A 114,589-nucleotide genomic window follows, 5' to 3' on the forward strand; every position below is an offset into this window, starting at 1 on the left:
ACTCTCGACTTCGCTCGAGCGGGGGGACCCCCATCGCCCTGGGGGTACCTCCCAGGCCCTTAAGGCACTGGGGGAGGCACGACTGCCCGCAGCTGCGGCAGCTGCGGCGGGCCGGCGGCGCGTGAAGCGGGGAACGGCCGGCGTGACGCGGGCCGGTGTGAGGCGGGAGGCGCGGGCCGGACTTGCCAAGCAAGCGCTTAGACAGTTGCGGTCCATGTCACACCGTGGGGGTCGTGACCCCGCTCATACGGCCGGGTAACTTCCCAAGAAGCCCTGCACCAACTCACCGGTACGCCCACCCGTCTCCCGACCACCACCCCTCAACGAGGCGCTGCGCGCCACCTCTTACATCTGGAGCCGTGATGCCCGAAGCCGTGATCGTCTCAGCCGCCCGCTCCCCCATCGGCCGCGCCTTCAAGGGCTCCCTGAAGGACCTGCGCCCGGACGACCTGACCGCCACGATCATCCAGGCCGCCCTCGCCAAGGTCCCCGAGCTGGACCCGAAGGACATCGACGACCTGATGCTCGGCTGCGGCCTCCCCGGCGGCGAGCAGGGCAACAACCTCGGCCGCATCGTCGCCGTACAGATGGGCATGGACCACCTCCCCGGCTGCACCATCACCCGCTACTGCTCGTCCTCGCTGCAGACCTCCCGCATGGCCCTGCACGCCATCAAGGCAGGCGAGGGCGACGTCTTCATCTCGGCCGGTGTCGAGACCGTCTCCCGCTTCGCCAAGGGCAACTCCGACAGCCTCCCGGACACCCGCAACCCGCTGTTCGCCGAGGCCGAGGCCCGTACCGCCGCCGTAGCCGAGTCGGAGGGGTCGACCTGGCACGATCCGCGCGAGGACGGCCTGGTGCCCGACCCGTACATCGCGATGGGCCAGACCGCCGAGAACCTGGCCCGCCTCAAGGGCGTCACCCGCCAGGACATGGACGAGTTCGGCGTCCGCTCGCAGAACCTCGCCGAAGAGGCCATCAAGAACGGCTTCTGGGAGCGCGAGATCACCCCGGTGACGCTCCCCGACGGCACGGTGATCAGCAAGGACGACGGCCCCCGCCCCGGCGTCACCATGGAGGGCGTCGCGGGCCTGAAGCCGGTCTTCCGCCCGGACGGACTCGTCACCGCCGGCAACTGCTGCCCACTCAACGACGGCGCCGCCGCGCTCGTCATCATGAGCGACACCAAGGCCCGCGAGCTGGGTCTCACCCCGCTCGCCCGGATCGTCTCCACCGGCGTCTCCGGCCTCTCCCCGGAGATCATGGGCCTCGGGCCGGTCGAGGCGAGCAAGCAGGCCCTGGGCCGCGCCGGTCTGACCATCGACGACATCGACCTGGTCGAGATCAACGAGGCGTTCGCCGCCCAGGTGATCCCCTCCTACCGTGACCTCGGCATCCCGCTGGAGAAGCTGAACGTCAACGGCGGCGCCATCGCCGTAGGCCACCCCTTCGGCATGACCGGCGCCCGCATCACCGGCACGCTCATCAACTCCCTGCAGTTCCACGACAAGCAGTTCGGCCTGGAGACGATGTGCGTCGGCGGCGGCCAGGGCATGGCGATGGTCATCGAGCGCCTCAGCTGAGCACCGCGGCACAGCGCACGAGACAGCACACGGGCGCACGGTAGCCGTCCCGGCACCGTCCGTGAGACACCCGCCCGGACCCCGGTCACCACCGGGGTCCGGGCCGTTCCGTGATCCAATCTCCCCCAGGATGTGACCTATCCCTCTTACCGAGGAGATCCCCGCAGGTCAGCGCCACCGCCCTCAAGGGGGACACCCTCAAAGAACTGTCCGTTTCGTGACGTTACGCACTGACAGAAGGTTAGTCCGCCGTTCAAGCTGATGTAGGAAGTCGGGGGTCGACTGTGAACCGGGAGTACGTCAGTGAGCGCCTTGCCGATCGCCCTGCTGATCACCACGGCCGCCACCGGCGCCGTGGGCGTCGCCGTCCTGCGCAACATCATGGTGCTGCGCCGACAGGTCGCGGCCCTGCACACCGAGCTGGCCGGGATCCAGGCCGCCACGCGCCCGCGTGTTCCCTCCGCCCGCGCGGCCGGTACGGACGAGATACGCGCCGCGGTGGCGGAGGCACTCGCCGAGGAGCGGGAGCGTGAGCTCGCCGAGGCGCGGGCCTTCTGGGCCGCTCAGGAGGCACGTGACGCCTCGGACGCCCCGTCCCTGCTCGGCCTGGCCGACAGCGAGCTGTTCCTGCCCCGGCAGGCCGATTTCGCGGGTCTGGAGGCGGTGATCGAGCCCGGCGCCGACGCCCCCGAGGAGCACGCCGGGGACTCCTCCGAGCCGGCCGCGGCCCGCCGCCGTCACCCCTCGCACCCGGACTTCGTGCCCAACCCGTCACCGGTCGTCGACGACCACGAGCGCACCGTGTCCATCCTGGAGGAACTGGCCGCCGAGCGCACCGAGCTGACCGACGTCCGCCCGGGTCCGCTGGGCACCCTGGACGTCTACGTGTTCGCCGACGGGACGACGCTGTGCATGACGCCGGGCCACCGCGAGACCGCGGAGCGCCTGGCCGGGGCCCTGCGCGCGGGCGAGACCCCGTTCCTGCTGGGCGGTTCCGGCATCTCGGGGGCGTACACGCTGACCTTCTCGTGCGGCGAGGAGAGCGTCTACATCCTGGCGGACCGCGTCATCGCGTCCCTGTAGCCCCAGCCCTCCGCCCTTGCCTTAGAGCCCATAGAGCCCTAGGAGCCCTCGGAGCACGCCGGATCACACCCCGGCGCGCTCGCGTGCCTCCTCCACAAGCCGGACGGCCTCCTCGACCTCGTCGTCGTTCTTCAGTACGAGGGCCAAGTCGCGACCGGCGACGGTGATCTGGTCGGCGGCGGCGAACATACCGGCGTCGGGCATCTCCCGGGGCGCGGTGCCCGGCTCCTCGACGAGCTGGGTGCGCCGTGCCAATTCCCTGGCCAGGGCGAGCGCTTCGGCGGCCGCACCCCGTTGCAGCCGGCTTTGCGGCGCGGCCCGCAGGCGGTCGGCGAAATGATCCACGGCGCGGGTGAAGGGTGTCGTATCAACCACGCGGTGAGCGTACGCGGCGCGGCAGGACTGTTGCCAACGGGCGGACGCTCAGGCACGGTGACGTGAAGGACCGGCATACATCCCAGCGTCCGGAGGCGCCGATGTCCCAAGTGTTCTCCGCAGAGACCCATCGCAACATGCTCGCCCGTATCCCCCATTGCACCGGTCGTGAGATCTCCGACTGGCTGCGCACCGTCGAAGAAGGCCCGTCACTCTTCCGCTTCGAGGAGAAGGTCAGCTGGCTCCGGCACGAGTACGACCTGGCGTACGGCCACGCCAAGGCGATCGTCCATGAGTACGACTTGAGGAGGGCCGCGCGCAAACTGCTCTAGCGCGCACAGACGAAGGGCCCCGGTGGATACCGGGGCCCTTGTCTTTCACGTCGGCGGCGTGCGGGACGCCGTCCGTCGTCAGTCGCTGCTGTTGAAGATCGCGATGAGCCTCAGGAACTCCATGTAGATCCACACCAGCGTCAGCGTGAGGCCGAAGGCGGCGAACCAGGCCTCCTCGCGCGGCGCACCATAGGCGATGCCGTCCTCGACCTGCTTGAAGTCCAGGGCGAGGAAGCAGGCACCGAGGATGATGCCGACAATGCCGAAGATGATGCCGAGCGGGCCGCTGCGGAAGCCGAGGCCGTCACCGCCGCCGAACACCGCGAACAGCAGGTTGACCGCCATCAGCAGGATGAAGCCGAGCGCGGCCGCCATCACGAAGCCGTAGAAGCGGCGGTTGACGCGGATCCAGCCCGCCTTGTACGCCACCAGCACACCGGCGAAGACCGCCATGGTGCCGAGCACGGCCTGCATGGCCGCACCGTCGGCGATGCGGTTGTCGACGATGCTGGAGATGACGCCGAGGAAGACACCCTCGAACGCCGCGTACGTCAGGATCAGCGCGGGGGTGGGCTTGCGCTTGAAGGACTGCACCAGCGCCAGCACCATGCCGATCAGCGCGGCACCGATACCGATGCCGTACGACCGGCTGATGTTGGCGTCGTCGACCGGCAGCAGCGCCCAGGAGAGCGCCGCGGTCACGATGAGCAGGCCGAGCGTGCTGGCCGTGCGCACGATGACGTCGTCGATCGTCATCCGGCCGGTGGTGGCCGGGGCCTGGGGCGGTGCGCCGTACTGCAGGTCCTGCTGCGCGTAGGGGTTCTGGGCGTACGGGTTGCCCGTCGGCTGCGCGTACGGGTTGGCCTGCGTGGCGACAGCGGGACCCCCGGCCTGCGGCGCGGTATTGAAGCCCGCGTAGCCGTTGTCGCGGCTGAACCCCCGTCGCGAGAAGACCGGGTTTCTGCTCCTCATTTCACTCCTCCATGGCCACACGACGCGGCCTTGGCTCAAGAGTAATAGGTAGGCAAAGGAATGACCCTAATGCTTGGGGAGGATCTTTCCCTCGTCTTGCTGCGCAACACGCTACGCGGGTTGGTGATTCCCCTCACCACGGAGAACCGAACCATGACCGACCCGGAACCGGCCGGAGATCATCCGCTTGCTCGGCCGAACCCGTCTCCTTCTCGTGGGCCGGCGCCCGCGCAAGCACCACCACGTCTCCGACGGCGAGATTCACCCCTTTGGCCCCGGCGGCACGATGTGGGCGGCGCCCCCGGCGAGGATGCCGAGCGAGCCGAAGGGGTACGTCCGTTCGAAAACCGGGGGTCACACCCCGACGCGCTTGGCCAGGAAGGCGCCGTTCGCGGCCACGTCGCGGGTCAGGACGACGGAGTGGTGCGGCAGTGCTCCCAGCCGCCGGGCGATCTCCTGTCGCACGCTGCGGGCCCCACCGCCGTCCATGCCCAGGAGGCCGAACACATCGGGGTACCGGTCTTCGGTCTCACCGCTCATGAAGTCGCCGTCGCCGAGCGTCCGGACGGTGTTCTCCTCGGCCGGGAGAGCGTCGGCCTCGATGCGAGGGAAGACGAGCGCGGCAGCGCTCCCGCCAGTGGCCAGCGGCACGCCGAACCAGCGTTCGAACTGGTCGGGGAAGACCTGCGCCTTCAGCTCCTTGCCCTTGTCCCACAGCGGCTCCGAGACGCCGGCGCGAAGGGCCGCCGTCACCCGCTCGTCCTGGGTGGAGTGGAGTTGCTCGCCGCTGTCCAGTCGCTGCTGCACGATGCCGAACCAGCCCAGCGAATCAAGGAGTCCGAGCCCGACCGCGGCGGCCGCCGGCCATGGAATCACGTCGACACCGCTGTTCTGGTCGGGCCGGGATGCGAGTTGTCGCGTACCTCCTGAAGAGGTACGGATACGGGATGCCCGTTGACGGTGGTCGACGAGGCGCACACCACCGCTGCGTCGCGGTGCGCCAGCGACACAAGTGAGCGACAGCGAATACGAGCCTTGCCTGCAGGTCAGGTCATACGGCCGTAAAAGTGCCCGGAGCCGGACTTGAACCGGCACGCCCTCTGAGGGGCAGCGAGGTTTAAGCTCGCCGTGTCTGCATTCCACCATCCGGGCAGGCCGTGGGCTCCGCTTCGCGGCTCCGAGCCTATCGGTGACCTTCGCGCCGGCAGCGGCGCGATGGCCCGATCTTGTCTTATTTTATTGGCGCCTGAGGGAGCATCAGACCAGGGACCTCGCCGTCAGCACGTGCCAGCAGCCTTGCGGCTGACGCCCCGCCACGTATGCGGAATGACGGAATTTCACCGTCCGAACAAGGGCGCTCCACCCGTTCTCGGCACGGCCCCCTCAGGGTGTCCCGTCATCCCCAGGTATGACGGCGCGTCCGGCGGTCCGACCCCAGTCGCCCCCCGGAACCGGAGCAGCGGGTGACTACACGGCGGCAAAGCGGCGGAACGATGGACGCCGTGCCCGAGAGCACGACCGTCCCGACAGGAGCGTCCATCCCGTGACCACCGCACCCTCCCCCAAACTCCGTCCGGGGGGACCCCCAGCCGACCGGACCACCACCGTGGCCGCGCGCGCCACGGAGCTGTCGAAGATCTACGGCCAGGGCGAGACCCAGGTGGTCGCCCTGGACCAGGTCTCCGTCGGTTTCCACCAGGCCGAGTTCACCGCCATCATGGGGCCGTCCGGCTCCGGCAAGTCCACGCTGATGCACTGCGTGGCCGGGCTCGACACCTTCTCCTCGGGTTCCGTGCGCATCGGCGAGACCGAGCTGGGCTCGCTCAAGGACAAGCAGCTCACCAAGCTGCGCCGGGACAAGATCGGCTTCATCTTCCAGGCGTACAACCTGCTTCCGACGCTGTCCGCCCTGGAGAACATCACCCTCCCGATGGACATCGCCGGCCGCAAGCCGGACAAGCAGTGGCTGGACACCGTGATCGGCATGGTGGGACTGTCCGACCGACTGAGCCACCGGCCCTCGCAGCTGTCCGGCGGCCAGCAGCAGCGCGTCGCCGTGGCGCGGGCGCTGGCCTCGCGCCCCGACATCATCTTCGGCGACGAGCCCACCGGAAACCTCGACTCCCGCTCCGGCGCCGAAGTCCTGGGCTTCCTCCGCAACTCCGTGCGCGAGCTGGGTCAGACGGTGGTCATGGTGACCCACGACCCGGTCGCCGCCGCCTACGCGGACCGCGTGATCTTCCTCGCCGACGGCCGGATCGTGGACGAGATGTACGGGCCGACGGCCGACTCGGTGCTCGACCGGATGAAGCAGTTCGACGCCAAGGGCCGCACCAGCTGACACCCCGGCCCGCCGCAGGCCCGCCCTTCCCCTCCCTCTCCCTCGTACGTCTGGACTCGAGAAGACTTCCATGTTCCGAACCGCCTTGCGCAATGTGCTCGCGCACAAGGCCCGGCTCCTGATGACCGTGCTCGCCGTGATGCTCGGCGTGGCTTTCGTGTCGGGGACCCTGGTCTTCACCAACAGCCTCTCCCAGGCCCTGCAGAAGCAGTCCGCCAAGGGCTTCGACCACGTCGATGTCGCCGTCACCGCCCAGTGGAAGGAGGGCGAGGGCGACAAGGCCGGCGAGTACCAGGAGCTGACCCGCGAACTGGTCGACGCCAGTGCCGCCGTGCCCGGCGCCGCGCAGGCCATCGGCAACGTCCAGGGCTTCACCGCGCTCGCCGACAAGGACGGCAAGCTGATCGGCGACGGCTTCCAGTCCCAGGGCGGCAACTACTGGGGTGCCGAGGACCCGCGGTATCCGCTGGTCAGCGGGCGCGCGCCGAAGGGCGAGGGCGAGATCCTCATCGACTCCGAGACCGCGAAGCGGACCGGCTACAAGGTCGGTGACACCGTACGGATGTCGATCGCCGGTCCCGTCCTGGAGCCGGAGATCACCGGTGTCTTCACCACCGACGACGGCAATGTCGCGGCGGGCGGCAGCCTCACGCTGTTCGACACGCCGACCGCGCAGAAGTTGCTCGGCAAGGCGGGCACGTTCGACGAGATCGCCGTCAAGGCGAAGGACGGTGTCAGCGAGACCGAGCTGCGGGACCAGCTGGAGAAGGCGCTGCCCTCCGATGTCGTGGAGACCACGACGGGCACGCAGCTCGCCGACGACCAGGCCGAGTCGATCGCCGCCTCGATGAGCGGTCTGAAGCAGGGCCTGCTGGTGTTCGCCGGCATCTCGCTGTTCGTCGGTACGTTCATCATCGCCAACACCTTCACCATGCTGGTCGCCCAGCGCACCAAGGAACTGGCCCTGATGCGCGCGGTCGGCGCCTCCCGGCGCCAGGTCACGCGGTCGGTGCTGATCGAGGCGTTCGTGGTCGGCGCGGTCGCCGCCGTGGTCGGACTCGTCGCGGGCGTCGGCATCGGCAGGGGTCTGCGCTCGCTGATGGGGACGCTGGACGCGCCCATGCCCGACGGCCCCCTGGTGATCACCCCCGGCACGGTGGCCTCCGCGTTCGCGGTCGGCATCCTGGTGACCATGCTCGCCGCGTGGCTGCCCGGCCGCCGGGCCGCGAAGATCCCGCCGGTGGCGGCGATGAGCGCGGTGCACGCCCAGGCGACCACCAAGTCGCTGGTGCTGCGCAACACGCTCGGCGCGCTGTTCTCGGCGGCCGGTCTCGCGGTGGTCCTCGTGGCCACGACGATGGAGGGCTCCGACGGGCAGGCCCCGATGGGGTTCGGCGCGGTTCTGCTGATCATCGGCGTCTTCATCCTGACCCCGCTGCTGTCCCGGCCGCTGATCGCCGCCGCGGCCCCGGTGCTGCGCGGCTTCGGGGTCTCCGGGAAGCTGGCCCGGCAGAACTCGGTGCGCAACCCGCGCCGTACCGCCGCCACCGCGTCCGCGCTGATGATCGGGCTCACTCTGATCACCGGTATGACGGTGATGGCCGGCAGCCTGCAGAAGTCCATCGACAAGATGGCGGCCTCCGCGATCGAGGCGGACTACATGGTGTCCATGGCGAACGGGCTCCCCCTGTCGCAGGACGTCGAGAAGCAGCTGAGGAAGTCCGACGATGTGACCGCCGTCAGCCCGATGCGCAACGCGTACGCCCGTGTCGACGGCGGGCACGAGAGTCTGACCGGCGTGAACGGCGCCACGATCGAGGAGCTGACCGAGTTCCCGGTCACGCAGGGCACCTTCGAGGTCGGTGGCACACGAGCCGTCGTGGACGAGGGCACCGCGAAGTCGTACGGCTGGAAGGCCGGTTCGGACTTCACCGTCACCTACCAGGACGGCGACAAGCGCAAGCTCACGATCACCGGTGTCTACGAGGCCAACGAGATGATGCGCGGCATCATGGTCGACACCGCGGCCCTCGACCCGCACGAGTCGGACCCGGCCGACATGATGGTCATGGTGAAGACCGCCGCCGGTACGTCCGACGCGGCGAAGGACGCGCTGGAGAAGTCCCTCGGCAGCAACCCGGCGATCAAGGTCCAGGACAAGCAGGACCTCTCCAACGAGATCGCAAGGATGTTCACCCTGATCCTCAACCTTGTCTACGGCCTGCTGGCGATGGCGGTGATCGTGGCGGTCCTCGGCGTCATCAACACCCTGGCGATGTCGGTGTTCGAGCGCTCCCAGGAGATCGGCATGCTGCGGGCGATCGGCCTTGACCGCAGGGGCGTCAAGCGGATGGTGCGGCTGGAGTCCCTGGTGATCTCGCTGTTCGGCGCGGTGCTCGGCCTCGGCCTCGGCGTGTTCTTCGGCTGGGCGGCCGGTGAGCTGCTCGGGTCGAGGATGGCGACGTACGAACTGGTCCTGCCGTGGGCCCGGATGGGGGTCTTCCTGCTGCTGGCCGCGGTGGTGGGTGTGCTGGCGGCGCTGTGGCCGGCGCGGCGGGCGGCCCGTCTGAACATGCTCCAGGCGATCAAGGCCGAGTAGAGCGGTAGCGGCTGCGGCTGTGTTGCGGGCCCCGTTCCGGGTGGAGCGGGGCCCGTTGTCGCGTGGGCCGGGCGGTGTCGGGTGCGTCGCGCGTGCGTCAGTTCCAGGTGCGGGCGCGCAGGGGGAGCGCGGCGGCGCCGGACTCGGGGGTCCTGACGGCGAGGACCTGATTGACGCCGATGCGGTTGCGTTCGAAGGCGAGGGCGGAGGCGGCCATGTACAGCTGCCAGACGCGGACGCGTCCCGGGCTGGTAAGGGCCACCGCGCGGGACCGGTCGGCCTCCAGGTTCGCCACCCACCGGCGCAGGGTGAGCGCGTAGTGCTCGCGGATCGACTCCACGTCGCGCACCTCGAAGCCGGCGCGCTCGAGCAGGGACACCGTGGTGCCGAGCGGGGCGAGTTCGCCGTCGGGGAAGACGTAGGCGTCGATGAAGTCGTCCACCTGGTACGTCGTCTCGTCGCGCTGCGGGCGGCGGGCGATCTGGTGGTTCAGCAGCCGTCCGCCGGGCCGCAGAAGGGTGTGCAGGACGGTGGCGTACTCCAGATAGCGCTGCGATCCGACGTGCTCGGCCATGCCGATGGACGCAATGGCGTCGTACGGCCCGTCCGCGACGTCCCGGTAATCCTGTACGCGGATTTCGATGCGGTCGGTCAGGCCCTCTTCGGCGATGCGCTTACGGGCGTACGCGGCCTGCTCCTGGGACAGGGTGATACCGACGACGGTCGCGCCGTGCTCACGGGCGGCGTGGATGGCCAGGGAGCCCCAGCCGCAGCCGACGTCCAGCAGGCGCCGGCCGGGCCGCAGGGCGAGTTTGCGGCAGACCAGTTCCAGCTTGTCGTGCTGGGCCTGTTCGAGGGTGCCCTCCGGGGGCGGGGCGGGCCAGTAGGCGCAGGAGTACACCATCGACGGGCCGAGGACGATCTCGTAGAAGTCGTTGCCGACGTCGTAGTGGTGGCTGATGGCCCGTCTGTCGCTGTGCTTGGTGTGCAGTCCTCGGCGGGGGCGGCGGGCCTCCTCCGGGGGCGGGGCGGGAGGGAGCGGGTGGCCCGCGAGGGCGATCAGTCCGCGGACGGCGGAGCGGAAGGAGGGGTCGCGCAGGGCCTGGGTGAGGGGGCGGGTGTCCTCGTCGCGCTCCCAGATGAGTCCGGCGAGCCGGTCCAGGGCGGTGTAGAGGTCGCCCTCGACGGTGAGGTCGCCGGCCACCCAGGCGCGGGCGAGGCCGAGTTCGCCCGGCTTCCAGAGCAGGTGGCGCAGGGCGCGGCGGTTGCGTACGACCAGGGTGGGGGCGTCGGGGGGGCCGGCCTGGGAGCCGTCCCAGGTGCGGATGCGGACGGGGAGGGATGTGCCGATCAGTTGCTCGAGGATGCCCTTCAGCCGTTGGGCGGCGTCTGCCATGGTGTACACCTCCGTGACGGGGAATCCCGGAATGTCCTCACCACGTAAACACCTGGGGGGTGGGTTGGCAGTCCCCGGCGCGCGTCACGTCTGGGCAAAACACGGAAACGCACTCGCATGGGCTGTGCAGGCGGGGCGGGTTGTTGCACGGGCCCGGTGTGTGGGGGTGGGCCCCCGTCTTCACTCCCCACCCAGGGGGCTCCGCCCCCTGGACCCCCGGCCTATGCCCACCCACCACCCGACTCGGGAGCTGACAAGGCGCCCCACGGGGGCAGGGGTTCGGGAGGGCCGTTCTCGGGTCGCCGAGAGCCCCACCGGGGCGGGCTTCGGGAGGGCCCTTCCCGGGACACCGCGAACCCCCGCCCGGGCAGGGCTTGGGAGGGCCCATCCCGGGACACCACCAACCCCACCGGGGCAGGTGCTCGGGAGGACCATTCCCGGGGCCACCGCGAACCCCCGCCCGGGCAGGGCTTCGGAAGGGCCCATCCCGGGACACCACCCACCCCACCGGGGCAGGTGCTCGGGAGGACCGTTCCGGGGCCACCGCGAATACCACCGGGGCGGGCTTCGGGAGGGCCCTTCCCGGGACACCGCGGACCCCCGCCCGGGCAGGGCTTGGGAGGGCCCTTCCCGGGACACCACGAACCCCACCAAGGCAAGGCTCCGGAAGGGCCGTTCCCGGGGTACCGAGGCGGGGCGGCCGAGTCGGTGTCCGGAACGGGGAAGGGGCCGCCCGCACCACGGATGGCGGGCGGCCCCTTCTGGGGTGACCGGGGGTCAGGAGGCCTTGGCCTCGGTCTTCTTCGGCCCCTGCTTCGCCGCCGCGGGCGCGGGCGCCGGCGCCGGCTTCGCCGCCTCGTAGAACTCCTCGCGCGGGGACTCGATCGCGCCCAGGGACACGACCTCGCGCTTGAGGAACATGCCGAGCGTCCAGTCGGCGAAGATCCGGATCTTGCGGTTCCAGGTCGGCATGGCCAGACCGTGGTAGCCACGGTGCATGTACCAGGCCAGCCGGCCCTTGAGCTTGATCTTGAACTTGCCCATGACGATCATCGCCACGCCCTTGTGGAGGCCGAGGCCCGCCACCGCGCCCTTGTTGGCGTGGCTGTACTCCTTCTGCGGGAAGCCCCGCATGCCGGAGATCACGTTGTCGCCGAGGACCTTGGCCTGACGCAGAGCGTGCTGGGCGTTCGGCGGGCACCAGGCGTTCTCGTTGCCGGCCTTGCGGCCGACGAGGTCCGGGACCTGGGCGTTGTCGCCCGCGGCCCAGATGTAGTCCGTGCCCTTGACCTGGAGCGTCGGCTCGGTGTCGACGTGGCCGCGCGGACCCAGCGGCAGACCGAAGCGGGCCAGCGCCGGGTTCGGCTTGACGCCCGCCGTCCACACGATGGTGTTGGAGTCGACCTCGAGGCCGTTCTTGAGCACCACGTGGCCGTCGACGCAGGAGTCCATCGACGTGGACAGGTAGACCTCGACGCCACGGCTCTCGAGGTGCTCCTTGCCGTACTTGCCGAGCTTGGGACCGACCTCGGGGAGGATCTTGTCCGCGGCGTCGACGAGGATGAAGCGCATGTCCTCGCGGGACACGTTGGTGTAGTACTTGGCCGCGTCCCGGGCCATGTCCTCGACCTCACCGATGGTCTCCGCACCGGCGAAGCCGCCGCCCACGAAGACGAAGGTGAGCGCCTTGCGCCGGATCTCCTCGTCCGTGGTGGAGTCGGCCTTGTCGAGCTGCTCGAGGACGTGGTTGCGCAGGCCGATGGCCTCCTCGATGCCCTTCATGCCGATGCCCTGCTCGGCGAGGCCGGGGATCGGGAAGGTGCGGGAGACCGCGCCCATCGCGATCACCAGGTAGTCGAAGGGCAGTTCGTACGCCTCGCCGACCAGCGGGGCGACCGTGGCGACCTTGCGGTCCTGGTCGATGGTGGTGACCCGGCCGGTGAGGACCTCCGCCTTGGGGAGCACGCGTCGCAGCGGGACGACGACATGCCGCGGGGAGATGCTGCCGGCGGCGGCTTCGGGCAGGAAGGGCTGGTAGGTCATGTACGACCGCGGGTCGACGACGGTGACGGTCGCCTCGCCGTAACGCATCTTCTTCTGGATGCGCCGAGCTGCGTACAGGCCTACGTACCCACCGCCTACTACGAGGATCCTGGGACGCTCCGTGGTGCTCATGCATCGAGTATCCACCCGCCTCAGGGGGGTACCTCGTGCGCCCCTTCACAAGGTCCGACAGGCCCTGTGTTACCATCCCGCGCTTCTTGATCCAGATCACATCGCCGATCGGGAACCGGAGTATCGCACGGGGCGTTGTCAATGGCGCGTGAGCTGCCTCTCTATCGGTTCGCGGCGAGCGTGAGGCCGGTCGGCCGGTCCGCGCCGCGTTCGCCGACGAGACGCTTCGCATCCCCTTCTGAACGTGTTCAAAGGGGTGTTGAGGGCCCGAACGGGTCAATCGGACCCACTTCTTCGTTCCGCCGGGGCCAATTCCTTGTGAAGAACTTCACGAACTTTCCCGGCCGACCCCTCCCCGAGGGGCCCGCGAGCCCCCCGAGCACCGCTCAAACGCTATCCCGACTGCTCAGCGGAGTGCTACTGACCAGTAGCAAAGGAGACCTAGGCCATGGACCAGGCGATGCCGTCGAGGATGTCGTGCTCCGAGACCACGACCTCCTCGGCGCCGATCCGTTCCATGATCGCCAGCAGGATCAGGGCGCCGGCGCCGATCACGTCGACGCGTCCCGGGTGCATGGAGGGCACCGTGGCGCGTTCGGCGTGGGTGGAGTGCAGCAGCCACTCGGTGATCTCGCGGACCCGGTCATGGGAGACGCGGGAGTGGTGGATGGCCGCGGAGTCGTACGCGGGCAGGTCCAGGGCGATCGCCGCCACGGTCGTGACCGAGCCCGCCAGGCCGACCAGGGTGTGCGCCTCGCGCAGCGGGACCGTCTCCTCGGCACGGTCGAGGGCGGCCTCGATGTCCGTGCGCATCGCCGCGATCTGCTCCTCGGTGGGCGGGTCCGTCACGACCCCGTCGCGCACCAGGTGCCGCTCGGTCATCCGTACGCAGCCCACGTCCACGGAGCGGGCGGCGCGTACGTGGTCGTCGCCGACGACGAACTCGGTGGAGCCGCCGCCGATGTCCACCACCAGGAACGGACGGCGCAGGTCGGCCCGCCCGGCGAGCTCCTTGGTGGCACCGGTGAAGGAAAACTCGGCCTCCTGGTCGCCGGTGATGACCTCGGGTTCCACACCCAGGATGTCCACCACCCCGCGCACGAACTCGTCGCGGTTCTCGGCGTCGCGGGTGGCGGAGGTGGCGACGAAACGGAGGTGTTCGGCGCCGTGCTGCTTGATGATCTCGGCGTACTCGCGGCAGGCGGCGAAGGTGCGCTCCAGCGCCTCGGGGGCCAGCCGGCCCGTGCGGTCGACGCCCTGGCCGAGCCGCACGATCGTCATCCGCCGGTCCAGGTCCGTCAGTTCGCCCGTGTCAGGGTCCGCTTCGGCCACGAGGAGACGGATGGAATTCGTACCGCAGTCGATGGCGGCGACCCGGGTCACTGGCCGTCCTCCTTCTCCGTATTCTCCGTACCGGACTCGGGCAGGGTCACGCACGGGCCCTTGCTCCACCACTCCGGCAGCATCGCCAGCGCCTCGTCGCCCAGCGGGTTGACCCCGGGGCCCGCGGCCAGCGAGTGGGCGACCAGGACGTGCAGGCACTTCACCCGGTCCGGCATGCCGCCCGCGCTCGGGAAGTTCTTCAGCTCCTCGATCTCGTCGCGGCGCCGGATGTAGTCCTCGTGCGCCGCGCGGTACGCCGCGGCCAGCTCGGGGTCCCTGCGCAGCCGCTCCGTCATCTCCTTCATCAGGCCGCTCGCCTCCAGCGTGCCGATCGCGGAGTTCGCCCTCGGACACGTCAGGTAGTACAGCGTGGGGAACGGGGTGCCGTCGGGCAGCCTCGGCGCGGTCTCCACGACGTCCGGCAGTCCGCAGGGGCAGCGGTGCGCGATGGCGCGCAGCCCGCGCGGGGGCCGGCCGAGCTGCTGCTTGAAGGCCTCGACGTCCGCGTCGGTGGGCTCGGTGCGCGGGGTCGTGGGCGGAGGGGTTTCCATACGTGTCTCTTCTACGGCTTTCTGCAAAGGGTGGTCACTGGACCGCGGCGTCGGACTTGTCGACGCCGTCCCAGACGTTCGAATACCAGGGGCGGTCGGCCGCCTCGAGATCGGTGCGCGACGTCCCGGCGGTGTCCGGATCGACGACGATGTAGCCGGTCTCGCCGGGCATGACGTAGTGCAGGCGCCGGCGGATCTCCTGCTCGGCGTAGGCGTCGTCCTGCCAGCGGGCCTTCATGTCGCGCAGCCGTTCGACCCGCTGACGGGTCTCGTCCTGCTTCTGCTGGAGTTCGGCGATGTCCGCCCGCTGGGAGACGTACTGCCGCATGGGGTAGGCGAGGGCCACGATCAGCGAGCAGAGCACCAGCGCGAGCAGCGCCGCCCGGCCGGTCAGCCGGGAGCGGCGGGCCTGCCGCCTGGTCTGCGAGCGGTAGACCCGGGCGGCGGTCTGCTCGCCGATCAGCCGGATCCTGGTCGCGGTGGAGAAACGGTCCCGGCCGGTCACGGAGTCGCGCTCCCGCACAGCACCGCCATGATCCCGCCTCTCGTCTCGCCGTCATACGCGTCTCGTTCACCGTCATACGCGCGTACGTCCCCGCACACGGTACGGGACCGAGTACGGGGACGTACGTACGACGCTGCCTGCGAACCGGCGCTCAGTCCTCGGAGCGGAACCGCGGGAACGCGCTGCGGCCGGCGTACACCGCGGCGTCGTCGAGGATCTCCTCGATGCGCAGCAGCTGGTTGTACTTGGCGACGCGCTCGGAGCGGGCCGGGGCCCCGGTCTTGATCTGGCCGCAGTTGGTGGCGACCGCGAGGTCGGCGATGGTGACGTCCTCGGTCTCGCCGGAGCGGTGGGACATCATGCACTTGAAGCCGTTGCGCTGGGCCAGCTCGACGGCGTCCAGGGTCTCGGTCAGCGAGCCGATCTGGTTGACCTTGACCAGCAGGGCGTTGGCGGCGCCCTCGTCGATGCCGCGCGCGAGACGCTCGGGGTTGGTGACGAACAGGTCGTCGCCGACGAGCTGGACCTTGTCACCGAGCTTGGCGGTGATGGTCTTCCAGCCCTCCCAGTCGTCCTCGAACAGCGGGTCCTCGATGGAGACGAGCGGGTACGCCTCGACGAGCTCGGCGTAGTACTCGGTCATCTCGGCGGCCGAGCGCGTCTTGCCCTCGAAGGTGTAGGAGCCGTCCTTGTAGAACTCGGAGGCGGCGACGTCGAGCGCGAGGGCGATCTGCTCGCCGGGGGTGTAGCCGGCTTCCCTGATGGCCTCGAGGATGAGGTCGAGGGCCTCACGGTTGGAGCCGAGGTTGGGGGCGAAGCCGCCCTCGTCGCCGAGGCCGGTGGCCAGGCCCTTGCTCTTCAGGACCTTCTTCAGCGTGTGGTAGACCTCGGCGCCCCAGCGCAGGGCCTCGGAGAAGGACTCCGCGCCGATCGGGGCGATCATGAACTCCTGGATGTCCACGTTGGAGTCGGCGTGCGAGCCGCCGTTCAGGATGTTCATCATCGGCACCGGCAGCAGATGCGCGTTCGGACCGCCCAGGTAGCGGAACAGCGGAAGGTCGGAGGCCTCGGAGGCGGCGTGGGCGACGGCGAGCGAGACGCCGAGGATGGCGTTGGCGCCCAGGGAGCCCTTGTTGTCGGTGGCGTCCAGGTCGAACATCGCCTGGTCGATCAGGCGCTGCTCCGTGGCGTCGTAGCCGACGAGCTCCGGGCCGATCTGCTCGATGACGGCCAGTACGGCCTTCTCGACGCCCTTGCCCAGGTAACGGTTGGCATCGCCGTCACGGAGTTCGATGGCCTCGAAGGCGCCGGTGGAGGCGCCGGACGGGACGGCGGCACGACCCGTGCTGCCGTCGTCGAGGCCGACCTCGACCTCGACCGTGGGGTTGCCTCGGGAGTCCAGGATTTCCCGGGCTACGACGACGTCGATGGACGGCACGAGCATCTCCTTCTTGGATGTGACGCGGGTGAGCAAGGCCACGGAGGTCTTGCGAGACCGAGCCTAACCGGCTCCGGGCGATCGGCCATCCGGCCGCTCACCCCATGGACAGAACCGAGCGTAGATTGTTTTTGATCGGAACAAAGGCGGTTCCGGAAACCCCGACCGGAAAGTCTTCCCCCGCGCATGACCCCGCCCCGGTGCGTACGGGGGATGACGCACCGGGGCGGGGAGCCCGTGGGGACGGGGAGGGACCTGCGGCGTTGCCCTACTTCAGGTGCAGCTGCTGGCCCGGGTAGATGAGGTCGGCGTCCTGGACGATGTCGTCGTTCAGCTTGAACAGCTCAGCCCAGCCGCCCTTGACGTCGTGCTCCTCGGCGATGGAGCTGAGGGTGTCGCCCTTGACGACCTTGTACTCGCCGTCGCCCTTCTCGACCTTCTTGCCGGTGGGGGTGGTGACGGTCTTCTTCTCGGCCTTCGGCTCGGCCTGCTTCTCGGCGGCCGGGCGCTCGGTGGAGCGCGAGGCCTTCTGCTCGGTCTCGCGGGGCTGGGTGTTCTGCGCGGAGCCGGCCGAGTCGCCGGTGTAGGCGGCGTTGGAGAGGCCCTTGCCGCAGACCGGCCAGGCGCCCTTGCCCTGGCCCGCCAGGACCTTCTCGGCGATCTCGATCTGCTGGGCCTTGGTGGCATGGTCAGCGCTGGGGGCGTACTTCGTGCCGCCGTAGCCGGCCCAGGTGGAGGCGGAGAACTGCAGACCGCCGTAGTAACCGTTGCCGGTGTTGATGGACCAGTTGCCGCCGGACTCGCACTGGGCGACGGCGTCCCACTCGGACGCGGTGGCGGCGGAGGCGCTGCCGGCCGCCATCAGCGGGGCGGCGACGGCGGCGGAGGCGACACCGGCGATGGTCATCGCGCGGGTGCCCTTGGACGGACGACGGTGCTTGCCCTTGCCGGAAAACAGCATGGTGGATCCCCTCACCGACGCCTGCGAGGTGAGCTGTCGGGTTCGGGCCGGTTGAGTTGCCCGGCCGCGTCCCTCCCGGGAGGCGGCTTCACCCCAAGCCCGAACCGGTGTCAATCACCGGAAAGGGCACTTACCTTGGGTCCCCCGCTCCTGCCTACGGCGCATGACGCGACGACTGTTCCCGTGCTGCCGCTGGCAGGATTCGGCGTGGCGGCAGCCGGGGCCCGCGATGGCGAGCGGTCACGACCGTAGACACGCGATTCACGGAATATCAAAGAGGATCAGCGCTTCTGAGACCTATCTCTCACGGCCTTTACACCGGACATTCGGCGCGAATCATGCCGTCAACCGGCCCCGCGTCCGGGCGATTTCGGATGTCACTTTTCGCCCGCTTCGGTCCCGACCTCGAGCTCCTGACCCGGCAGGATGTAGTCCGGGTCGGCGCCGATGAGCTGGGCGTTGACGGCGTACAGCGCACGCCATCCGCCGTCGACCGCAAGGGAGTCGGCGATGGACGAGAGGTTGTCCCCGGAGTCCACGGTGTAGGAGCCGCCGGTGCTGCCCCAGGCGTCGAGACCGCGCGCGTGCCGGCCGGACGACTCGGACGCACGCTCCTCGTCCTCACCCTCCTCGGCGCCGGCGCCGCGGTGGCGACCGGTTCCCTCGTCACCACTGTCCGCTGAAGAACCGCCGCTCTGCACCGTCTTGTCCGGCTTGTCACCGTCGGGGGTGGCAGAGGGGGAGGCACTGACGTCCGCACTCTTGTCGCCACCGTCGCTGCCCGAAGGGGCGTCCGATTCAGTCGACCTGCCGGATTCATACGATGCGCCGCCGGCGCCCTCCGGCGTCTTGTCCTTTCCGTCCGCACCGGACGACGGGTCGGCCGTGGCCGACGGAGAGGCGGAAGCGGATGCGTCGCCGGAGTCCGGCGAGGCGGACGTACCCGTGTCGACGTCGGCCGCGGGAGCGTTCTGCTCCAGGCCCGCGAGCAGGCCGCAGGTGCGCCATGCTCCGACACCCTGGTCGGCGAGGATCGCCTCGGCGACGGCTATCTGCTGATTGCGGCTGGCCTGGTCGGCGCTCGGCGCATAGTCCAGGCCGCCGTACTTCTCCCAGTCGTCCTGGGTCAACTGCAGGCCGCCGTAGTACCCGTTGCCGCTGTTCTCGCTCCAGGAACCACCGCTCTCGCACTCGGCGACCCGGTCCCAGGTGGAGCCGTCGGCCGCGCTGGCGCTGCCGGCCGCGAGGAGCGGGATCGCGATGGCGGAGCCGGTCACTCCGGCCGCGACGAGGAGAGCCGGAGCCTGGCGGGGGCGGCGGTGCCGACCGTTCCCGGAGAGCATGCGAAGACCTTTCACACGACAGCGATGAACCGGCGCGGCGAAGGAGCCCGAGACGGAGCGCCGCACTTGAAGGGTGAAGGTATCGGCAGTCGATCACTTGTCACAAGTTAATGCCGCGCAGATCACGTGAAGATCACAGAGTTGAGCGCGTGTCACGTTTGCGCTGGCCCGAGCGGGGGCAAAGACCGGAGCCCGGTCCGTCACTTTTGCGGTGGGGTGAATTCCACCGGAAGTGTGCGCAGTCCGCGCATAATGAGCCCGCCGCGCCACCGGAGTTCGTCCGGTTCGACCGCCAGCCTCAGGTCCGGAAGCCTGGTCAGCAGCGTGGCGAGCGCGGTCTGGCCCTCCAGGCGGGCCAGCGGGGCACCCAGGCAGTAGTGGATGCCGTGGCCGTATCCCAGATGCTGGTTGTCGCGCCGGCCGAGATCGAGCACGTCCGGGTCGGCGAACCGGTCCGGGTCCCGGTCCGCGGCGGCGAGGACGACGAGCACCGGGTCGCCCGCCGCGATGCGCTGCCCGCCGATGGTGACCGGTTCGGTGGCGAACCGCCAGGTGGCGATCTCCACGGGGCCGTCGTAGCGCAGGAGTTCCTCGACACCGGTCTCCAGCAGCCCGCGGTCCCCGGCGGCGAGGGCCCACTGCAGGCGTTCGCGCTGATCCGGGTGGGTGAGCAGGGCGTAGGTGCCGTTGCCGATGAGGTTCACGGTGGTCTCGAAGCCCGCGAACAGCAGGATGAACGCCATGGCGGCGGCCTCGTTCTCGGTGAGGTGCTCACCGTGGTCGGAGGCGCGGATGAGACCGGAGATCAGGTCCTCGCCGGGGGCGGGCTCGGGGGACAGGGCCTCGCGCTTGCGGTGGATCAGCTCGGCGAGATAGCCGCGCATCTTCTTCACGGACCGGGCGACCCCGCCACGCGGTCCCCCGCCGTGACGGATCATCATGCCCGCCCAGTCCCGGAAGTCGTCCTGGTCGTCGCGCGGGACGCCGAGCAGGTCGCAGATGGCGTAGATGGGGAGGGGGAAGGCGAACTCGTGGATGAGGTCGGCGGAGCCCCGGTCCGCGAAGCGGTCGATGAGCCCGTCGGCGAGTTCCTGCACACGCGGCGCGAACTCCGCGACACGGCGCGGGGTGAACGCCTTGCTGACCAGCCGCCGCAGCCGGGTGTGGTCCGGCGGATCGATGTTCAGCAGATGTGTCATCAGCTCCGCCTGGCGCTCGCCGGGGATTCCCGTCTTGCCCTTGGCGTGCGCGGGCTCGTCGTGGTGCGCGGGGTTCTTGGACAGGCGGTTGTCGGCGAGGGTCTGCTTGGCGTCCGCGTACCGCGTGACCAGCCAGGCCTCCACGCCGCTGGGCAGCCGGGTCCGGTGCACGGGGGCGTGCTCGCGCAGCCAGGCGTAGGCGGGGTACGGGTCGGCGGCGAACTCCCAGCTGAACAACTCGGGCACGGGGCCCTGCGGGGCGGAGGGGTGGTCTGACATGCGGCGACCCTAACGGGCGGGGTGCCGTGCGGCGCAGGTTGCCGTGCGGCGCGGGAGCTCGGGTGGCTGGGGATCTGGGGCGGGTGCGGGTCGGTGGGGGCTGGTCGCGCAGTTCCCCGCGTCCCTAGGTGTGCTGGGCTGGGGATGTGGGGCGGGTGCGGGTCGGTGGGGGCTGGTCGCGCAGTTCCCCGCGCCCCTAGGTGTGCTGGGCTGGGGATGTGGGGCGGGTGCGGGTCGGTGGGGGCTGGTCGCGCAGTTCCCCGCGCCCCTAGGTGTGCTGGGCTGGGCGTGTGTTTTTCAGGGGCCCTCGGGGTGTCTCCCCTCAGGGGCGCGGGGAACTGCGCGAATGGGGGTTCGGGGGCGGAGCCCCCAGGGACGGGACGGGAAGGGGCGGCGGGGGCGAAACAACCCTGCGGGCGGCCCCCCGCTCAGGCCTGGCCCGAGGCGAAACAGCCCTGCGGGCGAGCCCCGCTCAGGCCTCGGCCGGGCCGGCCTCCGCGTTGCGGATCGCTTCGCGATAGGCCCGCGCCGCCGCCCGCAGCGCCGCCTCCGGGTCGACCCCCGCCGCCTCCGCCCGCGCCGCCAGCACCAGCAGCTCGTAGCCGACCCCCTCCCCCGCCGGCAACGGCACCTCCAGCCCCGCCGTCCGCACCCGCGACGCCAGCTTCGCCGCCAGCGCCAGGGCGGGCTGACCGAGCGGCACCCCCTCCGTCACCGAGCTGCGCCGCTTCTCCTCCGCCTTGGTCCGCAGCCAGTGCGCCTTGACGTCCTCCGGCGTGTCCGCCGTCTCCTCACCGAAGACATGCGGATGGCGGTGGATCAGCTTGGCCACGATGCCGCCCGCCACGTCGTCGACGGAGAACGGCTCCTCCGGGTGCTCCTCGGCGATACGGGCGTGGAAGACGACCTGGAGGAGGACGTCGCCCAGCTCCTCCCTCAGCTCGTCCCGGTCGCCCTCCTCGATGGCCTCGACGAGTTCGTACGCCTCCTCGATGCCGTACTTCGCCAGTCCCTTGTGGGTCTGCCGGGACGACCACGGGCACTCCGCCCGGATGCGGTCCATGACCTGCACCAGGTCGAGCAGGCGGGCACCCGGCAGGTCGTAGGAGGCGGGCAGCAGTTCCAGATCGGGCATGTGGACCCTGCCAGTCCCGGCCAGCCGCGCCAGCCCGTCGGTCAGCGCCGGCTCGCCCTCCCCGGTCGCCACGACCACCACCGTCCGCCCGCCCGCGCAGGCGTCGACGATCTCCTCGGCGGTCGGCGCGGCCTCCTCGACCGATATCCCCGCCTCCCGCAGATACGGCAGCTGCGGATGGGCGCCGTCCGCGCACAGCACCCGGTCGGCCGCGTGCAGGGCCTGCCAGGCCGGCCAGGACAGCAGGCCGGGCGCCACGCGGTGGCTGGTGGTGAGCAGGACGACACGGCCGGGGTCGTCCTCGGAGGTCGGTGCGGGGCTCATTGCGTTCACGCTCCGAAACTAGCCCACCCCGCCGACAGGCCCCGAGTTGTCCACAGCCCGGCCGTCCACAGGCCAGCCGTCCACAGGCGCGCCTCCGTCAGAGGGGCCCCGGCGCCTCGGCAGAGAAGCTGACGTCCCGTACCCAGGCCACCTTCGCGTCGACCCGGCTGCTCTTCTCCACGTCCCAGTCGCCGTACCGCGGGTTGAGGTCGACGTCGAGCTTCTTGCCCGCCTCGGACAGCGCCTGCCAGAACTCGGGTCGGCTGGTGTCGGTGCCGAGCTGCTGGGCGAGCTTCTGAGCGTGGAGCTGAAGGCGGAGGTTCTCGTCGAGACGCTGCGGCGGGATGCCGTACTGCTGGAGCCAGGCGGCCTCCAGCGCCTCCGCACCGCCGGCCTGCCGCTCCAGATCGGTCCGCATCCGCTGGATCTCGCGGTTCGACACCGTCACCCCGGCGTCCTTCGCGGCGCGCTCCAGCACCCGGTCCAGGACCATGCCGTGCAGGGTGTCGCGGGTCAGGCTGCCGGTGCGCGCGATGGCCTGCTGGTACTGGGCCTCGTCCGGTACGGCCGCCCGCTGTGCCGCGCGGACCTCGTCGACCCGGTTCTCCAGCTGCGACACGGTGATCCGTTCCCCGCCGACCACGGCCGCGGCACCGGGGTGCGCGTCGTTCCCGCAGGCGGTGAGCAGGGGCGCTGCGGCGATCGCGGCGGTGAGGAGGAACGCGGTGCGACGGCGGCGGTGCAAGGAGACCTCCTGAGGAGAGCTTGTGCGGCGGTGCACAAAGTCTTGCGGTGATCGATGGTAGGCATCGGCCAAGCTCTGGCCAACCCATTCGACCAACGATTCACCGCGACTTCCGGCACCGCCCCGCCCTGCCCGTCCGGCCGTATGGCCCCTTTGCGGCGCGCCGTCCGCTATCCGCGCACCTGTCCCAGCCATCCCAGGGTCCGGCGGATGTCCGCGGCCAGCGGATGTCCGGGGCCGTGCAGGCGCTCCACGTCGTGCAGCAGCCGGGCCAGCGTGTCGTGCGCGGCGGGCCGGTCGCCGAGGGCGAGCAGCAGATGGCCGATGCGGCGGCGGACGTCGTGGGCGAGCTGCGGGTCACCGGCGGCCACGTACTGGTTCTCGTAGTACGCCAGCAGCGCCCGGTACTCGGCGAGCGCCGCCGCCGGTTCGCCGAGCTGCTCCAGGCACTGGGCGGCCTCGTAGCGGTAGCGCAGGGACTGCGGGTCGGCCTGGCCCGCCTCGGCGGCGCGCTCGTCGGCGAGGCGGCGCAGTTCGGGCAGGGCGCGCCGGTACTGGCCGTCGTCGAGGAGGGTGGCCGCGTACTGCTTGCGCAGGGTGCGGACGACCGGGGAGTGCTCTCCGTGCTGGTCGGCGGCGACGGGCAGGATCGAGCCGAGGATGTCCACGGCCTGGGTGATGCGGCCCTCGCCGAGCAGCCGCTTCACCTCGTCCACGGCGGCGGCGACGTCGGCCTGCTCCGCCACGGGCGCGGGCGGCGCGGCGGGGGCCGGCCGGGGTGCGGGCGTGCGCGCGCGGTCGGGCCAGGGGGCGTGCGGGCGCAGGAACGGGCGGGTGGGGTCCAGGGGCGCGCCGGTGGGCGTTCCCCGCGCGGGGAGCAGCTGCGACAGGTGCTCGTAGACCTCCTGCGCGGAGTCCGGGCGGTGCTGCGGGTCCTTGGCGAGCAGCCGCAGCACCAGGGCCTCCAGGGCCTCGGGCACCTCCGGGCGGATCCGGCGCACCGGCACCGGCGGCTCGTACAGGTGCCGGTGCAGCACCCCGAGCGCCGTCGAGCCGGAGAACGGCACGTCGCCGCTGAGCAGCTCGTGTATCAGCACCCCGAGCGCGTACAGGTCGGTGTACGGGCCGACCGCGCCGCCCATCGCCTGCTCGGGGGCCATGTAGGCGGGCGAGCCGATGGGGGTGCCGGTGTGGGTCAGGCGGGTGGTGTCGGCGTCCATGACGGAGGCGACGCCGAGGTCGAGCACGGTGACGGTGCCGTCCTGCTTCACCATCACGTTGCGCGGCTTGAGGTCGCGGTGGACGATCGGCACGGCGTGCACGGCGCTCAGTACGGCGCACAGCTGCGCGGCGACCGCCGCCGCCCACTGCCAGGGGTACGGGTCGTGCTCGGCGAGGTGGTCGCCGAGGTCGGCGCCGTCGACGTACTGCATGACGAGGAACAGCTCCTCGCCCTCGCTGCCCGCGTCGTGCACCGTGACCAGGCCGGGATGGTCGACCTGGGCGGTCACCCGGCATTCGCGCACGAAGCGGCGGCGCAGTTCGTCGGCCTCCTGGCCGGCCACCTTGTCCGGGCGCAGCAGTTTCACCGCCACGCGCCGGTCCAGCCGTTTGTCGTAGGCCGTCCAGACCTGTCCCATGCCGCCCTGTCCTATGAGCGTGGACAGTTCATAGCGGCCGGCGACGACACGTCCCGTCGTCACGCTCACCTTCCGCCTTCACCGTTGCCGTGCTGTCCCTGCTGTCCCTGCTGGCCGTCCTGCCGGCGCAGGTAGTCGCTGAGTTCGTCGAGCTCGGCACGCACCTGGTCGATCCGCGCGGGCGCGGGGGGCTGCGGCGGCCCCGGCTGCGGCGGTACGGGGGCGGGGGGCACCGGTGTGTGCGGGGTCGGCGGCTGCGGTATGGGGGTGGGCGCGTAGGGCGAGGTCTGCTGCGGGTAGCCGTACGGGGTGTTCGGCCCCGGCGTGTGCATCGTCGTCGCGTGCGGCGACGGCGGGAGCTGGGCCGTGTACGGGCGGCCCTGCCGCCGGTGGTCGAGGCGGATGTCCACGACCAGGAAGTAGGCGGTGGCGGCCGCGCCGAGCAGCAGCATCGCGAACACGGCCACGTCGGTGCGGTAGTCCGTCTCCGGCAGCGAACCGGCTACCGCCGCGCAGGCGATGGCCAGCGGGAGGCTCACCCAGGCCACCGCCCAGTCGAGCGCCCGTCCCCGCAGGAAGGCGACACGGAACAGCGGCACGCAGGCCAGCAGGCCGCAGCAGAGGACGCCGGCGGCGGCGTACAGCACGCGCTGCGTGATGACCGATGCGCCGCTGGGTGGGGGCGGCGCCGCGCCGTGGCCGTACATGACTGCTCCTGGACGGGTGAAGCGATGGGAACTCGGGTCGAGTCGGGACTCCGAGCGTATAGGCCATCAGGGACAACCGGTCCCTGATGTACCGAACCGTTGTCGTCCTGATCGCTTCGTCCGGCTGCGTGACGTCCCGCGCGGGGCGCGGCGGGGGGCTCAGTCCGGGGGGCTCAGTCCGGGGCGATGGTCCCGTCGGTGAGGCCGTCGTACATCCCGCGGACGAGTTGTTCGCCGAGCCGGCCCGCCTCCTTGAGCGCCCGCTCGAACGCGTCGAGGGCCCGGAAGCGGGCGCCGTAGCACCGCTGTTCGTCCAGGGGGAGCCGGGGCAGTTGCAGTCGGCGTACGTCGAGCCGCGTGGCCGTGGAGGCGTAACTGCTGGCCTGGCGGTGGTTGGTGGTGCCGCGCAGGAAGCCGGCGAGGAACCATGCGTCGAGCGCGGCCGGGTCGGGGCGCAGCAGGACCAGGTTGCGGCCCAGGGCGGCCGAGGCGGTCGCGTCGTCGACGACCCGCGCGACGGCGCCGCCGCCGAGCACGGGGACGACGACGTCGCCCGGTGCGGTGAGCACCGGTTCCTCGTCGCTCTCCGGCAGCGTTCCGGAGGGGGCGGTTCCGGCGAGTACGTCGTGGTCGGTGAGCACGGGCACGCGCGCGTGCCCGCCGTGGCCGCCAGTCCGCATCACCAGGGCGCCGCCGCGCGCCAGCTCGCCGACGGTGGTGAGCGGCAGTCGGCGGGAGACGGCGGGCGGCGCGGGTTCCACCGGCGGCGGGGCCAGTTCGGCGGTCAGGCGCAGCGTCTCGTCGAGCCGGTCGCGTACGTCGGTGAGCCGGCCGGCGCCGGCCGCGGCGGCGGGGGGCGGCAGCCGGCGGGCCGGGGCCAGGTCGACGTCGTCGTCGAGGAGTTCGATGACCGGCACGGAGCGGGCCAGTCCGGGCCGTTCGTCGAGCCGGCCGGCCCGGTCGAAGGCGCGCCAGGCGTCCAGGACCGTCTCCCGCACCCCCGGCCACTCGGGCCCGCCGCGCCCCTCGACGGCGAACTGCCCGGCGTCGGCGAGCAGCAGCTCCGGCTGAGCGGGTGCCTGTTCGGGCCGCCGTAGCACCCACAGGTGCAGCGGGATGTTGTACGGGGGCGCGGCGCCGGCGGGCAGCGCTACGACGGCGCGCAGCGCGCCCCGGCGCAGCAGGTCGGCCCTGATCCGGCGTCCGGAGCGGCGGGACGCGGCGGCAGGCGGCATCAGCAGCACGGCGGTGCCGCCGTCGCGCAGCCGGGCGAGCGCGTGCTGCACCCAGGCCAGTTCGGACTCGGTGCGGGCCGGGAAGCCGTACTCCCAGCGCGGGTCGTAGGCCAGTTCGTCGTGGCCCCAGTTGCGCTCGTTGAACGGCGGGTGACACAGCACCGCGTCGGCCCGCAGCCCCGGGTGGGCGTCGGCCCGCAGAGTGTCGCCGACGGCGGCGTGCACGGCAGCGCGGGTGTGCAGGGCGAGGCGCAGCGCGGTGATGGCGGCGAGCTCGGGGGAGCTGTCCTGAGCGTGCAGCTCCTGGCCGGGGCGGTGGGCGACGGAGCGGAGCAGGGCGCCGGTGCCGCAGGCCGGGTCCAGGACGGTGCGGGGGGTGCCGGCGAGGTCGGCCATGAGTCCGGCGAGCTCGGCGGGGGTGAGCGTGTACTGGCGCGGGTTGGCGTCGAGGTGCCGGCCCAGCAGGAATTCGAAGGTGTGCCGGGCGCCGCGCTCGGCGGCGAGTTCGGCGACGCCGCGCAGGAGGGGGACGGAAGGGAGCAGCTGGGGGGCGGTGGGGGGTGCGAGGGCGGGGGCGGTGACGGCCGGGGCGTCGGCGGGCGAGTTCACAGCACCCGGGGAGTTCACACGTGAGCCGCCCGGTTCTCCCAGGCGCGGCGTGAGCACCCGCTCCAGCGCCGCGGGGAGCATGGCGGCGAGTCGCTCGTCCGTGCCGGAGCTGACCTCGAGCCAGTCCGGGGAGCGGTCGTGGATGAGGAGCAGGACGCAGCCGGCGTGGGTGAGGGCGGTGGCGGGTCCCGCGGGGTGGCCGGCGAGCTGCTGCCAGACGCGTTCCCTGAGCGGGACCTCGGCCAGTTTGCGGTGGCGGCGCAGCCAGCCCTCGACCTCGGTGAGGGCGAAGGAGGGGCTGGTCTCGGTGCCGCCGGCCGGCCGGGGAAAGTCGGCGTGCCGCCTGCGCCAGTTGCTGACCGCGGCGCGGCCGACACCGGCCAGCCGTGCGATCCCGGCGGCGGTCACTTCTGTCGCGTTGTCCTGCATGCCCGGCATCCGCCCCGTTCCCCTCTGCCCATGTGTGGTCACGAGCATACCGACGCGCACGCGATCCGTGACTTCACGCGCGTGTATTCATCACCTCACGTGAATCGTGTTGACTCGGTTCACAGCATCTGCTCTTATTGACCCCGCGAACGAGCAACCGCCTGACAGGTGGCGGTTGCCGCCGTCAGGAGGGGACACCAACCATGGGTATGAAGAGCAAGGTCGTGCTGGGCGCCGTCGCGGGCATCGCCGTCATCGCCGCCGTCTCGGCGAACTCCGGTGACGCGGAGGGCGGCTCCACCGGCAAGGGCTCCTCCGCCTCCGCGCAGCAGCAGGCGGGCGGCTCGAAGGCGGACGGCACGTCCGACACCAAGTCCGAGGACAAGGACGTCGAGAAGGCGTCCCAGGCCGAGCAGTTCAAGGCGTTCGTGCAGAAGAACGGGACGGCGAAGGAGAAGGAGGCCGTCTCCCACGTCACCAAGGTCCAGGGCGCCGACGAGCAGAACAACATCCTCGACGCCGCGGACGTCTACACCGACTTCACCGGCGGCATTCTCGGCGAGGGCACGGGCCCCGCCAAGCTCATCGCCTCCGCGTTCGCCGACTGGAAGCAGAGCGACAACGGCCTGGTCACCGTCTACGACGCCGACGGCGAACTGCTCGGGAACGGCAAGTTCTAGCGGGCCCGAGGGGGGACCAGCCATGCGCCGCACCACGCTCGCCGCCCTCTGCCTCGCCACCGTGGCGACCGCCGGCCTCACCGGCTGCGGGGGCGAGGATACGGCGCACACCAGCACGTCACCGAGCATGACGAAGGACCGCGAGAGCTCCCCGAAGCCGAAGAAGGAGCCCTTCCCCGGACTCACCGGCGGCGAGATCGTCGACCGCGCCGTCAAGGCCACGACCGGGGCGTCGTCCCTGCGGATGACCGGCGACTTCCCCGACGACGAGGGCGGTGGCACCCTCCGCGTCGACGTGGCGCTGAACAAGTGGGGCGAGTGCGCCGGCACCCTGGGCCTGGACGGCCAGGGCGAGACGGAGCTGATCAAGACCGGCGACACCGTCTACCTGAAGTACGACGAGGCGTTCCTGCGCGCCCAGGGCAAGGGTGAGTCCCAGGACACCGTGGACGCGACCGTGGCCCTGCTGGCCGGCAGGTGGACCAAGATGTCGGTCGAGGGCCCGGACGGCGAGGACATCGCGGAGTTCTGCGACCTGGACGCGATCCTCGGTGTGGACGGCGCCCCGGACGCGACCCGCGGAAGGACCACGACGGTCGACGGCACGCCCGCGCTGACACTGACGGCGCGGGACGGCGAGGACGGCTTCACCCTGCACGTCGCCACCGAGGGCGAGCCGTACCTGCTGCGGCTGGACAGCACGTCCCCCACCGACCCGGGCTCCCTCGCCTTCAGCGACTACGGCGAGCCGGTCCCGGCCGACGAGCCCGCCGGTGACGTACTGGACCTCGACGCCCTGGGCTGACCCGCCCCGCGGTTCACAGCGGGTGCCGCATCCACACGTTGGGCTCGACGTACACCGCGTATCCGCGCTGCGCCTCGCAGCGCACCGGCGCCAGCGCGCCGGGCACCTCGACCTCGCCATCGGTGTCGAAGGGCAGCCCGGTCCAGCCACGCCAGTCCTCCAGGGAGGCGGCGACCGTCATCGACGCCGGCGCCACCGACTCCACGGTGGCGCCGGCCCGGGCGTGGACGCGCAGCCAGGGGTCGTGCGGCAGGCCGTCCGGGCGCACACGACGGGCGTACTCCTCCATGGACGCATCCGGTTCGAGGTGCTTGGCGTTGGGACGCACGGGGGCGACGAGCCCACGGAAGCCACGGGCCCGGGCGTTGTCGCGCATCGCGGAGACCATCGCCGCGGACAGCCCGCGGCCCTGGGCGTGCGGGGCGACGGAGACCGAGATCGCGCTGACCGTGTCGGGGCGGACCCCTCGGCGCAGGTCGGAGAAGGCCCACACCAGGACCTCGTCCCAGCCCCGCGCGGGCAGTTCCCCGCGCCCCGCGACATCGAGCGCGAACGGCACGCTGTAGGCGTTGGCGACCACCTCACCGCGGTCGTCCTCGGCGAAGAGCACGAACTCGGGCAGTTCCCGGGCGATGCGCGGGAAGTACCCGAAGGCCACCAGGCCCTCGGTCGCGAACTGCGGCCAGGTGTCCGCCATGTCGCGTACGGCCGCCGCCCGGTCGGGACGGTCGGCGAGGCTCGATACCGTGAAGTCCATGGCGTCACCGTAGGCATGGACCCGTGGCCAGGGGAAACGATTTCCCCCGCTTCAGCCGCCGCACTGCTCCAGCATCATCCGCCGGTCGGCCGGGGTCACCGGCAGCGCGTACTTGAGGGCGACCTGCGCGAAGCGGACCGCGTAGGCGCACCGGACGGCCTTGTTCGGGGGGAGCCAGGCCGCGGGGCCCGAGTCCCGCTTCGCCGCGTTGGCGCGCCCTTCGACGGGAAGCAGGTTCAGCGCGTCGTTCGCCAGCTGCTCGCGCTTGCTCTCCGGCCATCGGGCAGCGCCCAACTGCCAGCTGTAGGACAGCGGGACCACGTGGTCGATCTGCACCTCGGCCGCCTTCGCCTTCTTCCAGGCGAGGTCCTTGCCGGTGTACGGGTCGTACAGCTCCATCGAGACCACCACACAGTCGGAACCCGACCGGAACCGGACATCGCGTCCATGGAGCTTCAGCAGGTCGTTGCGGGTGTCGCAGCCGTTTCGGGCGAGCGGCACCCCGTCGGCCGTGTCCATCCAGGCGTAGCCGAACTCGTCGCGGTCGTAGCCCGTCTTGGGTCCGCGGCCCTTGGTGGTCACCTTCTCGATCAGGGCCATGGCAGCGGCACGGTTCTTCTCGCCGGTCACGGGAGCGAGGCCCGGTTCGGTGCCGTCGGGGTTGTCCAGCGGGCTGACGGCACGTCCGTCGGGGGCGGCGGCCCCGCTTCCGCCGCCGGCCGGGGAGCCGGTGTCCTGAAGTCCGTCGCAGCCGGCGAGAAGAGCCACCGCGGCCATCACCGCCGGTCCCGTGTGCCGGAGCCGCCGGCCCCACCCCTTGTGTCGCGTCACCGCGCCCCTCCCTTGTTCCTCTATATCCCTGCCCCGGCGGGGGCGGGCCGATCCCGGCTCTCACCGTAACGAGCGAGAGGTCCAGACCACATCGACACTTCTCAGGCATTCACCCCGAAGCGCGCGTATTGTCGGTTTTGAGTCACCCCCGGAAGGAGCTCTGAATGGGCATCCTCGACAGGTTCAAGAGCAACAAGGCGGCACGCGAGAAAGCCAGGCAGGCCTCGGACGCCGCGGAAAAGAAGATGAACGAGAGGACCGGCGGCAAATACGAGCAGCAGGTCGACACCGGGCAGCAGCAGGCCGAACGCCGGCTCGGCATGGACCGCGACCGTCCCGACCAGCCGTAAGGCCTCGCCCACCCGTCAGGCCGTCCACGGCGACCACCGCCGTGGACGGCCCGCTGTGCCCGGACGGCGGCGGCCCGACGGGAGTTACGGACCGGGCCTCAGGACCCCAGCACCGACGTCAGGAACTCCCCGACCCAGCCGAGCAGATCCCGTCCGACCAGCGGCTTCCCGCCCACCTTCGCGGTCTTCGGGCGCGGCACCAGCACCTGGTGGGCGGCCGGCTTGATGACCGTGCCCGGGTACAGGCGCTTCAGCCGCAGTTCCTGGGACTCGCGCAACTCCACCGGCGCGAAACGGATGTTGCTGCCCTGCAGCACGATCTCGCCGACCCCGCACGCCCGGGCCAGCATGCGCAGACCCGCCACCAGCAGCAGGTTCTCCACCGGCTCCGGCAGCTTGCCGTAGCGGTCGACGAGTTCCTCACGCACGGCCCGGATGTCGTCCTCGCTGTTGGCGGAGGCGATCGCCCGGTACGCCTGGAGACGCAGCCGCTCGCCGGGCGCATAGTCATGCGGGACATGCGCGTCCACGGGCAGCTCGATCTTCACCTCGAGCGGCGGCTCCTCCTCGATCTCACCGGTCTCCAGCTGGCGCCGGTAGTCCGCGACCGCCTCGCCCACCATCCGCACATACAGGTCGAAGCCGACGCCCGCGATATGACCGGACTGCTCACCGCCGAGCAGGTTTCCGGCGCCGCGGATCTCCAGGTCCTTCATCGCCACATACATGCCCGCACCCATCTCCGTGTGCTGGGCGATCGTGGCGAGCCGCTCGTGCGCGGTCTCGGTCAGCGGCTTCTCCGGCGGGTACAGGAAGTACGCGTAACCGCGCTCCCTGCCCCGGCCCACCCGGCCGCGCAGCTGGTGCAGCTGGCTGAGGCCGAAGTTGTCGCCGCGCTCAACGATCAGGGTGTTGGCGTTGGAGATGTCGATGCCGGACTCGACGATCGTCGTCGACACCAGCACATCGAACTTCTTCTCCCAGAAGTCGACGACGACCTGCTCCAGCGCAGACTCCGACATCTGCCCGTGGGCGGTGGCGATACGCGCCTCGGGCACGATCTCGCGCAGCCGGGCCGCCGCGCGGTCGATGGACTCAACCCGGTTGTGGATGTAGAAGACCTGCCCCTCGCGCAGCAGCTCGCGGCGGATGGCCGCGCCGATCTGCTTCTGCTCGTAGGGCCCGACGAAGGTGAGCACCGGGTGCCGCTCCTCCGGCGGGGTGGTGATCGTCGACATCTCGCGGATGCCGGTCACCGCCATCTCCAAGGTGCGCGGGATCGGCGTGGCCGACATGGTCAGTACGTCGACGTTCGCGCGCAGCTTCTTCAGCTGCTCCTTGTGCTCGACGCCGAAGCGCTGCTCCTCGTCGACGATGACCAGACCCAGGTCCTTGAACTTCGTCTCCGAGGAGAACAGGCGGTGGGTGCCGATGACGACGTCCACCGAACCCTCCCGCAGCCCATCCAGAACCGCCTTCGCCTCCGTGTCGGTCTGGAAGCGGGACAGCGCCTTCACGACCACCGGGAACTGCGCGTACCGCTCGCTGAACGTCCCGAAGTGCTGCTGCACCAGCAGCGTGGTCGGCACCAGCACGGCGACCTGCTTGCCGTCCTGTACGGCCTTGAACGCGGCCCGCACCGCGATCTCGGTCTTGCCGTAGCCGACGTCACCGCAGATCAGACGGTCCATGGGGACCGACTTCTCCATGTCCTCCTTGACCTCGGCGATGGTGGTGAGCTGGTCGGGCGTCTCCGCGTACGGGAAGGCGTCCTCCAGCTCGCGCTGCCAGGGCGAGTCGGCGCCGAAGGCGTGGCCGGGGGCGGCCATGCGCGCGCTGTACAGCCTGATCAGGTCGGCGGCGATCTCCTTGACGGCCTTCTTGGCGCGCGCCTTGGTCTTGGTCCAGTCCGCACCGCCGAGACGGTGCAGGGTGGGCGCCTCGCCGCCGACGTACTTGGTGATCTGCTCCAGCTGGTCGGTGGGGATGTAGAGCCGGTCGCCGGGCTGGCCGCGCTTGGCCGGGGCGTACTCCACGACCAGGTACTCGCGGGTGGCGCCCTGCACGGTGCGCTGCACCATCTCGATGTAGCGGCCCACGCCGTGGTGCTCGTGCACGATGTAGTCGCCCGCCTCCAGGGTCAGCGGGTCGATGGTCTTGCGGCGCCGGGCCGGCATCCGGGCGCCGTCGCGGCCGGACGCCTTCTGGCCGGTGAGGTCGGTCTCGGTGAGCACGGCGAGCTTCAGCGCCGGATCGACGAAGCCGTGGTCGATGCAGCCGCAGGCGACGTGCACCACGGACGGGCTGATCTCGCCGAGGTCGGTGTCGAGACGCGCGGCGATGCCCTCGCCGCCGAGCACCTCCACCGTGCGGGCGGCCGGGCCGTGGCCCTCCGTGACGAACACGGTGCGCCAGCCGTCGGCGAGCCAGCCCTTGGTGTCGGCCAGCGCCCGCGCGGTGTCGCCCCGGTAGGTCTCGGGGGCGCGCATACCGAGCTTCAGGGTGTCCGGGTCAAGCTCCTCGTCCGCGGCGAACGGCGACACCGACCACCACATCATGCCCAGCTCGCGCGCCCGGTCGCGGACGCCCGCGATCGACCACAGGGACGCCGCGCCGACATCGACGGGCGCCTCCCCGCCGCCCGCGGTGGCCGCCCAGGAGGCCTGCAGGAACTCCTGGGACGTGGCCACCAGGTCCGAGGCGCGCGTGCGCACCCGCTCCGGGTCGCAGACGACGGCCATGGCGCCCTGGGGCAGCACGTCCAGCAGCAGCTCCATGTCGTCGACGAGCACGGGGGCCAGGGACTCCATGCCCTCCACGGCGATGCCCTCGGCGATCCTGCCGAGCAGTTCGCCCAGCTCCGGGTGCTGCTCGGCCAGGACCCGCGCGCGTTCCCGTACGTCGTCCGTGAGCAGCAGCTCGCGGCAGGGCGGGGCCCACAGCCCGTGCTCGGCGACCTCCAGGGAGCGCTGGTCGGCGACCTTGAAGTAGCGGATCTCCTCCACGTCGTCGCCCCAGAACTCGATGCGCAGGGGGTGTTCCTCGGTGGGCGGGAAGACGTCCAGGATGCCGCCCCGTACGGCGAACTCGCCGCGCTTCTCCACCAGCTCCACGCGCGCGTACGCGGCGGCGGCGAGGGCGTCGACGATCTCGTTGAGGTCGGCGGTCTCTCCGGTCCGCAGGGAGACCGGTTCGAGGTCGCCCAGGCCCTTGACCTGTGGCTGGAGCACGGAGCGCACGGGCGCGACGACGACGGAGACCGGTCCGGTCTCGGGGTCGTCGGGGCTGGGGTGCGCGAGACGGCGCAGTACGGCGAGACGCCGGCCGACGGTGTCGCTGCGGGGGCTGAGCCGCTCGTGCGGGAGCGTCTCCCAGGAGGGGTACTCCACGACGCCCTCGGGCGGGAGGAGGGAGCGCAGGGCCGCGGCCAGGTCCTCGCCTTCGCGACCGGTCGCCGTCACGGCGAGCACGGGGCGGCCGGTCTCGCGGGCCAGGGCGGCGATGGTGAAGGGGCGGGCCGCGGGCGGGCCGACGAGGTCGACGTGCATGCGGTTGCCGTCGGCGGCCGCGGTGATCGCTTCCGCGAGGGCGGTGTCCTTGACTACGGCATCGAGCAGACCGTGCAGGCTCATGCGGGGCGGATTCCCTCCGGGGGTGTGCAACACGACGGGCCCGACGCGCGCTGCGGGCCGGGGGTGTCCAGGGTACGTCGCCGCGCCCGCGGGTGCGGGGGGCTGTGGATGACGTCCGCCGACCGGTCACCGGAGCCTGTCCGAACCCGCCGGGACGCTCCGCGGTGTGTTCCGCAGGGGGCGCCGGACCTTCTCGCCGTGGCGCCGTCGGCCCGCGGGCGGCTGCGGCCCGGTCGGGGCCGGTGGCGCAGTTCCCCGCGCCCCCGGGCAGCCGGACGGGTCCTGGGTGACAACGCACCCGGAGCCCGTGCGCGCCTGCACGTACCCGGCGCCGGACAGTCCTTGGGGGGACTGTCCGGCGCCGGTGCTCCCCCGCAACCCCCGTGTGCGGTGGCTAGTCGGTGGCGATGGCGTTCAGGACGTTCATACGGCCGGCGCGGAAGGCCGGGACCAGGGCCGCGAAGAGGCCCACGAAGGCCGAGCCGATGAAGACGCCGATGATCGTCGGCCACGGAATGTCGAGGACCTTCAGGCCCTCCAGGGCGAGGAGCTGCTGCGCGGTGGCGCCCCAGCCCATGCCCAGTCCGAGGCCCAGCAGGGCACCGAACAGGGCGATCACGACCGACTCCATGCGGATCATGCGGCGCAGCTGCCGCCGCGAGAGGCCGATGGCCCGCATCAGGCCGATCTCCCGGGTGCGCTCCACCACCGACAGGGCCAGGGTGTTCACCACGCCGAGGATCGCGACGACGATCGCCAGGGCCAGCAGACCGTAGATCATGTTCAGCAGCTGGCCGATCTGGTCCTTCAGCGCCTCCTTGTAGTCGGTCTGGTCGCGCACCTCGTACTGCGGGAAGCCGTCCAGCGACTCCTTCAGCGCCTTGTACGCCGCGTCCTTCTGCCCGTCCGCCGCCGAGGCGAAGACCATCAGGTCCAGCGGCATCCTGTCGGCCGGGACGTACGTCGCGAGGGTGTCGATGGACGTGTACATCGCGCCGGCGTCGATCACGCCCTCGCTGCTGGTGATGGCGCGGACCGTCAGCGTCCCCGTGGTGCCGTCCTTGAAGGCAACGTCGATCTTCGAGCCGACGGTGACGCCGTGGTCCTTGGCGAAGTCCTCGTGGACGGACATCGAGTCGGGCCGGTAGGCGTCGGCGAGCTTGCCGGCGACGGTCTCGACCCGCAGGTCGGTCGCGTACGTCGGGTCGGCCGCGGTGATCGCGGTGTCCTCGGTGGTCCTGCCGTCGGGCGTGGTGAAGTCCGCCTTGGTCCACTTGTACTCGGTGACCCGGTCGATCCCGGGCGTCGACTTGACCGCCGCGACGGCCTGCGGGATGACCGGCTGCTCGTTGTCGTCCTGGATGATGAAGTCGGTGCCCACCGTCTTGTCGAGTTCCTCGGTGGCCGAGGCGACCATGGAGGATCCGACCACGGACAGGCACGCCACCAGTGCCAGCCCGATCATCAGCGCGGCGCCCGTCGCGCCGGTACGGCGCGGGTTGCGCAGGGCGTTGCGCTCGGCCATGCGGCCCACGGGGCCGAACGCCCGCAGCAGGACCGCGCCGAGGACGCGGACCACGCCGCTCGCCAGCACGGGGCCGACGACGACGAAGCCGATCAGGGACAGCACCACGCCCAGGCCCAGCCACAGGGAGCCGTCGGTGGCCTTGTCGGCCGTTCCGGCCAGATAGAGGCAGGCTCCGCCGGCGCCGGTGAGGACCAGACCGATCGCGGCCCGGATCCAGCCCGCCTTGGCGTCCGCCGGGGTGCCGGCGTCGCGCAGCGCGGCCATCGGGGAGATCTTCCCGGCCCGCCGGGCGGGCAGGTAGGCGGCGAGCACGGTGACGACCACGCCGAGGAGCAGTCCGAGCGCCGGGGTCGTCCAGGCGACCGTGAGGTCGTCGGTGGACAGCTTCATGCCCATGGTGCCCATGAGCTTCATCAGGCCGACCGCGAGGCCGACGCCCGCGCCGACGCCGACGACCGAGCCGATCACGCCGAGCAGCAGAGCCTCGACCAGCACGGAGCGGTTGACCTGCTTGCGGGACGAGCCGATCGCCCGCATCAGGCCGATCTCCCGGGTGCGCTGGGCGACCAGCATGGAGAAGGTGTTGATGATCAGGAAGATGCCGACGAGGAAGGCGATCCCGGCGAAGCCGAGCATCGCGTACTTCATGACGTTCATGAAGTCCCCGACGCTCTCCTGGTTGGCCTCCGCCGTCTCCTCGGCCGTCAGCACCTTGTAGCCGCCGCCGAGTTCGGCCGTGACGTTCTTCTTCAGCTGTGCGTCGCTGACGCCGGACGCGGCGGTGACGTTGACGTTGGTGTAGACGCCGCTCTCGCCGACGAGGGTCCGCTGCGCCGTCCTGGTGTCCAGGTAGAAGATCGCGGCGCCGGGGTTGGTGACGGTGAAGTCGGCGATGCCGGAGATCTTCGCGGTGTGCGTGCCGACCGCGCTGATGACGCCGATCTCGTCACCGAGCCTCAGGTCGTGCTTGTCGGCGGTGTCGGCATCGACCATGATCTGGTCGGCGCCCTCGGGGGCCGCGCCGGAGGTGATCTCCATGGTGCGGGCCTCGTTGGCGTTCCAGCTGCCGACGATGGTCGGTGCGCCGCTGGTCGGCGAGACGCTGTCCTTGTCGCCGTCGACGACGGTCACCGAGGTGGAGAACACCGCGCCCTCGGCCGACTTCACACCGTCCGCGCCCTTGACGTCGTCGAGCACGGAGGCCGGGATCACCGGCGGCTTGCCGTTGCCGGAGGTCGTCTCCCCGCTGTCGGAGGCGTCCTTGGAGCTGACCGTCACGTCCGACGACGTGGCCGCGAACAGCTTGTCGAACGTGGTGTTCATGGTGTCCGTGAACACCAGGGTCCCGCACACGAACGCCACCGACAGCAGCACCGCGATCGCCGACAGCGCCATGCGTCCCTTGTGCGCGAAGAAGTTGCGCATCGACGTCTTCAGCACGGTCATGACGTGCGCCCCCGGGCGTCGAAGTCCTTCATGCGGTCCAGGACCTGCTCGGCGGTGGGCTGGTGCATCTCGTCGACGATGCGGCCGTCGGCGAGATACAGCACACGGTCCGCGTAGGAGGCGGCGACCGGGTCGTGAGTGACCATCACGATGGTCTGGCCCAGCTCGTCGACCGAGCGGCGCAGGAAGCCGAGGACTTCGGCGCCCGCACGGGAGTCGAGGTTTCCGGTCGGCTCGTCACCGAAGATGATCTCCGGCCGGGCGGCCAGCGCCCGTGCCACCGCGACACGCTGCTGCTGGCCCCCGGAGAGCTGCGTGGGCCTGTGCTTCAGCCGTCCCGCGAGTCCGACGGTCTCCACGACCCGGTCCAGCCACGCCTTGTCGGGCCTGCGGCCGGCGATGTCCATGGGCAGCGTGATGTTCTCGATCGCGTTCAGCGTCGGCAGCAGGTTGAACGCCTGGAAGATGAACCCGATGCGGTCCCGGCGCAGCCGCGTGAGCTTCTTGTCCTTCAGGCCGGTGATCTCGGTCTCGTCCAGGTAGATCTGACCGCCGGTGACGGTGTCGAGCCCGGCGAGGCAGTGCATCAGGGTGGACTTGCCGGACCCCGAGGGGCCCATGATCGCGGTGAACTGGCCGCGGGCGATGTCCACGTCGACGTGGTCCAGGGCGACGACGCGGGTCTCACCGGACCCGTACGCCTTCACGACCTGCCGCGCCCGCGCGGCAACGGCCGTACTCCCTCCAGTGCCCCCGTGCCTGGGAATGGTTACAGCCGATGTCACGGTAAGTCTCCTATGTCGGTCAGCAAAGTGAATACGGCGCCCCGGCGACCCCCCGTGTCGTCCGGCGGCCGTTCGGTGCCCGTTCGTGCGCTGTGCTTCAGTCTCGCGGTGGGAGAGGGCCGGGCGCGCTGGTGTGCAGCGCAGTCTTTCCCTGGGGAAAACCCCACCCCCGTTGCTGTGCTTCGCCACCCCCCGGCGGCGTAAAGCCAGGTTAAGGACGGCTCCCGCCCCGTCTCGTCCTCCGCCGGTACGAACCCTCCCCCAGCCGTAGTACGGAGGTACCCCTAGGGGCTTACGCCGACGGGGGGAGCCCGTCTCGGGGTCGGGTCCTCCTGTCGGTGCAGGGAGGGCCCCACCCTGTCGGTGCATCCGAGGCTCCACCCTGCCGTCGCGTCAGGGTCAAGTCGGAGTCGTACGACAGCACTTCGTGGCGGACTCCGTGGCGGACTCCATGGCGGACTCCGGGGCGCAAAAGTCTGAGTTAATCCGGGTAACACCCCAGGTCAGCCCCCTGAAGGTTGCGATACGGCATACCGACCGCTCAGTTTGGCCAAAACGCAGCGCACCCCAGTAGGCGCGGGTAGCGTGCGGTCTCCGCTCCCCACCCCCCTCCCTGCCGTCCCCGCACGGACCCGAGCCACGCAAGGAGCACGGGATGTCCACCGACCCGTACCAGCGCCCCCACCCCCACCGGGCCGCCCCTCCCCGGCCCCCGTACGCCGCCTCCCCCTCCTACGACACCTATCCCTGGCTGCCCCCGGCGGCCCCGCCCGCCACCGAGCCGAGGCGGGCTCCCCAGCACGCCCCGCTCGGACATCACTCCGACCTGCGCCGACTGCGCAGCGCCTACCGCTGGCAGCGCCGTACCGCCACCCTCACCGCACTCGGATACTTCGTCCTCTTCCTCGTCCTGTCGGCGTTCGCGCCGGACTTCATGACCGGCACCGTCACCGACGGCGTACCCATCGGACTGCTCCTCGCCGTGCTCCAAGTGCCCGTCACCTGGCTGGCGATCGCCCTGTACGAGGGCACCGCCCGCCGCCACGTCGACCCCCTCGCGGACCTCATCCGCCGTCAGAGCGCCCTGGACGCCAAGCGGGAGGCCACACGATGAATTCCGGATTCGACGGCGACACCCAGGCCATGGCCCTCGTCGGCTTCTCCGCCGTCGCCACGATCACCCTCCTGCTGTGCGTGATGACCGGCCCCGACCGCGACGACCTCGACGAGTTCTACACCGGCTACAGCTCCCTCTCCCCCATGCGCAACGGCCTGGCCATCGCCGGGGACTACATCTCCGCCGCCACCGTCCTCGGCACCGGCGGCGTCATCGCCCTGTTCGGCTACGACGGGATCGTGCTCGCCCTGTCCACCGCCCTGTCCCTGATGCTGCTGATGTTCCTGCTGGCCGAACCCCTGCGCAACGCGGGCCGGTTCACCATGGGCGACGCGCTCACCCGCCGTATGCCGCAGGGACGCGGGATACGGATCGCCGCCAGCGCCGTCACCCTCGCCGCGCTGCTGCCGCTGATGCTGGTCCAACTCGCCGGAACCGGACAGCTCATGGGGTTCATCCTCGGCTTCTCCGGCGAATCCCTGCAGACCGGCTGCATCATCGGCGTGGGCGCCCTGATGATCAGCTACGCGGCGATCGGCGGCATGAAGGGCACCGCCCTCATCCAGATCCTGAAGATCGTACTGCTGCTCGGCTCCGGCATCGTCGTCGCCGCCCTCGTCCTGCACCGCTTCGACTGGAACCCGGGCGCCCTGTTCGACGCGGCCGCCGCGGGCAGCGGCGTCGGCGACGCGTTCCTCGCCTCGGGCCTGCAGTTCGCAGGCGGCGTCAGTCCCGGCTGGGACATGATCACCTCGCATCTGACGGTCGTCCTCGGCGGCGCCTGCCTCCCCCACGTCACCATGCGCATGTACACCGCCTCCAACGCCCGCCAGGTGCGCCGCTCGATGTCCTGGGCGGTGGCCGGCGTGAGCCTGTTCGTTCTCGTCATCACCGTCATCGGCTTCGGCGCGACCGCCCTGGTCGGACGGGCCGCCATCGCCCAGGCCGACCCCCGGGGCAACACCGCCTACATGCTCGGCTCACAGGCTTCGTTCGGCACGGAGGTGTCCGCGGCGGAGACGTTCCTCTTCACCACCGTCACCGCGGCGATCTTCCTCACCGTCCTCGCCTCCGTCGCCGGCATGATCCTCGCCTGCGCCAACTCCCTCGCCCACGACGTCTTCGCCGCCCGCGTCGAGGAGATGTCACCACGCCGCGAAATGCTCCTGGCCCGCCTCTCCGCACTCGCCGTGGGCGTCCCCGCGATCCTGCTGGCCACCCTGGTGCAGCACCACAGCCTGCAACCCCTGGTCACCCTGTCCTTCTGCCTCGGCGCCTCCGCCATCGCCCCCGCCCTCGTCTACAGCCTCTTCTGGCGCCGCTACACCCGCACCGGCCTGCTCGCCACCCTCATCGGCGGCTCGCTGTCCGTGCTGCTGCTGATGCCGGGCACCAACCTGGTCTCCGGATCACCCGTCTCCGCCTTTCCCGACGCCGACTTCAACTGGTTCCCGTTCACCACCACCGGCCTCCTCTCCATCCCCCTCGGCTTCCTCTGCGGCTGGCTCGGCACCGTGGCGTCCGGCCGCGCCCGCGCGGAGGAACAGCGGCGCGAGTACGAGGAGGTGGAGGGGTGGATCCTCGCCGGGGCGACCCGCAGGAGGACGTGACACCGATGTGACACCGGGGAGGTGTGACACCCCCTCCCCTCACTCCACCACCCGGCCCGTCAGCGCGCTGAGACTGGCGCACACATGGTCCATGTGCGTCTGCACCTCCTCACGCCGGCCGGCGTGGTCGCGCAGCACCCGCTCCGTCTCCCGCGCGATGCCCTCCGCGCGGGAGCGCGCCTCGGCCAGCACCTCCGCCGCGCGCTCCTGCGCCTCCTCCGCACGACGCCCGGCCCACTCCTCCGCCTCGGCGAACATCTGCTGCGCCTCGGCCAGCGCACTCCGCGCCCGGGCCTCCGCCTCCGCCTGACGGTCGTCCAGCCCGGCCACCCGTGTGGCCTCCTCCCGCTCCACCTCGTCCAGCCGTTCCGCCTGCTCCCGCGCCCCCTCCGCGAGCATCCCGGACGTGCGCTCCCGCATCTCCCGCACCGCCGCCAGCGTCCGTCCGCGTTGCTCCTTCACCTCCAGCCGGGCCTCGATCCGGATCTCGTCGGCCTCCGCGCGGGCCGCGAGCAGCCGCTGACGGGCGTACTCGTCCGACTCCGCACGCACCCGGTCCGCGTACGCCCGCGCCGCCTCCCGCACACCGGCCGCGTCCTCCCGCGCCAGATCCGTCACGTCCTGCGCATGCTGCCGGGCCGCCTCCCGCAGGGCGGTCGCCTCCTCCCGGGCCAGCTCGAACAGCCGCCGCGCACTCTCCCCGAGCGATTCATACGTCTGCTCGGGAAGCGCCGCCACCCGCGCGCGCAGCAGCCCCAGCTCCTCCTCCATCTCCCTGGCCAGCACCGTGAACCGCGCCGCCCGCTCCCAGGCGGCGTCACGGTCCTCCGAGAGGGCCTCGACGTACGCGATCACCTGCAAGGGCCGGTAGCCACGCCCCCGCACGACCTCGAAGTCATGCGACGACACCGATGCGCTGCTCACCCTGGAACCCCTCTCCACCGACGGACACGAAGCCCACCACGACGACCGAGTGCGAAATGGGATGAATCGCGCACATCTTGATGGATCACACGGAAGTGTTCATAACGCGACACTCCGCGAAGGGGGCACGCAAAAGCCGGGCCCGGTCGCTTCCACGACCGGGCCCGGCTCCTCGCGTCACACGCGCATCAGCGCCGCCGCATCACAGCAGCCCGTCCCACATCTGCTCCAGCAGCACCGACCACCAGCTCTCCGGCGAACCCAGCGCCGCCGGGTCCAGCGCGGCCAACTGCGCCTGGAAGTCGACGGTCCAGCGGCCCGCCTGCTCCTGGTTCAGCCCGAACCGCAGCCGCCACATCCGCCCCAGCAGCGCCAGACAGCGCGCGAACTCCGGCAGACCGGTGTTCACGAACTGCGGCGGAACCGACACACCGCCCGGCCCGGCCTCCACCGGCACCGCGACGATGTTCGCCGTGCCGTACTGCACACAGATCGCCTTGCCGAAGTCACTGCCCATCACCAGGTACGAACCCGCGTCCGGGGCCGCCTGCACACCCCGCTCCACGGCCAGCTCCGCCAGCGTCGGCACCGGACGGCCCGGCTGCGCCTGCGCCCAGAAGAACGGGCCCATGTCCATCGGCAGCCCCGCCGCCACCAGCGTGTGCGCCACCACCGGCGGCACCCCCTGCCGGGACACCGCCGCCTGCTCGAACCGGAACACCCCCGGCCCGAACGCCCCCGCCAGCTCCTGCGCGATCGCCTCCGGCGGAACCGGCGGAACCGGCTGCACCGGCGGAATCGGCGCACGGACGGGCGCCGGACGCGCCGGACCGTCCGCGACCTGATGCAACTCACCCTGGTGGGCCAGCAGTTGCCGCATCCCCTGCTGCCGGCTGGCATGATCCGTGCCGTACGGGGCGATGCTCGTGATCCGCGCCTGCGGCCACTGCTCCCGGATCATCCGCGCACAGTACGCACCCGGCAGCTCGCACGACTCCAGCTCGGTGTGCAGCTCCAGCACCTGGTCCGGCGGCACGTTCATGGCCCGCAGCTCATGGAAGATCTGCCACTCCGGATGCGGCGTGCCCGGCGCCGAACGCCGGATCAGCTGCTGCTCGGAACCGTCCTGCGCGCGGTAGCGCAGCACCGCCTGGTAGCCGGGGCCGACCGTCGGCTGACCGGCCGGCTGCGGCGGATAACCGTACATGGGCGGCTGCCCCGGACCCGGAACACCGGACGGAGGCGTACCCGGCGGCACGGCGCCGGGCGGCATCGGGGGAGCACCCCCGGGCATACCGGGCGGAGCCGGGGGCGGCGGCGCACCGGGACCGCCCACCGGAGGTGCGGCCAGCACGGTCTCCGCGTGATGCACCGGCGGACGGCCGCCTCCTGCGGTACCGGGAGCGCCGGGGGCGCCGGGGACACCAGGCGGCTGGGGAGCACCGGGCGGCGCCGGAGGAGCGGGCGTTCCCGGAGCTCCCGGGTCGGCGAACATCGTCGCCGCGTGGTGGACACCGCCGGGCGGCGTACCGCCGGGCGCGTTCGGCGCACCGGGCGGAGGCGTCGGACCACCGATCCCCTCCGGGCCGCCGAGCGACGACACCAGCTGCGTCGGCACATACCCGCCCGCCGGACCGGACGCAGGCGCACCGCCCGGACGCGCACCCGGCGTACCCGGGGCACCCGGAGGCGGCGGCGTCGTCGCACCCGAGCCACGACGCGGCGGCGGGGTCGCCTTGCTGGTCGCGGCGTCGGCGATGTCACCCGCGTTCGGCGCGAGCGGCCGCTCGGGCGCCGCACCCGGACCGGGCGGCGGAGGCACCGGCAACCCCGGCGCAGGCGTACCCGGCGCATGGCCGTGCGGCGCGGGCGGAGGCGGCGGCGTCTCCTGCCGCGCGCCGGGCTCCGGAACCGCCGGCGCGACAGCCGTCGGCGGGAGCTGACTCCCACCCGAGATCAGCGCGGTCTGCGCCTCCGCCGTCGACGGCGACGCGGGCGGCGGCGTGTCATCACCGGACTCGCTCAGCTGCGGCGCGAACACCGTCTCCGGCAACGGAACGGAACGATCCTCACCGGCATCGGCATTGGTGTCCGTACCCGCCCACGGAGTCGCCCCGGCAGGCGCACCCGCCTGGGAACCGTCCCCACCAGCGGCGGGCCACGCGACCCCGCTCCCCGCGGACGCATCCTGCGGACCAGGACCCGCAGCCGGCGCCGGAGCAGGACCCGGGGCAGAACCCGGAGCAGCGGAAGCCGCGGCCGACCCCGCACCCTGCCCCGGAACCGCACCGGCCCCCGAGGCACCCCCCGCACTCTCCCCGCGCCGGTCCGGAATCCCCAGCCGGTCCGCCGCCTCCTGCAACCACTCCGGCGGACTCAACAGGAACGACGTGTGATTCAGATCCACCCGCGCCGCAGGCGCCGGCTCGGGCGCCGACGGCTCGGCATCACGGCCGTACTCCTCCTCGTACCGGCGGATCACCTCACCCACCGGCAGCGCGGGCCACAACGTCGCCTCACCGCTGTCACGGGCGATCACCAGCCGCTGCGCACCACCGTCCGAACGAGGCCCGTCCGCACGGTCCTCCGCCCACACGACAAACCCCAGGTCGAACTCCCGTACCCGCACCTCACGATGCTGGTACGACGGAACATCCCCGTTGACCCACTCCTCGGCGCGCTCCTGCGCCTGCGCGTACGTCACCATCGCCGAAGCTCACTCCCCCGCGGAAGAAACCGGAACGACACGCGCGAACCCGCCGTCCACCATCAGATTCGCCACCGTCTCCAACTCCGGCGGAGACCCCGCCAGCCGGGACAGAAACGCGTCGAAGTCATCACCGCACGCCAACAGCAGCCGCTCCACCCGCTCGGCCGGCGGCCACGACGGATCGACGTCCCGCGCATCGTCGTACGCGCAGAACCAGACCGAACCCTGCCGCTCGCCCCGCACCTTCACCGCCAGCAGACCGCCCTGCACGAAAGCCACGCACAGATAGTCCTTGGTGAGATGGTCACGCAGACACTTGTTCACGTACACGAGATCATTGACCGCCGCCTCGTCCCGCACCGTGAAGAACGGCTGGTCCACCAGCAGCCCCAGCTCGGCGTCCAACGCCGTACCCACCGGCGCACAGCCACCCGCCGCCTTCAGGAACGACCGGTACGCACCCGGCAACCGGTAGCCCAGATCCTCCTCCACGCCCAGCACCTGCGACTCCGACACCGCCGCACCCGACTTCGGCAGCCCGAAATGCGCCGGCCGCGTCTCCTGCAACGGCCGCGTGCCCCGCTTGCCGTGATCCACCGCCGACGTCGCCACACCACCGTGATGCCGCAACAGCGCCTTCACCTCGACCGGCACCAGCTCCAGCCGCCGCGAACCCGCCACGTGATGCCACGTCCAGCCGTGCGGCGTCGCCACCGCCGGCACCGTGTCCCACAACTCGTGCCCACTCGCCGCCAACGCCGCGTTCGCCGACACAAAGTCCGTCAGCCGCAACTCGTCGACACCGAAACCCTCCGGCGGCTCCGCGATCTCCACAGCCGCGCGCGCATAGGGCGAGAAGTCGGGGTAACCACGCTCGTCCACCCGTACCCCTCTCGGGTGGCGCGCCGCACGCACCGGATCCGGGAAGTGCACGACCTGCCCGGCATAGGCCGCGTTCGGCGGCGCGGCTTGTCCCCCGGCCTGGCGGCCGGGAGGATCCCCCAGCCCGAGCCGACCTGTCGTCATGGCGGTTGCCCCCTGCGGCATTCCATACGCCCCGCACCGCCCACCTTCGGACCGTTACAGAACGTATTCGACTGTCACGTCTGTCTCGACTACATTCCGCCACGACCCCCACGGCGCCCGCACGCACAACCGTGCGGAACACCGCGTGAATCGCGGTGCCGACAGCCTATGCGGTACGCCCCGACCGGTCACCGGCACCGGTCACCCACCCCTCCGCTTCCGTGACCACCCGTCACCCTCCCGTGACAGCCCGCCCCAACCCGGGCGTGTCACCCCGCCCCAGCTTCCCCATCAGCCTGCCCATTTGGCACTCTGTGACCTCCGGGGGGATGCTCGGGAGGGGAAGACGATCATGAACATGACGCAGACGGGGACGCACACCGGCCCATCCGGCGACCCCCGCTCCGGCGACCCCCGCATCGGCTGGAGCACCACCGACACCACCCCCACCCCCACCCTCCACCACCGCCGCGACGGCATCCTCCCCACCATCGCCGCCGCCCTCTCCGTCCGCGGCGAAACCCTCACCGGCACCGCCGCCCGCGGCGACACACCCCCCGCCCTCCACCCCCTCGTCCAGGACTTCCTCGACACCCTCACCAGCGACCAACGCGACCGCTTCACCGGACGCTGCGCCGAAACCATCCTCATCTCCCGGCACATCACCACCGCCGACGCCGCCCGCAGCAAACGCGCCGCACGAAAACCCATGACCAACGGCGAAGCACGCAAAGCCCTCAAACAAGCAAAACTCACCACCCGCCGCATCCGCGAAGACGGCGACCCCCTCCACGGCGCCTACGCCACCCCCTGCCGCGCCTGCACCGCCCTCACCGCCCACTTCGGCGTCCGCATGGTCGACCCCGCCGCCACCACCGACGGCTGAACCACCCCGCACCACCACACGACCTCGACGAACGAAGAGCAGATGCACACCGACCGCACCTCCACCACCCGCTTCGCCGTCCCCGTCGACGCCGCCCTCCGCACCGCCGGCTGGCAACCCGGACGCTGGGACATCAAACAAGCCGAAATCTGGGCCGACACCCTCCGCGACCACACCTCACCCGCAGGACACCGCCACACCGTCTTCCCCGCAGCCGTCGAAGCCTGGGCCGAATTCGGCGGCCTCCACATCACCCCCACCGGCCCCGGCCGCCAAGTCGCCCCCACAACCCTCCACATCGACCCCCTCCACGGCCTCCACCTCGCCCGCACCCTCGGCGACCTCGGCCGCGCCCTCGACACCGAGGTCTGCCCCCTCGGCGCCGAAACCGACACCCAGGCCCTCCTCGCCATCGACACCCAAGGCCGCGTCTACGCCCTCGACCACACCGGCGACTGGTACCTCGGCCCCACCATCGACCACGGCCTCACCACACTCATCTCCGGCATCGAACCCGCACGCCTCACCGCCGGCTGACCCCACCGCCGCTTCCCGGTCTACGACTTCCCCCGGCCTACGACGCCGGAATCACCGCCGACACCCGAAAACCCCCCGCATCCGTCGGCCCCGACACAAACACCCCACCCAGCGCCGACACCCGCTCCTTCATCCCCACCAGACCATTCCCCCCCGACGGCAACCCCGCCGACGACACCGCACCCGACGGCGGCTCGTTCTCCACCTGCATCGCGATCTCCGACACCCGATGCGCCAGACGCACATACGTCTTCGCACCCGCCGCATGCTTATGGACGTTCGTCAACGCCTCCTGCACCACCCGATACGCCGTCGACTCCACCTCCGGCGCATACCCACGAACCTCCCCCTCCACCGACAAATCCACCACCATGCCCGCAGCCGCCGACTGCCCCACCAACTCATCGATCTCCGACAGACACGGCCCCTCACCCAGCCCCGCACCCTCATCCACCGCCCGCGACGCCGCAGCCGCCGCAGCCGCCCCCACCGCCGCCAACGGCACCGACGCCCGCTCCTGCCGCAACCCCCCGTCCCCACCCGAACGCAGCACCCCGAGCATCTCCCGCAACTCCGTCAACGCCTGCCGACCCATATCCCCCACCAGCGCGGCATTCCTCACCGCCTTCTCCGGATCCTTCCGCGCCACCGCCTGCAACGCCGCCGCATGCACCACCATCAGACTCACCCGATGCGCCACCACGTCATGCATCTCACGCGCGATCCGCGTCCGCTCCTCACCCCGCGCCCACTCCGCACGCTCCTCCGCCCGCTCCGCAAGCAACTGAAGCTCCCGCTCCAGACTGTCCGCCCGCTCCCGCAAGCTCTCCATCAACCGCCGGCGCGCCCCCACATACAGCCCCAGCAGCAACGGCGGCGCCGTCACCCCCAGCGCCATCGTGATCGACGCGAACGGCACGATCCAGTCCCCCACATCCAGATCGCCCCGCGCCGCGTCCTGCCGCAACCGCACGAACATCACGATGAGCACGCCCAGCGACTGCATCCCCGCCAGCGAACCGATGATCCGGCGCGGCAGATCCGCCGCGGCCAGCGAATACAGGCCCACCACACCCAGCAGCAGACCCATCGACGCCGGCGTCACCGCGATCGCCACCAGCACCACCGCGATCGGCCACTTCCGCCGCACCAGCAGCACCGACCCCGCCAGCAGGCCGAACACCACCCCGGCGGACACCGGGATCCCCGCCTCCCACGCGAACGGGATCCCCTCCAGCGCACACTCCAGCGCGGACACCACCGCGAGCCCGACATCGAACACCGCACTGCGGCGCCTGTCCCACCACCACGGCCCGCCCCCGGCCGTCACATCGTCTTCCCCCGTCGTGGTCATGCCTCAAGCCTACGGGCGGCCCCCATCCGTTATCCGGCGAGTTTCCACGTCCGACCCACACCACACACGGTGACCGATCGGACGCGGTAAGGCCCGAAATCCCTCGAACTGCTGAATCGGTCACTGTTCGAGGGGGGAATGACTCATTCCGGCCGGACGGTATGCGTGTGACACATGCACACGGCAAATACGCCGACTTCGAGAGCCTGCGCGAACAGGCGGTGGCGCTGCGGCGCGCGGGACTGAGCCGACGCCAGATCCGCGACCGGATCCACGTCGACAACAACGACATCCTCAACCGCCTCCTCCAGGGCGAGCCGGCCCCGGAATGGACGAAGCGGCCGAACGCGAAGGACGACCTGCGGCAGAAGGCGAGAGAGCTCCGGCTCCAGGGCTGGACGTACGACCAGATCCAGGTGGAGCTGGGGTGCTCCAAGAGCTCGATCTCGCTGTGGGTGAGGGATCTGCCGAAGCCGGAGCGGAAACGGACCCGCGAGGAAGCCTCGGCGATCGCGAAACGCGGCTGGGAGGCCACGCTCCGGCGGCGCGAGGAGGAACGGCAGCGGACGAAGGCGGCCGCGGCAAGCGAGATCGGCTCGCTGACGGACCGCGAGCTGTTCCTGCTCGGCGTGGGCCTGTACTGGTCCGAGGGCGCGAAGAGCAAGCCCTACAGCCGGCGGGAACGCATCACCTTCGTCAACAGCGACCCGGGCATGATCTCGGTGTTCCTGGCCTGGCTGCGCCTGCTCGAGGCGGACCCGGCACAGCTCAGGTTCGCCGTGTACATCCACGAGAGCGCCGACGTCCGGGCCGCCGAGGCATTCTGGGCCGACCACGTCGGCATCGACCCGGCTGGACTCATGAAGACAACGCTCAAGAAGCACAAACCGCTGACGAACCGGAGGAACACCGGCGACGACTATCGAGGATGCCTCCGTATCGACGTGAGAGACGGAGCGGATCTGTACCGTCGCGTGGAAGGCTGGTGGTACGGCATAGTAGGAGCTGTCAGTCCGGGCGACCTGTCGAACCGGACATAAGGGCTATCCCGGGTCGTCTAAGGGCAAGACGGTGTCTTTTGGTGTCACTCATGGGGGTTCGAGTCCTCCCCCGGGAGCCCAGTAGCTGCGGGCCCTGACATTCACGTCAGGGCCCGCACTCATGTCCCCCCACCCCCACCCCGGTATCCTGCGAAAGTCACCCCCTCCCCAACACAGCCGAAGGGCAATCCCGTGAGCGCCATTCGCCCGGCAGCCGTCGTCGTACTCGCAGCGGGTGAGGGCACCCGTATGAAGTCGGCCACACCGAAGGTTCTGCACGACATCTGTGGCCGTTCCCTGGTGGGTCATGTGCTCACCGCAGCCGGTGAACTCGACCCGGAGAACCTGGTCGTCGTCGTGGGGCACGCCCGCGAGCAGGTGACCGCGCACCTTGCCGAGGTCGCCCCCGACGTCCGCACCGCGGTGCAGGAGGAGCAGAACGGCACGGGTCATGCCGTGCGGATGGGGCTGGAGGAGCTGGGCGGTTCCGTGGACGGGACCGTGGTGGTCGTGTGCGGTGACACCCCGTTGCTGACGGGTGAGACGTTGCGGCAGTTGTCGGCGACGCACTCGGCGGACGGCAATGCGGTGACCGTGCTGACGGCGGAGGTGCCGGATGCGACGGGTTACGGGCGGATCGTGCGGGACGGCTCGGGTGCCGTGACGGCGATCGTGGAGCACAAGGACGCGTCCGAGGCGGAGCGGGGGATCCGGGAGATCAACTCGGGTGTGTTCGCGTTCGACGGTGCGCTGCTGGCGGATGCGTTGAAGAAGGTGCGTACGGACAACAGTCAGGGTGAGGAGTACCTGACGGATGTGCTCGGGATTCTGCGTGAGGTGGGGCACCGGGTGGGTGCGTCGGTGGCGGGTGATCACCGGGAGATCGCGGGGATCAACAACCGTGTGCAGTTGTCCGAGGCGCGGCGGATTCTGAACGACCGGTTGCTGACGGCGGCGATGTTGTCGGGGGTGACGGTGGTGGATCCCGCGACGACGTGGGTGGATGCGACGGTGACGTTCGAGCGGGATGTGGTGGTGCATCCGGGGACGCAGTTGCACGGTGGTACGCATCTTGCCGAGGGGTGCGAGGTGGGTCCGAATGCGCGGTTGACGGATACGCGTGTGGGTGCGGGTGCGCGGGTGGACAACACGGTGGCGTTGGGTGCCGAGGTGGGTCCGGAGGCGGTGGTGGGGCCGTATGCGTATCTGCGTCCGGGGACGCGGTTGGGGCGTAAGGGCAAGATCGGTACGTATGTGGAGACGAAGAACGCGTCGATCGGTGAGGGGACGAAGGTTCCGCATCTGTCGTATGTGGGTGATGCGACGATCGGTGAGTTCTCGAACATCGGTGCGGCGAGTGTGTTCGTCAACTATGACGGGGAGCACAAGCACCACACGACGGTGGGCTCGCATTGCAAGACGGGTTCGGACAACATGTTTGTGGCGCCTGTCACGGTGGGGGACGGCGCTTATACGGCTGCCGGCTCGGTGATCACGAAGGATGTGCCGCCCGGTTCGCTGGCTGTGGCCCGTGGTCAGCAGCGGAATATCGAGGGTTGGGTGGCTCGTAAGCGTCCGGGGAGTGCTTCGGCGAAGGCGGCCGAGGCGGCTTCCCGGGGGGCGGCCGAGGAGGGGTGAGCGGATTCGGCCGCTGCGAACACGGCGTACCGTGATAAGTGCACATCTGCACCCCCACCTGCTGCGACACCTCTGAGGAGATAGTGCTGTGACCGGGATCAAGACGACCGGCGAGAAGAAGATGATGCTCTTCTCCGGCCGCGCACACCCCGAGCTTGCCGAGGAGGTCGCCCACCAGCTGGGTGTCGGGGTTGTCCCGACGAAGGCCTTCGACTTCGCCAATGGCGAGATTTATGTGCGGTATCAGGAGTCGGCTCGTGGTGCCGATTGTTTCCTGATCCAGAGCCATACTGCTCCGATCAATAAGTGGATCATGGAGCAGCTGATCATGATCGATGCGCTGAAGCGTGCGTCGGCCAGGTCCATCACGGTCATCGTGCCGTTCTACGGTTACGCGCGGCAGGACAAGAAGCACCGGGGTCGTGAACCGATTTCGGCGCGTCTGATCGCGGATCTGATGAAGACGGCGGGTGCGACGCGGCTGCTGGCGGTGGATCTGCACACGGATCAGATCCAGGGTTTCTTCGACGGTCCTGTGGATCATCTGTTCGCGCTGCCGCTGCTGGCGGATTACGTGGGTGCGAAGGTGGACCGTTCGAAGCTGACGGTGGTGTCTCCGGACGCGGGTCGGGTTCGGGTGGCGGACCGTTGGTGCGACCGGTTGGGTGCGCCGTTGGCGATCGTGCACAAGCGGCGGGACAAGGACGTGGCGAACCAGGTCACCGTGCATGAGGTGGTCGGTGAGGTGAAGGGCCGCGTGTGTGTCCTGGTGGACGACATGATCGACACGGGTGGCACGATTTGTGCGGCGGCGGATGCGTTGTTCGCGCACGGTGCGCAGGATGTCATGGTGACGGCGACGCACGGGGTGCTGTCGGGTCCGGCGGCGGATCGGTTGAAGAACTCGCGGGTGAGTGAGTTCGTGCTCACGAACACGCTGCCGACGCCGGGTGAGCTGAGCGAGAGTCTGGACAAGATCACGGTGTTGTCGATCGCGCCGACGATCGCGCGTGCGGCGCGTGAGGTGTTCGAGGACGGTTCGGTGACGAGCCTGTTCGATGAGCAGTAGGCGTGCGGTAGCCCTGCAGTAGGGGTTCTGCGGTCGGGCACCCGTACGGGTGCCGGTGATCGTTTTGGGTACGGCCTCCTGGCCCGAGTAGACTGCTGAAGTTGCTCGGCGAGGGAGGCCGTACCCGCTTCATTTAAGGAGCTTGTACGGCGGTCCGTTATCGACGCGCTCTTCGTAGCAGGCCGTTCGTGGCCGGGTGACCACGTCCGTTTCTGACTTCGAGGAGTGAAAATGTCCGAGGTGAAGATCGCCGCCGAGACGCGCACCGAGTTCGGCAAGGGTGCCGCGCGCCGTATCCGTCGTGACAACAAGGTTCCGGGTGTGCTGTACGGGCACGGTTCGGACCCGCTGCACCTGACGTTCCCGGGCCACGAGCTGCTGCTGGCTCTGCGTACGCCGAACGTGCTGATCGCGCTGGACATCGACGGCAAGTCGAGTGAGCTGGCGATTCCGAAGGACGTGCAGCGTGACCCGCTGAAGGGTTTCCTGGAGCACGTGGACCTGCAGCTGGTGCAGCGCGGTGAGAAGGTCCAGGTCGAGATCCCGGTGCACGCCGAGGGTGAGCTGGCCCCGGGCGGCAACCTGCTGGAGCACGTGCTGTCGGCGCTGCCGGTCGAGGCCGAGGCGACGCACATTCCGGAGAGCGTGACCGTGTCCGTGGAGGGTCTGGCGGCGGGTGACTCCGTGCTGGCCAAGGACATCGCGCTGCCGAGCGGTGTGAAGCTGGCGGTCGAGGAGGACGCGGTGGTCCTTCAGGTGCTGGCCGCGCAGGCGGAGGAGGCGCCGGAGGCCGGTGCCGAGGAGGAGGGCGAAGAGGCCGCCGAGGCCTGATCGTCTTCTCGAGTCGTCGTTCGTCGGCCGCTGTTCCCGTGCGGGGCAGCGGCCGACGCGTATGAAGGAGGCATGGGCGTGACGACGGATGCGGCGGGCGCGGCGGGTCCCTGGCTGGTGGTGGGGCTGGGCAATCCGGGGCCCGGGTATGCGATGAATCGCCACAATGTGGGGTTCATGGTGGCGGATCTGCTGGCGGAGCGGATGGGCGGCCGGTTCAAGCGGGCGGGGAAGGCGCAGGCGCAGGTGGTGGAGGGCCGGGTGGGGCCTGCGGGGCCGGCGGGCCGGCGGGTGGTGCTGGCGAAGCCGATGTCGTACATGAATCTGTCGGGTGGGCCGGTGAACGCGCTGCGGGAGTTCTACAGGGTGCCGGCGGAGCGTGTGGTGGTGGTTCATGACGAGCTGGACATCGACTATGGGACGTTGCGGTTGAAGCTGGGTGGCGGGGACAACGGTCATAACGGGCTGAAGTCGTTGACGCAGGCGTTCGGGCGGGACTATTACCGGGTGCGGTTCGGGATCGGCAGGCCGCCGGGGCGGATGCAGGTGGCGGATTTTGTGCTGAGGGATTTTTCGTCGGGTGAGCGCAAGGAGCTGGACTACTTCGTGGACCGGGCGGCGGACGCGGTGGAGTGTCTGGTGATCGAGGGGTTGGAGCGGGCGCAGAGTACGTACAACTCGTGACGTGCTGGTGTGGGTTTGGGCCGGGTTGTCCGGTATGGCCTCCCGCCTAGGTTGACCGAACGCGAGGTCATGGCCAAGGATCTCGGCCATGTCTTCTGCGGTCCGCTCCTTCGGTGGTTGCTCCGCGCTGCGGTTCGGGCGGTTCGCGGCGATGGGCACGGTCTCCGCGCTGATCCTGATCGCGGGTGTGTGGGCGTCGTGGGGGACGGCGCAGCACGCGATGCTGACGAAGGGGCGCGAGCGCGGCACGGTCGTGGTGACCTGGTGCGGTGCGCGGGCGTGCACGGGGCCGTACACGCCGTTGTCGGGGGGTTCGCAGCCGCGGGCGAAGGTGGTTCTGGAGAACTCGGTGGCCGTGGAGAAGGGCCAAACGTACACGGTGGTGCTGAAGCCGGGTGGCGAGTTCGCGGTCCGTTCCGGTCCTGGCGGGATTCTCTATGCGTGGGTGCCGCTGGGCGGTGCGCTGCTGCTGGCGTCGGTGGTGGTGGCGGGCGGGTTGCTGCGGACGCGGGCGGCGTGGGTGCTGGCGCTGTCGGGCGGGGCGCTGCTGACGGCGGCTTTCCTGGCGGTGTGAGACAGCGGTGTGAGACACACGCACCCCCGGCCGTACGAGGCCGGGGGCACTGGTGTTTTCCGGTACTCCGGCGGGTCAGCCGGTGTTGCGCAGGCCGGCGGCCACGCCGTTGACGGTGAGCAGCAGGGCGCGGGAGAGCACCGGGTCGGGCTGTTCCTGGGCCTCGGCGGCGTCGCGCTGGCGCTTGAGGAGGGCGACCTGGAGGTAGGAGATGGGGTCGAGGTAGGCGTCGCGGATGCTGAACGTCTGCTTGAGGACCGGGTCGGCGTCCAGGAGTTCCTTTTCGCCGGTGACGCGGAGCACCTCGTTGACGGTGAGCTCGTGTTCGGCCTTGATGGCGTCGAAGATGTGCTTGAGCTCGTCGGGGACGAGGGTGTCGACGTAGTGCTGGGCGATGCGCAGGTCGGTCTTGGCGAGGGTCATCTCCACGTTGGAGATGAAGTTGCGGAAGAAGTGCCACTGCTGGTGCATCTCGTCGAGCACGGTGTCGAGGCCGGCTTCGCGCAGTGCCTTGAGTCCGGAGCCGACGCCGTACCAGCCGGGGACGATCTGCCGGGACTGGGTCCAGCCGAACACCCAGGGGATGGCGCGCAGTCCGTCGAGTGAGACGCCGGAGCCGGGGCGGCGGGAGGGCCGGGAGCCCAGGTGCAGTTCGGCGAGCTGGTCGACGGGGGTGGAGGCGAGGAAGTACGCCGGCAGGTCGGGGTCCTCGACGAGCTTGCGGTAGGCCGTGTGGGCGGCGTCGGAGACGACGTCCATGGCGGCGTCCCAGCGGGCGAGGGCCTCGTCGGACTGGCGGGGGGCGGTGTGCAGGGCGGACGCCTGGAGGGTGGCCGCGACGGTGAGTTCCAGGTTTTCCCTGGCCAGTGAGGGGATGAGGTACTTGTCGGAGATGACCTCGCCCTGTTCGGTGACCTTGATCTCGCCATCGAGGGTGCCCCAGGGCTGGGCGAGGATGGCGTCGTGGGTGGGGCCGCCGCCGCGGCCGACGGTGCCGCCGCGGCCGTGGAAGAGGCGCAGGCGGACGCCGTAGCGGTGGGCGACGTCGCGCAGGCGGCGCTGGGCGCGGTGGATTTCCCACTGGCTGGTGGTGATGCCGCCGAACTTGGAGGAGTCGGAGTAGCCGAGCATGACCTCCTGGACGTCGCCGCGCAGGGCGACGAGGCGCCGGTAGGAGGGGTCGGCGAGCATGTCCTCGAGGATGGTGTCGGCGGCCTTGAGTTCGTCCGTGGTTTCCAGCAGCGGGACGATGCCGATCTTGGCCCAGCCTGCGTGCAGGTCGATGAGTCCGGCCTCGCGGGCGAGGACGGCGGCGGCGAAGACGTCGTCGGCGCCCTGGCACATGGAGATGATGTAGGACTCGATGACTTCGGGTCCGAAGACTTCCAGGGCGCGCTTGACGGTCTGGAACACGCCGAGGGTCTTTTCGCCGGCGGCGTCGACGGGTGCCGGGGTGGGGGCGAGTGGCCTTCTGCTGCGCAGTTCTTTGGCGAGGAGCTTGGAGCGGTAGTTGCGGGGCATGTCGGCGTACCGCCAGGATTCCTCGCCGAGCCGGTCGAACAGCTGGCCGAGGGCGTGGTGGTGGGCGTCGGCGTGTTCGCGTACGTCCATGGTGGCGAGCTGGAGGCCGAAGGCGGCGAGGGTGCGGATGGTGCGGGCGAGGCGGCCGTCGGCGAACAGGCCGCCGCGGTGTTCGCGCAGGGAGGTCTGGATGATGCGCAGGTCGGTGAGGAGTTCGCCGGTGCCGAGGTAGTCGCGGCCGGGCTCGTGGGCGGTGCCCTTGGCGAGGCGGAGCTTGGTGTTCTCCAGCTTCTGGCGGATGCAGGTGGCCTTGAGCCGGTAGGGCTCCTCGGCGTTGAGCCGCTTGTAGCGGGGGCTGATCTCGGGGAGAGCGTCGAGGTCGGCCTGGAGGGAGGTGAGCAGTTCCTCGGTGGCGCCGGTGTAGCGGATGGAGTTGGAGAGGAGGCCGCGCAGTTCGTCGATCATCTCCAGGGCGTCGTTGATGCCGTGTTCGTGCTGGAGGATGAGGACGTCCCAGGTCACCTGGGGGGTGACGTTGGGGTTGCCGTCGCGGTCGCCGCCGATCCAGGTGCCGAAGGTGAGGGGGCGGGTGTCGTCGGGGAGGTGGATGCCGACGCGTTCGAGTTCGGCGGTGAGGTCCTCCAGGACGTCGCCGACGGCTCCGGCGTGGAGTTCGTCGAGGTAGTAGATGGCGTTGCGGGCCTCGTCGGCGGGTTCGGGGCGGACCACGCGCAGTTCGTCGGTCTGCCAGACGAGGTCGATGTTCTCGGCCAGCCGGGTGTCGAGGCGGCGCCGGTCGGAGGCGAGGACGGGGGTGTCGAGGAGGGCGGCGATCCGGCGGAGCTTGTTGAGGACGGAGCGGCGGGCGGCCTCGGTGGGGTGGGCGGTGAAGACGGGGCGCACGTTGAGGTGGCGCACGGTCTGGCGCAGGTGTTCGGGGTCGGCGTCCTTGAGCCGGTCGGCGGTGCGGGAGAGCAGGCCGCCCTCGGCGGCCCGGCGGGCGCGGAGTTCGCGGCCGCGGTGCACCTGCTCGGTGACGTTGGCCAGGTGGAAGTAGGTGGAGAAGGCGCGGACCAGCTTGGCCGCGGTCTCGAGTTCGGTACCCCGCAGCAGTTCCGCGGCGGCCTCGCCGTCCTCACGGGTGAGTCGGCGTACCTTCTCGACGAGGTCGAGCAGTTCCGGGCCCTCCTGGCGGACGAGGGTCTCTCCTAGGAGGTCACCCAGCCGGCGGATGTCGGCACGCAGTTCGCTGCTCGTGGTTGCCGTGGACACGGCCTGGTCGTCGGCACTGCTCACAGGTGCGGCTCCTTGCAGTGTTGAAGCTCTCCGGGAGGGAACCCGAACGGTGTCCCGCGCGGCGTGCGCCGCTTACGGGCCGGGCGTCCGGGAAGAAATCAGAGCGGACCGCGCTGTCCGACCGATCTCCAGGATAGGTGTCGACCCGGACGCGCAGGCCCACGGGCTCTTGCCGCCGGGCCACGCACTGACATACTTACGTTGCCGTAGGTTACGGAACCGTAGGAAAGTCGTGCGTTTCCGGCGGCCGCGGCACCACCCTCAGTCCACATACCCCACCGGGGGACACGTATGACCTCACGTTCCGACATGCTCGACGCAGCCTCGAAGCAGTCCCGGTCCGACGACGCCGCGCCCTCCGCCACGCTGGGCGGGGAGCGCAAGCGGTCCATCGAGCAGATCACGCTGCTGCTCTTCATCACGGTCCCGTTCCTGGCGCTGCTGGCGGCGGTGCCGCTGGCGTGGGGCTGGGGAGTGAGCTGGCTGGATCTCGGTCTGCTGGTGTTCTTCTACTTCCTCGGATGCCACGGCATCACCATCGGCTTCCACCGTCATTTCACGCACGGTTCGTTCAAGGCGAAGCGGCCTCTGAAGGTCGCGCTGGCGATCGCGGGATCCATGGCGGTGGAGGGGCCCCTGGTGCGGTGGGTGGCCGATCACCGCAAGCATCACAAGTTCTCCGACGCCGAGGGCGACCCGCATTCGCCGTGGCGGTACGGGGAGACGGTTCCGGCGCTGATGAAGGGCCTGTGGTGGGCGCATATCGGCTGGATGTTCGATGAGGAGCAGACGCCGCAGGACAAGTACGCGCCGGATCTGATCAAGGACAGGACGCTGCGGGCGATCTCCCGGCAGTTCATTCTGTGGACGGCGCTGTCGCTGGGGCTGCCCGCGCTGATCGGCGGCCTGGTCACCGTGTCGTGGTGGGGCGCGTTCACCGGCTTCTTCTGGGGGTCGCTCGTCCGGGTGGCGCTGCTGCACCATGTGACGTGGTCGATCAACTCGATCTGTCATGCGGTCGGCAAGCGGCCGTTCAAGTCGCGGGACCGTTCGGGGAACGTGTGGTGGCTGGCGGTTCTGTCGTGCGGTGAGTCCTGGCACAACCTGCACCACGCCGACCCGACGTCCGCGCGGCACGGGGTGGAGCGCGGGCAGCTGGATTCGTCGGCCCGGCTGATCCGCTGGTTCGAGCAGCTGGGCTGGGCGTACGACGTGCGGTGGCCGTCACGCTCCCGTATCGATTCGCGCCGTAACACCGCGGAAGGCGGCTCCCGGCAGGGGACGGAGTCCGTCGAGGCGGCATGATGGTCGCCGTGGCGACCGACTCCAGCAGCACCCCCAGCAACGACAAGCCGCGGCGTGCGCGCCGTACCCGGATGACCGGTGCGGAGCGCCGCCAGCAGCTGCTGGAGATCGGCCGCACGCTGTTCGCGGCGAAGGGCTTCGAGGGCACGTCGGTGGAGGAGATCGCGGCGAAGGCCGGGGTCTCCAAGCCGGTGGTGTACGAGCACTTCGGCGGCAAGGAGGGTCTGTACGCGGTGGTGGTGGACCGCGAGATGCGGCGGCTGCTGGACATGGTCACCGGTTCGCTGACGGCCGGCCATCCCCGTGAACTGTGCGAGCAGGCGGCGTTCGCGCTGCTGGACTACATCGAGGAGTACACGGACGGTTTCCGGATCCTGGTCCGTGACTCGCCCATCCCCCAGTCGACGGGATCCTTCGCCTCCCTGATCTCGGACATCGCCACCCAGGTGGAGGACATCCTGGGCCGCGAGTTCAAGAGCCGCGGTTTCGACCCGAAGCTGGCCCCGCTGTACGCGCAGGCGCTGGTGGGCATGGTCGCCCTGACGGGCCAGTGGTGGCTGGACGTGCGCAAGCCGAAGAAGGCGGAGGTGGCGGCCCACCTGGTCAACCTGGCGTGGCACGGCCTGGACGGCCTGGAGCCGAAGCCGCGGTTGATAGGTCACCGGAAGAGCTGAGGACACGGCCCGCCGTGTGGGATCGTGCGGGCATGATCGAGATGACGGTCGACGAGGCCGCTTCCCAACTGGATGATCTGGTGCGCCGCCTGGCCAACAGCCGTGAGCCCGTCGCGATCACCGACGACAGCGGCGTGACGGCGCTCCTTGTCGCTCCCCGGCTGATCAAGGACATGGAGGACGCCCTCGCCGACCTTCGGTGACGGCAGGCGGAGGAAGTCCGCAGGCAGCGGGACCGTCAACCGACCGGTTCCAGGAACTCCAGGCGGTTGCCCACCGGATCCTCGGAGTAGAAGCGTCTGCGGCGCGGGAGGCCGTCGTCCCAGGTCACGGGGGCGCCGTGGGCGGCCAGGCGGGTCGCGTACGCCTCGATGCCGGTCACTCTCAGACCGGGGTGGGCCTTTCGTGCGGGCCGGAAACCGTCGTCGATGCCCAGGTGAAGGCGTACGTCCCCGGCCTCGAACCAGCAGCCGCCGCGTGCGGCCAGGGCCGGCGGCTTCGGCACCTCCGTCATGCCGAGGACATCGGCGTAGAAGGCGCGCAGCCGTTGCTCGGAGCCGGGCGGGGCGGCGAGCTGCACATGGTCGACGGCGGCGAGCATCCCCTCACACCCCCTTGCTCGCGACCGCGAAGACGCGGCGGAAGGGGAACAGGGTGCCGTGGGGCCCCGCCGGGTAGGCGGACCGCAGGGCGGTGCAGTATTCGGCGACGAAGGCGTCGCGGGCCTCGGGATCGTCCGCCAGAGCCGTCAGCACGGGGCGCAGGCCGGTGCCCTTGACCCAGTCGAGGACGGGATCCTCCCCCTGCAGCAGATGCACGTACGTCGTCTCCCACGCATCGGTGATGCAGCCCAGGGCGGTCAGCCGCTCCAGGTACGCCTCCGGGCGGAGTACGGCGTCGTCGTGGCGCAGGACGCCGGACAGGCGGTCGCGCCACCGCGCGGAGCCGGCCAGTTCGCGCATCAGTGCGTGGCTGGGGGCGTCGAAGTTGCCCGGCACCTGGAAGGCGAACGTGCCGCCGGGGGCGAGCCCGGCGATCCACTCGGGGAACCGGTCGGCGTGCCCCGGGACCCAGTGCAGCGTGGCGTTGCTGACGATCAGGTCGTGCGGCCCGTCCGGCGTCCAGGTACGGACGTCGGCGTGGGCGAAACGGAGCCCACCGTGGTCGGCGCGGGCCTTGTCGAGCATCTCGGGCGAGTTGTCGTAGCCGGTGATCTGCGCGGCGGGCCAGCGTTCGGCGAGTAGGGCGGTGACGTTGCCGGCGCCGCAGCCGAGGTCGGCGATGCGGGGCGGGTCCCCCGGAAGTTCCGGGATGCGGGCGAGCAGGTCGGTGAAGGGCCGGGTCCGGTGACCGGCGTGGCGCAGATACTGGGCGGGGTCCCAGACGGGGGTCGCGGCGGGCATGGCGCCTCCTCGTAGCCAGTAAACGAATATCCAGCGTCACCCGCCACACATCTCGACGTCAAGATGCTCGATCTCAAGAGACTTCACATCGACACAACCACTACACTGATCGGCATGGAGGACGAGGTCGATCGGCTGGTCGCGGCGTGGCGCCGGGAGCGCCCGGACCTCGACGTGGAACCGCTCGAGGTGCTCAGCCGGGTGAGCAGGCTGGCCAGGCACCTGGACCGGGCACGCCGGCTGGCGTTCGCGGAGCACGGTCTGGAGTCCTGGGAGTTCGACGTCCTGACCGCGCTGCGCCGCGCGGGCACCCCGTACCAGCTCTCGCCGGGGCAGCTGCTCACCCAGACGCTGGTCACCTCGGGCACGATGACCAACCGTATCGACCGTCTCGCCAAGAAGGGCCTGGTGGAGCGGCTGCCCGATCCCAGTGACCGGCGCGGTGTCCTGGTCCGGCTCACGGACGAGGGCCGCGACCGCGCCGATCAGTCGCTGGCCGGGCTGCTGGCGCAGGAGCGGGCGATCCTCGGTGAGCTCACCCGCGCCCAGCGTGGCGAACTGGCCGGGCTGCTACGCCAGTTGACCGCCCCGTTCGACAACATCCCCGGTTAGGTCGACGGGCCCGACGCCCGCCCGGCGGGCGAGGGCCACCGCGGCCAGGGTCGAGTGCACGCCCAGTTTCCCCAGGACGTTCTGCATATGCGTCCGTACGGTGTGCGGGGACAGATACAGGCGCTCGGCGACGGCCTTGCGCCCCAGCCCCGCCACCATGCACCGGAGCACCTCCCGCTCGCGCGGGGTCAGGGACTCCACCAGCCGTTCGCTCTCCGTGCGGTGCCGCCGGGCCGCGGTCAACTCCCGCAGTACGCCCGTCAGCAGGGCGGGCGGCAGATGCGTCTCGTCGCGCAGCACTCCTCGGATGACGGTGAGCAGCCGGTTCAGCGAGCAGTCCTTGGCCACCCATCCGGAGGCGCCCGCCTGCAGGGCGAGCGCGGCCCGGGCCGGGTCGTCCTTCTCGGCGAGGACGACGATCCGTACCTGGGGCTGTGCCGAACGCACGCCGGTGACCAGCGATATCCCGTCGACGAGCCCGTCCTCGTCACCGGCCTGCACGGGCACCGCCGGCCGGCCGCCCGGTACCTTGCCGCCGAGATCGGCGTCGACGAGCAGCACGTCGAAGCGCCGCCCGTCGGAAGCCGCCCGCTCCAGGCAGCGCAGCGCGGCCGGGCCGCTGCCCGCCGCGGACACGTCGACGTCGGGCTCTGCGGCCAGGGCCGCGGCCAGTGACTCGGCGAAGATGCGATGGTCGTCGACGACCAGGACTCGAATGCGAACCACGAAACCCCCTTCCCCAAGCTCTTCCCAGAGCAGGGGACTACCCCATCGTCGGAGGCCGACACCGGCGCGGGTACGGCGCCGAGGCCCCTGTCACTGACTCACACCGGACGTGGAACGGGCCACCGCGACCGCACGGCCGCCGCCGTGCGACCACCGCCGCCCCACCTCGAACGCCGTACCCGACTGTCTCGCCCCCTGAACGGCGCCGGCCCCCACCGGCGCTGTTCATCAGGGTACGGGCGGGGGCCGGGAGCGGAAGGTTATTTGCAGAACTGGCGGCCTTGCGCGTTTATGGTGAGCCGCATGTTTCGTATTGAGATAGAAGTCGACAAGGCCCGACGTGATCTGCTCCACAGGAGTCTGAGGGACACCAATACGGCGGCGTCACCGGTGCTGCGCGCCCTGCGCGGAACCCCGGACGAACGTGAAACGCCTTTGCACGTGTGGGCGTTGGATGCGAACGGTGATCTTGCGGGCGGTCTGGTCGGCCACACCTGGACGGCCTGGCTGCATGTGACCTACCTCTGGGTCGACGCCCGGCACCGCGGAGCGGGCCTGGGCTCCCGCCTCCTCATGGAATCCGAACGCGTCGCCGCCGAACGCGGCTGCACCGCCTCCCGCGTGGAGACCTGGGACTTCCAGGCCCCGGACTTCTACCGGCGCCAGGGCTACGAGGTGGTGTGCGTGATCCCCGACTACCCGCCGGGGATCACCGAGTACACCCTGACCAAGCGGCTGGCGTGAGACTCAGCGGGACCAAAGCCTGTCCGGCGGATCATGCCGGGGACGCGGGGTCTGGCACGCCCATCTGCGGCGTTGTCGTTGGTCGCCGACTCCCCCACTCTCGACTTCTCTCCCACTCTCGGCCTCGCTCGAGCGGGGGGACCCTCATGAGCGGGGGGACCCCCATCGCGTCGACTCTCTCCCCTCCGCCTTGCAGCTGGACGCAGCAGATCCGCTCACCTGGGGTTGCACGGCACCGCCACTTTCCCCCGACTTGATCGGGCCGGACAGGCCATACCGCGACTCAGCGCACCCGCCGCGCGCCGGCCGAGGGCACCGCCTCGAAGACGCGGGGGGTTTTGAACCCGGCTGCGGCGAAGGCCTCTTCGACCGCCTTGGTGACGGCGGCGACATCGGCCTCCTCCGCCAGGACGATGGCCGAGCCGCCGAAGCCGCCGCCGGTCATCCGGGCGCCGAGGGCGCCTGCGGCGACGGCCGTCTCCACCACCAGGTCGAGTTCCGGGCAGGAGACGCGGAAGTCGTCGCGCAGGGAGGCGTGGCCCTCCACGAGCACCGGCCCGATGGCGCGGGTGTCGCCCGACTCCAGCAGCCGGACCACGCGTTCCACGCGGGCGTCCTCCGTCACTACGTGACGGACCAGCCGGCAGACCTCCTCCTCGTCGCCCAGCCGCCCGAGCGCCGCGTCCAGTTCCCCGAACGGCACGTCCCGCAGCGTGTCCACGCCCAGCAGGGCGGCGCCCTTCTCGCAGCCCGCGCGGCGTTTGCCGTACTCGCCCTCGCTGTGGCTGTGCTTGACCCGAGTGTCGACGACAAGCAGGCGCATGCCCTCGGCGGCCAGGTCGAAGGGAATTTGCCGCTGGGAGAGGTCACGGGTGTCGAGGAACAGGGCGTGGCCCGTCTCGCAGCAGGCCGACGCCGTCTGGTCCATGATGCCGACCGGGGCGCCGACGTAGACGTTCTCCGCGCGCTGGCACAGCCGGGCCAGCTGCCGGCCGCGCAGTTCCAGCCCGAACAGGTCGTTCAGCGCGAGCGCGACCACTACTTCGATGGCCGCGGACGACGACAGGCCCGCGCCCGCCGGGACCGTCGAGGCGAGGTGGATGTCCGCGCCGGTGACGGCGTGTCCGGCCTCGCGCAGCGCCCAGAGGACGCCCGCCGGGTAGGCGGTCCACCGCTTGTCCGACTCGGGGGCGAGGGCGTTCACCGTCAGTTCGACGACCGGCTCGGACACGTCGGCGGAGTGCAGGCGCAGGACGCCGTCGTCCCGCCGGGACACCGCGGCGACGGCGGTGTGCGGCAGGGCGAACGGCATGACGAAGCCGTCGTTGTAGTCGGTGTGCTCGCCGATCAGGTTGACCCGGCCCGGCGCCGCCCACACTCCGTCCGGCGCGGCCCCGTACAACTGCTCGAACCGTTCGGCGACGGACCCGCTGGTCTCGCTCATGCCCTGCCCCTTGCCCCTTCGTTGCGTTCTAGTCGGCCTGCTGCTGCGCGAACGTCCACGCGTCCGCGACGATCCCGTCGAGGTCGGCGCGCGACGGGTTCCAGCCGAGCTTCTCCTGTGCCGTGGCGGCGGACGCCACCAGTACCGCCGGGTCGCCGCCCCGGCGCGGCGCGACCACCTCGGGGATCGGGTGACCGGTGACCCGGCGCACGGTCTCGACGACCTCGCGGACGGAGAAGCCGTTGCCGTTGCCGAGGTTGCAGATCAGGTGCTCGCCGGGCGCGGCGGCCCGCAGCGCCAGCAGATGGGCCTCGGCCAGGTCGGCGACGTGGATGTAGTCGCGCACGCAGGTGCCGTCGGGCGTCGGATAGTCGTCCCCGTACACCGAGATCGCCTCCCGCCGCCCCTGGGCCACCTGCAGTACGAGGGGAATCAGATGGGACTCGGGGTCGTGGCGCTCGCCGTACGGCCCGTAGGCGCCGGCCACGTTGAAGTAGCGCAGGGAGACGGCGCCCAGTCCGTGTGCCTTCGCCTCGCCGGTGATCATGTGGTCGACGGCCAGCTTGGAGGCGCCGTACGGGCTGGTGGGGCGGGTGGGGGCGGTCTCGGGGATCGGCACCTGCTCGGGTTCGCCGTACGTCGCCGCCGTGGAGGAGAACACCAGCCGGCGCACGCCCGCCTCACGCATCGCGCCGAGCAGGGCCATGGTGCCGCCGACGTTGTTGTCCCAGTACTTCTCCGGCTTCAGCACGGACTCGCCGACCTGGGAGAAGGCGGCGAAGTGCAGCACCCCGTCGAACGAGGAGTCCACCCATTTGGCGGCATCGCGGATGTCGCCCTCGATGAACGACGCGCCCGTGGGAACGCCCTCCCGGAACCCGGTGGAGAGGTTGTCGAGCACGACGACCTCGTGACCTGCCTCGATCAGATGCTGGGCGACGACGCTGCCGACATAGCCCGCGCCCCCGGTGACCAGGTATTTACCGCTCATGAACTCGCTACCTCCCGCAGTCGCTCGGCTGCGCGCTCCGGCGGCACGTCGTTGATGAAGACGTTCATGCCGGACTCGGAGCCCGCAAGGAACTTCAGCTTGCCGGATGTGCGGCGGACGGTGAAAAGCTCCAGATGGAGCGCGAAGTCGTCACGGGTGACGCCGTCGAACTCCTCCAGCGCGCCGAACGGCGCCTGGTGCCAGGCCGCGATGTACGGCGTGGGGGGCTCACCTTCGCCGAAGATCCGGTCGAAGCGTTTCAGCAGCTCCAGATACACCGCGGGGAACTCCGCGCGCGCCGCCTGGTCCAGCCCCAGCAGGTCGGGCACCCGGCGCCTGGGATACAGGTGGACCTCGTAGGGCCAGTGCGCCGCGTACGGCACGAAGGCCACCCAGTGTTCACCCTCCAGGACGACCCGCTGGTCAGCCGTTTCCCGCTCCACCACGGCGTCGAACAGGTTCTCCCCGCCGGTCGCCTCCTTGTGCGCGGCCACTTGGCGCAGCATCAGGGCGGCGCGGGGGGTGGTGAAGGGGTAGGCGTAGACCTGCCCGTGCGGGTGCTGGAGGGTGACGCCGATCTCGGCCCCCCGGTTCTCGAAGCAGAACACCTGTTCAACGGAGGGCAGATGCGACAGCTCGGACGTCCGGTCGGTCCAGGCATCCAGCACCAGCCGTGCCTGACGCTCGCTCAGATCCGCGAAGGAGGCGTGGTGGTCGGAGGTGAAACAGACGACCTCGCACCGCCCCGAGTCCCCGGCCAGCGAGGGAAAGCGGTTCTCGAAGACCACCACGTCGTACGACGTGTCCGGGATCTCGCTCAGCCGGTCCCCCTCCGAGGGGCACAGCGGGCACTCGTCGGCCGGCGGGTGATAGGTGCGCCCCTGACGGTGGGAGGCGATGGCGACGGAGTCGCCCAGCAGCACGTCGCGGCGGATCTCGGACGTGGTGACGGTGGGCTCCAGCGGGCGGCGGTCGACGGCGTCGCGGACGGTGTCGTCGGCGAGGTCGTAGTAGATGAGCTCGCGACCGTCGGCCAGCCGGGTCGAGGTCTTCTTCACTGCCACACTCCTCTGCACCTAACCACCCAACACAATCAAACATAACACATCACAACTCACCAGCGAACCGCCCTCATCACAATCAAACAAAGAACACCATCTCACCTGTTCACTTTCCGAACACTCAGGCGTAGGTTCCGCAACGGATCAGTTCGCTAACGAAGCGAGTATGTATGCAAACGCCCACATATCTAGCCGCAGAGCTTCGGCTCCCCACCAACTGGCTGGACTACACGATCCTCGGGATCTACTTCGTCGTCGTGCTGGGCATCGGCTTCGCCGCGCGCCGCTCGGTCAAGACCAGCCTCGACTTCTTCCTTTCGGGCCGCTCCCTGCCCGCCTGGGTCACCGGCCTGGCCTTCATCGCGGCCAACCTCGGCGCCACCGAGATCCTCGGCATGGCGGCCAACAGCGCCCAGTACGGCGTCTATACGACCCACTGGTACTGGATCGGCGCCATCCCCGCGATGGTCTTCCTGGGCCTGGTGATGATGCCGTTCTACTACGGCAGCAAGGTCCGCTCGGTCCCCGAGTTCCTGCTGCTGCGCTTCGACAAGGCGGCCCACCTGCTGAGCTCGATCCTCTTCGCGGCGGCCGCGATCCTCATCGCCGGAGTGAACCTCTACGCCCTCGCGATCGTCGTCGAGGCCCTCCTGGGCTGGCCGCAGTGGGTGGCGATCGTCGTCGCCGGCTTCTTCGTGCTGGCCTACATCACCCTGGGCGGTCTGTCCTCGGCGATCTACAACGAGGTCCTGCAGTTCTTCGTCATCCTGGCCGCGCTCATCCCCATCACCGTGCTCGGCCTGAGGAGCGTCGGCGGCTGGGACGGCCTGTCCGACTCCCTCACCGCCTCCCGCGGCGACAACTTCATGACCGCCTGGGGCGGCACGGGCATCGGCAGCGACAACCCGCTCGGCGCCAACTGGCTGACCATCGTCCTCGGCCTCGGCTTCGTACTGTCGTTCGGCTACTGGACGACCAACTTCGCGGAGGTGCAGCGTGCCCTGTCCGCGAGGAACCTCTCGGCGGCCCAGCGCACCCCGCTCATCGCGGCGTTCCCGAAGATCTTCATCGTGTTCCTGGTGATGATCCCGGGCCTGGTGGCAGCGGTCCTGGTCCCGCAGATCGGCACCGGCGACTCGGACCTGCAGTACAACGACGCCATCCCGTACCTGATGCAGCAGCTCCTGCCCAACGGCGTGCTGGGCATCGCGGTGACCGGCCTGCTGGCGGCGTTCATGGCGGGTATGGCGGCCAACGTGTCGTCCTTCAACACCGTCTTCACCGCCGACATCTGGCAGAAGTACGTGGTCAAGCACCGCGAGGACGAGTACTACGTCCGCTTCGGCCGCCTGATCACCGCGATCGGCGTCCTCGCCTCCATCGGCACGGCGTTCCTGGCCAGCTCCTTCTCCAACATCATGAGCTACCTGCAGACGCTGTTCTCCTTCTTCAACGTGCCGATGTTCGTCGTCTTCATCATCGGCATGTTCTGGAAGCGGGCGTCGATGAAGTCGGGCTTCTGGGGCCTGATCGCCGGCACCACCGCCGCGATGGTCAACTACTTCGTCATCTACAAGCAGGGCATCATCGACATCCCCTCCGACCAGGGCGCCAACTTCGTGTCCGCGATCGCGGGCTTCGTCGCGGGCGCGGTGGTGATGGTCGCCGTGTCGCTGTTCACCGCGCCCAAGCCGGCCGAGGAACTCCAGGGCCTGGTCTACGGCACGCGCTCCCCCGGCATGGCGGAGCCGCCCGCCGCGGGCGACGACGCGTGGTACCGCAAGCCGGCGCTGCTCGGCTGGGGTGCGGTGATTCTGGCGGCCGCCTGCTACATCCCGTTCTCGTTCTGAACGCGGGAGGATTGAGAGACCATGTCCGATCACTACTCCGAGCGGGATCTTCAGCGGGAGATCACCGAACTGGAGACCAAGTCCGCGACGGCTGCCCGGCTGTTCGACATCCGGCGGATCATCGGTGGGCTGTTCGTCCTGTACGGCGTCATCGTGACGATCGCGGGGTTCGCGGCGTCCGATGCGGATATTGACAAGGCGGAGGGCGTCAATATCAACCTCTGGACGGGGTTGGGGATGCTGATTCTGGGGCTGCTGTTCCTGCTGTGGCTCAAACTCCGCCCCACGGCTCCGCCCCCACCGGCCGCCGTCCCGGACGAGCGGGAGGATCCCGGCGCGGGGTGACTGCGTCGGCGCGGGGTGACTGCGTCGGCGCGGGGTGACTGCGTCGGCGCGGGGTGACTGCGACGGCGCCGGTGCTGACTGGGTGCCGTGCGCTGGTGTGGCCCGGGGGTGGGTTGCGCAGCCCGGCGCAGGCGGGGTGCCGTCGCGCCCACCCGTGCCGCCCCAGCGGCACGACTGCCCGCGGGAACGGGGGAGCGGCGCCGCGACAGCGCGCGGATCGCGGGAGGCGGCGCGGCGGCGCGCGGAGGGCGGCAGTGGGGGCGCGTGGCGCGCGGGTTTGGCGCCGACGGCGGGGAGGGGACGGGGCGGGGGTGTTCGCCCGCAGTGGCTGGCGCGTCCGCGCCGGTCAGCTCCACCGACAGGCGCAGTCGCGCCAGTCCGAGGACGGACACCCCCGACCCGGCCCCGCACCACCCACCCACCGTGGGCGCTACCCAAGCCCCCACCGGAGGGACCGCTGCGCCGCAGGCATCCCGCCCACCCGGGTGGCGCCGCAGGCGGTGGGGGTCAGTTGGGCGGGCCTGCGCGGTCCAGGAGGCCTGTGCGGGCGGCCAGGGCGGCGGCCTCCAGCCTTGAGCCCACGCCCAGTTTCATCAGCACCCGCTGCACATGCGTACGCGCCGTGGACGGAGCGATGCCCATCCCCGCCGCGATCAGCCGGGTGTCCTCCCCGTCCGCCACCCGCACCAGCACCTCCACCTCCCGAGGCGTCAGCATCTGCAGCAGCCGCTGCCCCTCATCGTCAGGCTGCGCCGCAGGATTCAGCAGCTCCCCGAACGCCCCCTGCAACAGCTGCGGCGCCACCGCCGCCTCCCCCGCCCGCGCCTTCATGATCGCCCGCTCGACCCCCTCGATCCGCTCGTCGTGCCGCACGTACCCCGACGCCCCCGCCGCGAACGCCGCCGCGATCCCCCGAGGCGACGGCACCGGCCCCAGCACGACCACCGCCACCTGCGGCCGCTCCCGCTTGATCTTCACCACCGGATCGAACGTCCCCGGCTCCGCCGGCGCCGCCGTGCCCAGCAGACACACCTCCGGCGCCCTGCTGATCACCAGATCCGCCGCCCCCACCGCCGGCGCCGCCGCGGCCAGCACCCGGTGCCCACGCAGCTTCAGCGCCGACGCCAGCGCCTCAGCGAGCAGCCGGTGGTCGTCGACCACCATCAACCGCACACCCATCGAACGACCAACCCCCCAGAACAACGCACCCCCGGACCCACCCCCGGATGCCCCCGGAAGCTACACGCTTGTTCGACGTTGCGCTCCCCCTACCGGCGAGAATCGCCCCGGATCACCGAAATTCTCGTATTCGGTGGCGATGAGCGCATGATGAGCGGTACGCGCACGGCCCCGCCCCTGAACAGGGACGGGGCCGTGCGCAATACAGCCAAAAACCGCGCCGCGATCAGCCCGTGCCGAACGCGATCACCAGATACTCCTTGTCACCCGTGGAGAAGTCACTCGCGTACACCTTCGACATGTATAGACCCCCCTGCGAGTACAGGATCTCCGCGGTCGACGGCAGCATCCGCCCCTCCACGTCCCGCACGCTCTGCGTCGCCGGGTTCTCGAGGAGCACCGTCTCCTTGAAGGTCCCCCCGTCGATGCTGACGATCTGCCCGCCCTTGTCGTAGGGCGGACGCTTGTACGCGATCACGTTGCCGCCGTCCATCCGCAGCGGAGTGATCTCGTAGTCCTCGCCCGCGTCGGCCCGCTGACCGGTCTGCTTGCCGGTCGCGAGGTCGAAGGCCACGATCTCGTTGGTCCGGCCGTAGGAGTCCCCGCCGGTCTCGTGCTCCTCCGTCGCGATGTACAGCCGGTCGTTGCCGACCGCCAGCCCGCTGCACTCCTCCATCTTGTAGATGGCGTCGCACTCGGCCGCGTAGTCGTCGCCCGGAGCCGAGATGCGCTGGCGCAGCTTGCCGGTCTTGTTGTCGATGGAGAAGAAGTCCGAGATGCCGCTGCCGTCACCGGCGCTGTCGCCGACGTCGGCGGCCACGACCAGCGGATCGGTGGACACGACGGCGGCGTACTCGATGCCCTCGTCCATCTTGTACTCGGTGATGACGTTCCCGGTCTTCGGGTCGATGGTCTGGATGTGCAGCTGACGCTGCTCGTACGTACCGCACTTGCGGACCGCGACCAGTTTGGCGCCGCCGCCGTACCCGGAGTCGTAGCAGGCGTCGGACGTCTTGGGCGCCCAGAGCTGCTTGCCGGAGGAGATCTCCCAGGCGGTTCCGCCGCTGGTGCTGCCCGCGGCGACGGTGTTCCCGCTGAGGGTGACGTTGTTGAAGCTGATCGGCGTGGTGCCGGACTTGCCGGACTTGGACCACAGCGTCTTGCCCGCCTCCAGGTCGACGATCGCGACCTGGGTGCAGGACTGCGGATCGCCCTTGGTCGGCATCTTCGGCTTGTGGACGATCGCCGTCTTGTTGTCATCGGTGACATGACGGGTCGCGGAGCACACCGGGCCGGGCAGGTCGATGGTCCACTTCTCGGTGCCCTTGGCGCGGTCGTAACCGACGATCTCGGCGACGCCGCTCTTGGCGTACACCGTGTCGGTCAGCCAGGAACCGGAGGTGTCGATGGACGAGACGCCCGTGGGCAGCTTCGGCGCGGGCACCTGGAAGAGCACCTTGGAGGCGGTGTCGGCGGGAGCCTTCTCCTTGGCTTCCCCGCCGGAGGAGGAGCCACCGGACCCGCCCTCGCCGTTCTTCCCTTCCTCGCCGCCGCCGGTCGCGGTGGTCTTCTTGTCGTCGTCCTTGCCGGACGACGCGTACCAGACGCCGCCGCCGACGATCAGGGCGATGGCGACGACCGCGGCCACGATGATGGCCATCTGCGCGTTGATCTTCCGCCCGCCGCCACCCGGCTGCGGCTGCATCGGCATGGTCGGCGGCTGCGGGTATCCGTACCCGGGCTGCCCGTACGGCCCCGGCTGCGGCGGCTGACCGTACGGCCCGGGCGGCTGCTGCCCGGGATACCCGTACCCGCCGGCCGGCGGCTGCTGCGGATACCCGTACCCGGGCCCCTGCGGGGCGGCCGGAGGAGCAGGCGGAGCCGACGGCGCCTGCGGGTAGCCATACCCGGGCTGGGGCCCTGACGCGGGCCCTGATTCAGGAGCCGCGGGAGCGGACGGCTGCCGCGAAGGATCCTGCGGCGGCCCGAACCCCGGCTGCTGCGGCGGCTGGTTGGGCGGCGGAGGCGGCTGGGTCATGACGTAAGTACCTCGGGAAAGGGAGAGGGGAAGGGGCCGACGGGCGGCAGGAAAGTGACGAGAAGGACAGCACCGCTCACGTACATCACTTGCCGTAGGCGAGCATCAACTTCTCCTTCGACTCGTCATTTCCGGTCAGCCGGGTGGTCGAGAGGTAGAAGCGTCCGTCGACCCAGTCGATCGCCTTGCTGAAGAAGCTGCTCTCGATGTCCGCGACGCCCTGCGGGTTCTGCATCAGCTTGGCCGGCTTGTGGCTGCTGCCCGTGAGGGGAAGGGCGACGACCTGGCCGCCCGAGTCGTAGGAGGCCTCGACGTAGGCGACGAGCTTGCCGTTCTCGACCTTCATCGGCACCATCGACTCCTCCACGGGGGAGGATTCACGCCACCGCTCCTTGCCGTTGTCGAGGCTGATCGCGACGATCTCGTTGGCACCGGTGGTCGCCTTGGTGGGCAGGTAGAGGGTGTCGCCCTCGACGGTGACGCCCTGGCAGCCCTGGAGGTCGCGCGCGAGGATGGCCCAGCCGCAGCCGGGGTCGAAGTCCTCGTCGACGGCGACCTGCGAGCGCAGCTTGCCCGCGGCGGTGAAGGCGGCGATGTTCCAGGACTTCTTGTCGCCGTCCTCCTCCTTGGTCGCGTAGACGACCAGCGGGTCGACGGAGAAGGTCCGCTCGACCCGCCAGCCCTTCTCATACGCGTAGGTCCACTTGGCCTTGCCGGTCTTCGGGTCGAGCTCTTGGACCTCGTCGTGCGCGTTGTCGCCGCCGGCGCCGCAGGACGCGACCTGGATCAGCCGTTCACCGCCCGCGAAGGCGGAGGGGAAGCACGCGTCGCTGTACTTCTTGGCTTCGAACATCTCCTTGCCCGTGCGCACGTCGTACGCCGTGCCGGACTGCGAGCGGCCCACCATCAGCGTGTTGCCGGTGAGGGACATCTCGATGGAGAGCGCGGAGTCGAACAGATCGCCCTCGGCGACCTCGGCCGTCCAGCCCTTCTCGCCGGTGTTGAGGTCGACGAGCTGGAGCTGGTTGCACGTGGCCCGGTCGCTCTTGCCGCTCTTGTAGGCGATGACGACCTTGTCGTCGGCCGTCTTCTCCGTGGTGACGGAGCAGATCTCCTGAGGGAAGGTGATGGTCTCCCAGGTGGGCTTGCCGTCCCCGATGTTGTAGGCGGAGAGCTCCTTGTAGGCGGCCTTCACCGCGGTCCTGTCGGTGATCCACATACCGGGTGCGTCGGCGCCGGAGCCGGGGGCGTCGGGCGCCTCCTTGTACCAGAGGACCTTGGACTCGCCGGCCTGGCGGCCCTCGTTGAGGTTCTCCGGGTCGTCGCCGCCGTCGCCGCTGCCGTCGCCCGGGTTGACCGGGGCGCCGCCGGAACTGTCCGGCTTGGCGTCGTCGGTCTGCTTGGCGACGGGCTTCTTGTCCTTCTTGCCGTCGTCACCGGTGACGGCCCACACGGTGCCGCCGATCACCAGCAGCGCGGCCACGGCGGCGCCGACGACGAGGGCGGGCTTGCCCTTGAAGGGGTTGCGGGAGCCGGAACCGCCGGGCGGGGCGCCGGGCGCTCCGGGGAACTGCGGCTGCGGGTATCCGTACCCGGGCTGCTGCCCGTAGGGACCGGAGGCGTACGGACCGGAGGTGTAGGGCCCCGGCTGCTGCGGGTAGCCGTACCCGGGCTGTGGCGCACCGGCCGGCGGCCCCTGCGGGGGCGGCGGCGGAGTCTGCGGCGCCCCGAAGCCGCCACCCGGCGGCGGATCCTGCGGTGCTCCGAAGCCGCCGTGCGGCGGCTGATTGGGCGGCTGAGCCATCAGCGCGTTCCCCCTTGCTCACTGATTTTTAGCCACGCCCTGAGGTATGCGGTGAACCCAGAGTCGTATTCAGACGTTGCTTAGACGGGCTCTTTCTATCACCCGGCACCGACACACCACCGGGCCGTATCCGCCCCTGTTCCCAAGGGAGGACCGGCCCGTGATGCCCTCGTTACGCGCCTTCACGCCCCCTTCACACCACCGCGCGCCCTCCCACGACGCCGGGCGGTTGAGGCACCCTCAGCTCAGGCGCCGTCCGCTCAGGCGTCCTCCGCCAGTTCCAGCCAGCGCATTTCCAGTTCCTCCCGCTGGCCGGACAGCTCCCGCAGTTCGGCGTCCAGTTCGGCCACCTTCGCGAAGTCGGTGGCGTGCTCGGCGATGGCGGCATGGAGTGCGGTCTCCTTCTCGGAGATCCTGTCCAGCTGACGCTCGATCCGCTGCAGTTCCTTCTTGGCGGCGCGCTGGTCGGCGGCGCTCTTCTCGGGCGCCGCGCTCCGGGGCGCCGCCGCGGGGACGGCGGCCGCGGCGGCGGCCTCCTCCATCCGCTTGCGGCGCTCCAGGTACTCGTCGATGCCGCGCGGCAGCATGCGCAGGGTGCCGTCGCCGAGGAGGGCGAACACCCGGTCGGTGGTGCGCTCGACGAAGAACCGGTCGTGGGAGATGACGATCATCGAGCCGGGACAGCCGTCGAGGACGTCCTCGAGCTGGGTGAGGGTCTCGATGTCGAGGTCGTTGGTGGGCTCGTCGAGGAAGAGGACGTTGGGCTCGTCCATCAGCAGCCGCAACAGCTGCAGCCGCCGCCGCTCACCGCCGGAGAGGTCCCCGACCGGCGTCCACTGCTTCTCCTTGTTGAAGCCGAAGGTCTCGCACAGCTGACCGGCGGTCATCTCGCGTCCCTTGCCGAGGTCGACGCGTTCGCGCACCTGCTGCACGGCCTGGAGCACCCGCCAGTTGGGATCCAGCTCGGCGACCTCCTGGGACAGATAGGCCAGCTTGACCGTCTTCCCCACCCGGATGCCACCCGCCGCGGGCTGCACCTCGCCCTCGCTGCGGGCCGCGTCCGCCAGTGCCCGCAGCAGCGACGTCTTGCCCGCGCCGTTGACGCCGACCAGGCCGATGCGGTCCCCGGGGCCGAGATGCCAGGTGACGTGCTTGAGCAGCACCTTGGGCCCGGCCTGGATCGTGACGTCCTCCAGGTCGAACACCGTCTTGCCGAGCCGTGAGGAGGCGAACTTCATCAGCTCGCCGCTGTCGCGCGGCGGGGGAACGTCCTTGATGAGCTCGTTGGCGGCCTCCACGCGGAACCGCGGCTTGGACGTCCGCGCGGGCGCCCCGCGCCGCAGCCAGGCCAGCTCCTTGCGGACCAGGTTCTGCCGCTTGACCTCCTCGGTGGCGGCGATGCGCTCACGCTCCGCGCGGGCGAAGACGTAGTCGGAGTAGCCGCCCTCGTACTCGTAGACGTCCCCGCGCTGCACGTCCCACATGCGGGTGCAGACCTGGTCGAGGAACCACCGGTCGTGGGTGACGCAGACGAGCGCGGACCGGCGGGCCCGCAGATGCTGGGCGAGCCAGGCGATGCCCTCGACGTCGAGGTGGTTGGTGGGCTCGTCCAGGACGATCAGGTCCTGCTCCTCGATGAGCAGCTTGGCGAGGGCGATGCGCCGCCGCTCCCCGCCGGACAGCGGCCCGATGACCGTGTCGAGGCCCTTGGGGAACCCGGGCAGGTCCAACCCGCCGAACAGTCCGGTCAGGACGTCCCTGACCTTCGCGTTTCCGGCCCACTCGTGGTCGGCCATGTCCCCGATGACCTCGTGCCGGACGGTGGCCGCGGGGTCGAGCGAGTCGTGCTGGGTGAGCACCCCGAGCCGCAGCCCGCCGGAGTGCGTCACCCGACCGGTGTCGGCGTCCTCGAGCTTGGCCAGCATCCGGATCAGGGTGGTCTTGCCGTCGCCGTTGCGCCCCACGACACCGATCCGGTCCCCTTCGGAGACGCCGAGGGAAACCCCGTCGAGCAACGCCCGCGTGCCGTACACCTTGCTGACGTTCTCGACATTGACCAGGTTGACGGCCATTTCTCTCCTGCCCGGTGGATCGATCAGCTTTCCAGCGTAGGCCCTCGCGGAACGGACCCGGGACGCGAGGAGACAGTCACTCGTTGTGATGACGTGATCGGAAACGGACGGCTACCGTGGAGGGCAGGCAGCAGGATCCCGTCCATGGGAGGAACCATGACCGCCGAGTCCGTAGAGCACCGTGTCCAGTGGCCGGTGCCGCCGCTGGACGGCTACACCGTGGATGACCTGTTCACGCTGCCCGATCTCCCGCCGCACACCGAGTTGATCGACGGGAGTCTGGTTTTCGTGAGTCCGCAGCGCCGTTTCCACGGCAACGTGATCGACTTGCTGGTCAACGGCCTGCGCAGCAGTCTGCCTGGCGAATTCAAAGTCAGCCGGGAGATGACCGTCGTCCTTGACAAGCGCAACGGACCCGAGCCCGATGTGAGCGTGCTCCAAGCGGATGCGATCACCGGTCCGGGACAGACGAGCTATCAGGCCGTGGACGTCCGCCTCGCCATCGAGGTCGTCTCCCCCGACTCGGAGTCCCGCGACCGCACGACCAAACCGCAGAAATACGCCAAGGCCGGAATTCCGAACTTCTGGCGCGTCGAGGAGAACGGATCCACCGGAAGGCCCGTCATCCACGTCTACGAACTCGATCCCGTGACTCAGTCCTACGTACACATGGGTATGCACCGTGACCGGATCAAGGTCGAAAAGCCCTACGCCATCGACATCGATCTGACGGCCATCGACGAGCTCTGAACCAAGGTCTCACACCACCGTCGCCCCCGGCACCGGCCCCGCCGCCGTACGCACCGTGCGGCAGGTGCCCGAGGCCCGCAGCGCACCCGCGATCCTCTCCGCCGCCTCCGCGTCCCGGGCCAGGAACGCCGTCGTCGGCCCCGACCCCGACACCAGCGAGGCCCGGGCCCCCGCCGCCCGTCCCGCCGCGAGCGTGTCCGACAGCTCCGGGAACAGCGACAGCGCCGCGGGCTGGAGGTCGTTGGAGACGGTGGCGGCGAGCGCGTCGACGTCTCCCTTGGCCAGGGCGTCGAGCAGTTCCCGCGAGGCCACGGGCTCGGGAATCTCCCGCCCCTCCGCCAGCCGGTCGAACTCCCGGAACACCGCCGGGGTCGACAGTCCCCGCGCGGCCATCGCGAACACCCAGTGGAAGCCGCCCCCCACCTCCAGTTCCGTCAGCCGCTCGCCCCGCCCGGTGCCCAGCGCCGCCCCTCCCACCAGGCTGAACGGCACATCGCTGCCGAGCTCGGCGCAGATGTCAAGGAGCTCCTCGCGCGAGGCACCCGTCCCCCACAGCGCGTCGCAGGCCAGCAGGGCCCCCGCGCCGTCCGCGCTGCCGCCCGCCATGCCGCCGGCGACGGGGATGTCCTTGGCGATGTGGAGGTGGACGCCGGCGCTACGGCCGTACCGCTCGGCGAGCGCGAGGGCGGCGCGGGCGGCGAGGTTGGTGCGGTCGAGCGGGACCTGGTCGGCGTCGGGGCCGGTGCAGGTCACCCGCAGCTCGTCGGACGGGGTGACGGTGACCTCGTCGTACAGGCCCACCGCCAGAAATACGTTGGCCAGGTCGTGGAAGCCGTCGGGGCGGGCCGCGCCGACCGCGAGCTGGACGTTGACCTTGGCGGGGACGCGGACGGTGACGCTCACTGCTGGCCCGGCTCCTTCTTCACGACGTGCTCGGCCTGCTCGGCGATGCGCGCGAACTCCTCGACGGTCAGCGACTCGCCGCGCGCCTGGGGCGACACCCCGGCGGCGACCAGCGCCGCCTCCGCCGCGGCCGCCGAGCCCGCCCATCCGGCGAGCGCGGCCCGCAGCGTCTTGCGGCGCTGGGCGAAGGCGGCGTCCACGACGGCGAACACCTCGCGCCGCGTCGCGCCGGTCTTCAGCGGCTCCGCGCGGCGGACCAGCGAGACCAGCCCGCTGTCGACGTTCGGGGCGGGCCAGAAGACGTTCCGCCCGATGGCACCCGCCCGTTTGACCTCCGCGTACCAGTTGGCCTTGACCGAGGGCACGCCGTACACCTTCGAGCCGGGTGCGGCGGCCAGCCGGTCGGCGACCTCGGACTGGACCATGACGAGGGTGCGTTCGATGCTCGGAAAGGTTTCGAGCATGTGCAGCAGCACCGGGACGGCCACGTTGTAGGGGAGGTTCGCGACGAGCGCGGTCGGTGCGGGGCCCGGCAGCTCGGTGACGTGCATCGCGTCGGAGTGGACCAACGCGAACCGGTCGGCTTTTTCGGGCATCCGGGCGGCGACGGTCGCGGGCAGCGCGGCGGCGAGGACGTCGTCGATCTCGACGGCGGTGACCCGGTCGGCGGCCTCCAGCAGCGCCAGGGTGAGCGAGCCCAGTCCCGGGCCGACCTCGACGACCACGTCGTCGGGGCGTACCTGCGCGGTACGGACGATACGGCGCACCGTGTTGGCGTCGATGACGAAGTTCTGGCCGCGCTGTTTGGTGGGCCGTACGCCGAGGGCGGCCGCCAGTTCACGGATGTCGGCGGGGCCCAGGAGGGCGTCGGGGGTGGGGCTGGTCACGGGACAAGGGTACGGGGCGGGACCGGCCGCCCAGGTCACCCGGTCACCCCCGCAGTCTGCTCCCGCAGTGCGGCCAGGCGCCGGCGCCGCTGCGGACGTAGAGCTTCTTCGCGCGGTACGTCTGCTCCGCCGCCGGCGCGTCCTGGGGCCGTCCGCCGCCGCCGAGGATCCGCCAGGTCGGGGTGTCGAACTGGTACAGCCCGCCGTATGTGCCCGAGGGGTCCACCGCGTCGGGCCGTCCGCCGGACTCGCACTGGGCCAGCCCGCTCCAGTTCAGCCCGTCCGCTGCCGCCGGTACCGACGCCGGCGGGATCCCGGTCCCGACCCGTACCTGCTGCGGGCGCGGCTCACGCACCACCTCGGACCGCAGCGGCCGCGGCCTCTGCCGGACCCCGTTGATCGTCCGCTGCGCGGAGGTGAGGCGGCGCAGCCCCGGCCGCCCCGGCCGGTCGACGACCTTCGTGCCCCGGGCCAGCGCGGGGTCCTCGACGCGTACTTCGGAGAAGGGGATCACTTCGTCCCGTACGACGGTGTCGTCGGTGATCCGCAGCACGGTGACGGTCTGGCCGTCGCGGGGGAAGCTGCCGGGGGCGACGGAGGTGGTGTCCCGGCCGCGCAGGGTCACCCCGGCCTGCGCCACGGCCTCGCGCACGGTCGCCGCGTCGGTGCGGACGGTGCGGGCCCGTCCGTCCGCCAGGACCGTCACCGAGCGCTCGGTACGGACGTCCAGAGCGAGCCCCTCGCGCGGGATGCGCCGGGAGAGGGGGGTCGACACGTACGCGCCTTGCACGCGCACGCCCCGTTCCCTGAGCAAGGCCTCCACGGTGTGCGCCGTCGTCCACACCTCGTGCCGCCGGCCGTCGAGGGTCAGCAGCACCGGGCGGGCGTGGCGTACCTCGATCGCGACGCCGTCGCGGAGCGCCGTGCCGGGTGCGGGCGTGATCGCGTCGTGGGCCCCCGTCGGCACGCCCTCTTCGGCGAGCAGTCCGGTGACGTCGTCGGCGAAGGTGTGCAGGGTGCGGGTCCGGCCGTCGACGTTCAGCTCGACGGCCTTGTCCTTGGCGACGAAGGCGCTGGTGCCGCCGGCGAGGAACGCCACGACGAGCGCCTGCGGCAGCAGTCGGCGCATGCCGTCCGCCCGCTCGGCGTACCGTCCCCGGCGCCGGTGCGCGGACCGCCGGGCCGGTGCGGGGCCGGGGGTGCGGCGGGGAAGGGCGGGGACGGTCTCCGCCTCGTGCAGATCACCGCAGACGTCATGGGCCGGGCACGTCTTCTCGTACGTCTCGAACCGCAGGGGGGTGCTCACGCCGACACGCTCCAGGGTGGCCGCGGGGTCCCGATCGGGCTCCCAGAACCTAGCCGAGCGTCGATCACTCTCCCAAGCGACACGACTACGGAACGTACACCCGCCCGTCAGTATCCGAAGGCCCGGGCCGTGTTCGCCCCGAGGGCCGTGGCCAGGGTGTCCTCGTCGATGCCCCGTACGGCCGCCATGGCACGCACCGTGACCGGCACCAGGTAGGGGGCGTTGGGGCGGCCGCGGTGGGGCACCGGGGCCAGGAACGGCGCGTCGGTCTCCACGAGGACCAGTTCCAGCGGGGCGACGGCGAGCGCGTCCCGCAGGTTCTGCGCGTTCTTGAAGGTGACGTTGCCGGCGAACGACATGTAGTACCCGGCGCTCGCGCAGATCTCCGCCATCGCGGCGTCCCCCGAGTAGCAGTGGAAGACGGTGCGCTCGGGCGCGCCCTCCTCCTTGAGCACGCGCAGGACGTCGGCGTGGGCGTCGCGGTCGTGGATCACGAGGGTCTTGCCGTGCCGCTTGGCGATCTCTATGTGGGCGCGGAAGGACCGCTCCTGCGCCTCCTTGCCCTCGGGCCCGGTGCGGAAGTAGTCCAGGCCCGTCTCACCGACGCCCTTGACCTGGGGCAGCGCGGCCAGCCGGTCGATCTCGGCGAGGGCCTCGTCCAGCGCGGCGTCCCCGCCCGGCTCGCGGGCGCCTTGCCGGGACCACCCTCCCCCAGCCCCAGGGGGCTGGGAGGTGCCCCCAGGGTCGCCGTGGACGATCCGCGGGGCCTCGTTGGGGTGCAGGGCGACCGTCGCGTGGACCGCGTCGTACGCCGCCGCGGTGTCCGCGGCCCACCGGGACCCCTTGAGGTCGCAGCCGACCTGCACCACGGTCGTCACGCCCACCGACGCGGCCTTGGCGAGGGCCTCCTCGACCGTGCCGGACTGCATGTCGAGGTGGGTGTGGGAGTCCGCGACCGGCACCCGCAGGGGCTCCGGGAGCGGCGGCGCGGCGTTCTTGTCGGGGGCGTTGGCAGGCATGCCCCCGATCCTACGGAAGCGGCGCGGGCCGCTCGGGCTCCCAGGGCGCCTCGACGGGCCCGGCGGCCGGTACCCGGCGGTCGCGGTGTGCGGCGTCACGGGCGGAGGCGACCCGGCCCGGGCGCAGGATCCGCACGAGGTGACCGTCGCAGCTGCCGCATGTGGGCCGGTTGAGCGGGGAGGGGACGATCCGGCCGTCCGCCACGTACAGCACGAACTCGTGGCCGTCGGCGTCGGTGTGGTGCTCTATCTCGTACGTCTGTTCCCAGCCGTACCCGCAGCGCATACAGGCGAACGAGTACGCCTCGTCGACCACGGCGGTGGCCCCCGCACGCAACCCGCCGAGCTCAGAGATCTCCGTCATGCCGGCTCCTGTCGCTCCACTGACGGAACGGACCCGCATCCGTCCTCACCGTCCAGTGGACTCCCCGGCGACCGAGAGTGCACGGCGGGTTACCGACAATTGGCGCCGATTTGGCCGTGGATTGCCAAAGTGCCCCAACCCCTTTGCCAACGCCGGACTTCACGCCCCCAGGGACGCGACCGGCCCTCCCCCACCGTGATGCCGGGACGCACCGCACCCCTAACGGCGCTCAGCGGAACCGGAACCGGAACCACCAGCCGTCTTGGCGGCAACGACGGCGTCGAAAACCTGCCGTTTCGGCAGCCCCGCCTCCACCGCCACCGCGGCGATCGCCTCCTTGCGCCGCTCCCCGGCCTCCTCCCGCACCCGCACCCTGCGCACCAGCTCCGCGGCGTCGACCTCCTCCGGGCCCTGCTCCGGCGCGCCCTCGACCACCACGGTGATCTCCCCGCGCACGCCCTCCGCCGCCCACGCGGCCAGCTCGGCCAGCGGGCCGCGCCGGACCTCCTCGTAGGTCTTGGTGAGCTCGCGGCAGACGGCGGCCCGGCGCTCCGCCCCGAAGACGTCTGCCATAGCGGCGAGGGTGTCGCCGAGCCGGTGCGGGGCCTCGAAATAGACGAGGGTGCGCCGCTCCCCGGCGACCTCGCGCAGCCGTCCCCGCCGTTCCCCGGCCTTGCGGGGCAGGAACCCCTCGAAGCAGAAGCGGTCCACGGGCAGCCCGGACAGGGCGAGCGCGGTGAGCACGGCAGAGGGTCCGGGCACCGCGGTGACCTTGACGTCCCGCTCGACGGCCGCGGCGACCAGCCGGTACCCGGGGTCGGACACGGACGGCATCCCGGCGTCGGTGACCAGCAGCACCCGCGCGCCGCCCGCCAGCTCCTCGACCAGTTCGGGCGTACGGGCGGACTCGTTGCCCTCGAAGTACGACACGACCCGTCCCTTGGGCGTGACGCCGAGCGCCTGGGTCAGCCGACGCAGCCGGCGCGTGTCCTCGGCGGCGACGATGTCGGCGCCGGCGAGTTCCTCGGCGAGCCGGGGCGGGGCGTCGGAGATGTCGCCGATGGGGGTGCCTGCGAGTACGAGGGTTCCGGTCACGGCCCCATCCTCCCAGTAACGGACAGAGGCGGGGCATACCGGCCATGCGCGGGACTCTCACAGCGCGGTTCCCTACGATGGCGCGGTGACCAGTACCGCGTCCTCCACGGACATCCGGCAGGAGCAGTCGCCGCTCGAGCAGCAGCAGACGTGGCAGCAGCGGCTGCGCCGTTTCGGCTACCGGGCGTCGGGCCCCCGAGGCGATGTGCGTGACCGCCTGGTGCCGCCGTACACCGAGCCGTCGGGCCGGCTGTGGGCGACGCTGGGCGTGCCGCCGCAGCTCGCGCAGCGCATCACGCGCTGGTCGGCGTGGGGCGGTCCGCTGCTGGTCACGCTGCTGGCCGGGGTGCTGCGGTTCTGGAACCTGGGCAGCCCCAAGAAGGTGATATTCGACGAGACGTACTACGCCAAGGACGCGTGGGCGCTGGTCCACCGCGGGTTCGAGGTCAACTGGGACAAGGAGGCCAACCGGCTGATCCTGGACTCGGGCGGCAACGTCCCGATCCCCACGGACGCCGCGTATGTGGTGCATCCGCCGGTCGGCAAGTACGTCATCGGGCTGGGCGAGCTGATCTTCGGCTTCGACCCGTTCGGCTGGCGGTTCATGACGGCGCTGCTGGGCACGCTGTCGGTCCTGATGCTGTGCCGGATCGGGCGGCGGCTGTTCCGGTCCACGTTCCTGGGCTGTCTCGCGGGCGCGCTGATGGCGGTGGACGGGCTGCACTTCGTGATGAGCCGGACCGCGCTGCTCGACGGCGTGCTGATGTTCTTCGTGCTGGCGGCGTTCGGCTGTCTGCTGGTCGACCGGGACCGGGCGCGGGAGAAACTGGCCGCCGCGCTGCCCGTGGACGCCGAGGGCCGCGCCCGGCCGGACGCATACGTCGCCGAGACCACCCGGATCGGCTTCCGGCCGTGGCGGCTGGCGGCGGGCCTGATGCTGGGCCTGGCGATCGGCACCAAGTGGAACGCGCTGTACATCATGGCCGCGTTCTGTGTGATGGCGGTGCTGTGGGACGTCGGCGCGCGCAGGGTCGCGGGCGCCCGGCGGCCCCGGACCGCGGTGCTGAAGCGGGACCTGGGCTGGGCGTTCCTGTCGACCGTGCCGGTGGCGGTGGTCACCTACTTCGCCTCCTGGATCGGCTGGATCCTCTCCCCGTCCGACGGCACCGGCGGCTACTACCGCGACTGGGCGGTCAAGGACGGCCGCAGCAGCGACTGGTCCTGGCTGTTCCCGGACTGGTGGCGCAGCCTGTGGCACTACGAGCACCAGGTCTACGACTTCCACGTCGGCCTGTCCTCGCCACACACCTACGAGTCCAACCCCTGGAGCTGGATCGTCACCGGCCGCCCGGTGTCGTACTTCTACGAGTCCCCGGCCCCCGGCGTGAACGGCTGCCCGGCCGACGCGGGCGAGAAGTGCGCCCAGGAGGTCCTGGCGATCGGCACGCCCCTGCTGTGGTGGGTGGGCTGCTTCGCCCTGCTCTACGTCCTGTGGCGCTGGTTCTTCCGCCGCGACTGGCGCGCGGGCGCCATCGCCTGCGGCATCGCGGCCGGCTACCTCCCGTGGTTCCTCTACCAGGAACGCACGATCTTCTTCTTCTACGCCGTCGTCTTCGTCCCCTTCCTCTGCCTGGCCGTCGCCATGCTCCTGGGCGCACTGGTCGGCCCACCCCGCTCCACCGACACCCGCCGGGTGGCCGGCGCCGCAGCAGCAGGCGTCCTCACCCTCCTGATCGCCTGGAACTTCATCTACTTCTGGCCCCTGTTCACCGGCACCCCCATCCCCATCGACGACTGGCGGTCGCGGATGTGGCTGGACACGTGGGTCTAGCCGGACGGGTCGTCCTTCGGCGCGTCGGCGCAGCGGTGTGTCGAGGACACCGGTCGGGGCCAGTAACCGCGCATCGGGGGCGGTCTCTCTTCGGACAACAAACGGAAACGGACGTCCCGGTTGGCACCCGCACCGCATAGGGTGCTCCGGGTCGGGCTTTCTGAACGCGTTCAGAAGGCGTGGGGTTCGACGGGGGAGGGGATGGCCCGATGGGCAAGGGGGTCAAGGTCGCCGTCATCGGCGGTGTGTTCGCGGTGATGGTGGGTGGGGCCGGGTACGGGGCCTACAACATCGTGTCGGCCGTGAGCGGGGGCGGCGGGGGCGGCGCGTCGGAGACGAAGAAGGCCGGGCCGCCGGACCGGGACGAGGTCAGGAAGACGGCCGAGGCGTTCTTCGCCGCCTGGGAGAAGGGCGCGGCGGACCGGGCGGCGTCGTACACGAACAACGCGCAGGAGGCCGGCGCGCTGCTGTCCGGGTACGGCGAGGAGGCGCATATCGGCGAGGTCGGGATCACGCCCGGGACGGCCACCGGCACCACCGTCCCGTTCACCGTGCAGGCGACCGTCAGTTATGAAGGGAAGTCGAAGACGCTCAGCTACGAGAGCGAGCTGACCGTCGTCCGCGGGAAGACCACCGGGCGGGCCCTGGTCGACTGGGAGCCGTCCGTCGTGCACCCGGACCTGAAGGACGGCGACACCCTGGTCACCGAGGAGTCCGCGCAGCCGCCCATCGAGGCCGTGGACCGTGACGGCACGGTGCTGACGAAGGAGAAGTACCCCTCCCTGGGGCCGATCCTGGACACCCTGCGCCAGAAGTACGGCGCGAAGGCGGGCGGCACCCCGGGTGTCGAGCTGGTGGTCCGGCACGCGGAGGACGCCTCGGGCGAGGCCGCCGCCGACACCTCGCTGCTGACCCTCGCCGAGGGCGAGCCGGGCACGCTGCGGACCACGCTCAGCGCCGGAGTGCAGGCGGCGGCGGAGAAGGCGGTGAAGGGGTTCGCCGAGTCCTCGGTGGTGGCCGTGAAGCCGAGCACCGGTGAGGTGCTGGCGGTGGCCAACCACCGCGCGGACGGGTTCAACGCGGCCTTCCAGGGCAAGGTCGCCCCCGGCTCCACCATGAAGATCATCACGGCCGCGATGCTGATAGACAACGGCGTGACCTCGATGAACGGTCCGGCGCCCTGTCCGGCCAGCGCCGTGTGGCGGAGCCAGACCTTCAAGAACATCACCGGTATGACGCCGAACGAGGGCGCGACGCTCGCCAACAGCTTCCTGCGTTCCTGCAACACCGCCTTCGTCAAGCTCGTCGACGAGCCGCCGCTGACCACGCAGTCCCTCACCCGGGAGGCGCAGGAGCGGTTCGGGCTCGGCCGGGACGACTGGAAGACCGGCATCGTCTCCTTCGACGGCAGTGTGCCCGCCGTCGACGGCCAGGACCAGGCGGCGAACGCCATCGGCCAGGGGCAGGTGCAGATGAACCCGCTGAACGTGGCCTCCGTAACGGCCACCGCCATCACCGGCACCTTCCGCCAGCCGTATCTGGTCTCCCCGGACCTCGACGGGCGGCAGCTGGCGCAGGCCAAGGGGCTGCCGTCGGGCACCGCGGCGCAGCTGAGGCAGATGATGCGGCTGACCGCCACGCAGGGAACGGCACGGCAGGCCATGGCGGGCCTCGGCGGTGACATCGGCGCGAAGACCGGGTCGGCCGAGGTCGACGGCAATGCCGCGTCGGACAGCTGGTTCACCGGCTTCCGCAACGACATCGCGGCGGCGGCCATGGCCCAGCAGGGCGGGCACGGCGGCGACGCGGCCGGTCCGATTGTCGCAGCCGTGCTACGAGCCGGAGGCTGATCGCGCCACGTTCCGGGCGGGACTCTAGGGTGGTGGCCGTCGCGGTCGCACATCCGGCGCCATGAGGCCATGAGCGCCACGAGAGCCACACGGGTAACGGGGAGCCCGGCAGGCAGCGGAGGAACGGACAGAGTGGGGAACAGAGCGCGCGCCGGTGAGCGGCGGAAGACCAGGCCCGTCGTGCTGGGCGGAGTGATCGCCGTGGTCGTGGGCGGTGCCGGGTTCGGCGCCTACGCGCTGTACGGGGGCGGCGCCGCCGCGGAGGACGGCAGCGGATCCGCCTCCACCCGGGCGGAGGCCGTGAAGACCGGTCCGCTGTCCGCGGAGGAGGTCACCACCGCGGCCGAGCGTTTCCTCACCGCCTGGGGTGCGGGCAAGGTGGACGAGGCCGCCGCCGCCACCGACGACCCGAAGGCCGCGGCCGCCCTGCTGAAGGCGTACGCCAAGGACGCCCGCATCAAGAACCTCACCCTCACTCCGGCCGCCCCCGCCGGCGGGGAGGTCCCCTTCTCCGTCAAGGGCACGGTGTCGTACGAGGAGGCCGGCAAGCCGCTGGCGTACGACAGTGCGCTGACCGTGGTGCGGCGGGCCGGGGACGGCGCGCCGCGGATCGACTGGCAGCCGTCCGTCGTGCATCCGGACCTCAAGGAGGGCGACAAGCTGGTCACCGGCGAGGCGGGCACCCCGCCGGTCGAGGCGCTCGACCGGGACGGCGGTGAGCTGACCGCCGAGAAGTACCCGTCCCTCGGGTCGGTGCTGGACGGGCTGCGGGAGAAGTACGGCGAGAAGGCGGGCGGCGAGGCCGGCGTCGAGTTGCGGATCGTGCGCGGCAAGGAGTCGAAGAAGGCGAAGCTGTCCGACAAGACCCTCCTGGAGCTGAGCGAGGGCACGCCCGGCACGGTGCAGACCACGCTGAGCCCGTCGCTCCAGGCCGCCGCCGAGAAGCAGGTCGCGGCGAAGAAGCGGGCGTCGGTGGTGGTGCTGCGCCCGTCGACGGGCGAGATCCTCGCTGTGGCGAACTCCTCGCGCAACTTCAACACCGCGTTCCAGGGTTCGCTGGCCCCCGGCTCCACGATGAAGGTGATCACCGCCTCGATGCTGATCGAGAAGGGGCTCGCCTCGATGGACGAGAAGCACCCGTGCCCGAAGTACTTCAGCTACGGCGGCTGGAAGTTCCAGAACGACAACAAGTTCGAGATCAAGGACGGCACGTTCAAGGCGAGCTTCGCCCGGTCCTGCAACACGGCCTTCATCAGCCAGGCGCCCGAGCTGAAGAACGACGATCTGACCAAGCAGGCCCAGCAGGTGTTCGGGCTCGGGATGAACAACTGGCAGGTCGGCGTGCCGACCTTCGACGGGGCGGTGCCGGTGCAGTCGGCGGCGCCGATGGGCGCCTCCCTGATCGGACAGGGCGGGGTGCGGATGAACCCGCTGAACATGGCGTCGGTGTCGGCGACGGTCAAGGCGGGCGTCTTCCACCAGCCGTACCTGGTCTCGCCGGAGGTCGACGGGCGGTCGCTGGCGAAGGCCTCGCGCACGCTGTCCGCCGACACGCTGGCGCAGCTGCGGGAGCTGATGTCGTACACCGCCTCCTCCGGCACGGCGGCGGAGGCGATGGCCGGGGTGAGCGGTGACCGGGGCGCGAAGACCGGGTCGGCCGAGGTGGACGGGCAGAAGAAGCCAAACGGCTGGTTCACCGCGTACCGCGGCGATCTGGCGGCCGCCGGTGTGGTGCAGGCGGCCGGGCACGGCGGCTCGACGGCCGGGCCGATGGTGGCGGCGCTGCTGAAGGCCGGCGGCTAGCCGGGCGCAGGGCTCAGTGCGGGACGGGTTCCGCGGTGGCCGCGTACGTCTGCCGCAGGAACCGCGTCAGGTCCTTCGTCTCGAACTCCACCACCGACACGCCCTCAGCGGTGTGGAACTCGATGACGGCCTGGACGCGGCCGCACGGCCACACCCGTATCTCGTCCCTGCCCGCCGGGGCGAGTAGACCCTGCTCCAGCAGTTCCCGGGCGACGGCCCATTCGTGGGGCGGGGCGCCCGGAAGCGCCATGTGGACGCGGCGGGGATCCGCTTCGGGGTCGTAGCGCAGCACCACGGGTACGGCGCCGCGGTCGTCCTCCAGGACGTCGGTGACGATGTGGGCTCGCGCGTACTGCTCGACTACGGACATCGGTGGGCCCCTTACGCTGCGATCCATCGGCATCTAAGGCATGTAAGCCGTCCAAGCCGTGTAGGCCGTATACCCACCCCGCGTTCCATGGTGCACCGATTCCGGAATCCGCGCTTCCGAGCGGCGAATCTCACATATGAGGGGTGCGGAGAGCAAGACGAAGCACTCGCTCTTGCGAAGTGTTTGCAATAGGCCGCATCATCGAGTCCGTGCACGCACCTGACGGATTCATCAACGCCCCTGTGTCCGCCGCGGCCGGAGTCATCGCCGCCGGCGCGATCGCCGTGAGCCTGCGCGGCGCGCGACGCGAGTTGGGGGGCACCTCCGGCTCGAGCGCGGCCGGAAGTGCGGGAGAGCGCACCGCGCCGCTGGCCGGACTGGTCGCGGCGTTCATCTTCGCCGTGCAGATGCTGAACTTCCCCGTCGCGGCGGGAACCAGCGGCCATCTGCTCGGCGGCGCCCTCGCCGCGATCCTCGTCGGCCCCTACACCGGTGTCCTGTGTGTCTCGGTCGTCCTGCTGATGCAGGCCGTCCTCTTCGCCGACGGCGGGCTGACCGCGCTCGGCGTGAACATCACCACCATGGCGATCACCACGACGATCGTCGCGTACGCGCTCTTCCGCGGCCTGGTGAAGCTGCTGCCGCGTACCCGCCGCTCGGTGACCGCCGCGTCCTTCGCCGCCGCGCTGATCTCCGTCCCGGCCTCCGCGATCGTCTTCACGCTGCTCTACGCCGTCGGCGGCACCACCGATGTCTCGCTCGGCAAGGTCGCCACCGCCATGGTGGGCGTGCACCTCCTCATCGGCATCGGCGAGGCCGTGATCACCGCGCTGACCGTCGGCGCCGTCGTCGCCGTGCGCCCGGACCTGGTGCACGGGGCACGCGGGCTGCGGCAGAAGCTGAAGCTGCGGGTGAACGGCGAACTGGTCGACGCCCCCGACACCCCCACCGCGGAACCCGTCGCCGCCCGCTCCCGGCGCACCGTCTGGATCACCGGGCTGGTCACCTCGCTGCTCCTCGCCGGGTTCGTCAGCTTCTACGCCTCCGCGAACCCCGACGGCCTGGAGAAGGTCGCCACCGACCACGGCATCGACAAGAAGGCGGAGGAGCACGCACTCGACGGCTCCCCGCTGGCCGACTACGGCGTCGAGGACGTCGACGACGCCCGCCTCTCCGGCGGCCTCGCGGGCGTGATCGGCGTCGGCGTGACGGTCGTCGCGGGCAGCGGCGTGTTCTGGGCGGTCCGCAGGCGGCGCACCGGCGAGGAGGCCGAGGCCGCCGCCCCCACCGGCACGAGCGTCTGACGTGGGAGCGGGTCACGCGCACAAGCTCTACCGGCACGGTCACTCCCCCGTGCACGCCCTGCCGCCGCACACCAAACTCGCCGCGGTCCTCGCCTTCGTGGTCGTCGTGGTGTCCACCCCGCGCGAGGCGATATGGGCGTTCGCGGTGTACGCCGCGCTGCTCGCCCTTGTCGCGTACGCCGCCCGGGTGCCGGCCGGGTTCCTGCTCAAACGGCTGCTGATCGAGGTCCCGTTCGTCGCCTTCGCCGTGCTGCTGCCGTTCGTGGCGGAGGGCGAGCGCGTCGATGTCCTCGGGCTGTCGCTGAGCGCCGGTGGACTGTGGGGCGCCTGGAACGTCCTGGCCAAGGGCACCCTGGGCGTCGCCGCCTCGGTCCTCCTCGCCGCCACCACCGAGCTGCGCGAACTGCTCCTGGGTCTCCAGCGGCTGAGGCTCCCGCCGCTGCTGGTGCAGATCGCCTCCTTCATGGTCCGCTACGGCGACGTCATCACCGACGAGATGCGCCGGATGCGGATCGCCCGTGAGTCCCGCGGCTTCGAGGCACGCGGGATACGGCACTGGGGCGTGCTCGCCAAGTCCGCGGGCGCGCTGTTCATCCGCTCCTACGAACGCGGCGAGCGGGTGCACCTGGCCATGGTGAGCCGCGGCTACGCCGGTTCCATGCCGGTGATCGACGAGGTGACCGCGTCCCGGGCGCAGTGGTCGTACGCTTTACTGCTCCCGGGCGCGGCTCTCGTCGTGTGCTTGCTGGGATGGACCCTTTGAATCCTCCCCCTTGGGTCATAAGGGGGATTCCTGGCTCACGCTGCACGGCTGCCCAGCGGGCAACCGAGACTGACACGATCGACACCAGCCGGGTTGAAACCAGCCCGGTTGACAGCAGTGACACAGAGGTGGTGCAAGCTTGGCTCTCGCATGCACCGGCCGTTGACAACAATAACCACCCGCAAGCTGGGAAGTGGGCGTTTCCTGTGACACCGTCCCTGCAGGTCTCCGGCCTCGCCTTCGCCTACCCCGACGGCCACCAGGCCCTGTTCGGCGTGGACTTCTCCATCGCGCGCGGCGAGAGGGTCGCGCTGCTCGGCCCGAACGGTGCCGGCAAGACCACCCTCGTCCTCCACCTCAACGGCATCCTGAGCGGCGGCACCGGCACGGTGACGGTGGCCGGCCTCGAGGTCGGCAGGCGGCACATGGCCGAGGTCCGGCGCCGGGTCGGCATCGTCTTCCAGGACCCGGACGACCAGCTCTTCATGCCGACGGTGCGCGAGGACGTGGCGTTCGGGCCGGCGGCGGCCGGGCTCAAGGGGCCCGAACTGGAGGAGCGGGTGGACCGGGCGCTGGGCCGGGTCGGCATGGCGGAGTTCAAGGACCGGCCGCCGCACCATCTCTCCTTCGGCCAGCGGCGCCGGGTGGCCGTGGCGACCGTGCTCGCGATGGAGCCGGAGATCCTGGTCCTGGACGAGCCGTCCTCCAACCTGGACCCCGCCTCCCGCCGCGAACTCGCCGACATCCTGCGCTCCCTGGACGTCACCGTGCTGATGGTCACCCACGACCTGCCGTACGCCCTGGAGCTGTGCCCGCGCTCGCTGGTCCTCAGCGACGGCGTGATCGCGGCGGACGGATCCACGCGGGACCTCCTCGCCGACGACGCACTGATGCGCGCCCACCGCCTGGAACTGCCGTACGGCTTCGATCCCCGCTCGGTACCGGCCGCACCCGGCCGTTCATAACGATCGCGCGTGACCGGCCGCGCCCAGGAATCGCAGGCGTACGGGCACTGTTGCACCGCATGTCACAGGTGAACGGCTGTCACAGGTGAACGGCGCAAGGCGAGTGGGAAGGACCGACAGGAACGTGGACGTCGACGTGCACGGCACAGTGGCCGGAGGCTTCGAGCCGGTCCGGGAGGCGTTCGCCCGGAACTTCGAGGCGCTCGGGGAACGGGGCGCGGCCGTCGCCGTGTACCGGGACGGGCGCAGGGTCGTCGACCTGTGGGCCGGGGTGAAGGACATCGACGGCACCGAACCGTGGCGGCGGGACACCGCGCAGGTCGTGCGCTCGGCGACCAAGGGCGTCGCCGCCGCCGTACTCCTGCTGCTGCACCAGCGCGGCGAGCTGGACCTGGACGCGCCGGTCGGCCAGTACTGGCCGGAGTTCAAGGCGCATGGCAAGGAGCGGCTGCTGGTCCGGCACATACTGAACCACCGCGCCGGACTCCCGGTCCTCGACCGGCCGCTCACCCCATCGGAGGCGGCCGATCCGCTCCTGGCCGCCGAGGCGGTCGCCGCCCAGGCCCCCGTGTGGGAGCCGGGCACGGACCACGGCTATCACGCGCTGACCTACGGCTGGCTGCTCGACGAACTGGTGCGGCGCCTCACCGGCCGGGGCTCCGGCGAGTGGATCGCGGCGGAGATCGCCGGTCCGCTGGGCCTGGACCTGTGGGTGGGGCTGCCCCAGGCGCAGGCCCACCGCGTCGGCACGGTCGGCCGGATCGAGGGGCCCGAGCCGGCCGGGACGCTGCGCGCCCGTCCCAAGCGCTCGGTCACCGACGCCCACGCCGACCCGTCCTCCCTCACCCGCCGCGCCTTCGCCGCGATCACCCCCTTCCCGGACCAGAACGACCCGGCGTTCCGCGCGGCGGCCCTGCCCGCCGCCAACGGGGTCGCGACGGCGGACGGACTGGCCCGCTTCTACGCGTCACTCATCGGCCCCGTCGACGGCGTCCGCCTCCTCGACGGGGCCACCGTCGAACGCGCCCGCGCCGAGGAGTCGGCGGGCCCGGACCGGGTGCTGGTCGTCGGCACCCGCTTCGGACTCGGCTACATGCTGCACGGCAGCGCCTCCCCCTTCCTGGCCCCGGGCTCCTTCGGCCACCCCGGCCGCGGCGGCTCCCTCGGCTTCGCCGACCCGGAGTCGGGCGTCGCCTTCGGTTACGTCACCAACGGCTTTCGCAGGACGGTGACGGCGGACCCGAGGGCCCAGGCGCTGATACGGGCGGTACGGCGGTCGTTGGCCGCCTGATCAGGCGTGGATCGGGTGCGAGGTCCGCCCCGACGCGTCGTCGATCTCGCGGTGCGCCTTGGTCAGCATCTGCATGGCGAGTTCGTTCAGTGCCCGAGCGCCGGCGATCTCCTCTCCGACCCGTGGCTGATTTGCGTCGGTGTGGTGGCGGCTGGCGTGCCCGTTGGCCCGTATCTCGGTCCCGTCGGGCAGCCGGACCATCGCGACCGCGCGGGTGTGCTGGTCGTCCTCCATGAACTCCAGCTCCACATGCCATCCCACTGCGGTGTGCATCATGACGTTCACCTCCGGAATTCCTAGTTCCAGGGTGCCCCTCCCACCGCCGCCCTGCACCCGCCTGTACGACGGCGACACGCCCTTCATCCGGCGCGCAGCATCAGCCCGATGCCGACCACCAGCAGCCCGGCCGCCGCGATGCGCGGCGCACCGAACCGCTCCTTGAAGAACAGCGCGCCGATGGCGGCGCCCACGATGATCGACGACTCCCGCAGGGCCGCGACGGGGGCGAGCGGCGCCCGGGTCTGGGCCCACAGGACGAGGGCGTACGCGGCGACGGACAGCGCGGCGCCGAGCAGGCCGAGCCGGGCGTGCGGCCGCAGCCGGGCGCCCGTCTCCCGCCCCCAGCGGTACAGGGCGTAGAGGGGGATCACCGTGCCCTGGACGGCAATCAACCAGGCGATGTACCCGAACGACGAGCCGGAGGCGCGTACGCCGAGCCCGTCGACGACCGTGTACACGGCGATGGTCAGGCCGGTCGCCAGCGCCGCCCCGATCGCCGCCCAGTCGGGCCGGTGTCCGCGCAGGCCCCACAGGGCGACGCCGGTCAGCCCGGCGCAGGACAGGGCGATCCCGGCGGCGGCCCAGCCGTCGGGCACCTCGTGCGCGAACACGGCGGCCAGCACGGTGACGACCAGGGGGGCGCTGCCGCGGGCGAGGGGATACGCCTGCCCGAAGTCGCCCAGCCGGAAGGACTTCATCAGCAGCGCGTAGTACGCCATGTGAATCGCGGCCGAGCACAGCAGGTACGGCCAGGCCCCGGCCGCCGGGAACGGCACGAACGGCACCGCGGCCAGCCCGATCAGCAGCCCGCCGCCGGAGATCAGGGTGAACCCGACGAGCTTGTCGGTGATGCGGTGCGCGATGGCGTTCCAGCCGGCGTGGGTGACCGCGGCGAGCAGCACGGCCGCGGTGACCAGCGGTGTCACGAAGTCCGCTCACGCACGTCCACGACGGTGGCTTCGGCGTGAGTGACGAGGTCCTTGGGCGCCATGGGGAACACGGCGTGCGGATTGCCCGCGGCCGCCCACACCACGTCGTGCTCCAGCAGCGACCGGTCGGCGAGCACGCGCGTGCGCGTACGGTGCCCGAAGGGGGGCACGCCGCCGATGGCGTACCCGGTGGTCTCCCGTACGACGTCGGCCTTGGCCCGCGTCACCTTCCCGGCGCCGAGTTCCCTGCGGACCAGCTCCACGTCGACGCGGGAGGAGCCGTCCATCAGCACCAGCACGGGCACCCCGTCCGCCGCGAAGATCAGCGACTTGCAGATCTGGCTGAGCTCGCACCCGACCGCGGCGGCGGCCTCGGCAGCGGTACGGGTCGCGTCGGGGAAGCGGCGGACCTGCGGGATCACGTCACCGAGACCCAGTTCCCGGAGGGCTTCTGCGAATCGGGGGTGGGCTCCGGAGCTCTGGGCGTCAGGGGTGGCTGTCGTCATGCGGGGCACGCTAGCGGTCGTTGCAGAGGCCACGCGAGCGCATTGCGGAGTGGGAGGAGGGGGACAGAGGGAAGCCGGTGAGGGCGTCCCGTCCGCACGGAGCCCTCACCGGCTGGTACTGCGGTCGTTGAGGCCGTCAGGCCTTCACGAGTTGCCGGTCCTCGTCCTTGTTGCCGGTGTCGTGCGCCGCCAGGCCCTCGCCCTCGACGTCCACGTTGGGCAGGGCGCGGTCCAGCCACTTCGGTAGCCACCAGGCCTTCGTGCCGAGCAGGGCCAGTACGGCCGGGACGATCGCCATGCGGACGACGAACGCGTCGAAGAGGACGGCGACCGCGAGACCGAAGCCGATCATCTTGACCATCGAGTCGCTGGAGCCGATGAAGCCGGAGAAGACCGCGATCATGATCACCGCGGCGGCGGTCACCACCCGGGCGCTGTACTGGAAGCCGGTCACGACGGCCTGCCCTGGCTTCTCGCCATGGACGTAGGCCTCCCGGATCCGGGTCACGAGGAACACCTCGTAGTCCATGGCCAGTCCGAAGACCACGCCGACCATGAAGATCGGCATCATCGACATGATCGGACCGGTCTCCTCCACGCCCATCAGGCCGGACAGCCAGCCCCACTGGTAGACCGCGACGACCGCGCCGAGGGCCGCGAGCACGGAGAGCAGGAAGCCGAGGGCCGCCTTCAGCGGGACCAGGATCGAGCGGAACACGACGATCAGCAGCAGGAAGGCCAGGCCGACCACCAGGACCAGGTACGGGACCAGGGCGTCGTTGAGCTTCTGCGAGACGTCGATGTTCATCGCCGTGGCGCCGGTGACCAGGACGTCGGCCTCGCCGTCGGCGACGAAGTCGGTGCCTGCGGCGTCGCGGATGTCGTGGACCAGGTCCTCGGTGGTCACCGACGAGGGCTTGGACTCGGGGATCACGGTGATCGTCGCCGTGTCGCCGGCCTTGTTGGGCTGCGCGGGGCTGACGTTCACGACGTTGTCGAGGCCCTTGATGTCCTCGCCGACCCCCTTGAAGACCGTCTGCGGGTCACCGGCGCCCTTGGCGTCGACCACGACCACCAGCGGGCCGTTGAAGCCGGGGCCGAAACCCTCGGAGAGCAGGTCGTAGGCGCGGCGCTGGGTCGTGGACACCGGCTGCGAGCCGTCGTCGGGCAGGCCCAGTTCCAGTGATGCGGCCGGGACGGCGGCGGCGCCCAGGCCGATCACGCCGAGCAGCAGCACGGCCAGGGGACGGCGGACGACGAAGCTCGCCCAGCGGGTGCCCATGTTCCGGCGCTGCGGCTTCTTCACGGCGCGGCCTCCGCCGAGCAGCTTGCTCTTCTCGCCCGCGGGGCGGACCCGGCGGCCGGCGTAGCCGAGCAGGGCGGGGATCAGGGTGAGGGCGATCAGCACCGCGATGACGACGGTGCCGGCGGCGGCGATGCCCATCTTGGTCAACATCGGGATGTTGACGACCGACAGGCCCACCAGGGCGATGACGACGGTCAGACCGGCGAAGACCACGGCGGAGCCCGCCGTGCCGACGGCCCGGCCGGCGGCCTCATCGCGTGCGCGGCCCTCGGCCAGTTCGGCCCGGTAGCGGGAGACGACGAACAGCGCGTAGTCGATGCCGACGGCGAGGCCGATCATCGAGGCCAGGATGGAGGTGGTGGAGCCCAGGTCGAGGGTGCTAGCGAGCGCGGTGATGCTCGACACGCCGATGCCGACGCCGACGATCGCGGTGAGCAGCGGCAGCCCGGCGGCGAGCAGCGAGCCGAGGGTGATGACCAGGACGACCGCGGCGACGCCGATGCCGATGATCTCCGCGGATCCGGTCTCCGGGACGGCCTGGAGGGCGTCGCCGCCGATCTCGACGGTCAGGCCCGCCTCGCGGGCGTCCTCCGCGGCGGCCTTCAGGGCCTCGCGGGAGGACTCCTCCAGTTCCATGCCGGAGACGTCGTAGGTCACCGAGGCGTAGGCGATGGTGCCGTCCTGGCTGACCCCGCCGCCCTGGTACGGGTCGGTGACACGGGCGACCTCGGAGCCGCCGGAGAGTTCGCCGACGGTCTTCTCGACGGTCGCCTTGTGGCCGGCGTCGGTCATCTTCTCGCCGGACGGTGCCTTGAAGACGACGCGTGCTGTCGCCCCGTCGGCGCTGGAACCGGGGAAGCGTTCCTCGAGCAGGTCGAAGGCCTTCTGGGCCTCGGTGCCGGGAATGGAGAAGGAGGAGTTGCCGGCCGCCGGGGCGCCGGCCGCGCCGATGCCCGCGAGCGCCAGCAGCGCCACCCAGATGAGGGCTACGAAATGCCGTCGCCGGAAGGCGAGACGGCCGAGTCGATAGAGGAAAGTGGCCACGAGGGCGTACTCCCGGTCAGGTCGTGGTTGCTTCGGGGCAGGGGTGATCAGCCCGACGACGATGGGGGTACCGCCCATGCCCTTAAGGCAATGGGGGGGTGACGTCAAGTGGTGGCTGACTTCTGGTGGCTGACCTCGGGGACGGTCAGTGATGAGGCGGCACGCCGAGGGCGGGGAGTACCACGGCGTCGATGTACGAAAGGAGGAACTCCTGTGTGGGCGGCCGGTCGTCGATCAGCGTCCGTGTGGCGAACGCGCCGACGAGCATGTGCACCACGTAGTCCAGCGCGGGGTTGTCGGGGCTGATCTCGCCGCGGTCGACCGCCCGCCGGACGATCCGGTGGAACTCCTCGATCTCCGGTTCGACCAGAAGTTCCTTGAACGCCTGGCGGAGATCGTCGTTCTGGTGCACCGCCATGGCCAGGGCCCGCATCAAAGCGACGTTCTGCGCCATGACGCAGTCGTCCTCGCGCCCGATGATGGTGTGCAGGTCGCCCCGCAGGGTTCCGGTGTCGATGTCGGCGATGCCGCCCGGCTTCTGGCTGCGCATCGCCCTCACCACCAGCTCGGCCTTGCCGCCCCACTGGCGGTAGAGAGTGGCCTTGCTGGACCGGGTGCGGGCGGCCACGGCGTCCATGGTGACGGCGTCGTAGCCGACCTCGCGGAGCAGATCGAGCACGGCCCGGTACAGCTCGGCCTCGCGCTCGGGGGTGATCCGGCTGCGGCGTGCCATCGGGACTTCGCTCATCCCTCCCACCCTTCCACTCCGGCGTTCACGGCGCCAGGAGAACGACACCGTTTCGTACAGGACGAAGGTAGCCCACCCCGCTAACGAAACGAAACTGTTTCGTTCGTGTTCTGCGTCACGGTTGTCGGTTCCGTATAAGTTGCCGCGGTCCGTCCCCATAAGTTGCTGCGGTCCGTCCCCCGGAAAAGCATGGGAAAGGTGACCTACCTGCGTCTGCCGCACCTCAAGGACGACCTGCTGTGCTTCGTGGCCGAGGACGACCTCTGGCTCGCCCCGCTCGACGGCCACGGCCGCGCCTGGCGGCTCACCGTGGACCGCACCAAACTCGGCCACCCCCGCTTCTCCCCCGACGGCCGGCACATCGCGTACACGAGCTGGCTCAGCCTCGACCCCGAGGTGCACCTGATGCCGGTGGACGGCGGACCCGGACGGCGCCTCACCTACTGGGGCAGCTCGGACACCCGGGTCTGCGGCTGGGCACCCCCCGACGAGAACGGCCACGCCCACATCCTCGCCGTCGCCTCGCACGGCGAGCCCTTCTCCTACTTCACCTGGGCCTACAAGCTCGCCCTCGACGGCAGTCCCGGCCGCAAGCTGCCCTGGGGCCCGGTGTCCGACATCCAGGTCGCCGACATCGCCGGTGAACGGAAGTCGTTGCTGCTCACCGGCACCCCGCCGCATGAACCGGCCGCCTGGAAGCGCTACCGGGGCGGCGCCATGGGCAGGCTGTGGCTGCATGGGCAGCGGCTGCTGGAAGGCCTCGACGGCCATCTGCACTCCCCCATGTTCGTCGGCGGGCGCATCGCCTTCCTCTCCGACCACGAGGGCGTCGGCAACCTGTACTCGTGCGCGTACGACGGCTCCGACCTGCGCCGCCACACCGACCACGACGCCTTCTACGCCCGGCACGCCTCCAGCGACGGCACCCGGGTCGTCTACCAGTGCGCCGGCGATCTCTGGCTCGTGGAGGACCTGTCCCCCGACTCCGTCCCGCGCCGGCTCGATGTCACGCTGAGCGGGCCGCGGGCCGGGCGGCGCCCCTACCAGGTGCCGGCCGCACGGCACCTGGACGGCATCTCCGTCGACGAGACCGGCCGGGCCAGCGCCGTCGTCGTACGCGGCAGCCTGCACTGGCTCACCCACCGCGACGGCCCGGCCCGCACCCTCACCGACACCCCGGGCGTACGGGTGCGGCTGCCGGAGATGCTCCGCCCCGGCGACCAGGTGGCGTATGTGACGGACGCCGAGGGCGACGACGCCATCGAGATCGCCTCGCTGCCCCGCGCGACCGGTCAGCGCGAGCCCCGGCGGCTCGCCCAGGGGAGACTGGGCCGGGTGCTGGAGATGGTGGCCGACCCGGCGGGAGAGCGGCTGGCCGTCGCCGCGCACGACGGACGGCTGCTGCTGGTCTCAACCGGCGAGGAGGACCAGGGCGAGGTCACCGAGCTGATCCACTCCGGCAACGGTCCCGTGCGCGACCTCGCCTTCTCCCCCGACGGGGCCTGGCTGGCCTGGTCGCATCCCAACATCGGACGGTCGCTGCGGCTGATCAAACTCGCCCGGATCAAGGACCGGCTGGTCCTCGACGTCACCAACGGCCGCTTCGAGGACGAGAACCCCGTCTTCACCCGGGACGGCCGCTATCTCGCCTTCCTGTCCTGGCGCGGCTTCGACCCGGTGTACGACGTGCACACCGGCGATCTGTCCTTCCCGCTGGGCTGCCGCCCCTACCTGGTGCCGCTGTCGTCGGCCACCCCGTCCCCGTTCGCCCTCAACCCCGAGGGACGCCCGGCGGCCGGCGGCCTGGACCCGGTCGAGCGCGAGGACGCCGAGGAGGGCGCCGAATCCGGCACGGTGACCGTCGAGGCGGAGGGCCTGGAGAGCAGGGTCACCCCGTTCCCGGTGACCGCCTCCAAGTACTCGGGGCTGTACCCGGTCGCGGGCGGCGGTGTGGTGTGGCTGCGCTGGCCCATCTCCGGCGCGCTCGGCGAGACCTTCGTCAACCCCAACGACACCAGCGGCCGGCCCGCCCTGGAACACTTCGACATCGGGAAGGCGAAGAGGTCCGAACTCGTCGCGGACCTGGACTTCTTCGCGGTCAGCGGCGACGGCACCCGGCTGGTCGTGGTCGACGAGGGCGAACTGCGGGCGGTCCCCGCCACCGAGCCCGGCGACAGCGACACGACCGTGTGGATCGACGCCCGCCGCATCCTGCACGAGGCCGACCCGGCGGCCGAGTGGCGCCAGGCGTACGCGGAGGCGGGCCGGCTGATCCGCGCCTACTTCTGGGAGCCCGGCATGTGCGGCATCGACTGGGACGGGGTCCTCGACCAGTACCGCCCGCTGGTCGAACGCGTCGCCTCTCCCGACGAGTTCGCGGACCTGCTGCGGGAGGTGCTCGGCGAACTCGGCACCTCCCACGCCTATGTCGCCGCCGCCCGCCGCAACGAGGGCCCTGCGCACTACCAGCGCCGCCAGGGCCTCCTCGGCGCCAACTTCGTTCCCCGCGAGGAGGGCTGGACGGTCAAACGGATCCTGCCCGGCGACTCCTCCGACTCCCGGGCCCGCTCCCCGCTGGCCGGCACCGGCATCCGCGAGGGAGCCGTCCTCACCCACGTCGACGGCCGCCCCGTGGACCCGGTCAGGGGCCCCTATCCGCTGCTCGCCGGCGCGGGCGGTACGACGGTGGAGCTGACGTTCATGCCGGCGGAGGGCGGGGGAACGCCCCGGCGAGTCGCCGTCGTCCCGCTGATCGACGAGACCCCGCTGCGCTACCAGGACTGGGTGGCCAAACGCCGCGCCGTGGTCCGGGAGTTGAGCAGCGGCCGCTGCGGCTATCTGCACATCCCCGACATGGGCGGCTCCGGCTGGGCCCAGTTCAACCGGGACGTGCGCATGGAGATGTCCCGGCCCTCGCTGATCGTGGACGTGCGCGGCAACGCCGGCGGCCACATCAGCGAACTCGTCGTCGAGAAGCTGACCCGCACCATCATCGGCTGGGACGTCACCCGCCACGCCCAGCCCGTGTCGTACGCCTCCGACGCCCCGCGCGGGCCGCTCGTGGCGCTGACGGACGAGGCGACCAGCTCCGACGGCGACATGATCACCGCCGCGTTCAAACTGCTGGAGCTGGGCCCGGTGGTGGGCCAGCGCACCTGGGGCGGAGTCGTCGGCATGACGGGCCGGCACCGGCTCGGGGACGGCACGGTGATCACGGTGCCGATGAACGCGGCATGGTTCGAGGCGTACGGCTGGTCCGTGGAGAACAAGGGCGTCGAGCCCGACGTGGAGGCGCTGCGCACCCCGCTGGACTGGGCCGAGGGCCGGTACGCGGTCCTCGACGACGCCGTGCGGATCGCCCTGGAGCTGCTGGAGACCCACCCCCCGGCCACGCCGCCCTCGTACCGCGACGTCCCCGACCGCTCCCGGCCGAAGCTGCCGCCGCGCGGCTGAGCGGGGCCGTGCGACGTGAGAAGGGGTGCCCCCTTCGCCAGGGGCACCCCTTCTCCGCTTCAGTGCGCGACGCTTCAGTGCGCGACCTTGAGTGCGCGACCTTCGGTGCGCGACGCTTCAGTGCGGGACGTCAGACCTCGTAGTCCTGGTCGAAGCGCTCCTCGGACTCGCGCTGGCGGCGCTGCTCGTCCATGTCCTCGTCACGCCGGCGACCGCGGTTCTGCATCTGCTCCTTGCCCTGCTGGGCACGCTGCTTGGCCTGCTGCTGGGACTGCTCGGACTTCTGCTGGGCCTGGTCTTTCATTCCCATGGTGGTTCACTCCCGTGTGGGGTGGGGGAACTTGCCCCACCAGATTCACACGGGCCGTCACCCTGCGCATGTCGATCACTTACGCACGGTAGCGCGATGCTGTTCGTCGGCGTTCCCCCCGGCCCCGACCAGCCCCTTGCGGACCACGTCGAGCCGGTCGGCGAACCGCCTCATCTCCCGTTGCCCCACGGTCCCGATGACCGCCGGGAGGTACCCGCGCACCCCCTGCATGCCCCGCAGCCACCACTGCCCGTACACATGGCCCGACCGCCGCTCGATCCCCGCCACCAGCCGGTCCACGGCGGGCCCCAGCGGGTACGTCTTGTTGGACGGCCACGGCAGCCGCTGCCGCAACTCCCGCATCACATCGTCCTGGTCGGCTCCGCGCACCATGTCGGTGTCGGTCCACGACAGATAGCCGACGCCCACCCTGACGCCCCGGTAACCGACTTCGGCGCGCAGGCTGTGCGCGTACGCCTCCACACCGGACTTGGAGGCGCAGTACGCCGTCATCATCGGCGCGGGGGTGATCGCGGCGAGGGAGGCTATCTGGAGCAGATAGCCGCGGCTCTCGACGAGCAGCGGCAGGAACGCCCGTGCGGTGACCGCCGATCCGATCAGGTTCACCTCGATCACCCGCCGCCAGGACTCCGGGTCGGAGTCGGCGAACGGACCGCCCATGGCCACACCGGCGTTGGCGACCACGATGTCCACCCGGCCGAAGCGCTCCCGCACCTCGCCGGCGACCCGGGCCATCGCCTCGTGGTCGGTGACGTCCGCGTACCAGTGGTCGCTGTCGCTGTGCAGCCGCGAGGAGACGTCCTTCAGCGCGTCCGGCTCCAGCCCGACCAGCGCCACCTTCACCCCGCGCGCGGACAGCTTGCGGGCCAGCAACTCCCCGACGCCGCGCGCCGCTCCGGTGACGACGGCGACCTTTCCTTCGAGACTGACCCTGCTCATGCGCTCTCCTCGACGGCGGGTTCGGCGTGGATGTGGGCGGCGGCCAGCGCCCGGATCTTCCCGGTGACCAGGTCGGGCGCCTCGACCGGCGTCATATGGCCGATCCCCGGCAGCTCGGTGAGGCCGAGGCACTCCGGCAGCGCGGCGGCCAGCGTCCGGGCGTGCACGGGCGGGGTGAGCCGGTCCGCCGTACCCACGATGATCTCGGTGGGCACGCGCAACTCCGGTACCCCGTGGTCGAGATCGAGCTCGCCGAGGACATGCGACCAGGCGTGACGCACCCCGCGCGGGCAGGCGTGCACGATGCGGGCGCAGGCCTCGACCATGTGCGGCGCCGAAGCGGGGCCCATCGTGGCGTACTTGAGGATCCGGCGGGCCATCGGTGTGACCGGTCCGAGCGGTGCCCGGGAGCCGAGGACGCGGTGGGTCAGCCAGGTCCGCACCCGTCCCGGCCGCATCGGCAGCACCGTCGCCTCGTCCACCAGCCGCGAACTGCCGGTGCTGCACAGCAGGGCGGCGGCGGCGTGCTCGCGGAACGCGGGCCGGGCGGACGCGGCCATCACCGTCATCCCGCCCATGGAGTGCCCGGCTATCACGGCCCGCTCCCCGGGCGCGAGGGTGGCGGTGAGCACCGCCTCCAGGTCGTCGGCGAGCGCCCGGGTGCTGCAGTCCGGGTGCGCGGGCGTACGTCCGTGGCCGCGCTGGTCGTAGGCGATGACCCGGTGGTCGACGGCCAGTTCGCGGATCTGTGCCGCCCAGAAGGCGGTCGAGCAGGTCCAGCCGTGGGCGAGCACGACCGCGGGCGCCCGCTCGGGTCCGTGCACCTCGACGTGCAGCCGGGCGCCGTCGGCGGAGAGGGCGGTCAGTTCGCGGGCGGCGGCGGGCGGGGCGTACGGCCCGGAGGTGACGTGGGTGAGGCGGCTCATGCGGTGATCTCCGTGTTGTCCCTGGTGGGCTCCGGCCGGGCGGGGGCGGCGCGCAGAACGGCGTACTCGGCGAGGTCCACGTGCCGCGTCTCGCGCCGGAACTCGGCTGTCGTCCCCGGCCAGATGGTGGTGTTGCGCCCGCTCGCGTCGAGGTACCAGCTGGTGCAGCCGCCGGTGTTCCACACCGTGCGCTTCATCCGCTCCTGCACCCGGTGGTTCCAGGCGCGTACGGCGCTGGGGCGGGCGTCGAGGGCGACCCTGCCTCCCCCAGTGCCTTGAGGGCCTGGGGGGACCCCCAGGACGTCCAGCTGGCGCAGATAGTCGGCCAGGTAGTTCAGCTGGGACTCGATCATGAGGATCATGGAGGAGTTGCCGAGGCCGGTGTTGGGCCCGATGACCGTCATCCAGTTGGGGAACCCGGCGGCGGCCGCGCCGCGCAGCGCCTGCATCCCGCCCGCCCAGGCCTCGGCGAGGGTCTTCCCGTCGGCCCCGACGACCCGCTCGGCGATGGGCATGTCGGTGACATGGAAGCCGGTCCCGAACACGATCGCGTCGACCTCGGCCTCGGTCCCGTCGGCGGCCACGACGGTCGACCCGCGCACCTCGCTCAGCCCGCTCCCGACGACGTCGACGTTGGGCTGCGCGAGCGCCGGGTAGTAGGTGCTGGACAGCAGGATCCGCTTGCAGCCGATGCGGTAGTCCGGCGTGAGCGTGGCGCGCAGGGCCGGGTCCTTGATGGCGCGGGCCATGTTGCTCTTGGCGAGCCGCTCGATGAGGCCGAGCTCGCCCGGGTGCTTGGTGAACGCCTGGACCTGCAGTTCCCGTACGCCCCAGAGCAGTCCGCGGCGGATCTTGGTGGTGAAGGGCAGGGTGCGGTGCAGGGCGCGCTCCGCACCGGTGATCGGCCGGTCGACGCGGGGCAGGACCCAGGCGGGCGTGCGCTGGAAGAGGGTCAGCCGCGACACGAGCGGCTGGATCGACGGCACGATCTGGATCGCGGACGCCCCGGTGCCGATCATGGCGACCCGCTTGCCGCGCAGGTCGTAGTCGTGGTCCCACCGGGCGGAGTGGAACACCTTGCCGGGGAAGGTGTCGAGCCCGGGGACGTCCGGCAGCTTCGGCTCGGACAGCGGTCCGGTGGCGGAGACCACCACATCGGCGCTGAGGTTTCCGCTGGTGGTCTCGATGTCCCAGCACAGCCGCTCGCCGTCCCACACCATCCGCTTCACCTCCGAGTCGAAGCGCAGGTGCGGGCGCAGGCCGAAGACGTCGGTGACATGCTCCAGGTAGGCGCGGATGTGCTCCTGCCCGGAGAAGGAGCGGGGCCAGTCGGGATTGGGCGCGAAGGAGAAGGAGTACAGGTGCGAGGGCACGTCGCACGCGCAGCCGGGATAGCTGTTGTCGCGCCAGGTGCCGCCGACGCTGCCCGCCCGCTCCAGGATGACGAAGTCGGTGATCCCCTCACGCCTCAGCCGGACGGCGGCCCCGAGGCCGCCGAAACCGGACCCGACCACCGCCACCCGTACATGCTCGTGCTCGTGCTCGTGCTCGGCCATCCCGAAGCCTCCACGCATCGCTCAGAACCCTGCCAGTGACCACTGGCGCAATGGGGAGAGTAGAGCAGCTCCGTACTGATCGGTAGGGGGCGTGCGAGGAAACTTACCGCCGGTACGCCCTAGGCTTCAGACGTGGCAGCAGACAGCGAAGGACCCGGCGAGCGGCGCGAGTACCGCATGGAGGAGCTGGCCAGGCTGGCCGGCATCACGGTGCGCACGCTGCGGTTCTACCGCGAACGCAAGCTGATCCCGCCACCGCGCCGCGAAGGCCGTATCGCCTGGTACGACGACCAGCACCTCGCCCGGCTGCGCACCATCACCGCGCTGCTCGAACGCGGCCACACCCTGAACGGCATAGCGGAGCTCGCCGAGGCCTTCGACCACGGCCGCGACGTCGGCGACCTCCTCGGCATGGACACCCCCACCGAGGAGACACCGGTCCGCCTGACCCCCGAGGAACTGGCCGACCACTTCTCCGGCGAGGTCACCCCGGAGAACCTGGCCGCCGCACTGGACCTCGGCTACCTCGGCGTCGACGGCGAGGAGATCGTCCACATCAGCCGCCGCCTGCTCGACGTGTCGTCGGCCCTGGTCCGCGAGGGCATTCCGCTCGCGGAGGTGCTCCGCACCGGCGCGGAGGTCCGCACCCACGCCGACGCCCTGGCCAACCTCTTCGCCGACCTGATCCTCCGCCACGCCCCGGAGGAAACCCTCCACCGCCTACGCCCCCTGGCCCGCAGCGTGGTCGACGCAGAACTCTCCCTCGCCCTGGACCGCCGACTGCGCAAGCAGACCTAGGCCGCCCCCTCGGCGTCCGCGTCAGCCCGCCGCCCGCTCGTAGACCACCGTCACCGGCGCGTGGTCCGACCACCGCTCGGCATGCGTGGCGGCTCGCTCGACGTACGCCTTCACCGCGCGCCGCGCGAGCCCCGGCGTCGCCATCTGATAGTCGATCCTCCACCCCGTGTCGTGGTCGAACGCCCGCCCCCGGTACGACCACCACGAATAGGGCCCGTCGACGTCCGGATGCAGCGCCCGCACGACATCGACATACCCGCCGTCATCCGGATCGAGCACCCGGGACAGCCACTCCCGCTCTTCCGGCAGGAACCCGGAACTCTTGGTGTTCCCCCGCCAGTTCTTCAGGTCGGCCTTCTCATGGGCGATGTTCCAGTCGCCGCACACGAGGACTTCGCGACCCTCCTCGGCAGCCCGCTCCCGCAGCCCCTTGAGGTAGGCGAGGAACTCGCCCATGAACCGCACCTTCTCGTCCTGCCGCGCGGTCCCGACCTCCCCGGACGGCAGATACAACGAGGCAACCGTCACACCCGGCAGATCCACTTCCACATACCGCCCACTGCCGTCGAACTCCTCCGACCCGAACCCGATCCGCACGCGGTCGGGCTCACGCCGGCTGTACAGCGAAACACCGGCCCGCCCCTTCGCCGCGGCGGGAGCATGCACGACATGCCACCCCTCGGGCTCCCGCACCTGCTCCGGCAACTGGTGGGCCTCCGCCCGCACCTCTTGCAGACAGATCACATCGGCGGAGGTCCCGGCCAGCCACTCCACGAAACCCTTCTTGGCGGCGGCCCGCAGCCCATTGACGTTGACGGAGGTCACAGTAAGCATCAGGGCACGATACGACACTCCATGTCCGCGCATGTTTTACCGTAATCGGCATGGAAATCCGCCCGGTCCCCTACGACCACCCCGACGCCGTGAAGCTGGACGCCGAGGTCCAGGCCGAATACCACGTCCGCTACGGCGACGGCGGCGACTCCACCCCCATGCACCCGGCGGACTTCATGCCCCCCAACGGCGTCTACCTGATCGCGTACGACGAGGCCGGCGTCCCCGTGGCCTCCGGCGGCTGGCGCGTCCAGGACGCCAACGGCGAGGGCAACCGCGACGGCGACGCCGAGCTCAAGCGCATGTACGTGATCGAGCAGATGCGCGGCCGGGGCCTCGCCCGCCGCATCCTGGCCGCCCTGGAGCAGGACGCCCGCGCGGCCGGCCGCACCCGCATGGTCCTGGAAACCGGCACAAAGCAGCCCGAGGCCATCGCCCTCTACACCTCCAGCGGCTACGAGCCCTGCGAAAAGTTCGGCTACTACCGCCACCACGAGGAAAGCCGCTGCTACGCGAAGACGCTGTGAGACCAGGGACAGGTCATTGCCAGAAGACCTCTTCCACGACGATCTGCGGGTCCTCCACACGCCGGACAAACGTATGGCGCAGCCAGCCGTGCCCATGGCCGAAGAAGAAGATGCGAGGGCCCTTCGGAACACTGGACTGGATCGGCCGGACCTTCATGCCATCGGGAAGGTCCGCGTCCGTGTCGACGCCCCGAAAGTACGGGTCCTTCGCCGTAACGGGTTCCGCACGCACGGCATCGACCGTCTTCCGCACATGCTCGGGCAAGGTGTCGCGAACGGCCTGGGCCTTGAGTGTCCAGTCCATCTGCCACGGCGGTCCCATGAATCCGTCGTCCGTCACTGGCCGGGCTCCAGCCGCTGCACCTCGTACCGGATATGGGAGGCTTCTTCCAGGAGCGCCTTGGCTTCGGCGATGTCGGTCGACTCGGCCGCACGGTGGTGCAGATCAGCCATGTGGGCGTCGAGTTCCCGATCGCGTGCGATCGCATACTCACCCCACCAGCGGGCCATGAACGCAGGCACCGTGCTGACGTCATACGCGTCCGCGACGGCCCACTTCCAGTGCTCGTCGAAGTCCGGAAGAAGCTGGGGCGCATGCTGAACGATGGCGGCACGCAGCGCCTTCGGGTTCCGCTCGGGCATGGGCGGAACGGACGGTGTCGGTTCTGCGGCGTGTGCGGTCATGACCGGGGGTACTCCTTCGTGCTCCTTCGGTGCACCGTTGCTACGACGATAGCCCGCCTCGATGCCCTCGGTGAGCCGTTCGACGCCGGGTCCGAGCCCGGTATGCGGGGCGCCGGCAATACGAAGAAGCCCCCGCCGATTTCTCGGCGGGGGCTCAGCTGCGGTGGACCTGAGGGGATTTGAACCCCTGGCCCCCTCGATGCGAACGAGGTGCGCTACCGGACTGCGCCACAGGCCCTTGCAACGAGTGAAACTTTAGCATCCCGATCCGGGTGCTCGGAAATCCGTTGCCGGTGGGGCCGGGGGCTACTCGTTGGCGGCCTTCGGGCGGTCGGCGTCCTCGTACTGGTCGAAGAGCGGGGTGCGGCCGCGTTCGCGGGAGCGGCGGGCGGAGGCCGCGCGGCGGGCGTCGGTGCGCTCGTCGGCGGGAGCGGGTTCCGGGTCCGCCTCCTCGGCCGGGGCGGCCTCCTCCGCGGGTACCGGGCTCGAGCGGGCCGAGCTCCAGGTGTCCGGGGCGCCGAGGTCCACGTCGCTGGTGGCGCGGGGGGCGACCGGGGCCGTGACGTAGGTGGGGAGCGGGACCGGGACGGGGTCCCAGCTGTCGCCGCCCTGGCCGGGGCGGCGCTGCCGCTCGCGCTGCTGGTCGACCCACTCGGCGTGGTCGGTCTGCTCGACGAGTGCGCGCCGGTCCGCGGCGAGCGCGGTCAGGCCCGGGTCGGCGACGGCTCCGGCTTCCGGCCCCTCCGGTTCGTCGGGGTTGGCGTCGTCGACGGCCGGGCGGCGGCGCGGCTGGCGCTCGCGCTCGCGCAGCCGCTGGGCCGCGGCCTCGGCCTGGCGGCGGTCCATCTGGTAGGCGAAGCGGCGGCGCTCCTGGGAGCGCAGATAGGCGATGTACGCGCTCAGCAGCACGGCCGGCACACCGGGCGCCCAGAGGAAGGCGAGTCCGCCGATCGCCGCGACGACCGCGCCGAAGGTGAAGGCGACGAAGAGGAGTGTCGTGGTGCGCCGGCGGCGGGCCAGTACCTTGGAGCGCCGGGCGCGCGCGGCCGCGGCCTGCGCCGCGCGTGCTTCGGAGGCCCGGCGGGCGGCCGGAACGCGTGCCCGCGCGGGGGCGGGTTCGGGCGCACGCCGTTCCGCGCGTTCGCGTGGCGGCCGGCCGGGCGCCGGTTCCGGGCGCTCTTCGGGGGCGGACGGAAGGGGCGCCCGGGTCTGCGGACGGGTCTGGGACACGGCGAAGGCCCGGACGTCCACCGAGTCGGTGATCGCATCCGGGTCGTGGACGCCCTGCTCCCCCTCGTCGGTGGAGCGCGCCCGCAGGTCCTTGGCGTACCGGCGCTCCATGCCCGCCCGTCCGGACAGCAATCGGATGGCGGTGCTGAAGCGTTCCGTCGGACGGGCCTCGTTCAGCTCGTCCTGCCTACGGAGCCACATCGGCACCAAGTAGGCGGCCCAGGCCCCGACGATGACTGCGTAGATGAGGCCGCTGCTGCTCACGCCTCACACGGTAGAGGGGTTTGGCGCGGGCCATCCGCCAATTGGGCCGGTGTGTCGCACGATCCGGCTGATATTTCGAACATTTTTTGTGACGGCCGGGTTCAGGAGGCCTCCTGAACCGGAATTCCGGGCTCGAAGACGGTCATCCCGCGCTTAAATTCGAACGTTTATTCAATTTCCCGGTCCATGCGCGATTCCCCGGTTGTGCCGGTCGTGTCCGGGCAGCTCGCGGCCGGACCGCTCCTGAGAGCGTGCCCGGTGCCACCGGGCGAGCAAACCGCCGGGGACTTCCTCCGCGGTGAGCGCGAAGACGAGATGGTCCCGCCAGGCGCCGTCGATGTGGAGATACCGGGGCCGCAGCCCTTCCTCGCGGAATCCGAGTTTCTCCACGACCCTGCGGCTCGGCATGTTCTCCGGGCGAATGCAGATCTCGATGCGGTGCAGTCCGACAGTGCGGAAACAGTGGTCCACGACCATCGCCACGGCCGTCGGCACCACTCCGCGTCCGGCCACGGCCTCGTCCACCCAGTAGCCCACATGGCCCGAGCACATCGACCCCCAGGTGATCCCGGCCACCGTCAACTGGCCGACGAGACGCCCCTGGTACTCGATGACGAACGGCAGCATCCGGCCCGCGTTCGCCTCGGAGCGCAGATGGCGGACCATCTGCCGGTAGGTCGGGCGATGGGTGATCGGGCCGCTGGGCGTGGGCGGCGGGATGGTCGCCTCCCAGGGCCGCAGCCAGTCCCGGTTGCGCCGGTTGACCTCGCGCCAGGCCTTCTGGTCGCGCAGCTTTATCGGCCGGAGGACGACGTCGCCGTCCACCAGCTCGACCGGCCAGTGTGGGCTGTTCAGCTCGCACCCCCGCCGCCGGCGTCCGGCCTCGGGTGGTCCCCGCCGCGCAGCTGGTCCACGGCGTGCTTCAGCAGCGGCTCCAGGACGGCGAGCCCGTCCTTCACGCCGCCGGAGGACCCGGGCAGGTTGACGATCAGGGTCTTGCCCGCGACCCCGGCGAGGCCCCGGGAGAGGGCGGCCGTGGGCACCTTCTCCCGGCCGTACGCCCGGATGGCCTCGGCGATGCCGGGGACCTCGTGGTCGATCACCCGGCGGGTCGCCTCGGGGGTGCGGTCGGTGGGCGAGATGCCGGTGCCTCCGGTGGTGACGACGACGTCGTACCCGGCGTCGGCGGCGGCGCGGAGGGCGGCTTCCACGGGCTCGCCGTCGGGGACCACCTGGGGGCCGTCGACCGCGAACCCGAAGCGCTTCAGGCCGTCCGAGATCAGCGGGCCGCCCTTGTCCTCGTAGACCCCGGCGGCGGCCCGGTTGGAGGCCGTGATCACCAGCGCGCTGTACGGAGCGGACAGCGCGCCGCCGGCCGCCGCGTCGAGCGTCATGACCGGCTCCAGTCGCCCGACTTGCCGCCCGTCTTCTCCTCGACCCGCACGTCCGTGATGACCGCCTCCTTGTCGACCGCCTTGACCATGTCGATCACGGTGAGCGCGGCGACCGACACCGCGGTGAGCGCCTCCATCTCGACACCCGTGCGGTCCGTCGTGCGCACGGTCGCCGCGATCTCCACGGCGTCGTCCGCGACCGACAGGTCCAGTTTCACACCGGAGAGCGCCAAGGGGTGGCACAGCGGGATCAGGTCGGGGGTGCGTTTGGCGCCCATGATGCCCGCGATGCGCGCGGTGGCCAGCGCGTCTCCCTTGGGGACGCCCTCGCCGCGTAGCAAGTCGATCACGCGCGGGGAGACGAGGACGCGGCCGGTGGCCCGCGCGGTGCGCGCGGTGACGGACTTCTCGGACACGTCGACCATGCGAGCGGCGCCCGCCTCGTCGATGTGGGTCAGACGTTGCTGCTCGGAGGGTCCGGGGGTCGCCCCCCGGGAAGGCACGGTCATGATCGTGTGGCGCTCCCGGTCCTGGCCCCGCGCGGTGCGGCGCACGGGCCTGCTGTGCGCGACACGGTACCGCCAACCGGTTCTGCTCAGCCGAGCAGGATCACCTCGACCTCGGTGCCGGGCGTGACGGACTCGACGTCCTCGGGGACGACGATCAGCGCGTCGGCATGTGCCAGGGCGGCCACGAGGTGCGATCCGGCGCCGCCCACGGGCGTCACCGTGCCGTCGGTGTACCGGCCGCGCAGGAACTGGCGGCGGCCCTTCGGCGAGGTCAGGGCCCGGTCCGCGGTGAGCTTCGCGCGGACCCGCGGCCGGTGGACGTCCGGCAGGCCCATCAGGGTGCGGATGGCGGGGCGGACGAACAGCTCGAAGGACACGTAGGAGGAGACCGGGTTGCCGGGCAGGGCCAGCAGCGGGGTGTGGTCGGGGCCGAGGGAGCCGAAGCCCTGGGGCTTTCCCGGCTGCATCGCGAGCCTCCGGAAGTCGACGCCGCTGCCGGGTTCGTCCTCGTCGGCCGCGTACGACAGCGCCTCCTTGACGACGTCGTACGCCCCCACGCTCACGCCGCCGGTGGTGACCATCAGGTCGGCGCGGACCAACTGGTCCTCGATGGTGTCCCGCAGGGTCGCGGCGTCGTCGGCGACGGCGCCCACGCGGTAGGCGATCGCGCCGGCGTCCCGCGCGGCGGCGGTGAGGGCGAAGCTGTTGGAGTCGTAGATCTGACCGGGGCGCAGTTCCTCGCCGGGCTGGACGAGTTCGCTGCCGGTGGAGAGCACCACCACGCGCGGGCGCGGGCGCACGCGTACCGTGCCGCGGCCGATGGCGGCCAGCAGGGAGATCTGCGGCGGGCCGAGGACGGTGCCGGCCTCCAGCGCGCGGTCGCCGGCCTTGACGTCGCTGCCCTGGGCGCGCACATGCGCGCGTGCCGCGGCCGGACGGTGCACCGCGACCTGGCCGGTGGCGCCGTCGGGGGCCAGGCTGCGGGCGCGCATCCCGGCGGCCGGTCCCCCGCCGAGGCCGCCGTCGGTCCACTCGACGGGCACGACGGTCTCGGCGCCGGGCGGGAGCGGGGCGCCGGTCATGATGCGGGCGGCCTGGCCGGGGCCGACGTGCACGAGGTCCCCCTGGCCGGCGGCGACGTCCCCGACGACCTCGAGGGACGCCGGGTACTGCTCGCTGGCGCCCGCGATGTCCGCGACCCGCACCGCGTACCCGTCCATGGAGCTGTTGTCGAACGGGGGCAGGGACACCGGGACCGTGATGTCCTCGACCAGGACGCAGCCCTGGGCGTCGAGGAGCTGCAACTCGATGGGTTCGAGGGGCCGGACGGTCGCGAGGATGTCGTCCAGGTGCTCGTCCACCGTCCAGAGGTGGTCCGGGCCTGCGGTGCGGGGCGCGGCGGTGCTCAACGTTCCTGCATCTCCTCGGTGACATAACGGTGGAGCCAGGTCCGGAAGTCCGGGCCCAGGTCCTCACGTTCGCACGCGAGACGGACAATGGCACGCAGGTAGTCGCCGCGGTCGCCGGTGTCATAGCGGCGGCCCTTGAAGACGACGCCGTGCACCGGGCCGCCCACCTTCTCGTCGGCCACGAGCTGCTGGAGGGCGTCGGTGAGCTGGATCTCGCCGCCGCGGCCCGGCTCGGTCTTGCGCAGTATGTCGAAGATGGCCGGGTCGAGGACGTAGCGGCCGATGATGGCGTAGTTCGAGGGCGCGTCCTCGAGCGCCGGCTTCTCGACCAGACCGCCGACCTTGACGACGTCGGAGTCCGCGGTGGCCTCGACGGCGGCGGAGCCGTAGAGGTGGATCTGCTCGGGGGCCACCTCCATGAGCGCGATGACGCTGCCGCCGTGCTTCTGCTGGACGTCGATCATGCGCTGGAGCAGGGGATCGCGCGGGTCGATCAGGTCGTCGCCGAGGAGGACGGCAAAGGGCTCGTGGCCGACATGCGGCGCGGCGCACAGCACGGCGTGGCCGAGGCCCTTGGGGTCGCCCTGGCGGACGTAGTGCATGGTGGCCAGGTCACTGGACTCCTGGACCTTGGAGAGGCGGTCGGCGTCGCCCTTCTTCTGAAGGGCGGACTCGAGTTCGTAATTGCGGTCGAAATGGTCCTCCAGCGGCCGTTTGTTGCGGCCCGTCACCATGAGGACGTCGTCGAGACCGGCGGAGACGGCCTCTTCGACCACGTACTGGATCGCCGGCTTGTCGACGACCGGCAGCATCTCCTTGGGAGTGGCCTTGGTGGCCGGCAGGAACCGGGTGCCGAGACCGGCTGCGGGGATGACAGCCTTGCTGATCCGAGGGTGTGACTGTGACATGCCGGACACCATATCCGGTGCCTTTGCAGGGAATCTGTCACTCCGTTTATTTACCGCTCATATGAGCATAATGGAACGGTACGGGTACAGATTTGAGACACAACGACCGCGCCGACGAGTCTGACAAGCGGGTGCTGCGCCGCCAAATCCTCCAGGCGAGGAACAGCTTGACGGCGGATGACATGCGGGAATACGCGATCGCGCTGTCCCGGCAGGCACTCGCGCTGCCCGAACTCGCGCACGCGCGCACGGTGGCGGCGTACGTCTCCGTGGGGAGCGAACCCGGCACGCTCGCGCTGCTGGACGCGCTGCGCGCGCGGGGCGTACGCGTCCTGCTGCCCGCGCTGCTCCCGGACAACGACCTCGACTGGGGCACGTACACCGGGGAGAACTCCCTCGGACGGGTGCGGCACGGCGGGCGTATGGCCCTGTTCGAGCCGGCCGGCGAACGCCTCGGACCGGACGCCGTGACGGAGGCGGACGTCGTCCTGCTGCCCGGACTGGCCGTCGACGCGCGCGGGATGCGGCTGGGACGCGGCGGCGGCTCCTACGACCGTGTGCTCGCCCGGCTGGACCGCGCGGGCGCCCGTCCGGCCCTGGTGGTGCTGCTGTACGACGCCGAGGTCGTCGGCCGTGTCCCCGAGGAGCCGCACGACCGGCCGGTGCACGCGGTGGTCACACCGTCCGGCGTACGGCGGTTCGGCGCCCGCCCCTGACACGCGGATCGGCCTCCACGCGGTGCGTGAAGGCCGATGTGCGGCGGCGGGACGGCCGGGGTCAGGGCTTGAGCAGCAGCGTGTCGCTGGTGCTCTCCTCGACCGCCTTCTCCGAGTAGGACCACTCCAGCAGTTCGCCCTTGGCCCACTTGTCCGTCTGGTCGACGTAGTGGGCGCTGTAGGCGTGCCCGGAGGCGCCGGTGAGGTTGATCCACCGCGACTTGTCGAGGTCGCCGAGGTTGACCACCATCCGCATGGACGGCACCCACACGACCTCATAGCCGCCGGCCGCGTTCCAGCCGGTCGCGTTGACCGTCGCCTCGCCGCCGCCGAGCTTCCACGGGCCGCGGTTGAGCATGTACTGCAGGAAGCCGGGGCCCTCGGTGCCGAGCGTCTGGTTCTTCAGGAACAGGCGGTGCAGCCGGCCCCAGCTCCAGGTGTCGATGTCCTTGCCCAGCTTGGCGGTCAGCTCCCAGCGGGCGTCGATCATGGCCCGCTTGAACAGCTCGTCACGGTTGCCGGCGCCCGGACGGGTGCCCTTCTTGGGCGTCGTCCACCAGTCGCTGTCCTGGTCGTCCTTCAGCTTGCGGACCACCTCGAACCAGCGGTCGCCGCCGTCCGGCTGCGCCTGGTCGGCGGCGCGCTGACCGCACTCGCGGACCTTGTCCGCCTCGTCGGCGGGGCCGGTGGTGTTGACCGGGTCGACCCACAGGCACTGGCCCTCGACCCGCAGCTCCTTGGGCAGCTTGTGACCGAAGGCGAGCTTGAGGATGTTGCGCCACACGGCGTTGAAGTAGGCGGCGGCGGCCGAGTCGGCGTCCTGGGTGTAGTCCCAGCCCTCCAGCAGCTTCTGCGCCTCCCGCACCTCCGGGTCACGGGTGTCGATCTTCAGCAGGTCGGGCACCAGCAGCTTGGCGATGGAGCTGGAGTTGTCGAGCTGCATCTGCCGCATGTCGTCGGTGGAGATCTTGCCGCCGTCCTTGATCTTCGACTGGATCAGGTCGGTGATGCGCCGGCTGCGGGCGCCGTAGCCCCAGTCCGTGGTCAGCGTGTAGGGGTAGTCCTTGCCGACGACGGCCTGGTTGGCGGTGACGATGTAGCCGCGTTCGGGGTCGAGTTCGAAGGGGAGCGCGTCCTGGTCGATCCAGCCGGTCCACCGGTAGTCGCCGTCCCAGCCCGGGGCGGGGACGGAACCGTCGTGCTTCTCCGCGCGGGTGGGGATCTTCCCGGGCAGCGTGTAGCCGATGTGGCCCTTGGTGTCCGCGTAGACGAGGTTCTGCGAGGGCACCTCGAACAGCGTGGCCGCCTCGCGGAAGTCGTCCCAGTCCTTCGCGCGGTTGATGGCGAAGACGGACTCCATGGTGCGGCCCGGGTCCAGTGCGGTCCAGCGCAGGGCGACGCCGTAGCCGTCGCCCCGGTCGGGGGCCGCGCTGTCGACGGAGGCCTTCTTGCCGGTCTTCACCAGTTCCTCGGAACGGTCGGAGAGCAGGGGGCCGTTGTTGGTCTCGCGGACCACGATCTTCTGCGGCTCGCCGCCGGCGACCTGGATGGTCTCCTCGCGGGTCGTGAACGGCACCACC

The 114,589-nt window shown here is 71.0% G+C and carries 100 protein-coding genes, 3 tRNA genes, 1 pseudogene and 1 riboswitch (1 of these 105 cut by a window edge); of the genes and pseudogenes, 38 read left to right on the plus strand and 66 right to left on the minus strand.

Annotated features, from left to right (window positions below; all coding sequences use genetic code 11):
- Window positions 1-362: 362 nt before the first annotated feature.
- Together AB0L56_RS22755 and AB0L56_RS22760 are read left to right on the plus strand one after the other, a co-directional pair.
- Window positions 363-1,583: an acetyl-CoA C-acetyltransferase gene (locus AB0L56_RS22755; protein ID WP_361027347.1), complete on the plus strand. Its 1,221-nt coding sequence runs from the start codon at window positions 363-365 to the stop codon at window positions 1,581-1,583.
- Window positions 1,584-1,886: 303 nt separating this feature from the next.
- Window positions 1,887-2,666: a hypothetical protein gene (locus tag AB0L56_RS22760; RefSeq protein WP_365425769.1), complete on the plus strand. Its 780-nt coding sequence runs from the start codon at window positions 1,887-1,889 to the stop codon at window positions 2,664-2,666.
- A 63-nt stretch (window positions 2,667-2,729) separates the two neighbouring features.
- Here the strand turns inward: AB0L56_RS22760 and AB0L56_RS22765 are convergent, their stop codons facing one another.
- Window positions 2,730-3,041 carry a hypothetical protein gene (locus AB0L56_RS22765; RefSeq protein ID WP_365425771.1) on the minus strand — a complete coding sequence of 104 codons (312 nt, stop codon included), beginning with the start codon at window positions 3,039-3,041 and terminating at the stop codon, window positions 2,730-2,732.
- Between the two features lie 101 nt (window positions 3,042-3,142).
- On the opposite strand from AB0L56_RS22765, the gene AB0L56_RS22770 reads away from it, so the two are divergent.
- Complete coding sequence (locus AB0L56_RS22770; RefSeq protein ID WP_037939887.1) at window positions 3,143-3,373, plus strand: DUF4287 domain-containing protein; 231 nt, start codon at window positions 3,143-3,145, stop codon at window positions 3,371-3,373.
- A 78-nt stretch (window positions 3,374-3,451) separates the two neighbouring features.
- On the opposite strand, the gene AB0L56_RS22775 is transcribed toward AB0L56_RS22770, so the two are convergent.
- From AB0L56_RS22775 to AB0L56_RS22790, 4 genes and pseudogenes are all read right to left on the minus strand, one after another.
- Window positions 3,452-4,345, minus strand: a complete 894-nt coding sequence (locus AB0L56_RS22775) for a Bax inhibitor-1/YccA family protein (RefSeq protein WP_361027356.1) — start codon at window positions 4,343-4,345, stop codon at window positions 3,452-3,454.
- Window positions 4,346-4,535: 190 nt separating this feature from the next.
- Window positions 4,536-4,654: pseudogene (locus AB0L56_RS22780) on the minus strand (FAD-dependent monooxygenase); the annotation flags it as partial.
- 45 nt (window positions 4,655-4,699) lie between these two features.
- The gene (locus tag AB0L56_RS22785) at window positions 4,700-5,221 is read right to left on the minus strand and encodes a hypothetical protein (protein WP_365425773.1); all 522 of its coding nucleotides are present in this window, start codon (window positions 5,219-5,221) and stop codon (window positions 4,700-4,702) included.
- A gap of 192 nt (window positions 5,222-5,413) precedes the next feature.
- Window positions 5,414-5,497 (minus strand) — tRNA-Leu (locus AB0L56_RS22790).
- Window positions 5,498-5,888: 391 nt separating this feature from the next.
- Between AB0L56_RS22790 and AB0L56_RS22795 the strand changes: the two genes are divergently transcribed.
- Together AB0L56_RS22795 and AB0L56_RS22800 are read left to right on the plus strand one after the other, a co-directional pair.
- Window positions 5,889-6,686: an ABC transporter ATP-binding protein gene (locus AB0L56_RS22795; protein ID WP_365425775.1), complete on the plus strand. Its 798-nt coding sequence runs from the start codon at window positions 5,889-5,891 to the stop codon at window positions 6,684-6,686.
- A 70-nt stretch (window positions 6,687-6,756) separates the two neighbouring features.
- Window positions 6,757-9,285: an FtsX-like permease family protein gene (locus AB0L56_RS22800; protein ID WP_365425777.1), complete on the plus strand. Its 2,529-nt coding sequence runs from the start codon at window positions 6,757-6,759 to the stop codon at window positions 9,283-9,285.
- 97 nt (window positions 9,286-9,382) lie between these two features.
- Here AB0L56_RS22800 and AB0L56_RS22805 read toward each other — a convergent pair whose 3' ends face one another.
- From AB0L56_RS22805 to AB0L56_RS22870, 14 genes are all read right to left on the minus strand, one after another.
- Window positions 9,383-10,681 (minus strand): cyclopropane-fatty-acyl-phospholipid synthase family protein, encoded by a 1,299-nt coding sequence (locus AB0L56_RS22805; protein ID WP_365425779.1) that lies wholly within the window; start codon window positions 10,679-10,681, stop codon window positions 9,383-9,385.
- A gap of 777 nt (window positions 10,682-11,458) precedes the next feature.
- Complete coding sequence (locus AB0L56_RS22810; protein WP_361027388.1) at window positions 11,459-12,856, minus strand: NAD(P)/FAD-dependent oxidoreductase; 1,398 nt, start codon at window positions 12,854-12,856, stop codon at window positions 11,459-11,461.
- A 441-nt stretch (window positions 12,857-13,297) separates the two neighbouring features.
- On the minus strand, window positions 13,298-14,239 hold the full coding sequence (locus AB0L56_RS22815; RefSeq protein WP_361027391.1) for a Ppx/GppA phosphatase family protein: 942 nt from the start codon (window positions 14,237-14,239) through the stop codon (window positions 13,298-13,300).
- A complete protein-coding gene (locus AB0L56_RS22820) occupies window positions 14,236-14,790 on the minus strand; it encodes a DUF501 domain-containing protein (protein ID WP_365425782.1) in 555 nt (184 codons plus the stop codon). The genes AB0L56_RS22815 and AB0L56_RS22820 overlap by 4 nt, the downstream gene beginning before the upstream one ends.
- 34 nt (window positions 14,791-14,824) lie before the next feature.
- Entirely contained in the window at window positions 14,825-15,295 is a 471-nt protein-coding gene (locus AB0L56_RS22825; protein ID WP_365425784.1) for a septum formation initiator family protein, read from the minus strand.
- Between the two features lie 151 nt (window positions 15,296-15,446).
- Window positions 15,447-16,733 (minus strand): phosphopyruvate hydratase, encoded by a 1,287-nt coding sequence (gene eno / locus AB0L56_RS22830; protein ID WP_361027848.1) that lies wholly within the window; start codon window positions 16,731-16,733, stop codon window positions 15,447-15,449.
- Between the two features lie 268 nt (window positions 16,734-17,001).
- Window positions 17,002-17,694: a transglycosylase family protein gene (locus AB0L56_RS22835; RefSeq protein WP_365425786.1), complete on the minus strand. Its 693-nt coding sequence runs from the start codon at window positions 17,692-17,694 to the stop codon at window positions 17,002-17,004.
- A gap of 3 nt (window positions 17,695-17,697) precedes the next feature.
- A riboswitch (cyclic di-AMP (ydaO/yuaA leader) is annotated at window positions 17,698-17,866 on the minus strand.
- A gap of 205 nt (window positions 17,867-18,071) precedes the next feature.
- Window positions 18,072-19,037 (minus strand): transglycosylase family protein, encoded by a 966-nt coding sequence (locus tag AB0L56_RS22840; protein ID WP_365425788.1) that lies wholly within the window; start codon window positions 19,035-19,037, stop codon window positions 18,072-18,074.
- A 200-nt stretch (window positions 19,038-19,237) separates the two neighbouring features.
- Window positions 19,238-20,515, minus strand: a complete 1,278-nt coding sequence (locus AB0L56_RS22845; protein ID WP_365425790.1) for a cytochrome P450 — start codon at window positions 20,513-20,515, stop codon at window positions 19,238-19,240.
- A gap of 472 nt (window positions 20,516-20,987) precedes the next feature.
- Window positions 20,988-21,974 carry a nucleoside triphosphate pyrophosphohydrolase gene (locus tag AB0L56_RS22850; protein WP_365425792.1) on the minus strand — a complete coding sequence of 329 codons (987 nt, stop codon included), beginning with the start codon at window positions 21,972-21,974 and terminating at the stop codon, window positions 20,988-20,990.
- A gap of 97 nt (window positions 21,975-22,071) precedes the next feature.
- On the minus strand, window positions 22,072-22,719 hold the full coding sequence (locus AB0L56_RS22855; protein WP_365425794.1) for a SurA N-terminal domain-containing protein: 648 nt from the start codon (window positions 22,717-22,719) through the stop codon (window positions 22,072-22,074).
- A gap of 170 nt (window positions 22,720-22,889) precedes the next feature.
- Complete coding sequence (locus AB0L56_RS22860; RefSeq protein ID WP_365425969.1) at window positions 22,890-24,386, minus strand: protein kinase; 1,497 nt, start codon at window positions 24,384-24,386, stop codon at window positions 22,890-22,892.
- 38 nt (window positions 24,387-24,424) lie between these two features.
- Window positions 24,425-25,066 (minus strand): hypothetical protein, encoded by a 642-nt coding sequence (locus AB0L56_RS22865; protein WP_361027415.1) that lies wholly within the window; start codon window positions 25,064-25,066, stop codon window positions 24,425-24,427.
- Window positions 25,067-25,239: 173 nt separating this feature from the next.
- Window positions 25,240-27,339 carry an N-6 DNA methylase gene (locus AB0L56_RS22870; protein WP_365425796.1) on the minus strand — a complete coding sequence of 700 codons (2,100 nt, stop codon included), beginning with the start codon at window positions 27,337-27,339 and terminating at the stop codon, window positions 25,240-25,242.
- A 203-nt stretch (window positions 27,340-27,542) separates the two neighbouring features.
- On the opposite strand from AB0L56_RS22870, the gene AB0L56_RS22875 reads away from it, so the two are divergent.
- Both AB0L56_RS22875 and AB0L56_RS22880 read left to right on the plus strand, forming a co-directional pair.
- Complete coding sequence (locus AB0L56_RS22875; RefSeq protein ID WP_365425798.1) at window positions 27,543-28,019, plus strand: hypothetical protein; 477 nt, start codon at window positions 27,543-27,545, stop codon at window positions 28,017-28,019.
- A gap of 22 nt (window positions 28,020-28,041) precedes the next feature.
- Complete coding sequence (locus AB0L56_RS22880) at window positions 28,042-28,824, plus strand: hypothetical protein (RefSeq protein WP_365425800.1); 783 nt, start codon at window positions 28,042-28,044, stop codon at window positions 28,822-28,824.
- 13 nt (window positions 28,825-28,837) lie between these two features.
- Here AB0L56_RS22880 and AB0L56_RS22885 read toward each other — a convergent pair whose 3' ends face one another.
- Window positions 28,838-29,581, minus strand: coding sequence for an N-acetyltransferase (locus AB0L56_RS22885; RefSeq protein WP_361027427.1), 744 nt, complete (start codon window positions 29,579-29,581; stop codon window positions 28,838-28,840).
- 51 nt (window positions 29,582-29,632) lie between these two features.
- The gene (locus AB0L56_RS22890; protein ID WP_365425971.1) at window positions 29,633-30,358 is read right to left on the minus strand and encodes an HNH endonuclease family protein; all 726 of its coding nucleotides are present in this window, start codon (window positions 30,356-30,358) and stop codon (window positions 29,633-29,635) included.
- Window positions 30,359-30,576: 218 nt separating this feature from the next.
- Here AB0L56_RS22890 and AB0L56_RS22895 point away from each other — a divergent pair, with 218 nt between their 5' ends.
- Complete coding sequence (locus AB0L56_RS22895) at window positions 30,577-30,762, plus strand: antitoxin (RefSeq protein WP_361027433.1); 186 nt, start codon at window positions 30,577-30,579, stop codon at window positions 30,760-30,762.
- A 98-nt stretch (window positions 30,763-30,860) separates the two neighbouring features.
- On the opposite strand, the gene mfd is transcribed toward AB0L56_RS22895, so the two are convergent.
- From mfd to AB0L56_RS22910, 3 genes are all read right to left on the minus strand, one after another.
- Window positions 30,861-34,394 (minus strand): transcription-repair coupling factor, encoded by a 3,534-nt coding sequence (gene mfd, locus AB0L56_RS22900; RefSeq protein ID WP_365425803.1) that lies wholly within the window; start codon window positions 34,392-34,394, stop codon window positions 30,861-30,863.
- Window positions 34,395-34,788: 394 nt separating this feature from the next.
- Window positions 34,789-37,368: an FtsX-like permease family protein gene (locus AB0L56_RS22905; protein WP_365425805.1), complete on the minus strand. Its 2,580-nt coding sequence runs from the start codon at window positions 37,366-37,368 to the stop codon at window positions 34,789-34,791.
- Window positions 37,365-38,153 (minus strand): ABC transporter ATP-binding protein, encoded by a 789-nt coding sequence (locus AB0L56_RS22910; protein ID WP_365425807.1) that lies wholly within the window; start codon window positions 38,151-38,153, stop codon window positions 37,365-37,367. The genes AB0L56_RS22905 and AB0L56_RS22910 overlap by 4 nt, the downstream gene beginning before the upstream one ends.
- 655 nt (window positions 38,154-38,808) lie before the next feature.
- Here AB0L56_RS22910 and AB0L56_RS22915 point away from each other — a divergent pair.
- Together AB0L56_RS22915 and AB0L56_RS22920 are read left to right on the plus strand one after the other, a co-directional pair.
- Window positions 38,809-39,267 (plus strand): DUF485 domain-containing protein, encoded by a 459-nt coding sequence (locus AB0L56_RS22915; protein ID WP_361027445.1) that lies wholly within the window; start codon window positions 38,809-38,811, stop codon window positions 39,265-39,267.
- On the plus strand, window positions 39,264-40,880 hold the full coding sequence (locus tag AB0L56_RS22920; protein ID WP_365425809.1) for a cation acetate symporter: 1,617 nt from the start codon (window positions 39,264-39,266) through the stop codon (window positions 40,878-40,880). The genes AB0L56_RS22915 and AB0L56_RS22920 overlap by 4 nt, the downstream gene beginning before the upstream one ends.
- Window positions 40,881-40,919: 39 nt before the next feature.
- Here AB0L56_RS22920 and AB0L56_RS22925 read toward each other — a convergent pair whose 3' ends face one another.
- The 3 genes from AB0L56_RS22925 to AB0L56_RS22935 all read right to left on the minus strand — a co-directional run bounded on the left by AB0L56_RS22925 (window position 40,920) and on the right by AB0L56_RS22935 (window position 45,540).
- Window positions 40,920-41,804, minus strand: coding sequence for a cellulose-binding protein (locus tag AB0L56_RS22925; RefSeq protein ID WP_365425811.1), 885 nt, complete (start codon window positions 41,802-41,804; stop codon window positions 40,920-40,922).
- A 202-nt stretch (window positions 41,805-42,006) separates the two neighbouring features.
- On the minus strand, window positions 42,007-44,511 hold the full coding sequence (locus AB0L56_RS22930; RefSeq protein ID WP_365425813.1) for an SUKH-4 family immunity protein: 2,505 nt from the start codon (window positions 44,509-44,511) through the stop codon (window positions 42,007-42,009).
- 9 nt (window positions 44,512-44,520) lie between these two features.
- Complete coding sequence (locus AB0L56_RS22935; RefSeq protein WP_365425815.1) at window positions 44,521-45,540, minus strand: SMI1/KNR4 family protein; 1,020 nt, start codon at window positions 45,538-45,540, stop codon at window positions 44,521-44,523.
- A gap of 352 nt (window positions 45,541-45,892) precedes the next feature.
- Here AB0L56_RS22935 and AB0L56_RS22940 point away from each other — a divergent pair, with 352 nt between their 5' ends.
- Together AB0L56_RS22940 and AB0L56_RS22945 are read left to right on the plus strand one after the other, a co-directional pair.
- A complete protein-coding gene (locus AB0L56_RS22940) occupies window positions 45,893-46,426 on the plus strand; it encodes a YwqJ-related putative deaminase (RefSeq protein ID WP_361027460.1) in 534 nt (177 codons plus the stop codon).
- A gap of 42 nt (window positions 46,427-46,468) precedes the next feature.
- Entirely contained in the window at window positions 46,469-46,963 is a 495-nt protein-coding gene (locus tag AB0L56_RS22945; RefSeq protein WP_361027463.1) for an SUKH-3 domain-containing protein, read from the plus strand.
- Window positions 46,964-47,000: 37 nt separating this feature from the next.
- Here the strand turns inward: AB0L56_RS22945 and AB0L56_RS22950 are convergent, their stop codons facing one another.
- Window positions 47,001-48,317, minus strand: a complete 1,317-nt coding sequence (locus tag AB0L56_RS22950) for a histidine kinase (RefSeq protein ID WP_365425818.1) — start codon at window positions 48,315-48,317, stop codon at window positions 47,001-47,003.
- Between the two features lie 161 nt (window positions 48,318-48,478).
- Between AB0L56_RS22950 and AB0L56_RS22955 the strand changes: the two genes are divergently transcribed.
- From AB0L56_RS22955 to AB0L56_RS22985, 7 genes are all read left to right on the plus strand, one after another.
- Window positions 48,479-49,357 (plus strand): hypothetical protein, encoded by an 879-nt coding sequence (locus AB0L56_RS22955; protein ID WP_365425820.1) that lies wholly within the window; start codon window positions 48,479-48,481, stop codon window positions 49,355-49,357.
- Between the two features lie 6 nt (window positions 49,358-49,363).
- Window positions 49,364-49,434: transfer RNA gene (locus tag AB0L56_RS22960), tRNA-Gln, on the plus strand.
- 115 nt (window positions 49,435-49,549) lie between these two features.
- Entirely contained in the window at window positions 49,550-50,995 is a 1,446-nt protein-coding gene (gene glmU, locus AB0L56_RS22965; RefSeq protein WP_365425822.1) for a bifunctional UDP-N-acetylglucosamine diphosphorylase/glucosamine-1-phosphate N-acetyltransferase GlmU, read from the plus strand.
- Window positions 50,996-51,083: 88 nt separating this feature from the next.
- Window positions 51,084-52,064 carry a ribose-phosphate diphosphokinase gene (locus AB0L56_RS22970; RefSeq protein ID WP_361027476.1) on the plus strand — a complete coding sequence of 327 codons (981 nt, stop codon included), beginning with the start codon at window positions 51,084-51,086 and terminating at the stop codon, window positions 52,062-52,064.
- 231 nt (window positions 52,065-52,295) lie between these two features.
- Window positions 52,296-52,895: a 50S ribosomal protein L25/general stress protein Ctc gene (locus tag AB0L56_RS22975; RefSeq protein ID WP_365425824.1), complete on the plus strand. Its 600-nt coding sequence runs from the start codon at window positions 52,296-52,298 to the stop codon at window positions 52,893-52,895.
- A 72-nt stretch (window positions 52,896-52,967) separates the two neighbouring features.
- Window positions 52,968-53,579: an aminoacyl-tRNA hydrolase gene (gene pth, locus AB0L56_RS22980; protein WP_365425826.1), complete on the plus strand. Its 612-nt coding sequence runs from the start codon at window positions 52,968-52,970 to the stop codon at window positions 53,577-53,579.
- Between the two features lie 88 nt (window positions 53,580-53,667).
- Window positions 53,668-54,153: a hypothetical protein gene (locus AB0L56_RS22985; RefSeq protein WP_365425828.1), complete on the plus strand. Its 486-nt coding sequence runs from the start codon at window positions 53,668-53,670 to the stop codon at window positions 54,151-54,153.
- Window positions 54,154-54,228: 75 nt separating this feature from the next.
- Here AB0L56_RS22985 and ppc read toward each other — a convergent pair whose 3' ends face one another.
- Entirely contained in the window at window positions 54,229-56,970 is a 2,742-nt protein-coding gene (gene ppc, locus AB0L56_RS22990) for a phosphoenolpyruvate carboxylase (protein ID WP_365425830.1), read from the minus strand.
- A gap of 291 nt (window positions 56,971-57,261) precedes the next feature.
- Between ppc and AB0L56_RS22995 the strand changes: the two genes are divergently transcribed.
- The 3 genes from AB0L56_RS22995 to AB0L56_RS23005 are packed head-to-tail and all read left to right on the plus strand — an operon-like array spanning window position 57,262 to window position 59,152.
- Window positions 57,262-58,275, plus strand: coding sequence for a fatty acid desaturase (locus AB0L56_RS22995; protein WP_365425832.1), 1,014 nt, complete (start codon window positions 57,262-57,264; stop codon window positions 58,273-58,275).
- Window positions 58,272-58,949: a TetR/AcrR family transcriptional regulator gene (locus tag AB0L56_RS23000; RefSeq protein ID WP_030870343.1), complete on the plus strand. Its 678-nt coding sequence runs from the start codon at window positions 58,272-58,274 to the stop codon at window positions 58,947-58,949. The genes AB0L56_RS22995 and AB0L56_RS23000 overlap by 4 nt, the downstream gene beginning before the upstream one ends.
- Before the next feature lie 32 nt (window positions 58,950-58,981).
- Window positions 58,982-59,152, plus strand: a complete 171-nt coding sequence (locus AB0L56_RS23005; RefSeq protein WP_361027494.1) for a hypothetical protein — start codon at window positions 58,982-58,984, stop codon at window positions 59,150-59,152.
- Window positions 59,153-59,187: 35 nt separating this feature from the next.
- Here the strand turns inward: AB0L56_RS23005 and AB0L56_RS23010 are convergent, their stop codons facing one another.
- Complete coding sequence (locus AB0L56_RS23010; protein WP_365425835.1) at window positions 59,188-59,550, minus strand: VOC family protein; 363 nt, start codon at window positions 59,548-59,550, stop codon at window positions 59,188-59,190.
- 4 nt (window positions 59,551-59,554) lie between these two features.
- Window positions 59,555-60,352, minus strand: coding sequence for a trans-aconitate 2-methyltransferase (locus tag AB0L56_RS23015; protein ID WP_365425837.1), 798 nt, complete (start codon window positions 60,350-60,352; stop codon window positions 59,555-59,557).
- Window positions 60,353-60,466: 114 nt separating this feature from the next.
- On the opposite strand from AB0L56_RS23015, the gene tamR reads away from it, so the two are divergent.
- The gene (gene tamR / locus AB0L56_RS23020; RefSeq protein WP_361027504.1) at window positions 60,467-60,964 is read left to right on the plus strand and encodes a MarR family transcriptional regulator TamR; all 498 of its coding nucleotides are present in this window, start codon (window positions 60,467-60,469) and stop codon (window positions 60,962-60,964) included.
- Here the strand turns inward: tamR and AB0L56_RS23025 are convergent.
- Complete coding sequence (locus AB0L56_RS23025; protein WP_361027507.1) at window positions 60,923-61,690, minus strand: response regulator transcription factor; 768 nt, start codon at window positions 61,688-61,690, stop codon at window positions 60,923-60,925. The two genes, tamR and AB0L56_RS23025, sit on opposite strands and share 42 nt — an antisense overlap.
- 291 nt (window positions 61,691-61,981) lie before the next feature.
- On the opposite strand from AB0L56_RS23025, the gene AB0L56_RS23030 reads away from it, so the two are divergent.
- On the plus strand, window positions 61,982-62,434 hold the full coding sequence (locus AB0L56_RS23030) for a GNAT family N-acetyltransferase (protein WP_361027510.1): 453 nt from the start codon (window positions 61,982-61,984) through the stop codon (window positions 62,432-62,434).
- A 283-nt stretch (window positions 62,435-62,717) separates the two neighbouring features.
- On the opposite strand, the gene galK is transcribed toward AB0L56_RS23030, so the two are convergent.
- From galK to galT, 3 genes are read right to left on the minus strand one after another with little or no spacing between them, the layout of a single operon-like run.
- Entirely contained in the window at window positions 62,718-63,878 is a 1,161-nt protein-coding gene (galK, locus tag AB0L56_RS23035) for a galactokinase (RefSeq protein ID WP_365425840.1), read from the minus strand.
- Between the two features lie 28 nt (window positions 63,879-63,906).
- Window positions 63,907-64,869, minus strand: a complete 963-nt coding sequence (gene galE, locus AB0L56_RS23040; protein WP_361027516.1) for a UDP-glucose 4-epimerase GalE — start codon at window positions 64,867-64,869, stop codon at window positions 63,907-63,909.
- A complete protein-coding gene (gene galT / locus AB0L56_RS23045) occupies window positions 64,866-65,927 on the minus strand; it encodes a galactose-1-phosphate uridylyltransferase (protein WP_365425842.1) in 1,062 nt (353 codons plus the stop codon). Before galT ends, galE begins: the two co-directional genes overlap by 4 nt.
- Window positions 65,928-66,100: 173 nt before the next feature.
- On the opposite strand from galT, the gene AB0L56_RS23050 reads away from it, so the two are divergent.
- Both AB0L56_RS23050 and AB0L56_RS23055 read left to right on the plus strand, forming a co-directional pair.
- Window positions 66,101-67,780 carry a sodium:solute symporter family protein gene (locus AB0L56_RS23050; RefSeq protein WP_361027521.1) on the plus strand — a complete coding sequence of 560 codons (1,680 nt, stop codon included), beginning with the start codon at window positions 66,101-66,103 and terminating at the stop codon, window positions 67,778-67,780.
- A gap of 21 nt (window positions 67,781-67,801) precedes the next feature.
- Window positions 67,802-68,125 carry a hypothetical protein gene (locus AB0L56_RS23055; RefSeq protein WP_361027524.1) on the plus strand — a complete coding sequence of 108 codons (324 nt, stop codon included), beginning with the start codon at window positions 67,802-67,804 and terminating at the stop codon, window positions 68,123-68,125.
- A 507-nt stretch (window positions 68,126-68,632) separates the two neighbouring features.
- On the opposite strand, the gene AB0L56_RS23060 is transcribed toward AB0L56_RS23055, so the two are convergent.
- From AB0L56_RS23060 to AB0L56_RS23075, 4 genes are all read right to left on the minus strand, one after another.
- Window positions 68,633-69,304, minus strand: a complete 672-nt coding sequence (locus tag AB0L56_RS23060) for a response regulator transcription factor (RefSeq protein WP_365425844.1) — start codon at window positions 69,302-69,304, stop codon at window positions 68,633-68,635.
- A 226-nt stretch (window positions 69,305-69,530) separates the two neighbouring features.
- The gene (locus tag AB0L56_RS23065; protein ID WP_365425846.1) at window positions 69,531-71,342 is read right to left on the minus strand and encodes a PQQ-binding-like beta-propeller repeat protein; all 1,812 of its coding nucleotides are present in this window, start codon (window positions 71,340-71,342) and stop codon (window positions 69,531-69,533) included.
- Between the two features lie 85 nt (window positions 71,343-71,427).
- Window positions 71,428-73,146, minus strand: coding sequence for a PQQ-binding-like beta-propeller repeat protein (locus AB0L56_RS23070; RefSeq protein WP_365425848.1), 1,719 nt, complete (start codon window positions 73,144-73,146; stop codon window positions 71,428-71,430).
- A 260-nt stretch (window positions 73,147-73,406) separates the two neighbouring features.
- Entirely contained in the window at window positions 73,407-75,218 is a 1,812-nt protein-coding gene (locus AB0L56_RS23075) for an ABC-F family ATP-binding cassette domain-containing protein (RefSeq protein ID WP_365425850.1), read from the minus strand.
- A gap of 156 nt (window positions 75,219-75,374) precedes the next feature.
- On the opposite strand from AB0L56_RS23075, the gene AB0L56_RS23080 reads away from it, so the two are divergent.
- Window positions 75,375-75,968 carry a Uma2 family endonuclease gene (locus AB0L56_RS23080; protein WP_361027539.1) on the plus strand — a complete coding sequence of 198 codons (594 nt, stop codon included), beginning with the start codon at window positions 75,375-75,377 and terminating at the stop codon, window positions 75,966-75,968.
- Between the two features lie 9 nt (window positions 75,969-75,977).
- Here AB0L56_RS23080 and AB0L56_RS23085 read toward each other — a convergent pair whose 3' ends face one another.
- The 6 genes from AB0L56_RS23085 to rsmI form a co-directional block, all read right to left on the minus strand.
- Window positions 75,978-76,871: a 4-(cytidine 5'-diphospho)-2-C-methyl-D-erythritol kinase gene (locus AB0L56_RS23085; RefSeq protein WP_361027542.1), complete on the minus strand. Its 894-nt coding sequence runs from the start codon at window positions 76,869-76,871 to the stop codon at window positions 75,978-75,980.
- Window positions 76,868-77,758: a 16S rRNA (adenine(1518)-N(6)/adenine(1519)-N(6))-dimethyltransferase RsmA gene (rsmA, locus tag AB0L56_RS23090; protein WP_361027545.1), complete on the minus strand. Its 891-nt coding sequence runs from the start codon at window positions 77,756-77,758 to the stop codon at window positions 76,868-76,870. Before rsmA ends, AB0L56_RS23085 begins: the two co-directional genes overlap by 4 nt.
- Before the next feature lie 43 nt (window positions 77,759-77,801).
- A complete protein-coding gene (locus tag AB0L56_RS23095) occupies window positions 77,802-79,064 on the minus strand; it encodes a ubiquitin-like domain-containing protein (protein WP_365425853.1) in 1,263 nt (420 codons plus the stop codon).
- Between the two features lie 107 nt (window positions 79,065-79,171).
- Window positions 79,172-80,083: a TatD family hydrolase gene (locus AB0L56_RS23100; protein ID WP_365425855.1), complete on the minus strand. Its 912-nt coding sequence runs from the start codon at window positions 80,081-80,083 to the stop codon at window positions 79,172-79,174.
- Window positions 80,084-80,093: 10 nt separating this feature from the next.
- A complete protein-coding gene (locus AB0L56_RS23105) occupies window positions 80,094-80,447 on the minus strand; it encodes a hypothetical protein (protein ID WP_365425857.1) in 354 nt (117 codons plus the stop codon).
- A gap of 219 nt (window positions 80,448-80,666) precedes the next feature.
- A complete protein-coding gene (rsmI, locus tag AB0L56_RS23110; RefSeq protein WP_361027557.1) occupies window positions 80,667-81,542 on the minus strand; it encodes a 16S rRNA (cytidine(1402)-2'-O)-methyltransferase in 876 nt (291 codons plus the stop codon).
- A gap of 85 nt (window positions 81,543-81,627) precedes the next feature.
- Between rsmI and AB0L56_RS23115 the strand changes: the two genes are divergently transcribed.
- The 3 genes from AB0L56_RS23115 to AB0L56_RS23125 all read left to right on the plus strand — a co-directional run bounded on the left by AB0L56_RS23115 (window position 81,628) and on the right by AB0L56_RS23125 (window position 87,026).
- Window positions 81,628-83,373: a phospholipid carrier-dependent glycosyltransferase gene (locus tag AB0L56_RS23115; protein WP_365425859.1), complete on the plus strand. Its 1,746-nt coding sequence runs from the start codon at window positions 81,628-81,630 to the stop codon at window positions 83,371-83,373.
- 209 nt (window positions 83,374-83,582) lie between these two features.
- Entirely contained in the window at window positions 83,583-85,223 is a 1,641-nt protein-coding gene (locus AB0L56_RS23120) for a penicillin-binding transpeptidase domain-containing protein (protein ID WP_365425861.1), read from the plus strand.
- A 132-nt stretch (window positions 85,224-85,355) separates the two neighbouring features.
- Window positions 85,356-87,026 carry a penicillin-binding transpeptidase domain-containing protein gene (locus AB0L56_RS23125; protein WP_365425863.1) on the plus strand — a complete coding sequence of 557 codons (1,671 nt, stop codon included), beginning with the start codon at window positions 85,356-85,358 and terminating at the stop codon, window positions 87,024-87,026.
- A 13-nt stretch (window positions 87,027-87,039) separates the two neighbouring features.
- Here the strand turns inward: AB0L56_RS23125 and AB0L56_RS23130 are convergent, their stop codons facing one another.
- A complete protein-coding gene (locus tag AB0L56_RS23130) occupies window positions 87,040-87,396 on the minus strand; it encodes an SsgA family sporulation/cell division regulator (protein ID WP_361027569.1) in 357 nt (118 codons plus the stop codon).
- 209 nt (window positions 87,397-87,605) lie between these two features.
- Between AB0L56_RS23130 and AB0L56_RS23135 the strand changes: the two genes are divergently transcribed.
- From AB0L56_RS23135 to AB0L56_RS23150, 4 genes are all read left to right on the plus strand, one after another.
- Entirely contained in the window at window positions 87,606-88,700 is a 1,095-nt protein-coding gene (locus tag AB0L56_RS23135; protein ID WP_365425866.1) for an energy-coupling factor ABC transporter permease, read from the plus strand.
- 1 nt (window position 88,701) lies between these two features.
- Entirely contained in the window at window positions 88,702-89,463 is a 762-nt protein-coding gene (gene cbiQ / locus AB0L56_RS23140; RefSeq protein WP_365425868.1) for a cobalt ECF transporter T component CbiQ, read from the plus strand.
- 206 nt (window positions 89,464-89,669) lie between these two features.
- Window positions 89,670-90,428: an ABC transporter ATP-binding protein gene (locus AB0L56_RS23145; RefSeq protein WP_365425870.1), complete on the plus strand. Its 759-nt coding sequence runs from the start codon at window positions 89,670-89,672 to the stop codon at window positions 90,426-90,428.
- A gap of 124 nt (window positions 90,429-90,552) precedes the next feature.
- Entirely contained in the window at window positions 90,553-91,719 is a 1,167-nt protein-coding gene (locus tag AB0L56_RS23150) for a serine hydrolase domain-containing protein (protein WP_365425872.1), read from the plus strand.
- On the opposite strand, the gene AB0L56_RS23155 is transcribed toward AB0L56_RS23150, so the two are convergent.
- The 5 genes from AB0L56_RS23155 to AB0L56_RS23175 form a co-directional block, all read right to left on the minus strand.
- Window positions 91,720-91,995: a DUF1876 domain-containing protein gene (locus AB0L56_RS23155; RefSeq protein ID WP_361027584.1), complete on the minus strand. Its 276-nt coding sequence runs from the start codon at window positions 91,993-91,995 to the stop codon at window positions 91,720-91,722.
- 83 nt (window positions 91,996-92,078) lie between these two features.
- Window positions 92,079-92,924, minus strand: coding sequence for an EamA family transporter (locus tag AB0L56_RS23160; protein WP_365425874.1), 846 nt, complete (start codon window positions 92,922-92,924; stop codon window positions 92,079-92,081).
- A complete protein-coding gene (locus AB0L56_RS23165) occupies window positions 92,921-93,433 on the minus strand; it encodes a YbaK/EbsC family protein (RefSeq protein ID WP_361027590.1) in 513 nt (170 codons plus the stop codon). The genes AB0L56_RS23160 and AB0L56_RS23165 overlap by 4 nt, the downstream gene beginning before the upstream one ends.
- Window positions 93,434-93,569: 136 nt before the next feature.
- Window positions 93,570-95,783, minus strand: coding sequence for an MMPL family transporter (locus AB0L56_RS23170; RefSeq protein WP_365425973.1), 2,214 nt, complete (start codon window positions 95,781-95,783; stop codon window positions 93,570-93,572).
- Window positions 95,784-95,928: 145 nt separating this feature from the next.
- Window positions 95,929-96,531 (minus strand): TetR/AcrR family transcriptional regulator, encoded by a 603-nt coding sequence (locus AB0L56_RS23175; protein WP_365425877.1) that lies wholly within the window; start codon window positions 96,529-96,531, stop codon window positions 95,929-95,931.
- A 198-nt stretch (window positions 96,532-96,729) separates the two neighbouring features.
- Here AB0L56_RS23175 and AB0L56_RS23180 point away from each other — a divergent pair, with 198 nt between their 5' ends.
- Window positions 96,730-99,984, plus strand: a complete 3,255-nt coding sequence (locus AB0L56_RS23180) for a S41 family peptidase (protein WP_365425879.1) — start codon at window positions 96,730-96,732, stop codon at window positions 99,982-99,984.
- Window positions 99,985-100,114: 130 nt separating this feature from the next.
- Here the strand turns inward: AB0L56_RS23180 and AB0L56_RS23185 are convergent, their stop codons facing one another.
- The 4 genes from AB0L56_RS23185 to AB0L56_RS23200 form a co-directional block, all read right to left on the minus strand.
- Window positions 100,115-100,294 (minus strand): hypothetical protein, encoded by a 180-nt coding sequence (locus AB0L56_RS23185; RefSeq protein WP_365425881.1) that lies wholly within the window; start codon window positions 100,292-100,294, stop codon window positions 100,115-100,117.
- 75 nt (window positions 100,295-100,369) lie between these two features.
- Entirely contained in the window at window positions 100,370-101,254 is an 885-nt protein-coding gene (locus AB0L56_RS23190; protein WP_365425883.1) for an SDR family oxidoreductase, read from the minus strand.
- The gene (locus tag AB0L56_RS23195; protein WP_365425885.1) at window positions 101,251-102,180 is read right to left on the minus strand and encodes an alpha/beta hydrolase; all 930 of its coding nucleotides are present in this window, start codon (window positions 102,178-102,180) and stop codon (window positions 101,251-101,253) included. Before AB0L56_RS23195 ends, AB0L56_RS23190 begins: the two co-directional genes overlap by 4 nt.
- Entirely contained in the window at window positions 102,177-103,736 is a 1,560-nt protein-coding gene (locus AB0L56_RS23200) for an NAD(P)/FAD-dependent oxidoreductase (protein WP_365425887.1), read from the minus strand. Before AB0L56_RS23200 ends, AB0L56_RS23195 begins: the two co-directional genes overlap by 4 nt.
- Before the next feature lie 177 nt (window positions 103,737-103,913).
- Between AB0L56_RS23200 and AB0L56_RS23205 the strand changes: the two genes are divergently transcribed.
- Window positions 103,914-104,534 carry a MerR family transcriptional regulator gene (locus tag AB0L56_RS23205; RefSeq protein ID WP_365425975.1) on the plus strand — a complete coding sequence of 207 codons (621 nt, stop codon included), beginning with the start codon at window positions 103,914-103,916 and terminating at the stop codon, window positions 104,532-104,534.
- A 21-nt stretch (window positions 104,535-104,555) separates the two neighbouring features.
- Here the strand turns inward: AB0L56_RS23205 and AB0L56_RS23210 are convergent, their stop codons facing one another.
- Window positions 104,556-105,368, minus strand: coding sequence for an exodeoxyribonuclease III (locus AB0L56_RS23210; RefSeq protein WP_365425889.1), 813 nt, complete (start codon window positions 105,366-105,368; stop codon window positions 104,556-104,558).
- 50 nt (window positions 105,369-105,418) lie between these two features.
- On the opposite strand from AB0L56_RS23210, the gene AB0L56_RS23215 reads away from it, so the two are divergent.
- Window positions 105,419-105,895, plus strand: coding sequence for a GNAT family N-acetyltransferase (locus AB0L56_RS23215; RefSeq protein WP_365425891.1), 477 nt, complete (start codon window positions 105,419-105,421; stop codon window positions 105,893-105,895).
- Between the two features lie 13 nt (window positions 105,896-105,908).
- Here AB0L56_RS23215 and AB0L56_RS23220 read toward each other — a convergent pair whose 3' ends face one another.
- The 9 genes from AB0L56_RS23220 to galU all read right to left on the minus strand — a co-directional run bounded on the left by AB0L56_RS23220 (window position 105,909) and on the right by galU (window position 112,293).
- Window positions 105,909-106,235: a hypothetical protein gene (locus AB0L56_RS23220; RefSeq protein ID WP_365425893.1), complete on the minus strand. Its 327-nt coding sequence runs from the start codon at window positions 106,233-106,235 to the stop codon at window positions 105,909-105,911.
- Window positions 106,232-106,579: a hypothetical protein gene (locus AB0L56_RS23225; protein ID WP_365425895.1), complete on the minus strand. Its 348-nt coding sequence runs from the start codon at window positions 106,577-106,579 to the stop codon at window positions 106,232-106,234. Before AB0L56_RS23225 ends, AB0L56_RS23220 begins: the two co-directional genes overlap by 4 nt.
- Before the next feature lie 164 nt (window positions 106,580-106,743).
- Window positions 106,744-106,817, minus strand: a tRNA-Ala gene (locus AB0L56_RS23230).
- Window positions 106,818-106,885: 68 nt separating this feature from the next.
- Window positions 106,886-108,073, minus strand: coding sequence for a gephyrin-like molybdotransferase receptor GlpR (gene glpR / locus AB0L56_RS23235; protein ID WP_365425897.1), 1,188 nt, complete (start codon window positions 108,071-108,073; stop codon window positions 106,886-106,888).
- A gap of 171 nt (window positions 108,074-108,244) precedes the next feature.
- The gene (locus AB0L56_RS23240; RefSeq protein WP_365425899.1) at window positions 108,245-108,898 is read right to left on the minus strand and encodes a GNAT family protein; all 654 of its coding nucleotides are present in this window, start codon (window positions 108,896-108,898) and stop codon (window positions 108,245-108,247) included.
- Between the two features lie 26 nt (window positions 108,899-108,924).
- Window positions 108,925-109,467, minus strand: coding sequence for a MogA/MoaB family molybdenum cofactor biosynthesis protein (locus tag AB0L56_RS23245; protein ID WP_361027632.1), 543 nt, complete (start codon window positions 109,465-109,467; stop codon window positions 108,925-108,927).
- On the minus strand, window positions 109,464-109,976 hold the full coding sequence (gene moaC / locus AB0L56_RS23250) for a cyclic pyranopterin monophosphate synthase MoaC (protein WP_365425901.1): 513 nt from the start codon (window positions 109,974-109,976) through the stop codon (window positions 109,464-109,466). Before moaC ends, AB0L56_RS23245 begins: the two co-directional genes overlap by 4 nt.
- Window positions 109,977-110,062: 86 nt before the next feature.
- Entirely contained in the window at window positions 110,063-111,385 is a 1,323-nt protein-coding gene (gene glp / locus AB0L56_RS23255) for a gephyrin-like molybdotransferase Glp (protein WP_365425903.1), read from the minus strand.
- The gene (gene galU / locus AB0L56_RS23260; protein ID WP_361027642.1) at window positions 111,382-112,293 is read right to left on the minus strand and encodes a UTP--glucose-1-phosphate uridylyltransferase GalU; all 912 of its coding nucleotides are present in this window, start codon (window positions 112,291-112,293) and stop codon (window positions 111,382-111,384) included. The genes glp and galU overlap by 4 nt, the downstream gene beginning before the upstream one ends.
- A gap of 92 nt (window positions 112,294-112,385) precedes the next feature.
- On the opposite strand from galU, the gene AB0L56_RS23265 reads away from it, so the two are divergent.
- On the plus strand, window positions 112,386-113,009 hold the full coding sequence (locus tag AB0L56_RS23265; RefSeq protein WP_365425905.1) for a 5-formyltetrahydrofolate cyclo-ligase: 624 nt from the start codon (window positions 112,386-112,388) through the stop codon (window positions 113,007-113,009).
- Window positions 113,010-113,070: 61 nt separating this feature from the next.
- Here AB0L56_RS23265 and AB0L56_RS23270 read toward each other — a convergent pair whose 3' ends face one another.
- Window positions 113,071-114,589 carry the 3' portion of a penicillin acylase family protein gene (locus AB0L56_RS23270; RefSeq protein WP_365425907.1) on the minus strand. Its footprint extends 1,313 nt past the window's final position, so 1,519 of the gene's 2,832 nt are visible here — the last part of the coding sequence; its start codon lies beyond the right edge, outside the window; its stop codon occupies window positions 113,071-113,073.

It is taken from the genome of Streptomyces sp. NPDC052079 (assembly GCF_040680275.1).
Taxonomy (GTDB): domain Bacteria; phylum Actinomycetota; class Actinomycetes; order Streptomycetales; family Streptomycetaceae; genus Streptomyces.

Bases quoted from the DNA above. Each gene is read 5' to 3' on its own strand.
- AB0L56_RS22920 (WP_365425809.1), top strand. From the start codon at position 39,264: ATGAATTCCGGATTCGACGGCGACACCCAGGCCATGGCCCTCGTCGGC.
- AB0L56_RS23195 (WP_365425885.1), bottom strand. From the start codon at position 102,180: ATGAGCCGCCTCACCCACGTCACCTCCGGGCCGTACGCCCCGCCCGCC.
- AB0L56_RS22875 (WP_365425798.1), top strand. From the start codon at position 27,543: ATGGGTATGAAGAGCAAGGTCGTGCTGGGCGCCGTCGCGGGCATCGCC.
- AB0L56_RS22905 (WP_365425805.1), bottom strand. From the start codon at position 37,368: ATGACCGTGCTGAAGACGTCGATGCGCAACTTCTTCGCGCACAAGGGA.
- AB0L56_RS22845 (WP_365425790.1), bottom strand. From the start codon at position 20,515: ATGTCAGACCACCCCTCCGCCCCGCAGGGCCCCGTGCCCGAGTTGTTC.
- pth (WP_365425826.1), top strand. From the start codon at position 52,968: ATGGGCGTGACGACGGATGCGGCGGGCGCGGCGGGTCCCTGGCTGGTG.
- AB0L56_RS23185 (WP_365425881.1), bottom strand. From the start codon at position 100,294: ATGGGAATGAAAGACCAGGCCCAGCAGAAGTCCGAGCAGTCCCAGCAG.
- AB0L56_RS22820 (WP_365425782.1), bottom strand. From the start codon at position 14,790: ATGGAAACCCCTCCGCCCACGACCCCGCGCACCGAGCCCACCGACGCG.
- AB0L56_RS22850 (WP_365425792.1), bottom strand. From the start codon at position 21,974: ATGAGCCCCGCACCGACCTCCGAGGACGACCCCGGCCGTGTCGTCCTG.
- AB0L56_RS23105 (WP_365425857.1), bottom strand. From the start codon at position 80,447: ATGACGGAGATCTCTGAGCTCGGCGGGTTGCGTGCGGGGGCCACCGCC.
- AB0L56_RS22770 (WP_037939887.1), top strand. From the start codon at position 3,143: ATGTCCCAAGTGTTCTCCGCAGAGACCCATCGCAACATGCTCGCCCGT.
- AB0L56_RS22955 (WP_365425820.1), top strand. From the start codon at position 48,479: ATGCGTGTGACACATGCACACGGCAAATACGCCGACTTCGAGAGCCTG.
- AB0L56_RS22950 (WP_365425818.1), bottom strand. From the start codon at position 48,317: ATGACCACGACGGGGGAAGACGATGTGACGGCCGGGGGCGGGCCGTGG.
- AB0L56_RS23060 (WP_365425844.1), bottom strand. From the start codon at position 69,304: ATGGGTGTGCGGTTGATGGTGGTCGACGACCACCGGCTGCTCGCTGAG.
- AB0L56_RS22840 (WP_365425788.1), bottom strand. From the start codon at position 19,037: ATGCTCTCCGGGAACGGTCGGCACCGCCGCCCCCGCCAGGCTCCGGCT.
- AB0L56_RS23065 (WP_365425846.1), bottom strand. From the start codon at position 71,342: ATGACCCAGCCGCCTCCGCCGCCCAACCAGCCGCCGCAGCAGCCGGGG.
- tamR (WP_361027504.1), top strand. From the start codon at position 60,467: ATGGAGGACGAGGTCGATCGGCTGGTCGCGGCGTGGCGCCGGGAGCGC.
- AB0L56_RS23165 (WP_361027590.1), bottom strand. From the start codon at position 93,433: ATGACGACAGCCACCCCTGACGCCCAGAGCTCCGGAGCCCACCCCCGA.
- AB0L56_RS23245 (WP_361027632.1), bottom strand. From the start codon at position 109,467: ATGACGCTCGACGCGGCGGCCGGCGGCGCGCTGTCCGCTCCGTACAGC.
- AB0L56_RS23050 (WP_361027521.1), top strand. From the start codon at position 66,101: ATGCAAACGCCCACATATCTAGCCGCAGAGCTTCGGCTCCCCACCAAC.
- AB0L56_RS22945 (WP_361027463.1), top strand. From the start codon at position 46,469: ATGCACACCGACCGCACCTCCACCACCCGCTTCGCCGTCCCCGTCGAC.
- AB0L56_RS22805 (WP_365425779.1), bottom strand. From the start codon at position 10,681: ATGGCAGACGCCGCCCAACGGCTGAAGGGCATCCTCGAGCAACTGATC.
- AB0L56_RS23000 (WP_030870343.1), top strand. From the start codon at position 58,272: ATGATGGTCGCCGTGGCGACCGACTCCAGCAGCACCCCCAGCAACGAC.
- AB0L56_RS23130 (WP_361027569.1), bottom strand. From the start codon at position 87,396: ATGTCCGTAGTCGAGCAGTACGCGCGAGCCCACATCGTCACCGACGTC.
- moaC (WP_365425901.1), bottom strand. From the start codon at position 109,976: ATGACCGTGCCTTCCCGGGGGGCGACCCCCGGACCCTCCGAGCAGCAA.
- AB0L56_RS22870 (WP_365425796.1), bottom strand. From the start codon at position 27,339: ATGCAGGACAACGCGACAGAAGTGACCGCCGCCGGGATCGCACGGCTG.
- AB0L56_RS22915 (WP_361027445.1), top strand. From the start codon at position 38,809: ATGTCCACCGACCCGTACCAGCGCCCCCACCCCCACCGGGCCGCCCCT.
- AB0L56_RS22880 (WP_365425800.1), top strand. From the start codon at position 28,042: ATGCGCCGCACCACGCTCGCCGCCCTCTGCCTCGCCACCGTGGCGACC.
- AB0L56_RS22865 (WP_361027415.1), bottom strand. From the start codon at position 25,066: ATGTACGGCCACGGCGCGGCGCCGCCCCCACCCAGCGGCGCATCGGTC.
- AB0L56_RS23175 (WP_365425877.1), bottom strand. From the start codon at position 96,531: ATGAGCGAAGTCCCGATGGCACGCCGCAGCCGGATCACCCCCGAGCGC.
- AB0L56_RS23005 (WP_361027494.1), top strand. From the start codon at position 58,982: ATGATCGAGATGACGGTCGACGAGGCCGCTTCCCAACTGGATGATCTG.
- galE (WP_361027516.1), bottom strand. From the start codon at position 64,869: ATGAGCGGTAAATACCTGGTCACCGGGGGCGCGGGCTATGTCGGCAGC.
- AB0L56_RS22995 (WP_365425832.1), top strand. From the start codon at position 57,262: ATGACCTCACGTTCCGACATGCTCGACGCAGCCTCGAAGCAGTCCCGG.
- AB0L56_RS23055 (WP_361027524.1), top strand. From the start codon at position 67,802: ATGTCCGATCACTACTCCGAGCGGGATCTTCAGCGGGAGATCACCGAA.
- AB0L56_RS23210 (WP_365425889.1), bottom strand. From the start codon at position 105,368: ATGCTTACTGTGACCTCCGTCAACGTCAATGGGCTGCGGGCCGCCGCC.
- AB0L56_RS23030 (WP_361027510.1), top strand. From the start codon at position 61,982: ATGGTGAGCCGCATGTTTCGTATTGAGATAGAAGTCGACAAGGCCCGA.
- AB0L56_RS23070 (WP_365425848.1), bottom strand. From the start codon at position 73,146: ATGGCTCAGCCGCCCAATCAGCCGCCGCACGGCGGCTTCGGAGCACCG.
- AB0L56_RS22755 (WP_361027347.1), top strand. From the start codon at position 363: ATGCCCGAAGCCGTGATCGTCTCAGCCGCCCGCTCCCCCATCGGCCGC.
- AB0L56_RS22835 (WP_365425786.1), bottom strand. From the start codon at position 17,694: ATGCTGTTTTCCGGCAAGGGCAAGCACCGTCGTCCGTCCAAGGGCACC.
- AB0L56_RS23075 (WP_365425850.1), bottom strand. From the start codon at position 75,218: ATGGCCGTCAACCTGGTCAATGTCGAGAACGTCAGCAAGGTGTACGGC.
- galU (WP_361027642.1), bottom strand. From the start codon at position 112,293: ATGTCACAGTCACACCCTCGGATCAGCAAGGCTGTCATCCCCGCAGCC.
- AB0L56_RS22930 (WP_365425813.1), bottom strand. From the start codon at position 44,511: ATGGTGACGTACGCGCAGGCGCAGGAGCGCGCCGAGGAGTGGGTCAAC.
- AB0L56_RS23215 (WP_365425891.1), top strand. From the start codon at position 105,419: ATGGAAATCCGCCCGGTCCCCTACGACCACCCCGACGCCGTGAAGCTG.
- AB0L56_RS22890 (WP_365425971.1), bottom strand. From the start codon at position 30,358: ATGGCCGCGGTGGCTCTTCTCGCCGGCTGCGACGGACTTCAGGACACC.
- AB0L56_RS23120 (WP_365425861.1), top strand. From the start codon at position 83,583: ATGGGCAAGGGGGTCAAGGTCGCCGTCATCGGCGGTGTGTTCGCGGTG.
- AB0L56_RS22940 (WP_361027460.1), top strand. From the start codon at position 45,893: ATGAACATGACGCAGACGGGGACGCACACCGGCCCATCCGGCGACCCC.
- AB0L56_RS22800 (WP_365425777.1), top strand. From the start codon at position 6,757: ATGTTCCGAACCGCCTTGCGCAATGTGCTCGCGCACAAGGCCCGGCTC.
- mfd (WP_365425803.1), bottom strand. From the start codon at position 34,394: ATGAGCCTGCACGGTCTGCTCGATGCCGTAGTCAAGGACACCGCCCTC.
- AB0L56_RS22935 (WP_365425815.1), bottom strand. From the start codon at position 45,540: ATGACGACAGGTCGGCTCGGGCTGGGGGATCCTCCCGGCCGCCAGGCC.
- AB0L56_RS22895 (WP_361027433.1), top strand. From the start codon at position 30,577: ATGGGCATCCTCGACAGGTTCAAGAGCAACAAGGCGGCACGCGAGAAA.
- AB0L56_RS23155 (WP_361027584.1), bottom strand. From the start codon at position 91,995: ATGATGCACACCGCAGTGGGATGGCATGTGGAGCTGGAGTTCATGGAG.
- AB0L56_RS23015 (WP_365425837.1), bottom strand. From the start codon at position 60,352: ATGCCCGCCGCGACCCCCGTCTGGGACCCCGCCCAGTATCTGCGCCAC.
- AB0L56_RS23200 (WP_365425887.1), bottom strand. From the start codon at position 103,736: ATGGCCGAGCACGAGCACGAGCACGAGCATGTACGGGTGGCGGTGGTC.
- AB0L56_RS23010 (WP_365425835.1), bottom strand. From the start codon at position 59,550: ATGCTCGCCGCCGTCGACCATGTGCAGCTCGCCGCCCCGCCCGGCTCC.
- AB0L56_RS23190 (WP_365425883.1), bottom strand. From the start codon at position 101,254: ATGAGCAGGGTCAGTCTCGAAGGAAAGGTCGCCGTCGTCACCGGAGCG.
- AB0L56_RS23080 (WP_361027539.1), top strand. From the start codon at position 75,375: ATGACCGCCGAGTCCGTAGAGCACCGTGTCCAGTGGCCGGTGCCGCCG.
- AB0L56_RS22810 (WP_361027388.1), bottom strand. From the start codon at position 12,856: ATGAGCACCACGGAGCGTCCCAGGATCCTCGTAGTAGGCGGTGGGTAC.
- AB0L56_RS23225 (WP_365425895.1), bottom strand. From the start codon at position 106,579: ATGACCGCACACGCCGCAGAACCGACACCGTCCGTTCCGCCCATGCCC.
- AB0L56_RS23100 (WP_365425855.1), bottom strand. From the start codon at position 80,083: ATGCCTGCCAACGCCCCCGACAAGAACGCCGCGCCGCCGCTCCCGGAG.
- AB0L56_RS22975 (WP_365425824.1), top strand. From the start codon at position 52,296: ATGTCCGAGGTGAAGATCGCCGCCGAGACGCGCACCGAGTTCGGCAAG.
- AB0L56_RS22885 (WP_361027427.1), bottom strand. From the start codon at position 29,581: ATGGACTTCACGGTATCGAGCCTCGCCGACCGTCCCGACCGGGCGGCG.
- galK (WP_365425840.1), bottom strand. From the start codon at position 63,878: ATGAGCGAGACCAGCGGGTCCGTCGCCGAACGGTTCGAGCAGTTGTAC.
- AB0L56_RS22775 (WP_361027356.1), bottom strand. From the start codon at position 4,345: ATGAGGAGCAGAAACCCGGTCTTCTCGCGACGGGGGTTCAGCCGCGAC.
- AB0L56_RS23205 (WP_365425975.1), top strand. From the start codon at position 103,914: ATGGAGGAGCTGGCCAGGCTGGCCGGCATCACGGTGCGCACGCTGCGG.
- AB0L56_RS22985 (WP_365425828.1), top strand. From the start codon at position 53,668: ATGTCTTCTGCGGTCCGCTCCTTCGGTGGTTGCTCCGCGCTGCGGTTC.